Source organism: Mucilaginibacter gynuensis (assembly GCF_039541195.1).
In the GTDB taxonomy this organism is placed as follows: Bacteria; Bacteroidota; Bacteroidia; order Sphingobacteriales; family Sphingobacteriaceae; genus Mucilaginibacter; species Mucilaginibacter gynuensis.
The window spans coordinates 1-115,343 of sequence record NZ_BAABFT010000010.1 but is presented as its reverse complement, the minus strand read 5'-3'; the positions used below and the strand labels follow the sequence as shown (position 1 = coordinate 115,343).

Below are 115,343 nucleotides of genomic sequence, written 5' to 3'. Positions count from 1 at the left end.
CTATCCTCATATCATCTCCATACCAAAAAGTACGGAAATATGATGTTTAAGGATTTGTTTAACTTTATTAATATCAACTATTTCGCCAAGTTCGGCCTGCATGCTGGTTACGGCTTTATCATCAATACCGCAGGGTACAATGTTTTTAAAATAATCCAGATCGGTATTTACATTAAAAGCCAGCCCATGCATAGTAACCCAGCGACTGCAACGTACACCCATGGCGCAAATTTTACGGGCACGCTCGTTATCGGCATCCAGCCACACGCCGGTAAAACCGGGATAGCGGCCTGCCGTAAGTCCAAATTCGGCCATGGTTAAAATCACGGCTTCTTCTAAGGTGCGCAGGTATAAATTTATATCGGTAAAAAAATTATCAAGGTCAAGTATCGGGTAGCTTACAATTTGGCCGGGGCCATGATAGGTAATATCGCCGCCACGGTTAATGGGGTAGTAAACCGCGTTTTTGGCTTTCAGTTCGGCTTCGTCAAGCAGTAAATGCTCCGGCTTGCCGCTTTTGCCCAGGGTGTATACGTGCGGGTGTTCGCAAAAAACAAGATAGTTTGGCGTAAGGGTAGTTTCCTCATAATCATCGCCGGCAGCTACCAGGCGGTTACGTAGCTCTGTTTTCAGGCCAACGGTTTCGGCAAAAAGTTTCTCCTGCCCGTCCCAGGCCACCTGGTAATCGGTAAGGCCCCAATCCTGAAAAATCACATTCTTATTCTTCATACACTATATTCTGTTACGTAACCTATCATGTAATCTTCATATTGCTGATAGCCTACGGTATAATCTATCGCTACATCGCCTTTGCGCAGTTTGGCATCCACCACGCCATGGCCTTCAAAACGGAAGGGTTCCAGCAGGATGTTATCTAAAAAGGAAACCTCTTTTTGTCCGTAACATTTGTAGATAGCCTCTTTGGCGCACCAGCAAACATACAGTTCCTCAATTTTACGCTCTTCGCTGATAAAGCCCCGTTCATTCGGGTTCATAAATTTGTGGGCTATACGTTCTACCTTTTCTTTCACCAGTTCAATATCAATACCCACATGGTATTTTTTGCTGATCATCACCGCGGCAAAATCAAACGAATGGCTGAACGAGATCTGGTACGGATGGTTAACGAGGTACGGTTTACCATGACTGTCGACCTGGCAATCAATATACTCGTTGGTGCTAAGCATGTGGCGCAGTAATACCCGTGTGCTTAACCAGTGCAGGTGGCGTTTATTGGTGCCCAGTTTTTCAACAACGGCTTTTTCTTCATCGTTTAACTGTAACTGAACATACAGGTCCTCAGCAGTTTCCTCAATTTTCCAGAGGGCAAATTCAGTATCGTCGTCAATCCGTTGCCTGTATGCTATAGCCATAAAGTAAAGGTGCAAAATGCAGCACAAAATTAAATCAAATTATTATCATTTGTGCAGTAATAATATCAGCGGCTTAACACTAACTAAATATTAATTTTTCATTGTGGAGTTGATGGATTATTTACGACAGAAACGTAGTTATACTCGATCTTTTAAGTAACGATTCATTACCTATTTCTCATCAAAATCTGCCGGTAGCTTAACCACTCCAACTATCTTCTTCAACTTGGCAGAGAGTTGGTTAGGATTTTTGCTTTCTTCAGGTAAAGATTCAAGATAGGTACTCACTAATTCAGATAAGCTTCTCCCTGTACTTTTCGCATATAATTTTGCCTTAGTTATAGTGTTTTCATTTATTGTTAGTGTCAGTTTGGCTGCCATTTTATGCGTGTATTGAATAAAGTTTATTGTAAAATTAAAAATAATATCACTTTATTTTTTCTGTCGTAATGTGAAGTTAATCATATTGTTAGCTTGTTGAGCCGATATTTAAAAATGAGTAAATAAATTTTTATAGCGATGTAACGTACGCGTGTAAACTTCCGTCATAGTAGTAATAACCATCACAATTAATAAAAGAATGAAAAAGTTATATACAGCCGTAACTATTTTAATAGCCCTTGCCATTACCGAATCGTGCCGGAAACAACAGGTTGATAAGATTATCGCAGGGCAGGGGCATCCCGCGCAAAAAGAAATTAAGCAATCACACCAGGGCAACGCAAGCATACATAAAGTAGATTACTGATAGTTGTTGATATTATACTTTTTGCGCTTAAGTTAAATAATGATAATTTAGCCGGACAGCTCATAAAAGAAATGATATTATCCGACAAGCGTATCCTTGAAGAAATTGATAAAGGCAGTATAATTATTGAACCCTTCAGGCGCGACTGCCTCGGCACCAACTCTTATGATGTGCATTTGGGCAAATATCTGGCCACCTATAAAGACAGGGTGCTGGATGCCAAGCTCCACAACGAAATTACTTCTTTCGAGATACCCAAGGACGGCTTTTTGCTGCAACCCAATACGCTGTACCTGGGCGTTACCGTTGAATATACCGAAACACATAAACACATTCCTTTTTTGGAAGGTAAATCAAGTACCGGCAGGTTAGGTATTGATATTCACGCTACTGCCGGTAAAGGAGATGTTGGCTTTTGCAACACCTGGACACTGGAGATCTCATGCACGCAGCCAGTTAAAATTTATGCCGGTATGCCTATAGGGCAGCTTATTTATTTTGTGGTAGAAGGCGAGATAGAAACACTTTATAATACTAAGGCAAACGCCAAATACAACAACCCAACTACCCGCCCGGTTGAAAGCATGATGTGGAAGAATAAGTTCTGATAAACCATGCCATTAAACATGTTGATGTAACAGCTATTTTATTTAATTGATAAAGGCTTTTTTGTAGCTTAGGCTCAATATTTACCTGAGAATGAGCTATCGTAAAATCCTTGCCTTATTGTGCACCGTGCTGTGCGCCGTTATTACAATTAGTTTTAGTGTTGCCGACGATGACCCCATACAAAAAATTGCGGCCCAGCTCGAAAAATGGCTCAGCAATAACCCGCCCGAAAAAGTTTATTTGCATTTAGATAAGCCCTACTATGCGTCGGGCGATACCATCTGGTTTAAATCGTATGTAACCATTGGCAGCACACATCAGTTATCGGGCTTGAGTGGTATCTTAAATGTAGATCTTATTAACGATAAGGATGTAGTTGAGCAAAGTGTAAAGCTGCCTTTAATAAGTGGACTTGCCTGGGGCGATTTCGCGCTGGCCGATACCATTAAAGAGGGGAGTTACCGCGTTCGCGCCTACACCAACTATATGCGCAATGCCGGCGAAGATTACTTTTTCGACCGTACCATCAACGTTGTAAATGCCATCAGCAATAAAGTATTCACCAAAACAGATTATACCTATACCTCCGTTAACGGCATACAAAAAGTAAATGCCATTATTAACTACAGCAATATTGAGGGCGTACCCTACGCTGCTAAAGAAGTAAGTTACCAGGTAGAGTACGATGGTAAGCGGGTAGACCGCGGTAAAGGCGTTACCGATGATAAAGGCAACCTTAGTCTTAGTTTTGATAATAAATTGCCATTTTTAAGCGGGCAAGGGAAAATAGTTACCCAGGTGAGTATCGATAAAAAGGAGAAGATAAGCAAAACGGTGATTGTAAAAGCGGCATCGGCCAAGGTTGATGTGCAGTTTTTCCCCGAAGGCGGTAATTTGGTAAATAGCCTGGCTTCGGTAGTGGCTTTTAAGGCGACAGGTGCCGATGGTTTGGGTAAAGATATAAAGGGGGTAATTAAGGATGAGCAGAATGCTGTTGTAGCCAATTTTGCTTCGGCCCATTTGGGTATGGGGCAATTTAACCTTACGCCGCAGGCCGGGCATACCTATAAAGCGTATGTTACTTATGCCGATGGATCGGAAGCTACGGTTGACTTGCCGAAAGCGCTTGCACAAGGCTATGTAATCAATATTGATACGCACGATGCCAATCGTTTAATTGTTAGGGTAGAAAATAACCTGCCCGGCGATCCGGGGGTAATTTCACTGGTGGGCCAGTCGGATGGTAAGCTGTACTATGCTGCCAAAGGCCGGTCAGGCGAGAAGAGTTTTGTAACCACTATCCCTAAAAGCCGTTTCCCATCGGGTACTATACAGTTCACACTTTTCTCTGCAACCGGCGAACCGTTGAATGAACGTTTGGTATTTATCCAAAATAAATATTCGCTAAGGCTTGATGTTACCGCTGATAAACAGGTGTACAAAACCCGTGAGCATGTAAAGCTGAACCTCAGTTCAAAGGATGAAGAGGACAAACCCTTACAGGGCATTTTTTCGGTAGCAGTTATTGATGAAACCAGTGTGCCGATGGAAGAAGAAAGCGAGCATACCATATTTTCAGATATCCTGCTTACCTCAAACATTAAGGGGTATGTTGAAAAGCCTAACTACTATTTTACTAATGAAAACGATAAAACACGTGCCGATCTGGATGTGCTGATGCTTACCCAGGGTTTCCGAAGGTTTGAGTGGAAGCAGGTATTGGCAGGTAATACGCCGCCGGGGGGGTATCAACCCGAAAAAACGTTAGAGCTATCTGGCACGGCTACCTTTAAAGGTAAACCCGTGGTAAAAGGCCCGGTGACTATATTTAATACTGCCGGTAATTTGTTTACCCGTGATACAGTTACTGATGCTAATGGGCATTTTAAGTTTACTAACCTGCTATTTAAAGACAGCGCCAAGCTGGTAGTGCAGGTGCGCACCGCTGATGGCAAAACCGGGGTAAAAATTGAACTGGATAATACCAAACTGCAAGCCGTTACCAAAAATAAGAATGCGCCCGATGTGAACATTAACCTCAATGAAGGCATGAATGGCTTTTTACACAATAATAAAAGCTGGTACGATTGGCAGGTGAAAAACGGCATAGGCAACCGTACTATTTTGTTAAAGGAAGTAAACATCAGGCAGAAAAAAGAATCGCCTGTTAAAAATTCATCTAATTTAAATGGTTCGGGCAACGCCGACCAAATACTTACTGCGAAAGACCTTAGTTTGGGCTGTACGCAATTAGATATATGTTTACAAGGCAGGCTCACAGGGGTAATATTTAAACAAGGCTTACCTTATTCTACACGCGGTCCAAATTCACCGATGTCCATAATAATTGATGGTAGTCCGGTTGAAGGTGATGCATTAAGCAGTATTTCGGTACCAGATGTAGAAACCATTGAGGTATTGCGTACAGTTGCTACAACGGCTATTTATGGTTCGAGGGGCGCTGGCGGAGTAATTATTATTACTACCAAAAGGGGCGATGGCGGCAGATACGATCCTTCACGCTGGGATGCACCCGGACTGATCCCTTATTCGCCGAAAGGTTATTACCTGGCCCGCGAGTTTTATTCGCCAAAGTATGATGAGGAAAGCCTGAGCCGTAATCAACAATTGCTAGATCTGCGTACTACCATCTACTGGAACCCCAATATTATTACCGATGAAAATGGTAATGCTGTGTTTGATTTTTATAACGCCGATGGTAAAGGTACTTACAAGGTAATAGTGGAGGGGATAGATAACGATGGGGTGATAGGACGTAAGGTATTCCGTTACAAGGTACAGTAAATGTAAAACCGCACATTAGTAACGCTTAAGCCATTTAGTTTAATAAATTTTGGTAAATTTGCGCCACTTATGCCAACCGAAGTACAGGAAGAAACATTTACACTTGAAGAGTTGCTGGCCGGGCTTAAAGAGATGCACCGCCTCATTTTGTGGAACGATGATGTGAATACTTTTGACCATGTAATTTATTGCATGATGAAGTATCTCGACTATTCGGAATCGCAAGCTGAAAAGATAGCCTGGAAGGTGCATAATGATGGTAAGTGCGCAGTACTGGAAGGTTCCTTTACCGAAATGGAGATCTACCGTAAAATATTACAACAGGAAGGGTTGACGGTTTCTGTAGAGTAATCATTATCCCACTCCCATAAATCACGTCATTGCAGAATTTTAATTCTGGACTTTGAAGGCAAAATGAGGATGGCTTACACCCACTCTCCACTGTCATGCTGAGGAACGAAGCCTCTATCGCAGATAAGCATAGCCCCACCGCTCATTTCCTCTCCACGTGCAACAAGTTCCTATGCCCGCCTTTGCGCTCATACCGATCACAGTTCTGCCCGTTTTCGCCCGAAGCTGCTTTGCTGATGGATAAGGAGAATCTATGATAGGATCGTAGCTTTTCACCCTCTCCTCCTTGGAGAAATTATCGGCAACTTTAGGATGAACAGTTAAAACTGGCTTTTGCGGCAAAGCAAGTCGCATAGCTATCTCACCCGGTCTACGCTTCGCTGGACCACCCTCTCTCCGGCTTTGCCGCAAAGAGGGCTCAAAATAAGAGATATAGAAACCCCTCTTTGCGAAGCAGAGCAGGGGTGACGAGCGAAGCGATGTCGGGGTGAGTAATATTGAGCGATTCCTTGGAGGGGCCGGGTTGGAGATAGCGCGATGGCAGGAGGGATGCGCTATTTAATACCGTCAGTTGATTAATGGGCAACAAAAAACGGCCTTGAATTGTCTTCAAGGCCGCTCTTCTTATCGAATCTTTTACCGTTAATTATTCACCAACCGGGAAATTCCATCCATGAGTATCAGGGATAACGCCGTATTTGATATCGTTTAATGTTTTCAATACTTTTTGTGAGAACTCCCTTTCTTTAGGGTCAATTAAAAAGTACTCTTCACCGTTGTAGCTGATAGAGCCAACCGGGGCAATGGTAGCGGCAGTGCCTGCACCAAAAGCATCGGTTAATTTACCGTTTTTAGCGCCCTCAACAATTTCGGCTACTGATACGCGGCGTTCTTCAACAGGTACGCCCCATTCCTGGGCCAGTTTAATAACGGTATCGCGGGTTACGCCTTTTAGTATAGTGCTTTGGGTAGATGGGGTTACCAGTTTGCCATCTAATACGAACATGGCGTTAGCCGCGCCCATTTCCTCAATGTAAGCGTGGTCGCGGGCATCTGTCCAAATTAATTGGTCAAAGCCTTCGTCCACAGCGGTTTTACCCGGCAGCATTGAGCTGGCGTAGTTGCCGGCAGCTTTGGCAAAGCCCATACCACCTTCGGCAGCGCGGGTAAAGTTAGTTTCAATTTTAACACGCAGTGTTTTTGAAAAGTACGGACCAACCGGGCAGGTTAATACCATGTATTTGTAAGTAGCCGATGGCTGTACGCCAAGGAACGGATCGGTAGCGAACATGAACGGCCTGATATACAGGGCGTGGTTATCTTGTGTAGGTACCCAATCGCGGTCGATATCAACTACGGCTGCAAGGCTCTGTAAAAATATATCCTCAGGCAGGGTTGGCATGCAAAGGCGCTCGGCAGATTTATTAAAACGCTCGGCATTTTTATCCGGACGGAAAATGACCACCTTGCCATCAGCATGTTTATATGCCTTAATACCTTCAAAAAATGCTTGGCCGTAATGTAAAGCAGAAATTGCGGGGCTTAAACCAATCTCGCCGTACGGAATGACCTGGAAGTTTTTCCATTCGCCATCAGCATAATCAGCCACAAACATGTGGTCTGAAAATATTTTACCAAATGGCAGGTTGTCGAAATCCGTTTCCTGCAAACGGGAATGAGTGGTTTTGGTTATCTGAATATCCAGCGTCTCAGTCATGATAGTACGTGTTATATAATCTTAAAATGGCAAGTTAAGTATTTTCAAGTGAAAAATACATGATATTACTTATAGATTGTTCATTATGTGAACGAAATAGTGGAGTGTTGTAGGTTGTGAGTTGTAAGTTATGAGAATTTAGTGAATGGTGAGTAGGAACAATAAGTGGTTTAGCGATTGAGATTGTCTTCTCCGTCAGCAAACAGCTTCGGGCGAAAGCGGGTGGAACGATTAAGGGACTGAGCGTTGGCGGGCATAGGAACTTGTTGCATGTGGAGTGGAAGTGAGCGGCGAAGCAAGGGGCAAAAGTTCCAGCCCTGATCGTTCCGCCTGATTTGCAGCGCAGAGGCCTTGTGCGGCAAAGAAGCCTATTGCTGGACAAGGGTTTTGTTACTTTTGCCCTCAAAAGTAATGGGGCACTGCGCCCAAGAGCAGGCTGACATACATTACAACACAAGCACAAAAAACTTATTTTAGTAACTTATCGAACGGCACTTCTTATTATTGTCATCTTACAAAAAAAAACACTTCACTCCATTAAGCAACGCAGTTGTTAAAACCCCTGCATTCCCAAGGCTGTCTATACAACCTAATTTTATCTCTTCATTTTTTACACAAAGCCCACAACAGCAGGCTACATATATGCACATTTACATGTATCTTTGCGGCGTATTAATAATGACCATCATACTATGCTTAAAGGATTTTTCAACGTCCCTAAGCCACAAAACGAGCCCGTATTAAATTACGGCCCCAACAGCCCCGAACGCGTTACGCTTAAAGCCGCGCTCGAACAAGGCCGCTCTTATGTGGAGGACATACCCATGTACATTGGCAGCAACGAAGTACGTACCGGCAAATTAGTCGAAGTTCGTCCGCCACATGATCACCAACATTTATTAGCTAATTTTCACGAGGGCGATGCAAGCCACGTGCATGCCGCTATTGATGCAGCGCTTGCTGCCAAGGCCGATTGGGAAAACCTGGCCTGGGAACAACGTGCTGCCATATTTTTAAAAGCTGCCGATCTGTTGGCCGGTCCGTACCGTGCAACTATCAACGCGGCTACCATGCTTGGTCAGTCGAAAAACGCTTACCAGGCCGAAATTGATGCCGCTTGCGAGTTTATCGACTTTTTGCGCTTCAACGTACATTACATGACGGAGATATACGAGCAACAGCCACCTATATCGCCAAAAGGAATTTGGAACCGTGTAGAGCAACGCCCCTTAGAAGGCTTTGTATTCGCGCTTACGCCATTTAACTTTACGGCCATTGCCGGTAACCTGCCTGCATCTGCCGCCATGATGGGTAACGTAGTGGTTTGGAAACCCGCTTACACCCAGGTATATGCTGCCAACGTAATTATGAAAGTGTTGATCGAGGCAGGTTTACCTGCCGGCGTGATCAACCTTATTTATGTTGACGGCCCTGTTGCAGGTGATATCATATTCAGTCACCCTGATTTTGCAGGTATTCACTTTACAGGTTCAACCGGTGTTTTCCAAAACATTTGGAAAACTATTGGTACCAACATCCATAAATTTAAAACCTACCCGCGCATTGTAGGCGAAACCGGCGGTAAAGATTTTGTGCTTGCCCACGCCAGCGCCAATGCCGATGTGGTAAGTACAGCATTAGTACGCGGTGCTTTCGAGTACCAGGGACAAAAATGTTCGGCCGCTTCAAGGGCTTACATCCCTGCTTCGTTATGGCCTGCGGTTAAAGCCAATGTACAGCGCGATATCGCTTCGTTCAAAATTGGCCCGGTGGAAGATTTCAGCAACTTTGTTAATGCTGTTATCTCCGAGCTTTCTTTTGATAAACTGGCTAAATATATTGATGCTGCTAAAAACGACGAAGGTGTTGAACTGGTAGCAGGTGGTGGTTATGATAAAAGCAAAGGCTGGTTTATTGAACCTACCGTGCTTAAGGTTGACGACCCTCATTATGTAACCATGCGCGAAGAGCTTTTCGGCCCGGTATTAACCATTTATGTATACGAAGACGATAAGTTTGATGAGATACTGGACATTGTAGATAAAACATCTATCTACGCGTTAACAGGTTCAATTATATCGCAAGACAGGTATGCCATTGCCAAAGCTACACAGCAACTGCGCAACGCTGCCGGTAACTTCTACATCAACGATAAACCTACAGGTGCCGTTGTTGGTCAGCAACCGTTTGGCGGTGCCAGGGGGTCGGGTACTAACGATAAGGCCGGTTCAATGATCAACCTGTTGCGTTGGGTATCACCACGCACCATCAAAGAAACCTTTGATCCGCCGAAGGACTACAGGTATCCGTTTTTAGGATAATTGTTGGATTAGAATCGAGAGTTAAGAATCCGGAATCAGGATTACATATGAAAGCCGATCAGCATTATACTGATCGGCTTTTTTGATATTATATCTTCTTGCGCTCGTTTTTTTCTTGCGCTCGTTTGCAACGAGTGCTTAATATGGGTTGGCGATTGTATCGCCAAAGAAGCGTCGCAGACGCAAGACCACGGTAAACACTCGTTGCAAACGAGCGCAGGTAAGCGTTGTCTTGTCTCCTGATTCTTAATTCCTGCGTCTTTTAATTCCTGTCTCCTGATTCTTAACTCTCGATTCTAATCTCAATACCTATCTGCTTCAGCAGCAACGAAGCATTGAAAGTTTTGCACTCACCGTGTTTAAGTTTATAGTCGAACAGCATTTCGCCGTTCACTACCTGTATATCGAAGTAGAAATTGCGTACATAATCCGGATATTTCTCTTCCAATTTGGCAATTTGCAGGTCGTGGGTGGCAACCATGCCTACGGCACGTTTGCTGATCAGTTGTTCTATCACTGCTTTCGAGCCCAGGTATTTATCTACCGAATTAGTACCACGCAGCATTTCATCTATCAAAAAGAAAACCTTTGGTTCGGTGGCTACCGCGCCAAGCAACATTTGCAGGCGGTCGAGTTCGGCTTTAAAGGTAGACGTGCTTTCGTTCAGTGAATCTTTGATCCGCATGTAACTGATAATGTTTATTACCGATACCTGCATGCTTTCCGCGCAAACTGGCGCGCCGCAAAGGGCAAGCACGGTATTGATGCCCATGGTTCGTAGAAAAGTGCTCTTGCCGGCCATGTTTGATCCCGTGATGATATCGGCCTTAAAAGCATCATTCAGCGCATAGTCGTTCGCTATTCTTTTACCCGGGGCAATTAAGGGGTGTGCTATTTTATTGGCGGTAAGTGTGTAGCCATCGCCATCGGCAATTTGCGGAATAGCCCATTCGGGATAATTGATATGCAAACCTGCAATACTTATTAAGGCCTCAAACTCCGCCAATACCTCAAAAGAGGTTTCAAAATTGTGCACGTTATCGCGTTTCCATTGCTCAATAGCGATGATCTGCTTAATATCCCACACAAAAAACACATTGAGTATCACGCCCACAATAATGTTAAGGTGGTAGTTTAATTTATTGATCAGCAACGATAACTCGTTAATACGTGCCGATGTATGCGCCTCACGCAACTGCTGCGACAAATTATTGCTATAGGCTGATTGCCACTGCTCATCCTCTGCCTTTTTAAAAGCGACGGCATAGCGCGAAAGTGTGTCGCCAATTTTACCGGCTACCAGGTCGGTTTGCTTAATGTAGGATGCCTTTGAAAATACGATACCCATATTGATCAGTGCCAACAGTACGGCCAAAGGCTTTACCAAGGGTACAAATATGGCCGCTATGATCAAGGCAGATAACAGGTAGGGAGCAATAATCGTATACCGTTTCAATGTTTTTTCGCCGGGCAGATTAAGCGGTACATGCAGGTAGTTAAACAATCGTTTCAACTGGTTAACATCGGCATTGGCTGCAAATAACAGCCGGGCTTGCAAATCGAGCTTCCAATTTTTTTTGGCCGATAGTTCTTTAACCGCTTCCTGCCTTTGTAAAATAAGCTCCTTAGTGGCCGGTGCGCTTAGCCATGCGGCCAGTTTATCATTTCCCGGCGTAGTAGCCGCGCGGTTAACCAGTTGAAACAGGGATGCCTTGCCGAAAATATCCAGATCGGCAGTGTAATAATGTTTTTCGTTTATAAAACGTGCGCCGCTATCGTACAGGTTGCCGTACGTACGTATGCTATCGGCTTCGTTATCATTTATTTTGGCCAGATCGTTATAGTAATCGCGCTCGCGTTCAAATTTGCCCTGCCTGGCCACCAACCACGCGAAAGCCAACATCAGTATTACTACCGACACGGCGATGATAGTAAAGGTATCGTACACAACCCCGGCAGCAACCGCGGCAATAACCAATGCGAAAATACCAAGTCTTAAAAATGAGTAGGTATTGGCCAGTTTTTTAAACTTATCGGCCTCGTTTTTCGCGGCTGCCGACCGCTGTGCGTAATCGTTTAGGATATCGTTGTTCATTATCTGTAAAAACAAAGCGGTAAAATAAAGGCTTATATTTTAAATAACCGTTTATTTGTAGGTTTTTATGAAGATTACTTTACTCACCGTTGGCAAAACCGAGGATGCTTATATAAAAGAAGGCATCGAAAAATATGTTAAGCGCCTAAAGCATTACACCAAGCTGGAACTGGTTGACCTGCCCGAGCTTAAAAACACCAAAGCCCTTACGCAGGAACAACAAAAAGTAAAAGAGGCCGAACTGATACTCAAAAAGATCACCCCGCTTGATTATGTGATATTGTTGGACGAGAAAGGCCTGGAGCTTAGTTCCACCCAGTTTGCCGAGCTGATCAATAAGCGGTCGGTTAGTTCATCGGCCAATATCATTTTTGTGGTTGGCGGCCCGTATGGCTTTGATGCTATAGTGTACCAACGGGCCAATGATAAACTCTCGCTCTCGCGGATGACGTTTTCGCATCAGATGGTGCGTTTGTTTTTTGTTGAGCAATTGTACCGCGCCTATACCATTATTAAAGGTGAGCCTTATCATCATTCTTAAAGCATTTAATTGATTTTCAGGTAAAATTTATACCTTGCCACTATGTCAGCAGGTCACGACCATTCGCATCATCACCATGATCATGCTCCCAAGCTCGATCATTTAAATACCGCCTTTATTGTGGGTATCACCCTCAACATGGGCTTTGTTTTGGTAGAAGCCTTTGCTGGTTTCTACAGCGGATCATTAGCTTTATTAACCGATGCCGGGCATAACCTGAGCGATGTAGCCAGTTTAGCGCTTGCATTGCTGGCTTATAAACTCACCAAGGTAAGCTCAAACAAAACCTATACTTACGGTTATAAGCGCTCCACCATTATCGTGTCTTTTTTTAACGCGGTGATACTTTTCGCGGCGATTGGTTTTATCGTTTACGAAGCCATTATGCGCTTCATTCACCCCGAAAAGCTGGCAGGCGGCACCATTGCCTGGGTGGCATTGGTAGGTATTGCCATAAACGGTTTTACGGCCTGGCTTTTTATGAAAGATAAGGAGAAAGACCTCAACGTAAAAGGCGCTTACCTGCACATGGCGGTCGATGCCATTGTATCGTTAGGGGTGGTGATATCAGGTCTTGTTATTTACTATACCGGCTTTTACTGGCTGGATAGCGCGGTGAGCATCGTTATAGCTATTGTGATACTTACCGGAACCTGGGGATTGTTTAAAGATAGCCTGCGGTTAGAAATGGATGGCGTGCCCAAAGAGCTCGATATTGAAAAAATAAAGGCCGAACTGTTAAAAACCAAAGGTGTTACCGATGTGCACCATGTACATGTATGGGCGCTAAGCACCACCGAAAACGCGCTGACTGCCCACCTCGTTATATCCCCGGAAGCTGTTGATAGTTTTGATGCCATCAAGCATGATCTGCGCCACCGGCTGGAACATCTCGAAATAAATCACAGCACCTTTGAACCCGAGTTCAGTGGTAAAAAGTGTGAAGAATCGGAGTGTTCTTTATAATAATCAGTTCTTTTTGTCAGTGTAAGGGTCGAAGCAATCCCATTGCATTTTGTGCTACTTTTATGTAAACCACGTCATTGCGAGGTACGAAGCAATCTCTACTTAGGCTGTACTTGTGCTGCAATTAACGTTGGTCTGCTCTTGGCCGCAGTGGCCCATTACTTTTGTCGCCACAAAAGGTAACAAAAAGGCTTGTCCAGCAAAAGGCTTCTCTGCCGCACATGGCCATACCCTGCAAACCGTGCTGAACTTAGGGCTGGAACTTTTGCCCCGCCGAGCATTGCTTCCCCACATGCAACAAGTTCGCTATGCCCGCCTTTGCACTCGGACCCACCACAGTTCTGCCCGCTTTCGCCCGAAGCTGTTTGCTGACGGAAAACGTGCCTTTGCTAATTGCTATCATGAACTTTCAGCTTTGACAACTTTTAGAAAGTTGTCAAAGCTAACCTACCCGCTGTCGCGAGTTTAGCGCAGTGTAACTCGTGACCCGGCATGGCGTAAGCTTTCAGCTTACGGTATATATAAATAATTACTTGCAATAGTGCGGCGGGACGCCGCATAATGGTTGCCACTTGGCCGGAGCCAAGCGGCTGCTATTTTGTTTTTTTTTACCCTCTTTTTCGCTTGCGAAAGAGAGGGACGCCCAGCGAAGCGTCGGCGGGGTGAGTCAACACGCTATGCAAAAGCATTACCGTAAATAATCGACAGAATGCGGCATCGTAAGGAACGGGTAGCACAGACCCTGCCCAAGCACAACCTTTAATAGTTCCTTGCGCAGCCGCGACGTTATTCACTGTTGTTTGTTTTTTAAGGAGTTCATGAGGTCGCTACGCTCAGTATTTCTTTGGATGTAACTTTCTTTTTTGGGAGAAAAAAGAAAGTTACATCCACTAACGTTCAAATAAAGCACAACCATTCCTAATGAAAAACTAATTGCAGGCACTTCGATACCATCCAAACAAAAACGCCATTACAAAAATTGCAATGGCGTTTTTATTATACTTTAAACCTACTATTACTCAGCTTTTTTAGCTTTACTTTTCGCTTTTGCTTTAGGCTTTGCTTCTTCAACAGGAGCCTCTTCAGCAGCAACTTCTGCAATCGGAGTTGCTTCTTCAGTAGTTTCAGCAGGAGTGGCTTCTTCTTCATTGAAGAATGGCAGATCTTTCAGGATACCGTACCAGGTAATGATTTTCTTCATGTCTGAAGCATAAACCTTCTCCTCATCGTGCTGAGGGGCTACTTCCCTGAAAAACTCACGCAGTTTTTTACCGTCGGCTTTGGCATCGGGTACGCTGCCGGCAGCTTTTACGCGTTCAAAAACATCTTTCAGTTTAATATCTTCATCCAAACCAAAAATGGTGATCTCATCAAGCGCGGCCATTTTAGCTGTCGACAAGTTGGCTACCATTTTAGTTTTTTGCGCATCAAGGCTTTCCAGTACAAAACCGGTTTTGTTTTGCGCCAAAGCCTTCCATAAGCCCGGCTTGCCTGATACTGCTACTATTCCGTATAAATTCATTATGGTTTTATGGTAAGTAGTGAACAGTGAGTGTAATCCTATTGGTTACACCCGCTGTTCAGCAAATTAATCTTCTATTACTTCGATAGTTAAAATTTTATCGCCCTGGCGAATGTCATCAACCACATCAACATTTTCAATTACTTTACCAAAGCAAGTATGGTTTCTGTCGAGGTGAGCGGTATTGTCGCGGCTGTGGCAAACAAAAAATTGTGAGCTGCCGGTGTTACGGCCTGCATGTGCCATTGAAAGTACACCACGCTCGTGATATTGGTTTTCGCCGGTAAGTTCGCAATCAATATGGTAACCAGCGCCGCCGCTGCCTGCTTTGTAAGCAGTTTCAGGCGATTTTGAGAACGGGCAACCACCCTGTATCACAAAATTCGGGATAACACGGTGAAAAGCTATACCATCGTAAAAGCCTTCTTTAGCCAGTTTTTTAAAGTTAGCTACTGTGTTAGGGGCATCCTTCTCGTAAAATTCAACAGTCATGTTGCCTTTTTCGGTCTTAATTATCGCTTTACTCATTTCTTTTAAAATAGGATGCAAAGGTAATAAAAAACGAGAAAGGGAAAAGCTTAAACCTTAAAGGTTAAAAAGGATGACACGAATATCGAAAAACACTAATTGCTGATCGTCAATCACTAAAGGAAAACCATAATACCTGAAATAATAAATCGTTACATTTGAATACACGCTATTTATACCCTGTGACGAATTACAAACTTGCAAAACATCTTTTAGCTATCGCCTTTCTGCTTTCGGCCTTTATAACCAGGGCGGCTTCAATTTTAATACCGATGGATGAGGAACAGAAGGACCACCTTAAATCGTATGGTATCGCGTTCTTGTCGTTACAATACGGGCAGGAGGTCGACTGGTTGCTGAATTACCGCGGCGGCAGCTTTATGCTGAAGTACGATAAAAAGATAGAGGACGAATGCAAGATACGCGGGGTAAGCTATCAGGTAATTGCCGATGCCAAAGCTACCTCTATATTGACTGAAGTGAGCGATCCATCGGTTAACATGGATGTAGTAAAACTACAAAAGCCACCTAAAATGGCTGTGTATTCGCCCAAAAGCAAGTTACCGTGGGATGATGCCGTAACATTGGTACTCAAATATGCCGAAATACCTTACACCGTTGTTTACGATGAAGAAGTAATAAAAGGCGAACTACCCAAGTACGACTGGCTGCACCTGCACCACGAAGATTTCACGGGACAATACAGCAAGTTTTACAGCACTTACCGTTATGCGCAATGGTATTTGGATGATGTGAAGAACCAGGAAGCGATGGCCAAAAAGCTGGGCTTTAAAAAAGTATCGCAAATGAAACTGGCCGTGGCCGAAAATATCCGTACGTTTTGTGCCGGGGGAGGCTTCCTGTTTGCCATGTGTGCCGGTACCGATACCTTTGATATAGCGCTATCTGCCGCTAATACTGATATTTGCGAAGCCATGTTTGATGGTGACGCGGCCGATCGCAGAGCGCAAAGCAAGCTTGATTTCAGCCAAACCTTCGCGTTTCAGAATTTCCATATTGATGTAAACCCGATGTCGCACCAGTTTAGCGATATTGATGTGAGCAGCACCCGTAATGTGGAAGCCACGCGTGATTTCTTTACCCTCTTTGATTTTTCGGCCAAATACGATGTGGTGCCAAGCATGCTCACGCAAGATCATGACAAGGTGATCAAAGGCTTTATGGGGCTGACTACCGCTTTCAACAAAAACGTAATTAAGCCCGGCGTTACCGTAATGGGCGAAATGAAAACCGCCAACGAAGCCCGCTATATCCACGGCGACTTCGGCAAAGGCCAGTGGACCTTCTATGGCGGCCACGACCCCGAAGATTACCAGCACGCCGTAGGCGACCCGCCAACAGATCTTAAACTTCACCCCAACTCACCCGGCTACAGGCTGATCCTGAATAACGTACTCTTCCCGGCCGCGAATAAGAAGAAACAAAAGACGTAATGGGAGAGGGGCAAGAGTTAAGAAACAAGAGTTGAGGGTCAAGAAATAAGAATCAGGATGCAAGAGACTTCCTTACTATACTTGCGCTCGTTTGTAACGAGTGCTTACCGTGGTCTTGCGTCTGCGACGCCTTTGTGGCGATGCAATCGCCAACCCATATAAAGCACTCGTTGCAAACGAGCGCAAGAAGAATACTTCTTAATAGTTCGAAATAACAAAGCCAATGGTTTAACCATCGGCTTTGTTATTTCGATTAGCACATCAAAAGCTCCCCCTTCAGGGGGCTGGGGGTTTATTGATAGAACGTCCAGCTCACCCCAAACTTCAACAGGGCATCCTGCATGGGATAGCGGTTAACTGTGTAGAAACCTTTGCTGAACAAGCCCTGGTTAGCGTAATCATATTGTACAAACAGATTGGCGCTGTATAGTGTGGCCTTGAAAAAGGCTGTAGCTACCGGGTACGATGTAAAGGTAACATCCGGTCCGTTATAGAACTGGCCAAGGCCTATGGCATAGGATGGCGCTATGTAAGGCGTGTTGTACCTCACCGTAAGCCCTATGTTTGAATTAAGTACCTTAAACAGTGGCGTGGCATAGTACAAACTGCTATAGGTGTATACCTCGGGCGTGCGCAATACCGATTGATAGTCTGTTTTTTGATATACGGCGTAGTTATCAAAATGCCACCTGCGCCATTGCAGGTTTTTACCCAAACTTACTTTCAGTAAGTTAATGGCACTGCCCAATTGCTCCGGATGCGCGTCGTTAGCGCCCGGTGTGGCGGTGTAATACAGATAATCGTTAATCAGGAAGTACTCTGCTTTTAGGTCGAGCTGTAAGGCCTCGTTCACATAATTGAACGAGAGGTTGGTGGTTTTTATATTATTAAAATCGTTATGGAATATGTAATGGTTGCTTATCCAGTTGGTAGCCACCAATGGTGCCGAACTATTTTGGGTATACGCGCCGAAAATTACTTTACCAACCCGTTTACCACCCGACAAGATCAGCTTGGCATCGTACAAAAAGTTACCAAAATCACGGCCCTGTACTATTTGTTTAATATCGGCTTCAAGCACTACAAGGTCGCTGAATTTGTAGCTGGCCTTCCCCTTTAGGGTAACATTCTGAAAGATGGTATTCTGCACCTTGTTTTTGCGGATGTACTGCGCGCCAAACTCGTTTACGGCGGTATCGGTAACTAATTGGGTGTAGTTATAAAAATCGTGCACAAGGCCTACATCCAGTTTCATTTCGTTCTTTACAAAACTTAACGATTTACCACGCAGGTAAAAGCTGTACGAAAAATCGTTCTGCAAGTGGTTTACCGTAAGCGAATCACTCGATGTACGTGAGCTGAAATAATAATCGGGGAACACGTTATAAACATCCTGCTCATTTTGTATAAAATGATACTTACGCTTGGTAAACATAAACGTATGCGCAACACGCTGCGTAGGCAATATTTTGCTGTTCTCGCTGCTGGTTGTACTCAAACTGTCCTTACCATCTTTACGGTTAAGGCTATCAATGTGGCCTATGTAGTAAAACTGCTTAATATACAAGGTGGTTTGTTTCCACTGCTCGTAAGTATTGGGCAGGCGCACGGTTGCATTATCCTTCAAAAATACCCGCCCGGCGGTGCTGGTAAATACCGAATCATTCAGGATACTCCCCGTTTCGGGCGCTTTAAGGTTGTTCATTAACACGTTAGCTAACAGGTTGTAACGCTTGCTTTTCGATTCGTACCAGGTAAACAAGGCACCGCTCATATCGCTCACATTTTGCTTGAGCACGCTGCTGGTAGCATAGTATCCCTTTGAGCCGTTAAAGTTAAGGTTGAAACCAAAGTTCCAGTTGGGTTTAATGTTTTGGGTATGTATCACCTTCAGCATTTGCACCTTTGAACCACCGCCTACATAAAACAGGTTGGTGAACTGCACCCGGGCATTGTAGTAGTTAATGTTTTCTTCGGATAACAGGTAAGGATCTAAAGCATGCAGGCCTACATCGAAACCAATGGTTTTAGCAGGCTCAAACAGTAAAGGCCTTTGCGCCACACCAATGTATCCCAAACCAATACGCGGACTACGTGGCTGGTGCAGCGGACTATAATTTTCAAAATTCACCAGACCGGTATCCAGCGCAAAAACCTGCGTGCTATCGTTCAGCGCGTTTACATTGGTTATTTTGATGAATTTGGAGTTGAATACTACCGAATCGTGCTTCTCTTCCTCGCGCTTACGCAGGGTGTCAATCAATTCAGAATCGGTTAGCTGCTTGGCCGCTTTACGTGTGCTGGTATCGCGCATGTAGTTGGGCTGCCGCTGACCGGGGTACTGGCTGGGATTGTTAGTTCGGGTGGGGAACTGTGCAAACGCAGCCTGTACCGATAAACTTATCAGTAGTAATAATATATATTTAAGCCTTGCCTGCATTAGTTATTGGCTATCAGTTCTTTTAGTATTTGCGTAAGTTTGGGCTCGGCCTCCTGTGCCACGGCCAGTATTTCCTCTAACGATACAGGTGTTAATACCTCCGGAAACCCTTCATCAGTTAATACCGATATAGCGAAAACGGGCAGCCCCATGTGGTTGGCTACAATTACCTCGGGTACGGTGCTCATGCCTACCGCGTCGCCGCCTATAATGCGCAGGTAACGGTATTCGGCACGGGTTTCCAAATTAGGGCCGGTAACGGCTACATATACGCCTTTGTGGCAGGTAATGTTATGTTCGGCAGCAATATCGAGTGCTTTACTGATGAGGTCGATACGGTAAGGCTGGCTCATATCCGGAAAGCGCGGGCCCAGTTCGTTCTCGTTGCGGCCTATCAGCGGGTTTTGTGGTTGCAGGTTAATGTGGTCTTCAATTACCATCAGGTCGCCTTTTTTAAAGGCGGGGTTTAACGAGCCGCTGGCGTTTGATACGTACAGCGTTTTAATGCCCAATGCCTTTAGCACCCTCACCGGGAAGGTGATTTGCTGCATGCTGTAACCTTCGTAATAATGCAGACGGCCCTGCATGGCTACCACCTTTACACCGCCCAGCGTACCAAATATCAGTTTGCCCGAATGAAACTCCAGCGTAGAAATAGGAAAATCAGGGATGTTGGCATACATCATCTGTTTTTCAACCTCAATTTCTTTAACCAGGCCACCCAAACCGGTACCTAAAATAATACCTGCTTCGGGCTCAAAATCGCCAATGCGGCTTTTAATGTACGCCGCCGTACGTTGTATGTTCTCTAACATAGTTTATTATAAGTTGATCAAACTGCTGCTGCCCTTCATTTAAAAACTTTATGCCTATGGGCAGCACCAGTACAGGCAGTTTATTAACCTGATCGGCAAGTTCCTGTTCACCTAAACGTTGCGCGTCCTTTTCTGTTGTGATGATCAGTTTTTTTTGTGCCGTACAGGCCGAAAACTCATCAGCAAGTTTACTGATATTTTTTAAGGTAAACCGGTGATGATCGGGATAATTATGGTGGATGATATGCCTGCTTTGCTGCCCTATATAGTTAAGCATCGGCGCAGGGTTGGCAATACCGGTTAATATAAATACGGTAGTATCGCCGTCAATTACCTGCTGCACGGCATCGCCCTTTAAGTTTTTTAAAGGTTGATAAGCAATCGACGTGAAAAATAAAGACTGAAAAGGAAACGGTTTTACACGCGCTGCCATAGCTGCCTGTTCATCAGCACTTAAATGATCGGGGCATTTACTTACCACAATAACATCGGCACGCCAGCGCCCCACAAGTGGCTCGCGCAGGTTGCCCGCGGGTAAAAGTAGTTGAGGTTCTTTAAGGCGATGATAATCAAAAAGCAAAACACTAAAACCTGGTTTTACGGCGCGGTGCTGATAGGCATCGTCGAGGATAATAAGTTCGTGCGCCGGGGCAAGCTGCTTGATGCCTTCCACACGGTCTTCACAGACGGCAACCGTAATATCCGGAAATTTTTGTTTGAACTGCGCGGGTTCATCACCTATTTGCGTAGCCGCACTATCAGCTGTTGAAGCGATAAAACCTTTGGTTTCGCGACCATAGCCCCTGCTAAGGGTAGCTATTTTATGCTGATCTTTTAACAGGCGGACGAGATGCTCCGTCATTGGGCTTTTACCCGCGCCGCCCACCTCAAGGTTACCCACCGATATTACCGGGAGCTTAAAGCTGTAGCTTTTAAAAATGCCCGCATCATAACACCAGTTACGAATAATAACCACCAGGCCATACAGCAACGAAAACGGGAATAAAAGCAGGCGCAGGTATTTCATAATACAAAGCAAAGATAGAAAATATTAAAGAGCCTGTTATGTGCCCTTTAACGTGATATTGGAATTGGGTTAGTTAAGTATGACGCCTTTCTGAAAGCATATAAAGGAGCTTCCTCCCGTCAGCAAACAGCTTCGGGCGAAAACGGGCAGAACTGTGTTGGCCACGAGCGCAAAGGCGGGCATAGCGAACTTGTTGCATGTGGGGAGGGATGGTAGGGCGGGGCAAAAGTTCCAGCCCTAAGTTCTGCACGTTTTGCGGGGAATGGCCTTGTGCGGCAAAGAAGCCTTTTGCTTGACTTGCGTTTTTGCTACTTTTGGGGCACAGCCAAAAGTAGTAGCCCCTGCGGCAATGAGCAGATTAACGTTAATCACAGCACAAGCCTAACCTAAGTAGAGATTGCTTCGTACCTCGCAATGACGATGTTTATAAGTTGCTTCTTGTAGATAACGCATGCTCTACCCAACTTTTACCCCAATTATCCAATTCGTCGGCAGTCCAAAGGGTTGGGTAAAAAATACGTTTCTGAAAGCGCGGAGGCAGGTACTTTTGCCAGTTGGTGCCGCCTGTCGCGCTGATCTCTTCGGGTTCGCGGTGCAGGTAACGCACTGCCGATTTATAGTGCGATAGCGGCCAGTTCACGTTTACGTTCACATCAAAGCGTTTCAGTTCGGCTATTAGCTGGTTTGTTAATTCGCCATTTTGCTGAAGCACGTTGGCCAGCGCGTTAAAGTTTTGGTCTACCGTATTTTGGGCGAGTTCTATAAAGATTTTGGAATACTTTTTTTCGAACTGTTTGAGGGTGAGTGTCTTCTTCCCGGTAGATAATTCAGTTGCGCCAAATTTCCAGTAGATGTGCTCAAATTGTTCTTCGAACGATGCATGGCTTAATTCCGCGCGTTTATCTTTAGCCACGAGATTGATAAAATCGGTAGCGTAAATTTCTATCATACGGTACTGGCCCGACTGAAAACCACTGGCCGGCAGCAACGACATCCGGAACTTCAGGAACTGCTCTTTTTCCATCCCATCCACCATAATCTCGAACGAATGGGTAAGCGCTTCAAAATAGCGGTTAATGCGTTTAAGCCGCGCCAAAAAGAAGTCCGCAGTGAGGTTTTCCCTGGCGGCTATCTGTTTGCACTCGTGCAGGGATAGCTTGAAGTATAGCTCGGTGATCTGGTGGTAAATAATAAAGATCTCCTCATCAGGGAACGGTGTTTTGGGATTTTGCAGACTTAACAGGGTATCCAGGTGAATGTAATCCCAATAGGTAAGAAAATCGGCATACAGCAAACCATCGAGATAGGAGGTCATATCCTGCCCCATGGCTTCGTATTTTTGCTGTAGCAAGGCAAGTTTTTTTTCTATTTCGGGCGAGATCATAAAGTCAAAATTAACAAGAAAGCTGATAAATATTTGTTCGATTTGCTTTTTTAAGCCATATTTGTACTATACAACAAGGTGATGGTGTGCCACCTAATTGAACCGCTGCAAAGCTGATGACGCCTACCCAAATAAGTTTTTATTTATTTGCATGTAGGTTATGGTAAAAAAACTCTTTTCGCAACACTATTCTATTTTAAAATATCTTGTCCGCTGGTCGCTCATCATTATACCTGTAGCTATAGCCATTGGCAGTATGGTAGCGCTTTTTTTATGGCTGCTTGGGTGGGCTATACATTATCGCTTCGCCCATAAATGGCTTTTATATTTGCTGCCTGTGGCCGGTGTGGCTATCCACTTTTTATATAAGTGGTATGGTGTATCTGCCGAACGGGGTAACAATCTCATAATCGACGAAATTCATCAACCCGGTGCGGGTGTGCCTAAGCGCATGGCACCGCTTATACTGGTCACCACCGTTATTACCCATCTTTTTGGCGGCTCGGCGGGTCGCGAAGGTACGGCTGTGCAAATAGGCGGCAGTATCGCTAACCTGTTTGCAAGCTGGTTTAAACTTACCGATGCTGATAAACAAGTGATTCTCACTGCCGGTATTGCTGCCGGTTTCGGCGCGGTTTTCGGCACGCCGCTTACAGGGGCGGTTTTCGCGCTGGAAGTAATAGCCATTGGCCGCATACAATATAATGCCTTACTGCCATGCCTTATTGCAGGTATCATCGGCGACCTTACCGTTGCTGCCTGGGGCGTGCACCATACCCAATACCACATCGATCATTTAGCCGCCGGAGAATATTTTAACGGGCAGCACCTGCAAACCGGTTTCTTACTTTTGGGCAAGGTGATATTGGCTTCAGCGGTATTTGGGTTGGCCGCATTGGCTTTCTCTAAAACCATACATGCTGTAAAAAGTATATCGCTTAAATGGATAAAAACTACCTGGCTTATACCTGCCTGCGGCGGATTGATCATCATCGGCCTCACCTTTATTATCGGCAAGCCCGATTATTTGAGCCTGGGTGTCGACCCTGAATATCCGGGAGCGGTTACCATTGTATCGGCGTTTCAGCATGGCGGTGCCGATGCGTTCAGCTGGCTTTGGAAATTGATCTACACTGCTGTAACCCTCGGCACAGGTTTTAAAGGTGGCGAGGTTACCCCGTTGTTTTACATAGGCGCTACCTTGGGTAACACGCTTGCCACGCTGCTTGATGCGCCCGTAAGCCTGTTTGCCGCGCTTGGCTTTATCGCCGTATTTGCCGGGGCTACCAATACACCGCTCGCCTGCACCATTATGGGGATAGAACTCTTCGGCAGTGAGTATGCGGTGTTATTCGGCGTAGCCTGTTTTACGGCCTATTATTTTAGTGGTAACTCGGGTATTTACAGCGCCCAAAAGATAGCCACACCTAAAATTACGGCAGATGAATAGCTAAATAAACCCATCATAAAAAAACATATTGCGCCTGCATTGTTATAGCTTTATATCACAAACAACAGAGTTATGCAGATCAGTAAGATAATTATCGGGATAGACGACAGTAAGCACGCAGAACATGCTGCTAAATATGGTTTCGACATCGCGCGTAAGTTTAACGCTTCGGTAGGTTTGGTAAATATTATTGAACCGGTGGTAACGCCCTTAGATACCAGCGACAGCCTTTTAGCCATGCCGATAGTGACCAATACCGGCCCCGAAGAACTTGATCTGCTCAACACGCAAACTGATCAGTCCGAACGTATCATCGACCGCACCATCAAAGAACTGGCCGGTGATATCCCCGTTACCCACTTCAGCGAATACGGTTCAACTGCCGATGGTATCATTTCATGCAGCGAGCAGTTCAATGCCGACCTGATAGTAATTGGTACCCACAAACGCAGCGGCATTGACCGCCTCCTGATGGGCGACGTAGCCGAAGCCGTGGTACGCCACGCTAAGATACCTGTGCTGGTGGTGCCGTTTAATGTGTTGTAAGTTGTGGGTTGTGAGTTGTAAGTATTTAGCTCAATCTCTTACAACTCACAACTTACAACCTAATACAAGAGCCTAAACTTTATAGTATGCTCAATGGCTTTTAGTTCGTTGAGTACCTGGGCATCGTAGCCGGTGTTTACGTCGGTAATTACGTAACCTATTTGTGGGTTGGTCACCAAAAACTCACCTACTATATTGATGTTGTGGCGGGCGAATACATCGTTTATTTTGGCCAGTATACCTGGTACGTTGCGGTGAATGTGTATTAAACGGTGCGCGTTGCTTACCCTTGGCGGTTGCAGATCGGGGAAGTTACAGCTGGTATGCGTTTTACCCTCGTTCATGAACGCGATCACCCTTTTCGGGATAAAGTCGGCATTACGGGGGTTATATTTCGGATCGTCGAAAACGATGATGCCGTTCTCGCAGGCTATTTCGGCCAGTTTACGACTTTGCACCTTGCCGAATATGCCGATGATCTTCAACCTGCCCGCGTTCAGTAATTGCTCGGCTTTAGGCTGATTGTTCTCGTCGCACAGCAATATGCCGGCTTCATGCAAATATTTATCCTCAATGCTTTCACGCTGACGGATATTGTATCCTTCCTTGCGCATTTGCAGCAGGGCTTCTTCATCTACATTACCTACCACCAAACATTTAATACGGTTTTTAGGATACGATATAGCCCTCGGCAGTTTATTGATGTATAAGAACTCGTCAAAGCTCGGGGTAATATGGTCAGCCTTCTCAGCTACCGATTTACGCTCGATGTTTTCGGTAAAGGCGAAGAACTTTTTGATCATACCCGATTCCTTTAACTGGAAATCAGAATAACCATCGCCAATGCCGTAGATATCGCCTTGCAGGTTCAGCTCTTTCAGCAGTTTCACCTTGCCGCCTTCCTGCGATAGCGGGTTGGTACGATCATAACCTACAATGTTACCATCGGCATCAAACTCAAAGGTATTGGCGTAAATATTTTCTTTTTTGATATGGTATTCGGTAACAACCGGGGTGATAAACTCCTTAAAACCGCCAGATACAATAAGTACCTCATTAGGGTGATGTTTAAAGAATGCCGTATTACGCGAAAATGAGGTGGATACTTTCTTTTTCAGGTGACTGATCAGCAGTTTCAAATGCTCGCGGTTGGCTTGCAGTAGTTTAACACGCCCCTCTAAACTTTGGCTGAAGGATAGTTTACCCTCCATGGCCAGGTTGGTAAGGTCTTCAATTTCCTGATAGATCTTCTCCCGGTCGGGATGGCTTTTAAGGGATATGCGGGCAAGCTCGTCTAATGCTTCAACTTGGGTGAAAGTGCTGTCAAAATCTATAATAAAGTGATCCATTACTGCTTATAAATGTGCGAAAGTGCAAATGTGCGATTTTTAAATTATTAACGCATGCTAAAAATGAGCGACGTGGCTATTGGTCGCCGGGCTGAAATTAGAGGTAGTGTAACAGCGGCAAAAATAGGCATATCCGGGGCAGCCACCTAATACTTTATTAACCAAAAATAAAAAAGGGCGCTAATTGCGCCCCTGTAGTATAATATGTTGATGACCTGTTATTGGCCAACCGTATCTTTCAACTGTTCAAGCTTGCGCTTTTCGGGCGGTAAGGCCATAAACTTTTTGTAGCTATCGCTGATGTAAACTACCATGGTTTGTTTGCTGTTGCCGGTTACAAACTCATAGGTTGGGCGATACAGTGACATAAAGCTGTCCAGCTCTTCGCCCCTAAGCGGTATCAGGCTGCTTACGTAAGCCTTTGAAAAAGCATCGTCAATAGCGCGTTCTTTTTCTTCTTTGGCGAAGAAACGTTTGAGGCGGCGGGCATTGCGGCCCTCGCGGCTAAACCACGATGACGGCGATAACACGTACACCTTACTTTTGGTATAGATATCAGGATACTCGGTATGCGGATCAAACTTTTGGCGGGTAGCGTTAATGTTAACATCGCGCAGGGCGATAGGCAACGATACCATGCGGATCTTTTTGGGCGACATATCCGTAACGAAAACCGTATCAGACGTATAAGTAGGCGAGCTGAATACCAGCAGGTGCCCCGAAGCCGCCTTTATCTGAAAGTTGCCGTTCTTATCGGCCAGGAAAGCCTGTTTAGTAGTAAGATTTTGGATGAATACGTTGGGCAAACGGGTACTACCGCCGCCATCGTAAACAGTGCCTTTTAAAAGCTGGGCATTAACCGAAGCCGAAGCCAGTAGCAGAATTAACAGGTAAAGGTATTTGAATTTCATAGTTGAATAATTGCTTTAAAGATAACCTGTTTAAACGGCTAATGGTTTTTTATTTAACATATTTAACACATTGATGATGTGCAAATGGCAATTAATGTATGATGAGCGTTCATTTACAACGGAATATTTCCATGCTTTTTCCTCGGGTTATTCACTACTTTATTCTCCAACATTTTAAACGCGTGGATAAGTTTTACGCGGGTGTCGGCGGGTTCAATCACCTCGTCAATAAAACCACGTTCGGCGGCACGGTAGGGGTTGGCAAATATTTGTGAGTATAATTGTTCCTTCTCCTGCCACTTGGCTTCCTTGTCTTCGGCATGGTTTATTTCCCGTTTAAAAATGATCTCGGCCGCGCCTTTGGCACCCATTACGGCAATTTCGGCCGAAGGCCAGGCATAGTTGATATCGGCACCAATATGTTTGGAGTTCATTACATCATAGGCACCACCATAAGCTTTGCGGGTAATTACGGTAACACGCGGTACAGTTGCCTCGCAGTAGGCATACAGCAGCTTGGCGCCATTGGTAATAATGGCGTTCCACTCCTGGTCGGTACCCGGTAAAAAGCCCGGCACATCCTCAAATACCAATAGCGGGATATTAAAACTATCGCAAAAGCGGACAAAACGCGCGGCCTTGGTCGACGAATGAATATCCAGCACCCCGGCCAAAAACGCGGGCTGATTGGCTACGATACCGATACTGCGACCGGCTAAGCGGGCAAAGCCTACCACAATGTTTTCGGCAAAATCTTTATGTACCTCTAAAAACGAACCGGCATCTATCACCTGCGAAATTATCTCGCGGATGTCGTAGGGCTGCGAGGCGTTTTCGGGCAATATGCTATTGAGATCGGGTCGGGTTTCATTTGCAGGTTGGTAAGGTAAAGCAGGTGCTTTGTCCTCACAGTTTTGCGGCATGTAGCTAAGCAGGTTTTTAATATGCTGTATGGCGACTATCTCGTTAGGGCAGGCAAAATGCGTAACGCCTGATTTGGTGGCATGCGTAGTGGCACCGCCCAACTCTTCAGAAGTTACTTCTTCATGCGTTACCGTTTTTACCACATTAGGGCCTGTAACAAACATGTAAGAGGTGTTCTCCACCATCAAAATAAAATCGGTAATGGCAGGCGAGTAAACCGCGCCACCCGCGCAAGGGCCCATAATGGCCGATATTTGCGGTACCACACCCGATGCCAGCGTATTGCGATAAAATATATCGGCGTAGCCACCTAATGATACCACACCCTCCTGTATCCGGGCGCCGCCCGAATCGTTAAGGCCGACAACAGGAGCGCCGTTCTTGAGCGCGAGATCCATGATCTTGCAGATCTTTTCGGCATGTGTTTCAGAAAGCGAACCGCCGAACACGGTAAAATCTTGCGAGAAAACATACACCAGCCTGCCGTTAATATTGCCATAACCGGTTACCACGCCATCGCCGGGATAGTTTTCCTTTTCCATACCAAAATCGGTAGAGCGATGGGTTACCAGCATGCCTATCTCCTGAAAGCTGCCTTCATCAAGCAAAAAATGTAAACGTTCGCGGGCGGTAAGTTTGCCCTTTTTATGTTGAGCTGCAATACGCGCTTCGCCGCCGCCAAGCAGGGCTTGTTCGCGCTTTTGCTGCAAGGTTTTTATCTTATTATCCACAATCAGGTATTAGTTAGTTGTTAAAAATAGCAATTTAATTGTAAGTATGCCGTTAATGGCGATATGCGCTCTAATCCCATTTTAATTTAATTATATTTGTGAGGATGAAAATCAGGAGATTTAAAATGTTTATTGGCCTGCTGTTTGTCGGCATCTTTTTCGGAAAGATGGTGATATCCATTGCGCCTGCATTTTTATGTCTTGATAACAAAGCGGTAAGCGCCGTTATTTTACAGCTGGAGAACGAAACCAAATCAGAAAAAGAATCGCCTGATAAGGACGCGTTTAAAGACAAAAAAGCATTCGACGAGTTTTATACCCACCATATTGGTTACAAACCACTTGTTGCAGAGGCTAACATACTCCATAATATGGAGAAGTCCCTCTATAAAAAAGTGTATTTCCCTACCGTAGCCACGCCGCCGCCAAACGTTTAAATTGACCATTGCTACCCGGCCGCCATGCGCGTATACCGGTTAATTAGTGTTACTCAATTTTAATGTTTACATAATTATTTTATGACTCAAAATAATAATGGCGGGGGACCTAACGGCTTCTTCGACGTAAAGAAATATTTCCTGGCTAAAAATTTAACGAAGGACCTGCCTTCGAGTATAGTGGTATTCCTGGTTGCATTGCCCCTTTGTTTGGGTATTGCCCTTGCATCGGGCGCGCCGCTTTTTGCAGGTATCGTCACCGGTATAATTGGTGGTGTGGTAGTAGGCGCGGTAAGCGGTTCACAATTAAGTGTGGCCGGCCCTGCAGCCGGTTTAACGGTTATTGTATTAAACGCAATTACAGGTTTAGGCTCGTACGAGGCGTTTTTGCTGGCCGTGTTACTGGCCGGTATAATGCAAATACTGCTTGGCCTGGTAAAGGCCGGTACTATCGCCAATTATTTCCCGTCGGCAGTTATTGAAGGTATGCTGGCCGCCATTGGTATTATATTGATCATGAAGCAGTTTCCGCATGCCGTAGGGTACGATGCCGATTATGAGGGTGATGAAAGCTTTGCCCAAACCGATACGCACAACACCTTTTCGGGTATAACGGGGGCGCTTGCAAAAATTAATTATGGCGCTGTAATCATCAGCCTGGTATCATTAGCCATACTAATTTACTGGCCTAAATTTAAAAAGGGAGCAATGGTGCCCGCGCCTTTACTGGTAGTGGTAATGGGCATCATATTAGGGTTGGTATTTGGCGGAGGCAATTTAGCCCTGCTTGATAAACAGTTTGTAAACATACCCCTCGTAAAAAGCGCGGGCGAGTTCTTCACCCTGTTTAAAAGCCCCAACTTTAGCGCCATTACCAATAAAGAAGTATGGATAGTTGCCGTAACATTAGCCGTGGTAGCCAGTTTAGAAACCTTGTTGAGCCTCGAAGCTGTTGATAAGATAGACCCTATAAAAAGGATCTCACCTACCAACCGTGAGCTGGTAGCGCAGGGTATAGGTAATATTACCAGCGGTTTGCTGGGCGGTTTACCTATGACGGCCGTAATTGTACGTTCATCGGCTAACGTAAATGCCGGTGCCCGTACCAAAATGAGCGCTATATTTCACGGTGTGCTGTTGTTGGTATCGCTATTGCTTATACCGGGCGTTATCAATTTGATCCCGCTTTCGTGCCTGGCAGCCATCCTGCTCATGACGGGGTATAAGCTGGCCCGCATCAGCCTGTTCAAACACATGTGGCACAAAGGGCTCGATCAGTTTATCCCCTTCGTGGTAACCATTTTGGCAGTAGTATTTACCGATTTGCTGAAAGGCGTTGCCATAGGTATGCTGATCGGCGTGTTTTACATACTGCGTACCAACCTTCGTAACCCTTATTTTTACCAGATCATTAAAGATGGCGACAAAAAAGTTATCCATATTAAACTGGCCGAAGAGGTATCGTTCCTTAACAAGGCCGCTATACAGGTAACGCTTACCAGTCTGCCAAAAGGCAGCGATGTGATCATCGACGGATCAAATTCGCGCTTTATTGACCAGGATGTGCTGGAAACCATTTTTAACTATAAGCATAACGCTTACACCAAAGGCATTATAGTGCAGCTTGTTGATATTAAAGACAAGTATGATGTGCCTAAACTGAAAGAACTGAACTATAAACCATAAAAGGGAAAACCTAACTACGCGGTCAGCAGAGTAAAATAGCGGATCTGTAAATGATCCTATAGACTTTGAGGCTGCAAATTCAAAATGATTGTTTTACGTTTTTAAACAATAAAAGGGGAGTTAGCCCGGCTGCTTTGTTGGTAGCCGGGTTTTATTAACTATTTTATTGCTTATCCATCAACCAGATGCAAGTTTTACTGTTATACTCTAAAGCGCACGTTTTACTTTAACCTGCCGTTTTGTAAAGTGCTTTTTATAACTATTGAGTTTGTAATATTTTGCTTTGTTCCTGTTATATTGGCAATCATTTTTATACTATTAATTAATACCGGTAGCCCGTGTAAATAACGAGGCGTTCCGGACTGATAATCACCTGAATTACTTAAGCGATAAATAACTAGACTATGAGCGCTAAAATTGAAAACAATATGCACGATACCAGTCACATCACCTATGAGGGATTGCTTGAGGGCAACAAAAAGTTTATTGCCAACGCATTAAGCGAAGATCCTCAATATTTTGAAAAACTGGCCAACGGCCAAAAACCACCAGTATTATGGATAGGCTGCGCCGATAGCCGCGTACCCGCCAACCAGATCACCAACACCAAACCGGGTGAAATATTCGTACACCGTAACATCGCCAACATGGTGATCCATACGGATATGAATATGCTATCGGTACTGGATTACGCGGTGAACGTACTTAAGGTAAAACACGTAATTGTAACCGGCCATTATGGTTGCGGTGGTGTAATTGCCGCCATGACGCATAAACAATTCGGCTTAATTGATAACTGGCTGCGTCATATTAAAGATGTGTACCGTGTACATGCCACAGAACTGGATGCCATAGCCGACGAAACCGAACGCGGTAACCGCCTGGTGGAGCTTAACGTTATCGAAAACGTGAACAACCTTTGCAAAACTTCCATCGTGCAAAACGCCTGGAAGAGCGGACAGGAAGTTAACGTACACGGCTGGGTTTACGCCCTAAGCACCGGCGCTATCAAAGATATGAACGTAAGTAGCAACAATAATTCGGCTTTGAGCAACGTGTTCCAGTTTGAATAAGGGTTGACGCTTCGAACAAAGAATGTCATTTCGAACGAGGTACGAGGAGAAATCTTCTGCTTCGGGCAAGTAGCAAATATGCATGGAGAAGAAGATCTCTCCCTTCGGTCGAGATGACATTCTTTATTGTCAACGCCTAAGGTTTAAATGACCGCAAGGTAAAACCCTCAAAAACCTACAAAACGAATAAGGCCCGCATTAAGCGGGCCTTATTCGTTTTGTTATAATAGGTAGTTGAAAATATTATCTTGAACCGCCGCGACCACCGCCTGATGGGCCACCGCCCATGCCGCCGCCTTGATCGTCTTGTTTAAGGTCGTCGTTGTTTACGCCCTTTTTCTTTTGCTGGGTACCGTAGCTTACTTTACCAAAGTTGTAGCTAAACGTTACGCCGAAAGATTGCAGCGGGTACCTGATCTTTTGTGTTTGCGAGAAGTTTCTGCTGCTCACATCCTGGTCAAGTTTCAGGTATTTCTGGAATGGCGATAAAGCGTTTATACCAACAGTAAGTTTCTTGGCGATGATCTCTTTCTTCACACCGAAACCGAACAGGTTAAAGGCAGGGTTTTTACCTTGAATGGTACGTTTTGGCGAGTTAAATACACCAAAGCCTTCTGCAGTAAAACCACCTTTTAAAGTAACCGATGCACTCAGGAACGCGTTGTACATAAAGTACGCGCCATTGTTTTGGTTTGAACTTTCGGTAAGCGTGGTTGATGGATCATAAGTATAAGCGTTGATGCTACCGCGTATGGTTAATATCTTAACCGGGTTAACCGAACCAAAGAAACTGGCACCAAACGAGTTGTTTTTACCAATGTTAAGGTAGTTAGTACGGGTGATGTTACGCTGTAAATCATCATCAAAAAACGGACTTGAAATGCTTTCGATCAAATCGCTGGTGTGTTTGTAATAAACCGCCAGGTTGATCATCGAGCTTTTGATGAACGTATTGTAACCTAACTCCACCGTTTGACTCACCTCAGGTGACAGGGTAGGATTACCTTGCGACTGGTTATCAGGGTTAGCCCTGTTGATGAACGGGTTCAAAAACTGTAAGCTTGGGCGCTGTATACGTTTGTTATACGTTAACTTAAGCGTTTGTGTAGGCGTTAAGTTTTTTGATAAGATAAAGCTCGGTACAAAGTTAGTGTACGATTGGCTGAATGGTGATAAGCTTTCCTGGGTCGAGTTTCTTGGGTCGCCTTTAATGTGGGTACTTTCAATACGGCCGCCAATTTGTAACGAGTAGTTTTTAGGTAACGTGAAACTCAATACGGTATAACCGGCGTAAACATTCTGGCTGTAATCGTATTGGTTTGACGCGGTATCATTAGGCAGGAATGGGCCTTGGTTATCAATCTGGTTAAATACATTATAATCACTATTGATCTTCCTGAAGATCCCTTTACCACCTGCTTCCAGTTTTATTTTGGCAGTGATAGGTAAAGCGTAATCAGCCTGCGCGGTATACTCATCGTTTATACCATCGTTATTACCTAACTGATTGGCAAACTGCCTGGTATCGGTAACCCCGAAATAAGAACTGCTATAGTCTGATTTGATACTGCTATGGCTCCATTGACCGGCAATGGTTAATTCTTCGCCTTGTTTTTTAAACTTGTGGGTGTAATCGCCGCTCCAGTCAAAACCACCAAAGTTGGCTTTGTTAAAGTTGGCTGTAGTATAGGCAGGGTTGGCTAACGCGCTGTTGGTTGCCGTGCTGGTACCATCAGTTTGAAAATGACCTGTATTTAACCTGAAAGTTGAAGTGATGCTGTTGAAATCGTTAAAATCGTAGCTGCCGATCAACGAGCCGATAGTACCGCCACGTTTAGTTTCAGATGTTGAATTTTGGGTACGTACCACATCGCCTATCTGGCTGCGGAAATCAACCAGTGAAGTTTGCGGCCACGCGAAGTTGGTACCAATATTGGCGGTTAAGCTTAAACGGTTTTGTTTGTAGTTAACGTTGGCGTTACCATTGTTTTGGCGTGTGCCTATACCACCGCTTACCGTACCGCTTAAGCCCGATACGTTTTTGCTTTTGGTAACGATGTTGATGATACCGCCCGAACCTTCCGCGTCGTATTTGGCAGATGGTGAAGTGATCACCTCAATGTTTTTGATCTGATCGGCAGGGATGGTGCGCAATACGTCAGCCAGGCTGCTTGATAAAGCACCCGATGGTTTGCCGTTAATTAATACACGTACGTTTTGATCGCCACGCAGGGATACGTTACCATTGATATCAACCGCAACCAAAGGCACTTTACGTAATACATCGGTAGCGTTACCACCGGCAGAGGTAAGGTCTTTTTCAGCGTTGAAAACGATCTTATCGATCTTGTTCTCTACCAGCGGAACCTGGCCTTGTATCTCTACCGCGTTAAGCACTTTGCTACTTGGTGCAAGCAATACTTTGCCTACGTTATTATCCAGCTTTGATGACGTGGTAATAACCGGATCGATGATCTTTGTTGGATAACCAATAAAAGTAATGGCTAATTTATATTTGCCGGCTTTAATATTATCCAGCTTGAAGTTTCCTTTATCATCGGTTAGTACACCGGTAATAGGTGAGTTGCCGCCGCTGTTGAACAAGCTGATGGTGGCGTAATCCAGTGGTTTTTTGCTAAGGGAATCAATAACGGTGCCCGATATTCGGCCCGTGAGCCCCGATCCGCCGCCACCCAATTGGGCTTTGGCCGAAATAACCGTGCAGATAAGGAGTAGAATTATGTAAATACGTTTCATTTTAATCAGTTTCGTAATAGGAGGCGAAATTGATTAAAATGTTACATGATGACATTACATTTTTTGTAATAAAAATGTAATGTCATTAACTCGTTACAAAGCTTACACAACCATGTTTACAATACGGCCTTTCACCACAATTACCTTTTTAGGGGTTTTGCCTTCCAGGTAACGTTGTACATCGGCGTTAGCCAACACAAATGCTTCAATATCCTTAATATCAAGACTTAACGAAATGCTCAAGTTCATTTTAGTTTTACCGTTGATAGATATCGGGTAAGCGAAATCATCTTCTACCAGGTACTCCGGTTTAAAGGTAGGGTATGGCGCGTACGATAGCGTTCCTTCGCCGTTACCTAACAAAGCCCAAAGCTCTTCGCAGATGTGCGGCGCGTAAGATGCCAGCACAATGGTAAGCTCCTGTAGTATGGCGCGTTTGTTACACTTAAGTTCGGTAAGTTCATTAACGGCTATCATAAAGCTGGACACCGAGGTATTGAACGAAAAACGTTCTACGTCTTCCTCCACCTTACGGATGATCTTGTGCAGCGCTTTCAATTCGGCTTTGGTTGGCGCGTCTTCGCTTACGCGGAAGTTCCACTGATCATCGTGGAATAAACGCCAAAACTTACGTAGAAATTTGAATACGCCTTCAATACCATTGGTATTCCAAGGTTTGCTCTGCTCCAGCGGACCTAAGAACATTTCGTACATGCGCAGGGTATCGGCACCGTATTGCGATGCAATATCATCAGGGTTAACTACATTGTAGTAGCGCTTCGACATTTTTTCTACCTCGTGTCCGCAAACGTATTTGCCGTTTTCCAGTATAAATTCAGCGTCAGCAAACTCAGGTCGCCAGTTTTTGAATTTTTCTGTATCAAGCGTATCATTCTTTACAATGTTTACATCAACATGCAAAGGCGAAGTTTTGTATTCTTTGATCAAACCGTGCGATACGAAGGTATTGGTACCTCTTCCTTCAGCATCAATTAAACGATATACAAAGTTTGAACGGCCCTGTATCATTCCCTGGTTGATCAGTTTCTTGAAAGGTTCCTCCTCGTTCACTTTGCCAATATCCTTCAAAAACTTGTTCCAGAAACGGCTGTACAGCAAGTGCCCGGTAGCATGTTCCGATCCGCCGATGTACAGGTCCACATCTTTCCAGTACTCAATCGCTTTTTCTGACGCAAATTCGCTGTCGTTATGGGCATCCATATAACGGTACCAGTACCAGCTGCTGCCCGCCCAACCCGGCATGGTACTCAACTCGTACTCACCTTCAGGGTGTTTCCAATCCGTAGCGCGGCCCAATGGTGGTTCGCCGGTTTCGGTTGGCAGGTATTTATCAATTTCGGGCAGCAATAAAGGCAGCTCGCTTTCGTCTATCAAATACGGCAAGCCATCTTTAAAGTAAACCGGCACCGGCTCGCCCCAGTAACGCTGACGGCCAAATATGGCATCGCGCATCCTGAAGTTCACTTTGGCTTTCCCCGCGCCAATGGCTTCCAGTTTGGCAATAATGGCCGCGGTAGCTTCTTTATAAGTTAAGCCGTTAGCAAAGTCGGAATTAATATAGGTACCCTCTTTAGTAGGGTCGGCTTCGGTTTCAATATTTTGTATGTCGATAATAGGTACTATCGGCAAATTATAATGCTTGGCAAACAGGTAATCGCGCTGATCGCCCGATGGAACGGCCATTACCGCGCCTGTACCATAGCCTGCCAAAACATAATCGGCTATCCAAACCGGGATAGGCTCGTTATTCAATGGGTTCAATACGTAGATACCCGTAAATGCACCCGATACGGTTTTGGTATCGGCCATACGGTCAAGCTCCGATTTCTTTTTGGTTTGGGTAATGTAAGCCTCAATATCCGCCTTTTGTTCCGGCGTAGTCAGCTCGTTCACCAACTCATGCTCGGGCGCAATCACCAAAAAGGTAACGCCAAAAATGGTATCAACACGGGTGGTGAAAACTTCAATGTTGTGAGTTGTAAGTTGTGAGTTGTGAGCTTCTTTCTTTATCGGGAACTTAACGCTTGCACCTACGCTTTTGCCTATCCAGTTGCGTTGCATTTCTTTCAGCGGCTCGGGCCAGTCAATGGTATCCAAGCCTTGTAATAAACGCTCGGCATAAGCGGTAATGCGCATGCTCCACTGCATCATTTTCTTTTGCTCAACAGGGTAACCGCCGCGCTCGCTAAAGCCGTCTTTCACCTCGTCGTTAGCCAATACAGTACCTAATGCAGCACACCAGTTAACGGTGCTTTCGCGCAGGTAGGTAATGCGATATTTCAATAACTCTTCCTGTTGTTGATTGTGGCTGTAAGCCTTCCACTCGCCGGCGGTAAAAGTGGCGGTATCTTCGTCGCTCACGGCATTAATACCCGCCGAACCTTTGGTTTCAAAGTGTTCAACCAGTTTGGCAATGCTTTCGGCTTTTTCTTCGGCCTTGTTGTACCACGAGTTAAACAGCTGCATAAAGATCCACTGCGTCCACTTGTAGTAACCGGGCGAACTGGTGCGCACCTCGCGGCTCCAGTCGAACGAGAAACCTATCTGATCGAGCTGACGGCGGTAGGTGGCAATATTTTCTTCGGTAGTAAGTGAAGGGTGCTGACCCGTTTGTATGGCATACTGCTCGGCAGGTAAACCAAACGAATCGTACCCCATCGGGTGCAATACATTAAAGCCCTTAAGGCGTTTATAACGTGCAAAAATATCAGAAGCTATATAGCCCAGCGGGTGCCCAACATGCAGGCCCGCGCCCGATGGGTACGGAAACATATCCAGCACATAGTATTTTGGTTTAGTACTGTTGTTGTCGGCTTTAAAGGTTTGCTTCTCCGCCCAAAACTGCTGCCACTTTTGCTCTATATCTTTAAATTGATAATCCATAGTATACTCCGAAAAATAAAGTCTGCGAAAATAACAAAGTTTGGCGACTAAGGGTAGCAATTAGCCGATTAAGTTGAGTAGTGAGTGGTTAATGGTGAGTAGAGAGTAGTGAATGGGGAATAGTAAGTCGTGAATGGTTAGGGGCGGGTGGTGAGTTGTGGAGGGTTAATGGTAAATAGCCGGTAGGTAGGGGTTTGATAGTAAGCAATAAATTTGTGCCTCTTAAGTAGGGGAGTGGCGGGTGATAAGTTTGCATTATTTAACAAGTATAATTAGGGTAGATATGTGGTGCATTCAATAATATGTATTTGGAAAATCAATGACAGTGGTTCTTATTTCCCGGCAGTCCCGCTTTTCGCTCATACGCCACAGGCATTAGGCGCAAGGCCGGTATCGCTGCAATCGGGTTTAGGATGGGGTAGGTAAGTGCTATCATCACAGCGGTTGACTCACCCGATCTTCGCTTCGCTGGATCACCCTCTCTACTACGTAAAGAGGGATTTATCAGGGTGCTCTTTTTTATTGTAGTTTTCTGTATACCCTTTTTTCGCTTGCGAAAGAGAGGGTCGCCCAGCGAAGCGTAGGCGGGGTGAGTTAGCTATAATAACAATGGCTCCAAAAATCTCCGTGTAACTCTGTGTTCTCCCTCTGTGTTCTCTGTGGTTAAAAAAATCTCCCCGTCCCTGTGGTAAAACAACAACCTTGCAAAAGAGCCCTCCAATACATCACATTTAAAAAACGTATACTTGCTAAACCATGAAACGCCTGATATCCAATCTTACCTTCCAGGTTATTGTAGCTATTATTTTAGGAGTAATAGTCGGTTTGTATTTTAAAGACTTTGCACCGGCCGCGCAGGTAATCAGCAAAACCTTTATCAACCTGATCACCATGCTGATAGCGCCTATCATATTCTTCACCATAGTGCTGGGCATAGCCAACATGGGCGATATGAAAAAAGTGGGCAGGGTAGGAGGTAAGGCACTGCTCTATTTTGAAATTGTAACCACTTTCGCGCTGGTGATCGGCATAGCGGTAGCCAATATCTTAAAACCGGGCAAGGGGATAGACGTAAGTAAGGGCGCCGATGCTTCTAAAATTGCCGGTTACCAAAAGGCCGCCGAAGAAATGCAATGGGGCGACTTTTTCGCGCATATTATTCCGCATAATATATTCGATGCCTTTGCCAAAGGCGATATTTTGCAGATCCTTTTCATCGCGATATTATTCGGCTACGGCCTTAGTAAAATGGGCGAAGCGGGCAAATTGCTTATCAGCACGTTCGATAAATTAGGGAAGGTGTTCTTTAATATCATGAAGGTAGTAATGGCGCTGGCGCCTATTGGCGCTTTCGGCGGCATGGCCTTCACGGTGGGCACTTACGGCACCAAGGCATTATTACCCATGGTAAAACTGATGGGTTCGGTTTACCTTACTATGTTCCTGTTCGTTTTTGTGGTGCTTAATATTATCTGCTACCTGTACAAGTTCAGCCTGTGGCGCTACCTCAAATATATTCGGCAGGAAATACTGATCGTGCTGGGTACGTCGTCGTCCGAATCGGCCCTGCCGAGTATGATGGATAAGATGGAAAAGTTCGGCTGCTCGCGGTCGGTGGTAGGATTGGTGATCCCTACCGGGTATTCATTTAACCTGGATGGCACAACCATTTATCTATCCATGGCGGTCATATTTTTGTCACAGGTATTTGATATCCCACTATCGCTGGAGCAGCAGCTTACCATTATCGGGATACTGATGGTTACTTCCAAAGGAGCCGCTGCGGTAACCGGCGGGGGCTTTATCGTACTCACCTCAACCCTCGCGGCCATAAAAGTTATCCCGGTAGAAAGCGTAGCCATACTGCTCGGGGTAGACAGGTTTATGTCGGAAGCCCGTGCTATCACCAATCTGATAGGCAACGGTATTGCAACTATTGTAGTGGCTAAAAGTGAAGGGGAGTTTACTCCGCAGGCTATTGAAGGAGATAATAATATATGATAAAGAGCTGGCGCACGCGTGCCGCGTGTGTCTAACAAGTCAAACTATATAAATGAGTAGAAAATATAAGTTCCTAAACAAGGAAGGATTGTATTTTGTGAGTTTTAGTACTGTTAATTGGATTGATGTATTCGTAAGATCAATTTATAATGAAATAGTGATTGAAAGTTTAACCTATTGCCGTATAAATCTTGGATTGGAGATATACTGCTGGTGTATAATGCCAAGCCATATCCATTTGATATTTCGGGCCAAAAACAATAATCCTGAAGTAATATTAGGCAGATTTAAAGAACATACATCAATCAAATTGTAAAAGCAATTGCCGGGAATATTCAGGAGTCGAGAAAGGAATGGATGATTTGGATGTTTGAACGGGCGGCAGCAAAAAGTAGTAATGTAAAGCAAAGGCAATTTTGGCAGCATCATAATCAACCAATTGAATTATGGAGTGCAGAAGTGATAGAACAAAAAGCAGATTATATTCATAACAACCCGGTAGAAGCGGGCTTTGTAAATGAGCCACACCATTGGAAATATTCGAGCGCGGCAGATTATGCCGGTGAAAAGGGATTGCTTGAAATAGATTATTTATGAAAATTGACTGCTTTATGAAGGCACACGCGGCACGCGTGCGCCAGCACCTCAATTTTGAAATAGATTGCAGGGAATAAGTAGTTAAATTAAACATATTGTAAAAAGACATATGCGATACGTATATGTCTTTTTACAATATAAAATGTGCTGGCGCACGCGTGCCGCGTGTGCCTTATAAGTTACATCACCGGCGGTGTACACTTATTCACCAGCTTCAGCGTATAATCAGGGTTAAGCGGCTCATTGGTTTGTGCCAAACGTTGAGCGCCGGTGCTGGCCGGGCAGGCTATCCCATGCGGACCGTCATAGATCAGCGGTTTGTTACCCAGCTTATCAATCAATTCCTGCGGAACGTAGATCTGTACCCTTGTAATGGAATACCCCTGTGGAAAATAACGGATGTAATAACCATCAGGATGCAGAGCCCATGTACCCGAAGGTACAACGCTATTTGGCGGCGCTATACCGGCAAGTATCGCGTACTTCTCCATTTCTTCGTAGCTGGCATTGCCTGATGCGGCCAGTCTGCGAATGTTATTTTCGGCTTCAAATACCGCTTGTATAGGTTCAGGCAGTTTGCTTTTTGCTTGCTCCATTATGTTGGCCGGTAATACACCCAGTGCACCGCCTTCCAGCATCAACAATTGTTGCGGGGTTAGCAGTATGGTGGCAGTAGCCTTAATTTCGGTGCTGAAATCAACAAAGCGGGTGCGGGCAATAATGGCCCATAGTAATATTTGTATGCTGTGTTGATTTACTTCGGCATGTTTTTCAGCACTTTTTAAAATAAGAACAACTACTTCTTGCTTGGGGCCTAAAACCGGAGCGAGCATGTAACCGTCGCCGCTGCTTGGGCCGTGGGTACCGGCATGCAGGCAATAACTTTTGTTGGTCATTTCGTAAAACCCGGCGCACAGGTAAAAGCCGCCGGTAGGTGCTTTGGGCAGCAGGTATAAGGCTTGCGGTTTTTGCCCTTCCTGAAAAGATGGCGGCTTGGTGCCTTCCATATTTACATCTTTAAAGTTGGTGGTAATGGCAGCAGGCTGTTTCAGTATCTTGTTAAGACCACCCTTGCCTGCAAATTCGGCGCCTTTATCGAGTATGCTTTTGCCTAAGCTGCCAAATTGCGCTAAGCTGGTTTGTGTATGGAGCAGGAGTGATAAAGCCGCTCCAATGATCAGGAAACTTTTTTTCATGGTTAGAATGTTTTTTTAGGTGGAGGCAAAATAAATAAATAGTGTTAATTATAAGGTAGTTTACTGTATAAAGTTTGCCCAGTATTAAATTAACGTCATTTATGGGTAGCCGCCCAAAAAATAATTTGACATTATACCCAATAACTTTAGCTTTGCCATTATTAAAGAAAATAAGCCAATGAGTGTTCTTGTAAATAAAGATTCCAAAGTAATAGTTCAGGGTTTTACCGGTAATGAGGGTACATACCATGCGTCACAGATGATTGAGTACGGCACGCAGGTTGTTGGCGGGGTAACCCCGGGCAAAGGCGGTCAGCAACATTTGGAAAGACCGGTTTTTAATACCGTTAAAGACGCGGTTGACCAAACAGGTGCTGATGTATCTATTATTTTTGTGCCACCGGCATTTGCTGCTGACGCTATTATGGAAGCTGCCGAAGCCGGCATCAAAGTTATTGTTTGTATTACCGAAGGTATCCCTACAAAGGATATGATACAGGTGAAAGAATATCTTACCGATAAGGACAGCCGCTTAATTGGCCCTAACTGCCCAGGTATTATCACTGCCGATGAGGCTAAAATTGGTATTATGCCGGGCTTTATCTTCAAAAAAGGTAACGTTGGTGTAGTTTCAAAATCAGGTACTTTAACTTACGAGGCGGTTGACCAGGTGGTTAAAGCCGGTTTAGGTATTACTACGGCTATCGGTATCGGTGGCGACCCAATTATTGGTACGCCTACTAAAGAAGCTGTTGAGTTATTAATGAAGGATCCTGAAACTCACGGTATCATCATGATTGGTGAAATTGGTGGTGGTATGGAAGCTGAAGCTGCCCGTTGGATCAAAGAACACGGTACTAAGCCGGTTGTAGGATTCATCGCAGGTCAAACAGCGCCTCCGGGTCGTCGTATGGGCCACGCCGGTGCAATTGTTGGTGGTGCTGATGATACAGCTGCCGCCAAAATGAAAATTATGGCCGAGTGCGGTATCCGCGTGGTAGAATCACCTGCCGAAATTGGCGCTGCAATGGCAGAAGAATTGGCGAAACTGTCAGTTTAAATTTAAAATTTCAACTTTGAGATATAAGAAAGATCCTGGCTTTGGCCGGGATTTTTTGTTTTACAGAGTTTTATCGATAATTAACCGCAGAGGTAACGGAGGTTTGCACGGAGTTACGCGGAGTTTTTATTGAGCTATGAGTTTCTGTGAAAATGCTGAATGTTGATTTATTGGGTTTTTGTCATAATTAAAATCTTTAAATTTATATCAATGAAAAAAGGTAAAGAGTTTGTTTTTAAAGAGAGGAATCTGCTTTATGAATGTGTTTTTACAGCGATGTTTTTTTTGTTTATTGTATGGATGATAATTAAGCTAAGCGATCGACCTTTGGTATTGTTAGTAATAGGATTGGTGCCTTGTGTTATGTTATATTTTCAGGCTTACACAATTATTGTTGCCAAGCAGTTTAATAAGGCTGATTACGGAAAAAAGATAATAATAAGTGAAGATAGATCAAGCCTGATATTTATTCAGAATAACAAAAAAATAGAAATTAAAAGCGATGATGTTGTTAGAGTAGAAATATATAGCCAAAAAAATATAGGGAAATTCGGCACGTTCAATTACTTATTAATATATACAAACATGGATAGCTTTCTTATTACCCAATTCACGGTCCCGCAACTAATCTATAATAGATCTCTTGAATCTTTTTTAAGCAAGAAACCACGGGTATATTTTAAAAAATTAAATAATTATATTGACAATAAGCTTGCCTCTTAAATCATTCACCAACTCACCTCAACACCGTTACCACCTTCTCCATCGCTTTCCAGTGTTCACCTTTTTTGTAGAGCAGTTTGCTGAACGGTAGCCGCGAGCGGATGGCTTTGTTATAATCTACACCCATTACACGGTAGCGGATGGTTTTATCACTCATAAGTGAATGTATGGCTTGTGAGTAGGGCGTAGGGCCCGTCATGCCGTGTACGCTGTTGGGGTAGCGGTTGTGTTTGATGTTATCTACCACAATATCAATAGTGCGCTTTAAAAACGGGTGCCCGGCCTCGTAGATCATCGCCCATTGCACAAAAATACCGGGATGACGTTCTTCGGTAATTACGGCTACGTCATCGGGTTTAATAAAGCTATCCAGCGCACCCGGTACATAAGCGTCGATATCCAAATACACACCGCCTTTTTTATAGAGGATACAATACCTGAAAAAGTCGGCCTTAGCCGCGCCAATATTCAGCTTGTTGTAGGCATTGGCCACTTCGCCTGCAAACTCGGCGTTCATAAAGGCTTCTATGCGGGCATCATCGTAGAACTCATAGTCGTAGGCCTTATTCCTGAACTTTAGCCATTGAATAGCCAGGCGGTTAATGAAAGGCAACTGCCTGCGTTTAAAAGTTTGGTAGATAACCTTAGGGATAGCCATAGATGATATTTAGCAGTAAAGGTATATATTGTTATTTAACCACAAAGTGCACAGAGATAAGAAACACGGAGTTACACAAAGCCTTATATTCTCAATAAATCTCTGTGTAACTCCGTGCAAACCTTTGTGTACTTTGTGGTTAAAAAACGATAGCAGCCCCTCGTCACCTGTTTGTAAACAAGCGTATCACCATAAAAACTTAACCACTATAAATGCGTATATTTATGTATAAAAAATACAAAAACGATATAAAAAATGCCATATAACGAGTTAACACCCGAAGAAGAAAGAGTAATATTATACAAAGGAACAGAGCGCCCGTTTACAGGTACTTTGCTCAACAATAAGGCGCAGGGCGTGTACGTATGCAAACGCTGCGATGCGCCGCTATATAATAGTGCAGATAAATTTGACAGCTTTTGCGGCTGGCCAAGTTTTGATGATGAAATACCAGGAGCGGTAAAACGCGAAGTTGATGCCGACGGCCGCCGGGTAGAGATACTTTGCAATAATTGCGGCGCGCACCTTGGTCACGTTTTCGAGGGCGAATACCTTACCCCGAAAAACACCCGCCATTGCGTAAATTCAGTGTCGATGAAATTTGTGCCGCTGGCATAAAATTTCGCAAAGGATTTGTACCTTCTTTGTATAGCATTTAGGGTGATGCTGCGAAGTGCAGATCGGTTAAGTTCTTTACCCTGTTTGCTATAAAACTTATAAGAATATTCAACGCCGGTTCATTGGTCATCATGAACCGGCGTTGTGCTTTAACCGTCGCGTGAGGGCTTAATTATCAGGCTGTTTTACAGCGTGGTTTTATCGCTCCCTTTCTTTTTATAAAGAAAATTTCTCACTTTTTTACACGGTGTTTTCCATAAATCAGCCATTTTTTACGATTGTTGATAACTCGGCTTTTTGTTTAAAACTATCACATCATAACCCCGGTATCATAACTTAACTTTGTTTTAGTAAAAAATTTACAAATGGCTATTAGTGCTACCGGGACGAGCCCTATACTGACAAACAGCCATTTTAATTTCAGCACTGGGCAAGTAACTGCCTGTATATAAATAAATTAAGTTAATAAAAAGTTAAAAAGCTTTATAGACAAATGAAGCCGGATTTGTTGTCTGTAAACTTTAGATAAATGAATAGCTACCTTTTAAGAACAAAGTAATACTATGAGCCAGGAGACAGAAGAACTATTACTAAAAGAAAACAAGGACAGGTTTGTTATACTGCCCATCAAGTATCCCGCAATTTGGGAAATGTACAAAAAATGCGAGGCGAGTTTTTGGACTGCCGAAGAAATAGATCTTTCTGATGATATGAAACATTGGGAAAACCTGAATAGCGGCGAGCGTCATTTTATATCGCACATCCTGGCGTTTTTCGCGGCGAGCGATGGTATTGTGAACGAGAACCTGGCGGTAAACTTTATGAGTGAAGTGCAACTTCCCGAGGCTCGTTGTTTCTACGGTTTCCAGATCATGATGGAGAACATCCACTCTGAAACCTACGCGCTGTTGATCGACACCTACATTAAAGATCCATCAGAAAAAGACCGTTTGTTCCATGCTATTGATACCGTGCCTTGTGTAGGTAAAAAAGCAGAATGGGCATTGCGCTGGATCAATAACGGAACATTTGCAGAACGCCTTATCGCTTTCGCGGCTGTTGAGGGGATATTCTTTTCGGGCAGCTTTTGCTCAATCTTCTGGCTTAAAAAACGTGGCTTAATGCCGGGTCTTACTTTCAGTAATGAGTTGATCTCCCGCGATGAGGGTATGCACTGCGAGTTCGCTTGTTTATTGTATAGAATGCTGGAGAACAAACTATCGAAAGAAGCCGCTACCGCCATTATTACTGATGCGGTTGAAATTGAAAAAGAATTTATAAGCGATGCATTGCCGGTAAGCCTTATCGGTATGAATGCCAAATTAATGGGTCAGTACATTGAGTTTGTAGCCGACAGATGGCTGGGCGAACTGGGCTACGATAAAGTATACGGTGCAAGCAATCCGTTCGACTTTATGGAAATGATATCCCTGCAAGGTAAAACCAACTTCTTCGAAAAACGTGTTGGCGATTACCAAAAAAGCGGTGTACTTAACGCAACTGCCGATAGCAAGTCATTCTCATTAGATGAAGATTTCTAAATAGTAGTGGATAATAGTTCAACTACACTGAACAAATAACAAGAAAAAAGGATTAATAGTTTAATATAAACAGGTTAGTGAATTGTTACTAACAGCTAAATAACTGAAAAATATGTTTGTAATAAAAAGAGACGGCAGAAAGGAATCTGTAAAATTCGACAAGATCACAGCGCGTATTGAAAAATTGTGCTACGGTTTTAATTTGGTTGACCCTATTGATGTGGCCAAGAAGGTAATTGAAGGATTATTTGACGGTGTTACCACATCCGAACTGGATAACCTTGCAGCCGAAACAGCGGCATCGTTAACTACCAAACACCCGGATTATGCTTTGCTTGCATCTCGTATAGCCGTATCTAACTTACACAAAAATACTGTAAAGTCGTTCTCTGAAACTATGCGCATGCTTTATGAGTATGTGGATAGCAAAACAGGCAAAAACGCGTCGCTTATTGCCGATGACGTTTGGGAAGTGATACAAAACAATGCCGAACTACTGGATAGTACCATCATTTACGACCGCGATTTCGGTTTCGATTACTTCGGTTTTAAAACCCTCGAAAAATCATACCTGTTAAAAATTGACGGTAAAATTGTTGAGCGTCCGCAACACTTGTTCATGCGTGTATCGGTAGGTATCCACAAGGAGGATGTTGAAAGCGCTATCAAAACATATAACCTGATGAGCGAGCGCTGGTTTACACACGCTACACCAACCTTGTTTAACGCGGGTACACCAAAACCACAAATGTCGTCGTGCTTTTTATTAACCATGAAAGATGACAGTATTGATGGTATTTACGATACTTTGAAGCAAACCGCTAAGATATCGCAAAGTGCAGGTGGTATAGGCTTAAGCATACACAATGTAAGGGCTACAGGTTCATACATCAGCGGTACTAACGGTACCAGCAACGGTATTATCCCGATGCTGCGTGTATTTAACGATACTGCCCGTTATGTTGATCAGGGTGGTGGTAAACGTAAAGGCGCTTTCGCTATTTACCTGGAGCCTTGGCATGCCGATATCTTCGAGTTTTTAGACCTGCGTAAAAATCACGGTAAAGAAGAAATGCGCGCCCGCGACTTGTTCTACGCCCTTTGGGTATCTGACTTGTTCATGCAACGCGTAGAAGCTAATGAAGACTGGAGCCTGTTCTGTCCGCACGAAGCACCGGGTTTGGCTGATTGCTTTGGCGAGGAGTTTGTGGCCCTGTACACTAAATACGAAGAAGAAGGCCGTGCCCGCCGCGTGGTAAAAGCACAGGAACTTTGGTTTGCCGTGTTAGATGCCCAGGTAGAAACCGGTACACCATACCTGTTATATAAAGATGCTGCCAACGCGAAATCAAACCAGCAAAATTTAGGTACTATAAAAAGCTCAAACCTTTGTACCGAAATTATGGAATACACCGATGCTAACGAAATTGCGGTTTGTAACCTTGCATCATTAGCATTGCCACGTTATGTAAATAACGGAGTATTTGATCATGATAAGTTATATGATGTAACCTACCAGGCTACCATCAACCTTAACCGTATTATTGATCATAACTACTACCCGGTTGCCGAAGCCGAGTATTCAAACTTAAGGCACCGCCCAATTGGTTTAGGTGTACAAGGTTTGGCCGATACCTTTATTCAACTGCGCATGCCGTTTGAAAGCGATGAGGCTAAACAACTGAACAAAGAGATATTCGAAACCATTTATTTTGCAGCCATGACGGCTTCAAAAGACCTGGCTATAAAAGATGGTCCTTATGCTACATTTGAAGGTTCACCATTGTCAAAAGGTAAATTCCAGTTCGATCTTTGGAACGTATCACCGGCCAGCAGCCGTTGGGATTGGGAAAACCTGCGCTTAGATGTAATGAACCATGGTGTACGTAACTCACTGTTAGTTGCGCCAATGCCAACCGCGTCAACCTCGCAAATATTGGGTAATAACGAGTGCTTTGAACCATATACTTCAAACATTTACACCCGCAGGGTATTAAGCGGCGAGTTTATTATTGTAAACAAACACCTGCTGCGCGATTTGGTAAACCTTGGTTTATGGACCCCGGCCATGAAAGATAAGATCATCAGCGCTAACGGATCTATACAGGATATTGCCGAAATACCTGCCGATATCAAAGAACTGTACAAAACAGTTTGGGAGATTAAGATGCGTAACATCATTGATATGGCTGCCGACAGGGGCGCTTATGTATGCCAGTCGCAATCGTTAAACCTGTTCATCAACGCGCCTAATGCTTCAAAACTTACTTCAATGCACTTCTACGCATGGAAGAAAGGCTTAAAAACAGGTATGTACTACCTGCGTACACAAGCAGCATCGCAAGCGGTTAAATTTACAGTAGAGAACCAGGGCGGTAAAAACATGGATCCGGTAATTCCGGAGCATGTTAGCCAGGTTGTTGACGAAATTCCGGCAGGCCCAAGCTGCTCAATGGAAGAAGGTTGCGTAACCTGCTCGGCATAATATTTTTTAATAGTTTTACTTTGAAAGCGGTGGCAATTATTTGTCACCGCTTTTTGATTTTGAAGGATTTGGGATATTGATGATTTAACCACAAAGGACACGAAGGTTTGCACAGAGTTACACAGAGATTCTTTTTTAGATTGCAAGGCTCTGTGTAACTCCGTGTTTTTTATCTCTGTGCCCTTTGTGGTTAAAAAAACTCTCGGAAAAAAAATCTGCAATGAAAAAATGATTTAACTACAAAGAACACAGAGGTTCGCACAGAGTTACACAGAGATTCTTTTTTAGATTGCAGGGCTCTGTGTAACTCCGTGTTTCTTATCTCTGTGTACTTTGTGGTTAAAAAAACTCTGCGGTTAAATTAATAAGCTTTGTAGTCCATCCGTCACAAAGAACCCCAACTATTTATTTGCATCGCGCAGAATACTATTTTTGTATATGGCATTAGTACATTCAAAACACGAGATCATATCCTGCGAGCGTTGCGGCGACAGGATAGAATGTAAAGCCAACTCTTATACCAAGTGCCAGTGCAGTGTAGTGCAGCTCACCCTCAACGAAACCCAGTACATCAGCGAAATTTACGATGGCTGCCTGTGCGCCAAATGCCTGTTAGCTTTACAGCAGGAATATAAAGAGATGGAGTAAGGACGAATCCCGGTGCCTTGTTGCTTGCATTGTTACAAAAACATTGCAATCGAATTCAGATTTAATTAATCTACATAAAGTCAATTTTATATATTTGGTGCCATTAAGAAATTAAACAATAACAGTTACTTATGTCAAAAATAAAAGTAGAAAATCCGGTTGTTGAGCTGGATGGCGATGAGATGACCCGCATTATCTGGAAATTCATTAAGGATAAACTGATCATTCCTTACCTTGATCTGGATATTAAGTATTACGATTTAGGTATTGAATACCGTGATGAAACTAACGACCAGGTAACTGTTGATGCCGCTAACGCTATTAAACAATATGGTGTAGGTATCAAATGTGCTACTATTACGCCTGATGAAGAGCGTGTAACAGAGTTCGGCTTAAAACAAATGTGGAAATCGCCAAACGGAACTATCCGTAATATACTTGACGGTACCGTTTTCCGCGAGCCTATTGTAATGGCAAACGTACCCCGTTTGGTTCCAAACTGGACTGCGCCTATCTGCATCGGTCGTCACGCTTTTGGCGATCAGTACCGCGCTACCGACTTTTTAACTAAAGGCAAAGGTAAACTTACAGTAACCTTCACTCCTGAAGATGGCGGCGAAGCACAATCATTTGAAGTGTTTAACTTTAAAGGTGACGGTGTTGCGTTAACCATGTACAATACTGACGAATCAATTAAAGGTTTCGCTCACGCTTGTTTTAACCAGGCGCTGATGAAAGGCTGGCCTTTATATCTTTCAACTAAAAACACCATCCTTAAAAAATACGATGGCAGGTTTAAAGATATCTTCGAAGAGATCTACCAAAACGATTATAAAGCGAAATTTGCTGAAGCAGGCATCACTTACGAGCACCGCCTGATTGATGACATGGTTGCATCGGCCTTAAAATGGAACGGTAACTTTGTATGGGCTTGTAAAAACTATGATGGCGACGTACAGTCTGACACCGTAGCACAAGGTTTTGGTTCATTAGGTTTGATGACCTCTACACTGGTTACACCTGATGGTACTGTAATGGAAGCTGAAGCAGCACACGGTACAGTAACCCGCCACTACCGCGAGCACCAAAAAGGCAGACCAACTTCAACCAACCCAATCGCGTCTATTTTCGCGTGGACCCGTGGTTTGGAGTTCCGTGGTATACTGGATAACAACCAGGAGCTGATCGATTTTTGTAAAGCTTTAGAGCAGGTTTGTATTGAAACTGTTGAAAGCGGCAAAATGACCAAAGATCTTGCTATCACCATTAAACCAAATGTGGAGCATGGTACCGATTATTTATATACTGAAGAGTTCCTGGCAGCTATCGATGATAACCTGAGAGCTAAGTTGGGTAAATAATCCGCTAATATTTTTAATGAAAAAGTCCTGCACGTTAACCGCGCAGGACTTTTTTAGTTAAATTAGTTAAAAAATTACACTATGCATATTAACCTTACCTTAAAAAGCACTCCTGTTATTCTATTGACATTCTTATTACTGGGTTGTTCCGAAAAGAAAGACCCATGTGAAGGCATGATCGGTGATATTGCGCCAAGATATATTGAACTGGAAATACGCGATAATCTTGAACGTGATCTGCTATCTCCGGAAACGCCTGGACATTACGATGTTGATCAGATAAAAGATTTAAATAAGGGACAAGTACTGATAGTACCAGCCACCGCCAATCAGGAACATCCGGGAAAAACAATGCTGATATTTTCTGCCGCGAATTTCGTAATAGGCCAAAAAACTATTGATAGCTATATTAAATTGAGTGATACAGTGGTTGACACAGCCCATACAACCATTTCTACAACTAAAGCGGGAGCCTGTTTTATTGCAATGGAGATAATTGCATTTAAATATAATAAGCAGGGTTTTACAAGTGATGTAAATAAAGGCTATTTCGTTGTGCACAAATAAATGCCAAGTTGTTTTTCATAAATCAATTTAGCATTTTCCTTTTCAGTATTAACTAATAACTTAGCGGCAATAAAACAATCAATCATGTCAGCATTATATCCGTTAAAATTCAAAACCATCTATAAAGACAAAATATGGGGCGGTAACAAAATAAAAACCTACCTGCATAAAGATTTCGGCGACCTGCCAAACTGCGGCGAAACCTGGGAAATATCAGGAGTAAAGTCTGATGTATCAGTGGTAGCCAATGGCGAACTGGAAGGCGAATCATTGGCCGAACTGCTGGAGAAATTTCAGGGTGAACTGGTTGGCGAAAAAGTGTACGAACGCTTTGGCAATACCTTTCCGCTGCTGATCAAGTTTATTGATGCCAACGAGGATCTTTCTATACAGGTGCACCCTGATGACGAATTGGCTAAAAAGCGCCACAACTCTTTTGGTAAAACCGAAATGTGGTACGTAATTGAGGCTGACAAAGGCTCAACACTCATCACCGGTTTTAACCAGGAAGTTAACGAGCAAATTTACCTTGATAAATTTAACAGCGGCCACTTAACCGACATACTTAATCGCGAAGAGGTTACTGCCGGTGATATTTACTTTTTACCAGCCGGCCGCGTGCATACTATTGGCGCGGGTTTACTGATTGCTGAAATTCAGCAAACATCAGATATTACGTACCGTATTTACGATTTCGACCGTGTTGACGATAAAGGCAACAAGCGCGAACTGCATACCGAAGAAGCTTTAGCCGCTATCGACTATAAGTTTTATCCGGAATACAAAACCCAGTACGAGCATACCAAAAACAAAGCGGTAGAAGCGGTTACCTGCCAATACTTTACCACCAGCGTACTCGACTTTACCGAAAATACCACACGCGATTACACTAACCTCGATTCGTTCGTGATACACGTTTGCGTGGAGGGTGCCTATACCCTTAAATACGATGGCGGCGAATTAGCCGTTAAAATGGGCGAAAGCATCCTGCTGCCAAAAACAATTAACCACGTAGAGCTGGTTACCGAAGGCGGCTTCAAAATATTAGAAAGCTTTGTAGGCTAATATTCATCTCTCAACTATGGCAACTTTTTAAAGTTGCCATAGTTTTCTTTTTGTCTTCTTACTGTCGCGAGTTTAGCACAGCGTAACTCGTGACTAAGCATGGCGAAAGCTTTCAGCTTTCGTTACCCTCTAAATTTGTTGTTGTTAATTCGTTAAGCTGAAAGCTTAACCCATGTGTCATCACGAGTTACGCTGTGCTAAACTCGCGACAGCGTGGGGCTACTTTTAAAGTCCTCTCCTTTGGAGAGATTTAGGTGAGGCTTCCTTCACGTCAGCAAACAGCTTCGGGCGAAAACGGGCAGAACTTTAAGGCTATGAGCGCAAAGGCGGGCATAGTGAACTTGTTGCATGCGGGGGAGGAGTGAGCGGCAGGGCAAAAGTTCCAGCCCCAAGTTCTGCACGTTTTGCAGGGGAGGCCTTGTGCGGCAAAGAAGCCTATTGCTGGACAAGCCGTTATTCGCTGTTTGTTTGTTTTTTATAGGTGCTCATGAGATCGCTTCGCTTAGTCTGTTACTTTTGTGGCGACAAAAGTAATGGGGCCCTGCGCCCAAGAGCAGACTAACGTTAATCACAGCACAAACACAGCCTAAGTAGATATCGCTTCGTACCTTACAGCAATAACAATAGTTTAAACCTCACCCTCTCTCTTCCTCAAAAACCACTCAGTACTTAAAAGAACCAGTATCAGTAGGAATACCCATTTCACATCAACCAGATCGCTGTAATTTTTATCCTCGTATACTACGGTTTTGATGTTATCATTTTTGCGGATGAGGTCGGCAAGTTTGCTGATGTCGGATGGTTGCAGCATGGTGCCGCCGCTTTGTTTGGCTATGTTTTGTAATAATTTATGATTGGCGGTACTTTGCCTTGCCTCTAAGTTCAGTTGTTTGATGGTAAGTTGCCCGGTGGCATTGAACGCACGTTCGCCAAGTTTGGTGGCGGCAGTATAGCTGTATTCGCCCGATGGCAGCGCGCCTGCATCTAAGCTATAACTTTGGCCGTTGCGGGTAAACAAATAATTGTAATGTTTCCCGGTTTGGCTTTTCAGGTCTATTTTTACATCGGGTGTGTTTACCAGTTCGAGGGCATCATTATATAGTTCTGCATTAATGAGGATGTTTTCGCTTTCATCAAATACATTTTTGGCCGGGTAAATCCTGAACTGTTGTTTATTGGCGTTAGCAGTTAAATACTGTACCGACTGGCTTAGCAATTCATCAATAGCATGGTTGCTGCCATAAGTGTTAAACTCGGCCAGTTTCCATCGCCAAAGGCCTTCACCGGCAAGCACCGCGGTACGCCTGCCATTATCATCGCCGAAGGCCAGTAGGGGATAAGAGGTGCTCACATTGCCTATTCGCTGTTTTAGCAATACGCCCGATGCCGCCACCGAACCATAGTTGCCGAAAGGCGCCTGTAAAGGCGGCAAATGGCCCAATTTATCTCGGGTAGAATCAGACAGCGTAAAGGCCGAAAATTCATTTACAGGCTGCGCGAATACCTCCTGCATTTCACCGCTACCGCTTATCTTAACTGTTTTTTGGCTGCTGTTAAAATCGCCGATATTGCTTTGCGCGCCTATGGTATACCAAATCGGTACTTTAGCGTTACCAATAAACTTTTGCACCACCGCCGAACTGCCGCCCGAAAGCTGGTACAGGATAATCAAACTATAATCGCCCGGTTTTACCTGCGACAGATCAGTTAGCGAAGTGGTTTTTACTTCGTAGTTCTTGTTACTTTCAATCCCCGTTTTTATCACGCTGATATCGGGGTGGACAGCCTGGTAAACCAGCAATACCTTTTGTTTGGCATCCAGTACATCTATGTAGATCAGTTCGGTATTGTTTTCGGTTGATAGCTCGTTTTTAACCGGGGCAACGCTGATGCTAAATTTATGCAGCCCTTTTTTATCTGCTGTAAGCTTAACCGGAATTACTTTTTTAAACGAATTGCCGGTAACCGCTATGCTTTGCGAATGTACCTGCCTGCCATCCTCGGTAACTGATAAACGCATGGTTTCGCCGTTGCTTTGGTAAGCTTCGGCCAGTACTTCTATAATGAAATCATTGCCCAAAAAAGCGGTTTTGTTGTAGCTGATGTTGCCTATCAGCAGGTCGCGTTTTGGTACGGTATCACCAAGGGCAATGGTGTAAATGCTGCTTTTGAAATTACGGGCCTCGTATTGCGGATCGGTTCCCTGGTTGTACAAGCCATCGGTAGCCAATACTACCGCGCCAATGTTGCGGTTTACAAAGCGTTCGTTAAGTTGCTTTAATGCCGATGATATATCGGTTTGCTTGCCCGCAAATGTGCCCGACAAGCCATTGTGCAATTTACTATCGAAATTAAAAGCATGTACCTCGTAATCGTCGCCCAGTTGTTGCTGAAGTTTGGATAGGGAGCTTACTAAATCTTGTTTGGATAGGGCAGGACTAATAGTTATGGATTGTGAATTATCCTGCGCAATAAGTACCAGCGGCTTTTCGGGTTTATAATTTACCGACTTTACCAATGGTGATAACAATAACAGCGCGATGATGAATACCGCCAAAGCCCGCAAGGCCAGCAAACCATATCTGAATTTATTGCTTAGGTTAACCGGCTGGCGGTACATGAGCCAGGCATACAGTAAACCGGCAAGCACACCAACAGGCAGCCACCATACCGAAACCGAACCCCATGTTATTGAAAATAAAAACAGCATATCTGGATTAACCAAATATGCTGTTTTTTATTCTTAAAAAGTAAGCGGATTGACGCTAAGCACCAATTTTAATGCTTAGTGCAAAGTTGCGTACGGTTAGCTTTTGATTTTTGAATTTTAACTTTTGACTTAACCCTACAGCATACCGCCGTCAACAGGGATAACCTGTCCGGTGATGTATGCTGCCATATCTGAAGCCAGGAATACGCAGGCATTAGCCACGTCTTCTACCTCGCCGGCACGTTTAAGCGGAATTGCCGCTGCCCAGCCTTCAACCACTTTGGGGTCTAATACGTCGGTCATTTCGGTGCGGATAAAGCCCGGTGCAACCACGTTAGTACGTATGTTACGTGAGCCTAACTCTTTAGCTACCGATTTTGAGAAACCAATAATACCCGCTTTTGATGCCGCGTAGTTCGATTGGCCCGCGTTACCCTGTACACCCACTACCGAGCTCATGTTGATGAATACACCCTTACGGTTCTTCATCATAATTTTTGAAGCGGCTTTGGTTACGTTGAAGATAGATTTCAGGTTAACATCCAGTACCTCGTCCCATTGTTGTTCGGTCATGCGCATTAACAGGCCGTCTTTGGTGATACCGGCATTGTTAACTACTATATCCAGTGTGCCAAAATCGGCAACGATATCATTGATCAGTTTTTCGGCCTCGTCAAATTTCGACGCGTCAGAACGGTAACCTTTTACTTGTGTGCCAAAACTTTGCAGTTCGGTTTCTAAGGCTTGTCCTTTTTCTACCGACGATAAATAAGTGAACGCTACGTTTGCGCCATGTTCTGCAAATTTTTCCGCTATTTTGCGGCCTATACCTTTTGAAGCGCCGGTGATGAGCGCGGTTTTTCCTTCTAATAATTTCATTATTCCAGAATTGATTTCGAGGGGGTGAAGTTAGGAAAATTAGTCCGAAAGTTGGAAAGGCTGTAAATTGAAGTTAACGCCTGCTTTAATGCCTTTTTATGCGTATTTTGCGTAGTGACTGATCGTAAGCACGTATTCCAATATTAATAAACAACTGTGAGCAATATAAAACAGATCGTTTCCGCGAAGACTTTATATCTGCATATTATACTTGGCTTCATTATTTTATTGGTAGCGCTGTTTTTTCTGGCATTTTGCAGTGAGTTTATTTGGTGGGAGCTTTTTGGTGAAGGAGCACACTCTGATGAGGTTTATCATCCAATAGCGGTAGTAGTATTCGGGCTATATCCATATCTTTTATTGATGGTGATGGCTGTCTTTTTATTATTGAAAAATTACAGAATACAAAGATGGCCCCAGGTTAAATGTTACGGAATAATCGTGATATTGATTATGCTGTTATTTATTGCTCAAAAAATGTTTCTACCCGATCTGTTTGCTTAATATTGCAACTTTTATACTGAAAAGGGAGTAATAGGGCAGTGGATTGAAAGTTTTGAACTACTTTTATAAAACATATATACCTTTTAAACAGTTTATACCGTTTAAGTGAAAGACGCCATTATAATTATATGATGAAATTTTATACCCGTGTAGTGATATTAACGTTTTTGGCCGGTTTTACAACGCTGGCGTCAAAAGCGCAAATAGGGTTTAATTACGATCAGTACGATCTGGGTTTTGCCATAAATGCCAACCAGGTATTCAGCGATGCCGAAAAAACCACCACCACCGTTTCAGGAACGGTTAATTTTACCTTTAATGCTACACCATATACCAATTTCGCATTTGAATTTCAGGCAGGCAAACTAAAAGGGGGTGATTCGGTAAAGTATGCATCGGGCCGTCAGTTCGAAAATAATTATAAAGCTGTAGTTTTCAGGGGCCAGTTGCAGGCAGGTGAGTTTATCGATTATTCGCAAAGCCAGATCGCCAACTTCCTGAAAAACGTATACGTTTCATCCGGTTTAGGGATGACTTTTAACAGCATCAGTAAAATAAGCCGTACCTCGCCGCAGATACCCGGCTACTATAGCCCCGGCGAAAATGTTTCAAAAGTACTCTTCATCCCGCTTAGGGTAGGCTATGAGTTTAAGGTATTTAACCAGTACGATATCCCTACTTTTAAGGTGGATCTGGCTTACCAGTATAACCTGATGATGGGCGATAACCTTGATGGTTACGATGCAGGGCAACGTAACGATACCATGGGACAAATTGTGTTAGGTATGAAATTCAGCCTGGGCGGTACTACCTCTTACCGCAAAAAAGTTTCTTACTAATTCTGCTCATTTAATATAGCTGCCGTAAAACTTTGGCAGGGTTTTTAATGTTGATATTATAACATATAAACTGAAAAGCTATGAAAATAGATGAAACATATCCCGGTTTTGATGATGAAAGCCCGGATCGCGATGAGAAACTAAAATACACATTGGGTGATGACGAACCGGGTGAAACTACCGATAAGGACGACCTGAAATATAATCCCGAGGATGATAGCTTTGAGTATGATGTTGAAAGCGAAGATCCTGATTATGATCACCCTGATCCATACAATACTTCCGTTAAAAACGGCGACGATATAAACTCAACCTACGACGAGTCAAACCCTTACGCGGTTGATGAATACATCCCCAACGAAAGCCTCGAAACCGATGTTGATAAACTGGGAATGCACATTGATAGCGGCAAAATTGTAGAAGTTGACCCGGTCGACGAAGCCATATCGCGCACCCCCGAAGACGATCGTGACGACCTCGATGAAGAAGGTTATCCTAAGAATGACCGTGAAAATTTTAAGTAATTGATCAGTATAAAAAGAGCTGTCATTCTGAAGAACGAAGAATCTATTATTCGATTAGTATATCGAAGAAGATTCTTCACTATGTTCAGAATGACAGCTTTATAATAGGTTCCCTCTTAATCGAACTCCAAATTAAACCTGCTCCTTAACTCCAATAATTTCGGGTTTTTATTGGCCATGTATTGAAATTTCTCTACAGCGGTGTAAGGGCGGCGGGTTACGGCAAGTTGTTGTTCATCTACCCTAATCTCCACTTCCACATCAAAATTGCGCAGATTGGTACGCAGGTAATTGAGCAGGTATGGTTTTTCATCCCTTACAGCGGCTTCCTGTACCTTGTTTTCTACCACAACCTCAAACAGCACAGGGTTAAGCATGGTTGGCCTGCTTGCCGAAAATACGGTACTCAAACTCATGGGCTTACCTTCGCTTTTTATCTTTTCGGCGTAGTTTCCCCAGTGTTTTAAAAAGTCTTCGGGTGTAAAAGCCTCCTTGTCGTTACCTTTCAGGTAGGGGTCTTCCTCTTCTTCCAATACCTCTGTATCAGCCCCCATATCGTTAAGCGACGGAATTTTTATCGACGATGATGTTACCTTTAAATTGGGTATCATCACTTTAGGCCGTTCTGTAGCTACCACCGGCGCGGGCTCTTTAACAGCCGCTTTCGCCGGTTCGGCAGGTGCCGGTACAGCAGTAGGCTGCGCCCTGTTATAGGTTAAGGGGGTATCGCTTATTACGGGGATACTATTATTAACAGCCGCGGTTTGTACCGGCGGCGGAGTGCTTATTGCTGAGGTATCAGGTTTTTTTTTTAGCTCCCCTTCGGGCAGCACTGCGGATGGTGAAAGAGCCGCGTTAAATAAAGCGCCGAGATTACACATTTTTAGCAGAGCCAGTTCAACCTGTAAACGCTGGTTTTTACTCAGCTTATAATTAAGGTCGCACTGGTTGGCGATGTTCATGGCCGAGAGCAGGAACGATACCGACGATGTCTGCGCCTGCTGCATGTATTTTGCTTTAATGCCTTCGCTTACTTCCAGCAATTTTAAAGTGGCGGTATCTTTACCCACCAACAGATTGCGAAGGTGTTCGGACAGGCCCGAAATAAAATGGGCCCCATCAAAGCCTTTATTCAAGATTTCATCAAAAAACAGCAGTGTTTTGGCGCTGTTCTCCTGCAATAAGCTATCGGTGATGTTAAAGTAGTAATCATAATCGAGTATGTTCAGGTTATTGATTACCGACGAATAGGTAACGTTACCACCCGAAAAGCTCACGATCTGATCGAACATGGAAAGGGCATCCCTTAAACCGCCATCCGCCTTTTGGGCGATGATATGCAGGCCATCCTGCTCGTAAGTTACACTTTCTTTTTGGGCGATGGATGCCAGGTGCGATGCCATATCTTCCACACGGATGCGGTTGAAATCGAATATCTGGCAGCGCGAAAGTATGGTTGGCAGTATTTTATGCTTCTCGGTAGTAGCTAATATAAATATGGCATAGTTAGGCGGTTCCTCAAGCGTTTTCAGGAAAGCGTTGAATGCCGCCTGCGATAGCATGTGAACCTCATCTATAATATATACTTTATATTTTGCGGCCTGGGGCGGTATACGTACCTGTTCTATCAGGCTGCGGATATCATCAACCGAGTTGTTTGACGCGGCATCAAGCTCATGTATATTAAAGGAGTTGCCATTCATGAACGAACGGCACGAATCGCAGGTGCCGCAAGCCTCGCCATTAGGTTGCAGGTTAAGGCAATTAATGGTTTTCGCGAGTATACGTGCACAGGTTGTTTTGCCCACACCACGCGGACCGCAGAACAAAAATGCCTGCGCCAGCTGGTTATTTTTAATGGCGTTTTTGAGCGTGTTGGTTACATGTTGCTGACCTACAACGGTTTCAAAAGTAGCCGGGCGGTATTTGCGAGCCGAAACAATAAAATTATCCACAGGTATAAAGGTAGCAAGAAAATAATACTAATTAAAGAGCCCGGTAAACCTTTGTTCAATTAGTAATATGAACAGGTTATTGCAGCTCTTCTTCAGGCAGATGATCGTCGTCATCTTCATCGCGGGTTAGCCAGTCGGCCCCGGTTTTAATAAGATTCATATCATTTTCATCGGCCATCAGGTCGTCAAAAACCTCATCATCTTCATCATCCCAGTCGCCCTCAATGGGCGCGCTTCCCCGGCCTGCAATAATAATGGTATCGGCTACAGGGGCATCATCATGTATATATTGATTTTGTAAAGTACTCATAAGTAATGTGTGCAATAGCGGTACCCAAAATAGGGCTTTGTTAGCGCCCAATAATCATGGAATTATAATATTTGTATCCCGGTTATCTCTTTTACCTTATAATAGCCTTTCGCCTGCGGCAAATACACTTCAATTTCCTGCCAAGTTATCTTCAGCTTTTTACCCGCAAGCTTAGTAGTAACGCCCATAAATGCCTCTGATCCGGCAAATTGCTTTAGCCAAATAAATGATTTTTCGCTGCCGCCTTCGGTTACTACTATATAATTGAAACCTTTATTATCTATACGCTTAAAAGTGCCTGTGGTAGATTGTGCGGTCGCCGTTTTAGATTGAGCAGCCATTAATGATGATAATTTTATAAAGGGCGCGCATTGCTGTTTCATTAAGTTTACGCCAATACTCATACCCAGTTTATGTAGCGCCGGCTGATCGGTCATTTCAACGCCTTGTTCGCCTGCAATAATTACAAGCAGATCAGTGTGTTTTAAAAAGCACGACATGAAGGCATCTGTGGCTTCTGGTTTGGTTGTAAGCTTGGTCATGTCAATTTTACCTAAATCACTGCAAAGTGAATCAAGCAGTTGTTGTTCAGTTGCACTGGGCTTTGTTTGCGCGAAAGATGCGGAAGCAGATAAAAGAGCAAGGCAAAGGATGAATAGTAATTTCTTCATGATATAGTTTAGTTGTTAATTAAGCGAATTTGATGCTGTTAAATTACAGATTAACTATGGTTGCATAAAATAAAATTTCTTCTTACATTTGCGTCCCCGTTTGTGCGGGGATAAATAATTAAAAATCAAAGTATAATAATGCAACAGTACGAAATCGTGATCGTTCTAACCCCGTTGTTATCAGAAGACATTGCTAAAGAGGCTATCGCCAAATACAGCAAAACCTTAACTGATGGCGGAGCCGAAATTGTCCAGGAGGATAATTGGGGTTTGAGAAAATTAGCGTACCCTATCCAAAAGAAAACTACAGGGTACTATCACTTAACTGAATTCAGGGCTCCAGGTGAATTAATTAACAAATTGGAGATTGAATTAAGACGCGATGAGCGTGTTTTGCGTTTCCTTACTATCGCTTTGGATAAACATGCCATTGCTTACAATGAGAAAAAACGTAGCGGTGCTTTCAATCAAAAGAAATCAGCTAAAACAGAGGAGGGCGCAAACTAATGGCAAACGACCAAATTAAATACGTTACCGCTCCTAAAGTGGAGGATAACCGTAAAAAATATTGCCGTTTCAAGAAAAACGGTATTAAATATATCGATTACAAAGACGCTAACTTCCTTTTGAAATTTGTTAACGACCAGGGTAAAGTATTACCTCGCCGTTTAACAGGTACTTCATTGAAGTTTCAGCGTAAAGTGGCCCAGGCTGTTAAGCGTGCACGCCACATCGGTTTATTACCTTATGTTACAGATTCATTAAAATAATAATAGGAGGTAAAACAAATGGAACTTATTTTAAAACAAGATGTAAAAAACCTGGGTGATAAAGACGATGTAGTAAGCGTTAAACCAGGTTATGGCCGTAACTTCCTTATCCCTAAGGGTTATGCTATATTGGCTACTGTGTCTGCACGTAAAGTTTTAGCAGAAAACATTAAGCAGGCTCAATTTAAACAAGATAAAATTCGTAAAGATGCTGATGCTATCGCAGCTCGTTTAGAAGGTGTTAAACTTACTATCGGCGCTAAAGCAGGCGAAAGCGGTAAAATATTCGGAGCTATCAACACCATTCAGATTGCTGACGCGTTGAAAAAAGAAGGCTTTGATGTTGACCGTCGTCGTATCACTTTCGAGCAGGAGCCAAAAGTGATTGGCGAGTACGTTGCAAACGTAAACCTGCACAAAGAAGTGAAAGTTCAGGTACCTTTCGAAGTAGTAGCTGAATAATTTCAATTTCGGATTTTCAAATTCGAATTTTTGATATAGATTTAAAAGGTGTTTAGTGAAAGCTAAACACCTTTCTTTTTTGGTGTCGGATTTTTTTTATGAAGCGTAAAACAACTAATAAACGTGCGGGCAAGAGTAGCAGGGGGATATTTAATAACGGTATTGTTAGGCTGCTGCTGCGGGTAATAAAGCTTGCGGTTATTATTTTTGTAGGCGCCAGCCTGTTTGGCGTACTGCTGTTCCGCTTTGTTAACCCGCCTTTTACCCTGTTGATGATTGAGCGCGGCTTTGAACGTAAAGCCGATGGTAAAGACTGGAAGATTGACAAAGACTGGGTAAGCTTCGAGCAAATTGCCGACCCAATGAAACGTGCCGCCGTAGCCGGTGAAGATCAGCTGTTTTTAGAGCACCACGGCTTCGATTTTAACGCCATTGAAAAAGCTATCGACAGAAACCAGCACAGTCGTAAGCTGATTGGCGGCAGTACCATATCGCAGCAAACCGCCAAGAACGTTTTCCTTTGGCCGGGGCGCTCCTACATTCGTAAAGGGTTTGAGGCCTATTTTACTTTGCTGATAGAAGTTTTCTGGAGCAAGAAACGTATTATGGAGGTTTACCTCAATGTAATTGAAATGGGCGATGGTATCTATGGCGTGGAGGCCGCGTCGCAAGCCTACTTCCACAAGCACGCTTCAGAGCTGAATAAGTACCAGGCTGCCGCCATAGCATCCATATTCCCAAGTCCGCTGAAATGGTCGGCCACAAACCCGAGCAAGCGGGTAAAGCACAGGCAGTTCCTGATCAGGAAAAATATGCGGAGATTGGGACCGTTAGATTTTTAAGATTACAGAAAAGACATTCCGGATAGTTCTTTATTTAGCCATCAGTTAGCCGTAAATAATGTTTCAAGCTTTTTTACAGCATTATTACGGGCTTTAATGTAGAGATAGTGCAATAAGATGCGCAATACAACTACTCCCGAAATGATCACCAGCAGGGGTATTGCTGAAAACTGCCGTTCGGCATCCTTTACCAAAGGCACAATTACTGCCATAATCATCATTAGGGCGAACCACACAGCTATCATTATAAAAAATACACTTTGTGTACGGGTTTCAATGGCTATTTCCGTGCCTTTAGCTTTAGTGTTACCCGGGTTTGGATTAAACCGGCCGGTTACAGCACACACCACGCCCAATGTTGTTGAGGCAATTATAACAAACCCTGTTTGTGTTATTTGACCTATAAATGCTTTATCAGTTTTTTCGCGTGTAAGTTTATTTTTTTCTAAAGTATTTTGCTTTAGTCGTTTCTTTATTTCGGGCAAAGCATGATTGCTTTTTATCAGATAATTATTACGGATATTCATTCGTGTTTACTTATACTTCCAATGTCTTGATTTACCCTCGCTGATCCATTCTATGGCGGTATCTAAACGTTTTTGGCGGGTGGCATCGCTTTTGGCATCTTCAAACCAGGTAATATATTCTTTGCGTTGCGATGGACTGAACTTATCGAAGTAAGCCTTTGCTTCCGGGTTTTTATCGAGTAAATCTGCAAAGTACTGCGGTGCTTCTGTGGGGATGGTTTTTATCGCTGCTTTCTTTGTGGCCGCGGCAGGTTTTACTGCTGGGCTCATGTCTTTGGCGGCGATAGCTTCGCGGATATACCAGATCAGGATATCGTCTTCCGGCAGATCGGCCAAAGTGGTGAGCTTACCCAAATTTCCGGCAGATTCCCCAGCTTCGGTTTGTAAAATACCATGCGGGTCGGGTAGCAGATCTGCCTTCCAGAAACCAAAGCCACAATGCTGTTTAAAGGCCATCATGTGGCATAATATGCCTTTGTACTCAAAAAATGGCGCACTCCACTTCATGGTTTCCTTTATTTCCGGCGAAGCCAGGTGCACCAGTTTGCGCAGGTGAGTTAAAATAGGTTTGGCAAAATCAGCGGCCTTATCAATGTAAACGTCAATGCGATTGTCATACTGTTCCATAATGCAATATAAAAATATCGGTTTTATATATCGACCATCATTTTCGTAATCAGCGATTTGTTTAAAGTGCCCATCAAAATGACCAACAACTACTGACTAATGACTATACAGTAATCAAGTCCCGGAATAACTGCGGATGCCAGCTGTTTTTAAAAGGTACTTCCCATTTAGTTTCCAGCTCGGCCACGTTTTGTACCAGGTTGTTATATACAATGGTATCGGCATTAATTACGCCTGTTTTTATCAGTTCTTCAAATTGGGCGCGTGGTGCCGATAGTACTTCGTTCCCGCTGCGGTAAGCCAGGTTAAACCTGTCGAACAGGTTGATATTGAATTGCTGCTCCAACTGTTTCATGAAGTTTACCGACTTATCAATAGAGCAACCGCTGGCTCCTGCCTGCTCTTCGTCAACTATCAGTATCAAAAAGCGATTGTATCTTATTTCGGCACCGGCTTTTAGCTGATTATTATGTGCTGTCCAGTTGCGAACAAAATTATCTAACTGTTGTTGTATCAGCAGGGTTTCGTCGGCTAATAATTGCCTGTCCGACTGGTAGATCCACACTCTTGAATTTTCAGAATAACGCATATGCAAATTTATTGATTTCTTAACTTCGAAACAGGATTTTGTTGTCATGAGAAAAACACTTCTTTCAGCACCCAAAAAAGTTGTTTTACTGGTCTTAATGCCCTTGTTATGCGTGGCTAATTTAGCCTTTAACCAGGATATGAGCGAGCAGGAACTACTGGGCTGGAGCAATAAGTGTTTAACGCAATGTTTTAATGCTGACGCGGCAGATAAACTGAAGAAGTGGGAACTTACCCTCACACCCGATGCCTTTGTGCGCTTGCGCAAAACCTATGCGAACGGTAAGCAGGAATATTTTTCGATGCACCTGCGCCGGTTAGAGGATCTGGACTATTGGGGCACAGTTGCCGCCGGTAACATGGTACTGCGGGCCAAGGGAGACGATGTTATTGTGCAAACCTATAACGACCGAAGCGGCAATGTCGATTCCATGGCTACCGTGTTCAGCATCCCGGTTAAAAACATGGAGCCTGAAAGACTGGACAGCCTGCGCAACGCGCTGCTGTATTTTAAAAAGAAGAATTTATAAGCCGTTTGCCCTCGCGGTGATCTCGGCAATATCCAATACCTGTATCTCCTGCTCCTTTTCGTGCGCCTTTATGCCATCGCGCAGCATGGTCATACAAAACGGGCATGCGGCGGCTACTACAGTTGCTTTTGCTTCCAGCACATCTGCAATACGCTCTACGTTGATATCTTTAGTGCCTTTCTCGGGTTCTTTAAACATTTGGGCACCGCCTGCTCCGCAACACAGGCCATTGCTCTTGCAGCGCTTCATTTCCACCAGTTCGGCATCCAATACTTCTAAAGCCTTGCGCGGGGCTTCGTAAACGTTATTGCCACGACCTAAATAGCAAGGATCATGATAGGTGATGCGCTTGCCCTTAAAGCTTTCGCCGCCTTCTGTTTTTAGCTTGCCTTCGTTAATGAGTTGCTGAATAAGTTGCGAATGATGGATCACCTCGTAATTGCCACCCAGGCCGGGGTATTCGTTTTTTAGGGTGTTGAAGCAATGCGGACAGCCGGTTACTATCTTTTTAATGTTATAAGCATCAAGCACGGCAATGTTGTTCATGGCCTGCATCTGGAACAAAAACTCGTTACCGGCACGTTTGGCGGGATCTCCCGTGCAGCTTTCTTCGGTACCCAGTACCGCGAAGCTGATACCCACATGATGGAGTATCTTGCAAATATCGCGGGTGATTTTTTGCGCCCTTTCGTCGAAACTGCCCGCGCATCCTACCCAAAACAAAATTTCGGGTTCAAGGCCTTGCGCCGCCATTTCGGCCATGGTAGGTATTTTTAGTATGTCCATAGTCGATGGTCGATAGACCATAGTTTTAAATTTATTACTATCGACCATTGTCTATGGTCAATTCAAAAAATGCTAATCCTTCTGCGCCCAGTTAAACCTGTCGGCATTGCTGTATTTCCAGGGCGCGCCGTTATTTTCCATATTGCCGAACATATTGTTGAGGCTTGCTGGTGCCTGCGATTCTTCCATTACCACATAGCGCCGCATTTCGGTAATAATTTCCAGCGGGTTAATGTTCACCGGGCAAGCCTCGGCACAGGCATTGCAGGTGGTGCAGGCCCATAGCTCCTCGCGGGTAATGTAATTATCTAACAGCGACTTATCGTCGGCATATTCCTTGCCGTTTTTGTCAATGCCCTGGCCAATCTCGGTGATACGATCGCGGGTATCCATCATGATCTTCCGGGGCGATAGCAGTTTGCCCGTTTGGTTGGCCGGACAAACCGATGTACACCTGCCGCATTCGGTGCAGGTATAGGCTTCCATCAGGCTTTTCCAGGTGAGGTCGGTAGCATCTTTGGCACCGAACCTGCCGGGCGGTGTAGCCTCCGGAACGTACGAAGGATCGAGCATAGCCTTTACCTCGTTGGTAACCGAAGCCATGTTAGTGAACTTGCCCTGCGGATTAAGATTGGAATAATACGTATTGGGAAAAGCCAGCAAAATATGGAAATGTTTGGAGTAGGGCAGGTAATTTAAAAATGCCAGTATGCCCACAATGTGAAACCACCAGCACCCGCGCTCCACAATTACCAAAGCCTCCGTGCCAGAAGGAAGTAGTGGTGCCAGTACTGTGCTCACCGGGAAACTGCCGGCTTGTACATAATGACCGTAATGCAGGGCTTGTAATTTATAGTCGGCAGCGTTCATGGTTAAAAAGGCGGCCATGAGGCAAATTTCAATCAGCAGGATATAGTTGGCGTCGGATTTTGGCCATCGCGTCATCTCCGTGCCCGTAAAGCGCTTTAAACGGATGATATTGCGGCGGGCCAGGAAGCCGATGCAGGATATGAGCACCAAAACGGCCAGTATTTCAAAGCTGCCTATCAGCAAGCCATACAAACTGCCCAACGGCTTGGAGAAAATGCGGTGCGAACCGAACAGGCCGTCGATAAGTATTTCCAACACCTCTATATTGATGATAATAAAGCCCGCGTAGATCAAAAAGTGCAGCAGGGCGGCAACAGGGCGTTTGGTCATTTTGGTTTGACCGAGGGCTACCCTGGCCATGGTTTTCCAGCGCAGGGCAGGATTATCACTGCGGTCGGTATTGCGTCCGAGCAGGATATTGCGCCTTATTTTACCCGTGTTTTTGCTGAACAGGTAAACCGCAACAGCCAATATCACCAGAAAGATCAGTTGAAAAAACATTATGCGTGCATAGTAATTTTAGATAAAGGTATATTTTATTTGTTTAATTGGTGAGTATGGCGCTGGTATGAAAAAATATTTTTAAGTGTTTTGGCCTGATTGTCTGCCTGATAGATTTAACGTTAAAGAAGATTGAAAAGTTTTTTCAAAAAAAGTTTCCATAAACAAAAAATCGCACTACATTTGCAAACCCAAACGGAACAGGGTATCATAGCTCAGTTGGTAGAGCAAAGGACTGAAAATCCTTGTGTCGCTGGTTCGATTCCAGCTGATACCACAAAAGCCTCTCAGAGAAATCTGAGAGGCTTTTTGTTTTTCGAACAAAATTCCGCAGGTTGAAATTCTATATGGCGGCTTATAATTTCCGCCAAACTTCTGTAGACGTTACCCCATCTTTGTAGATCAATTTAAGCGTCAGGCTATTTTTGTCATCGCTGAACGCGTAGTTTATTTTAAAGCCTTTGCCAAGTGGATCATTCGCGTTTTCCGTTATTCTGTATAAAGCTGTTTCCGTATAACTCTGCGTGTTATCAACGGTATATTTCCCGCTATGTGAAATTACCGAACCTGTATTCAGTACTTTTATATTGGCAAATGTTCCGTCGGCATTAAACAGTTTTAAATGGCCCGGGTCTGTAGCCTGTAAAGGCTGTCCGTTGGTTTCTATCATTGATAGCTCCCAAATACCTACAATTGCTTTCTTATTGGCTTTTTTGTTTTGCGCGAATGCAGTAGTAACGGCGAAGTAAAGGCATAATAACGCGACAATAAATTTCAGGTTGATCTTTATGATGTTTTTAGGTTTACTCAAATGTATAAAAAATGAGAATTCAGATGGGGCCTTTCTATGCTTAAATCAATTTAAGTGTAGCATCGGGGTTAGCGATCAAAAGGGCTACTTTCCCAATTGTAGGGTTGATCACTTTTGAATCTACATATACACAAATGCCATCACTCCATATTTTATTGTCTTTAACTGCTGTCGCCATCTTAAGCAAGATATAAAATAGGATAGAATAAAATAGCAAACCCTGGTTAAATGCTTGATATAGTTGTATCTTTATGCCTGTTAATTGATGTAACGGCCAAATTTGCTTTGTTTAAGTGCGCTTTACTGTAAATTACGAGCGGTTTTATTGGAATATGGATTCAATTTTAGGTTTATTATTGCTTATCGCGTTTTTTAGTTTTGCTATTTTTAAAATACTGAACTTTATTTTTAAAGAACTTCCTGAATCGCCTTTCCGGCTATTTATGCTGTCTACGAGCGGTAATGTGCTAACAGGTTTCCTTTCTCTTATTATCCTTTGGTTTATGTTCATTTTTTTTATGACCAATATTTTAAATATCCATTGTTAACACGATGGTAGGCATAGCAACATAGCAAAGTAAAAGAATTACCTCGTCTTTCTGATAAATGCAGTAATTGGCTACCTTGCCCGGTACATATAAAACCGCTATGGCAAGCCAAACTGATAGTCCAGAATTTTGGGAAAAAAGCTTTATTGAGAAACAGGAAATGTGGGGTTTTGAACCATCAAACTCCGCGGTGATTACAAAAGATTTTTTCGTTGAAAAGGGGGTTGAAAATATACTCATCCCGGGCATAGGATACGGGCGCAACGCGCAAATTTTCAGGGATAAGGGCATTGCTGTAACAGGTATTGAGATCTCAAAAACAGCCATTGAAATGGCAAAAAAGCATTACGGTACAGAGATGATCATTTACCATGGTTCTGTAACAGAGATGCCTTTTGATAATTGCCTGTACGATGGCGTGTTTTGTTACGCCTTAATTCACTTGCTTGATAGTAGCCAAAGAAAAAAACTGATCAGCGATTGTTATAACCAGTTAACTGAAGGTGGTTATATGATTTTTACAGCAATTTCGAAAGATGCCCACACTTATGGACAGGGTAAATTTATCAGTGAGGATCGTTACGAGATATTTGAAGGCGTAAATATGTTCTTTTACGACAGGCAATCCATCAATGCCGAATTTGGCGAAGCCGGATTGTTTGAGATCACTGAAATTACCGAGAGTTTTCCATTCTTTTTAATAAAATGCCATAAAGACAAATGATATACAGCGTTACTACACGCATTATCGTGATGCTTCGATAGCTTAAATCAATTGTGATACCTTTCCGGTTACCTTATCATTCCATTATATAAAAGTACTACTCCATTTTACAGATTTCATCTGTCCCAACCTAACTAAGTTGATTTAATATTTGTAACATGTTGCCACTTTTTAAGCGTTTTTAAGATGCATTGCTTAATCAATTTACCTGAAAAATCTCTCCCGGTTTAATTAATTAGCTCTCCATTGGATGTTCAGATGTATTTTATGTGTGAATTAATGATAATAATGCTGTCAAGTTGACAATTTTTATTTAAAGCCATGAAAAAACGATTTACTGACCAGTATAAAAGACATGTATTTCATGAAGTGACGATTCTTTCTTAAAAAATTAAGAAGAAATAGTTAGTTTGTGATTATATCATTCAAAAATTATTAATCTTTTGTATATTTTTTTGAAATTACTTGTTCTTTATATAACAGAATTGTTAACTTGCATTTGATAATTGTTATCTGACATTACTTTATTTGACAAATTATGGAAAGTTCAACTACTGAAAACGTTGTCTTGTGGAACAACATGTGTTCAAGAAATGATATCAGATCATTTGAGATACTTTTTCATAAATTGAATACCAAGCTTATTAAGTTTTGTGTTTTTTACATCAACAATAAAGAAGCTGCCGAAGAAATAGTTTCTGATGTGTTTGTACGATGTTGGGAAAACCGCTTAACACTGGCCCATATCAACGATCCGAGTACTTATTTATTTGTGGCGGTAAAAAACGGATCATTAAATTATCTTAAAAAATACTCCCAGGTACATTTGGTACAAATTGAAGATTCGCACGAATTGGTATTTGTTAATAGTTATGACCCGGTAAAAGCGCTCGAACGCAAAGAGCTTCATTTTATACTGGATAGGGCAATCGATTGCCTCCCAATGCAATCAAAACTTATATTTCGGCTAATTAAAGAAGATGGCATGAGGTATAAACAAGTTGCCGAAATTTTAAATATATCAACCCGCACTGTACAAACACAACTCTTCAGGGCTATAAAAAAGCTTACTACCACGTTGGTTGCACACCACATACCTTCTCAGCATAAGGCCGCGAACGCTGGCAATTAAAAAAATAATTTATTGTTGTAGGCAATTTTTATTTTTCTGTTGTCCTTACATCAAACGCCAATAAATTAATGCTTAACGAAAGGTTTCAGTTATTGCTTACAAAAAAGTTAGCCAACGAGTTAACTCCCGAAGAACACCTGGAGTTTTTGGAGATGGTTAACAGCGATCCTGAGTTAAACAAAATATATACCGACCTTAAATCGTATTGGACACCGGATGAAGAAACGTATGCGAACAATGCAAAAATGTTTCAAAACATCCTTAATAAGATCGATTCGGGCAACCAGTCGCAATCTGAAAATGTAATTCCGATAACGCGTAAGGGGTATTCGAAATTTACCCGCATGATAGCCGCTGTTTTGGTAACAGCAGCATTAGGCGCCGGTACATACTACTATACAAACTACCGCAACGCAGTTCAAAATACAAAGGTTGCTAACCTGGAGGTATTGCATACCCCGAGCCGCCAAAAATCAAAAATTGTATTGAGCGATGGCTCTGTTGTTACCCTTAACTCGCAAAGCCAGTTAAAATACCCGGCCTCCTTTAGCGGTAAAACACGTGAGGTTTACCTCAACGGCGAAGCGTTTTTTGATATTAAGAAAGATCCGGAGCATCCTTTTATTGTGCATGCCGATCAAATGAAGATAAAGGTTTTAGGTACGGCATTCAATGTTAAGTCGTATGCTAACGACGAATCTTGCGAAACCACTTTAATCCGCGGAGCCATCGAGCTTACCCTGGCCGATCGCCCGGCCGATAGGATCATATTAAAACCGAACGAAAAATTAGTATTGCACAAACGTGTTACGCTGAAGCATACAAAACGGGGTAATGTAAAATTCCCGGTGCCCGATACCAGCGGCACCAGTTACTTGCTTACTAATTTAACGCATCTTAAAATAGGCGATTCCACAGTAGTTGAAACTTCGTGGACCAACAATAAATTGATATTTAAAGATCAGGATATGGAATCATTGGCCAAACAGATGGAAAGATGGTTCGGGTTAAAAATTATTGTGAAAAGCGAACTGATAAAAAAATATAACTATACCGGGGTTTTTGAAAAGGAGAGTATTACGCAGGCACTTTATGCCTTGCAAATGATAGAACCCTTCCATTACAAAATAAATAAAGAGATCGTTTATATATATTAACTCATCAAACCACCAAATTAAAAAATATGAAGTAAAAGGATACTAAAAACAAAAAGCAGGAACTATGAATAGCCCCTGCTGTAAAACCAATTAAATTAATAGGGCAATACTCCCGTGGAAAGGCAATTGCCGTCTTAATCAATTCACTTTAACTAAGTAAAATTATGAAATATTTTAAACACCTAAATGGTGTAAGGGATAAATATTGGCTAATAAAGTCTGTATTAATAATGAAATTGACTACTATATTAGTAATAGCCTTAAATCTTCAAGCAGTTGCCGGTGCGTTTTCACAAACAACGGTCACTATTAAAACAAAATCGGCCGATTTTGCAAAAACAATTGCCCAGATACAAAAGCAAACCAAGTATCATTTCGTGTTCAGCGAAAAAAAGATACCTGTAACAAAAGGCATCGAGCTAAACTTTGAAAATGCCGAAGCCACAACCGTACTCGACAGGCTTTTAAAGAATACTGAATTTACTTACACGCAGCTACAGAACGACCTGATTGTAATAAGCAAAAAAGGTGAATTTGTAAACGACGCTGTTGTAAAAGGTAAGGTAGTTGATGAAAATGGCGACCCGATGCCGGGTGTATCTGTTACCGTAAAAGGTACTACAACAGGTACGCAAACAGGCGGCGATGGTACCTTTACCATTAACGCGCCTGATAACGCTACTTTAGTATTCTCATCAATAGGCTATACTTCACAAGAAATTGTTGTTGCCGGCAAAACAGTGATCAACGTTAGCTTGGTGCCTTCAAAAAACGACCTTAAAGAGGTAGTTGTAACTGCATTGGGTATCAGCAAAGAGCAAAAGAAATTAGGTTACTCGGTAACTACTGTAAACGGCGAAAACCTTAATAAAGCTAAAGAAACCAACGTTGCCTTATCATTACAAGGTCGTGTGGCTGGTTTAAGCGTAGGTGGTTCAAACGGTGGTCCGGGTTCATCAGCAAGGGTGTTACTGCGTGGTTTAACCAGTTTTACAGCGGGTAGCCCTTTATACGTAATTAACGGTGTGCCAATGGATAACACCCAGCGTGGTGCATCAGGCGAGTGGGGCGGTGCCGATTATGGTGATGGTATATCAAACATTAACCCTGATGATATTGAGTCGATGACCGTATTGAAAGGTCAGTCGGCTTCGGCGCTTTATGGTTCACGCGCTGTAAACGGTGTAATTTTAATCACTACCAAAACCGGTAAAAAGAATTCACCATTCGGTGTTGAGTTCAATACGAACGTACAGCTTGATAAGGCAGTAGATAATACTGATTTTCAACAGATATATGGCCAGGGTATATTAAATGCCGCAGGTGTAGCTGCAAAACCAACTTCGCTTGCTGAAGCTCGTAACTCGGGTAGCTTAGCTTGGGGTACAAAAATGGATGGTAGCAGTGTAATTCAGATAGATGGGAAAGAACACCCTTATTCTCCGGTAAGCAATTACATTGATTTTTATCGTACAGCCCCATCTTTTACCAATACTGTAGCTTTTACAAGCGGTGGTAAAGATGGTGCTTTCAGGTTATCGCTATCAGACCTGCGTGCCAATTCAATGGTTCGTAACAGTTATCTCGACAGAAAGACTTTTAACTTTAACGGAAGCCAGCAGATAACTCCAAAATTAAATGTAAATGTGGTGGCTAACTATGTACTTGAAAATTCAAAGAACAGATCAGGCTTAAGCGATGGCCCGGGTAACCCTAATAACGTACAGTTTTTAGCGCCTAACCAAGATCAGGCTACTTTGGCCCCGGGTACAACGCCTGATGGCAAAGAATTAACGTTTACCGATGACAGTTATGTTACCAACCCGTATTTTGCTGCAAACTATTTTCAAAAAAATGTTAAAAGAAATCGTTTGATATCTTCAATATCTGCAAAATATGATCTTACTGATTGGATATATGCTCAAGCTCGTGTAGGTTATGATGCAAGCAACGATTTAAGGGTTGATATTGAACCAACCGGTACTGGTTACCGCGGCGATTTTGGTACAATGAATCAAACCAATGCACAAATTACCGAATTCAATACCGATGTGCTGGTAAACGCAAAACGTGATATTATTAAAGATGTATTGAACCTTGATTTAAGTATTGGCGGTAACATCCGTAAAACTGATTATACAGGTACATTCATTAATGGTCAGGGTGGGTTTACATTACCATATTTTTATAGTTTAAAGAATTTTAAGTCTCGCGACTCGGGCCCAATTGCAGATCTGAGCAAAAAACAAGTAAACTCTGCGTACTATTCAGCTGATTTTTCTATAAAGAACTTCTTAGTGATCAGCACAACTGGTCGTTATGATTATTACAGTACAATTTCAAATTCAGTTGGCCCTGGAATATTCTCCCCATCGGTTTCGGGTAGTTTCATCTTTTCTGAAATCTACCATATGAATAATGTTGATTTAGGTAAAGTACGTTTGTCATTTGCACAAACCAGTAACGATGCACCTGCTTATGCCAACCAGGTTTATTACGACCTTAATAATGCTATTAATGGTGTAGTTACAGGTGGTTTTAGCAGCCAGTTGCCAAACTTATTCTTAAAACCATTTACCCTGAAAGAGGTTGAAGCCGGTTTGGAAATGAAATTCTGGCATGACAGGTTTGGTTTTGATGCTACTTTCTTTTCACGTAAAACAAGCAACGAGATTATCAATGGTAACTTAGACTGGTCAGTAGGTTACAGCAACCGTTACATAGGTACAGGCTCTACACAAAACCGTGGTATTGAGCTTGAATTACACGGTACTCCGGTTAAAACAGCTAATTTTAGCTGGACACCGTCATTTAACTTTACTTATGTAAAAAATAAGGTATTGCAAACTGATGGTATAACCAATGATAATTTTAACCTTGGTAGGTTCCGTCCTTCAGCAAGTTCGGGTACTGCAATAACTGCTTTAGTAGCAGGACTTTCAGGGCCGCAAATTTTAGCTACAGACTATAAACGAGATGCGTCAGGTAACATTGTTTATGATGCAGCCGGTTTGCCACAGGCAGGTAATCTTATACCAATGGGTTCTACCATTCCTAAAATTTATGGTGGTTTCAATAACACATTTAACTACAAACAGTTTAATTTAGGTTTTCTTATTGATTACCGCTTTGGCAATAAGGTACTTTCAGCAACTGAATACTATAGCATATTCAGAGGTTTAAACAAACTTACGCTTACTGGTCGTGAAACAGGTGTTGTTGGCGCGGGTGTTAACGCAGCCGGTGCTGCCAATACGGTAAGTGCTCCTGCTCAAACTTACTATCAGGCATTAGCTCGTAATGTTGGAACAATGAGTGTGCTGGATGGCAGTTTTATTAAGTTACGTCAGGTTACTTTGGGTTATACCTTTAACTCAACATTCCTTAGAGGTACACCATTCAGCAGCATAGGTGTATCTGCAGTAGCCCGTAACCTTTGGACCATTATGAAGCATACTGATAACATTGATCCGGAATCGGGTTTCTCAAACGATGTTAAATATGCCGGTATTGAAGGTACCAGTTTGCCTTTCGCCAGAACCTATGGTTTAAACGTAAACTTCAAATTCAAAAACTAATCAAATGAAAAAACGATATATTCTCGGCTTTCTGGTAGCGGGTGCTACATTACTGGCAAGCTGTACAAAAAACTTTGAAGAGTTGAACACTAATCCCGATAAAACAACGGGAGAGTTTATCGACCCAAACTATTTACTTTCGCAATCGCAAATTACTTTTTCTCAAACCGGGTATGACCAGTTACTTTTTCAAAGTATGTGGGTGCAATCTTTAGCGTCAACGTTTAATTATTACTATAACGGCGATAAATATGTATTGGCCAGTGCCGGTACCGGGTACTATACATATACATGGAACCGCGCCTATCAGGGATATACACTTATTTATGAGATGAAGCAACTCATTAAAGATAAAGCTGAATATGCTAACCTTAATGCTTGCGGTACTATTATGACTGCTTTAATGATGCAGCGATTAACTGATTTGTACGGCAGCATTCCTTACACCGAGGCGGCGCAGGCAAAGTACGGTAACCTTACTCCTAAGTTTGATACGCAGGAGTTTATTTATACCGATTTATTAAAGCAGTTAGAAACCGCAACCGCTACGCTTGATGCATCTAAAGCCGGCCCAACAACTGATTTATTCTATGGTGGTAGTGTTGACAGATGGAAACGCCTTGGTTATTCGGTGATGTTAAGAATGGCTATGCGCCTGGTTAAGGTTGCTCCTGAAATGGCGAAGCAGTATACTGAAAAAGCATATGCCGGTGGTACAATGAAAGAAATTGACGACAATGCAAGAGTTATGGCAGATGTAAACAATGCTTCAAACAGTAACTCGGATGTGTTGCGTACACCAGACGATTTCAGAGAAGTACGTTGGGGTAAAACGCTTATCGATTACATGAAAACAACAAATGATCCGCGTATTCCGGCAATTGCTGAAATTACCACAAAAAATGGTTTGACAGCCAATCAAACTCAAACTGCCGGTAACAATACCGCAAGCTTGCAAATGGGTATGCCAAATGGTTATACCACCAGCTCAATTGCAAATGCACCCGGTTACCCTGGTGCAACGCCTGCAGACCCTGCTGTACAAGGCGACGCTCCGGCTCCTTTGGGTAAATACTCCCGCCCACGTTTCGATGTGTATGCAACCGACAGGGGGAGTGCCAACTTCATTTATACTTATGGCGAATCGGAATTATTATTAGCCGAGGCAGCCACAAAAGGCTGGGCAGCAGGTAATGCAGCTGAGCATTATAAAAATGCTTTAACTGCAGATTTGGCTACCCTTGCGAAATACAATGCTTCTGGTGTCGCTGCGGTAGCACCTGCTGATATTACGGCTTATGTAAACGCACATCCATTATTAACTTCAACAGCTTTAGAGCAGATAAATATGGAGTACTGGGTAACAACATCAGCTACATTTAATTTTAATGAGTCTTTTGCCAATTGGAGAAGATCGGGTTATCCGGTATTAACACCAGTTACCTTCACCGGGCAGTATATCAATGGTCAGGTTCCACGCAGGATGCCTTACCCAACCACGCTTTTATCAACCAATAATGCTAACTATCAGGCAGCCGTTAAAGGTATGGGTGGAAGCGATGATTTCGCTACCCGTGTTTGGTGGGATAAACAATAATTTTTAATAATTACCGGCATGGCGGCAAAATACATGTGCCATGCCGGTTTTTATCTCCTTTCTTTTTTCGCTCACTTAATTTCCGGGGCAAATGTTAATTAATGTTATACGTTTTTCTTATAGCCTAAGCCGGTTGTGCCTTGTAGTGGCCTTGCTTTTTGCCTTAATGGGTACGGCAACCGCGCAGCAACCGCTGTTTAAGCAAGTGCTGGCTAAAGAGAGCGGTATAGCTTTTAGCAATAACATTAACGAGAACGAATCACTCAATGTGCTTTCGTACGAGTATTTTTATAACGGTGGCGGTGTTGCCGTAGGCGATATTAATAGCGATGGCCTGCCCGACCTCATGTTTACCGCCAATATGCAGCCCAATAAATTATACCTCAATTTGGGCGGTATGAAGTTTAAGGACATCACCAAAGATGCCTGCAAAGAACTGCCCGGCCGCACCAATGGCTGGAAAACCGGTGTAACCATGGCCGATGTTAACAGCGACGGTTTGCTGGATATTTACATATGCTATTCGGGCAAAACAGAATTGGATGTTCGCCGAAACCAACTTTTTATCAATCAGGGTAACAATAAATTTAAGGAAGAAGCCAAAGCTTATGGTTTGGATGATCCGGGATATAGTACCCAGGCCGCTTTTTTTGATTACGACAACGATGGCGATCTGGACATGTTCTTGCTGAATCATAACATAAAGAAGATTGATAACATGGAACTGGCCCGCTATAAAAGCGAAACAGACCAGTTTGCGAGCAATAAGCTTTTCGAAAATAATGGCAATCATTTTACTGATGTTTCGCAAAAAGCCGGTATTATACAAAACCCGCTTACGTTTGGCCTCGGCATAGCCATTGCCGATATCAATAAGGATGGCTTTGCCGATGTGTACGTTACTAACGATTATAACGAACCCGACTACATCTACATAAACAATAAGAACAAAACCTTTACCGATGGCTCAAAAACCATGTTGAGGCATATAGCTCATTTTTCGATGGGGGTTGATATTGCCGATATTAATAACGACGCGCAACCCGATATTTTAACACTCGATATGCTGCCCGAAGATAATCATCGCCAAAAATCGTTACAGCTTGAAGAAAATTACGAAGCTTTTGAGCTGATGCTGCGACAGGATCTGCACAGGCAATACATGCGCAACATGCTGCAATTAAACAATGGCGACGGTACTTTTAGTGAGATAGCTAATCTTGCCGGCGTGGGCGCTACCGACTGGAGCTGGTGCCCGCTTATTGCCGATTTTGATAACGATGGTTACAAGGATATTTTTATAAGCAACGGTTACCTGCGCGATTATACCAATAAAGACTTTTTACGCTATTGGGGCGACTATAAGATAAAAAAGGCCATGAACCGCGAACCATTTTTACTGATGGATCTCGTTATGGCCATGCCGTCAACCGCGCTGCCCAATTACATATTCAAGAACAATCACGACCTTACTTTTACCAATAAAAAAACAGACTGGGGTATTACCGAAGCCGCGGTATCAAACGGGGCGGTATATGCCGACTTGGATAATGACGGCGATCTCGACCTGGTGATCAATAACATTAACAAGCCCGCATCCGTCTATCAAAATACGTTAAACGACAACAAGGCGAACACTTACCTCGCGATAAAGCTAAACGGTGCTAAGCCCAATGTTAATGCCATAGGGGCAAAGGTTTATGTGTACGCCAATGGTAATATGCAATACCAGGAGGTTAACCCTAACAGGGGCTACCTGTCGTGCGTATCAACAACGCTTAACTTTGGCTTGAGCGGAAAAGCCGTTGTCGATTCGGTAAACATTGTTTGGCCTGATCAGTCTAAGCAAACACTGAAAACGGTTAACGCTAATCAGTTACTTAAGGTAGATATGCCGACCGGGGCGGCAAAAGATAAAAAGGAAGTGGCTGTTGCCAAAACAGTGTTCCAAAAGTCGGCGGCGCTTATTGATTTTAGTCCCGAAGAAATTACGCTTAACGATTTTAAGCGCCAGCTGCTGATGACGTTCATGTTATCGAAAACCGCCCCTGTGATAGCCAAAGCCGATGTAAATAAAGACGGGCTTGAAGATATATATGTTAGCGGCGATAAGGATGGCATAGGTAAGATGTATCTGCAACAAGTTAACGGTACGTTTAAGCAGGTTGATATTATCCGTGGTAAAACCGAAAACATGGGTACCATTGCCGCCGCCGCGTTTTTTGATGCCAATGGCGATGGCGCTCCCGATTTGTACCTGGCAAGGGGAGGATATGCCCTATATCAACCCAATACAGCCGACCTTAACGACGAACTATATCTTAACGATGGCAAGGGCAAATTCGTTTTAACGGTAACAGCCCTGCCCGATCAGTTAAATGCAAGCGCGAAATCGTGCGTACGGCCATGTGATTTTGATAACGACGGCGATATCGACCTGTTTGTAGGCGGTCGTGTTATACCGGGAAAATATCCGCTGGCGCCGCAAAGCTATTTACTGGTTAACGATGGTAAAGGGCACTTTACAAAGGCCGATGTTCCGTTTGCAACGATAGGTATGGTTACCGATGCGCAATGGGTGGATCTGGATAATGACAAACGCAAGGACCTGGTTATTTGCGGCGAATTTATGCCGGTAACCGTTTACCTGAATGGTAAAACCGGCTTTGAAGATAAAACCGCCGCGTACTTTAGCAGCCCGCAAAAGGGGATATGGTTAAGCATGGCGGTTGCCGATGTAAATGGTGATGGCCAGCCCGATATTATAGCCGGTAACCTCGGTTTGAACACACAGGTACGCGCTACCGAAAAACAACCTGCCGAACTTTATTTTGCCGATTTTGATAACAATGGTTCGGTTGATCCTTTCCTTAATTTTTATGTACAGGGCACCAGTTACCCTTTTGTAAGCCGGGACGAGATCAATGAGCAGATCTACCCGATGCGGAGAAAGTTTACATCGTACAAAGATTATGCTGATGTAACCATAAAAGATATTTTTAGTGCCGATGATCTTAAAAAGGCTGGCTATCTCACCGCTACTGAAACCCGTACCATGTGCTACATCAACAAGGGCGGAAAGTTTGAAGCGTTTAATCTGCCGGTGGAGGCTCAATTTTCGGCGGTAACGCAAATACTCACTGCCGATTTTGATAAGGATGGCAAAACGGATCTGCTGTTAATGGGTAACCATGCCGATAACAGGCTTAAGCTGGGCAGTTTTGATGCCAATTACGGCTGCCTGTTAAAAGGTGATGGCAAAGCCGGATTTACTTATGTATCACAAAAACTGTCAGGCTTATCGGTCGCAGGCGATGTAAAATCGGCCTTAACGGCAACTATCGGCAAAGCATCTTATTTATTGATCGGCCTTGCGCAGGGGCCTCTGCAATTTTATAAAATTCCATGAGTATCCGTAAAACTATAGCATTGTTGGTTATGCTTATGCTGGGGCAATACGGCATGGCGCAAAAACGCGATAAAGGTTTTCCTGACTACCTGTCGCCCGAGCACGCGGTAAATACCGTAACCATGGTAATGGTGCACGATGTGGTCGGCCCGCCGATAGCGGCCCGGTACTATGCCTATTGCATGATGGGTGCTTACAACATTGTCGCCGCGCACGATCGTCAGTTTCCGCCGCTGAATAAATTTTTAAAGAGTTATAAAACACCATACGAGCCCGATACCGCTAACAAAGCTTATGATTACCGCATAGCCGCTTATTACAGTATCCTCGAAAGTGCCAAACTGCTGCTGCCATCGGGTTATACCATTAAAGACGATCAGGGGGCATTTGTAAGCCTGTTGCTTAAGGTGGGTATTAAACAGGCGGTGATCGACAACTCCATCGCGGCGGCCGAAAAAGCATCGATGCAGGTGGTAGCTTTTTCTAAAGGCGACCATTACGGGCAATTGAGCGCGCTTAAAAGGTATACGCCTTTAAAGGAAGAAGGCCACTGGTACCCAACGCCGCCGGGATATTTTGAAGCATTAGAGCCTAACTGGCGTACCATACGCACTTTGGTTATTGATACCTCAACCCAGTTTAAACCTGCGCCGCTCATCGTTTTTAGTAAAGATACCGCGTCGGCATTTCACAGGCAGGTACTGGCTGTTTACAATGCCTCAAAGCGCTTAACCGATGAGCAGATAAACCAGGCCTTGTTTTGGGATTGTAATCCTTTTGCCATTACCACATCGGGTCACATGTCTATCGGCTATAAAAAGATCAGTCCCGGAGGGCATTGGATGCACATTACCGGGCTGGTGGCCAAACAAGCGAAGCTGACCTTCGGGCAATCAATTGTGGCCCTAACATTAGAAGGGGTTACCTTGATGGATGCCTTTATAAGCTGTTGGGAAGAGAAATTTGCCAGCAACCGCATTCGCCCCGAAACTTATATAAACAAGTACATGGATATTAAGTGGAAGCCCGTATTACAAACGCCGCCGTTTCCTGAATATACCAGCGGCCACGCGGTTATTTCGCAGGCATCGGCCGAAATACTTACTTACTTGCTTGGTGATAACTTTAAATATGAGGACGATACCGAGATACCGTTTGGCAGCGGCAAACGCTCGTTCAGTTCTTTCAGGCAGGCCGCCAATGAGGCGAGCATGTCGAGGTTTTATGGTGGTATACATTATTTCGACAGTATAAATAACGGAAATGCACAGGGCAAGGCTGTGGCCGGTTACATAGTAACGAAAGTTGCTGATGCCGGTATAAAGCCTTTTAAATAATGATGAGATTAATTTTTAGAACCACGTGAGAGTATTAAGTGCTAATTTTTCTTTGTTAAATGAATATCCGCAGCTGGTAAAGCTTTTGAGCTATCACGGCTCGCTGTCGGCTACGGAGTTGAGTAACCTTTTGGGCAAAAGCATACCTTACGTAAATAAGTTGGTAAGCGAACTGCTTGATGCCGAAATAGTGGAGCGCAAGGGTTACGCCACATCCAGCGGTGGCCGTAAGCCGGTTAAGTTTTCGTTGGTGGCCGATAGTTTCTACATCGTTTCTGTTGCCATGAGCCAGTATGATATGGAGTACGTGGTGCTTGATATGAAGGGCAACTTTGTAAGCGAAGTAAAAAAGCATAAGATAGATATCTATACTATGCACGCCAAAGAGCTTGCAGACCTGATCAACGCGTTCCTGTATACGGTCACCATTCCGGTAGAGCGGGTAATCAGCGTTAGCATCTCTATGCCGGGTTTTGTATCAACCGAACGGGGGATGAACTTAACCTATTTGCCCGTAACAGGTTCATCGCTCACAAGTGTATTACAAGAGGCTATACAGATTCCCGTTTTTATTGAAAATGACTCTACCGCGATAGCGTTGGGCGAAAAAACCTTCGGTACAGCCATCGGCCAAAACGATGCCATGGTGCTCAATTTAGGCTGGGGGATAGGCTTAGGGATGATATTGGATAATAAGGTGTTCAGGGGCCACAGCGGCCTGGCGGGCGAATTCAGTCATATCTCATTATTTAATAACGGTAAGATATGCGCCTGTGGTAAACGCGGCTGTTTGGAAACCGAATCGTCAATGCGGGCGCTTACCGGCAAGGTACGTACCGAACTGGAGAACGGCCAAAAAAGCAGCCTGATGAACTACGAAGAGATTGACATTGACGCCATTGTTACCGAAGCCTTAAAAGGCGATATGCTTTCGGTAAGGCTGATATCGGAAGCGGCATACAACATTGGCCGTGGCCTGGCTATGCTCATCCACATCATGAATCCTTCAATTATTTTATTGAGCGGCAGGGCAAGCGTAATTGGCAAACTGTGGCTTTCGCCAATACAGCAGGCCATTTATGAGCATAGTATACCACAACTGGCCAATGATACCCAACTGCTGATATCAGAGCTGAATGTGAAGGCGCAACTACTGGGCGGTGCTGTTTTGGTGATAGAAAACCTGGGCCAGCCGCTAAAAAATAAAATTAACGAGATAGAAAAAAACTAAAGCGATTATAATGCATAAAAATATTACCCCTTTTAAACTGATAGCGCTGTTATCGGCATTTCTGTTAAACGGCTTTTGGGCTGCTGCGCAGGTGCACGATATTTCAAAAAAATACCACAAACCAACCGACGCGGCCGTACTTAAGAAACTCGATCAATGGCAGGACCTAAAGTTTGGCCTGTTTATGCACTGGGGAACTTACAGCCAGTGGGGCGTAGTTGAAAGCTGGAGCATTTGCCCCGAAGACGAAGGATGGACACAGCGTAAAGGCCCTTACGGTGCCACTTATAACGGGTACGTAAAGGCTTATGAAAACCTGCAAACCACGTTTAATCCTGCCAAATTTGACCCGGATAAATGGGTTAAGGCTGCCGAACATGCAGGTATGAAGTACGTGGTTTTTACCACCAAGCACCACGATGGTTTCGCCATGTTTGATACCAAGCAGTCGGACTATAAAATTACGGATGCCAAAACGCCGTTCTCTACTAACCCTAAAGCCAACGTTACCAAAGAGATCTTTTCGGCATTTAAGAAGAAGGACTTTATGATAGGCGCTTATTTCTCCAAACCCGACTGGCATTCAAAAGATTACTGGTGGCCATACTTTCCGCCTAAAGACAGGAACGTGAATTACGACCCGGCCAAGCATCCCGAAAATTGGAACAAGTTTAAGGATTTCACCTACAACCAAATTCAGGAGTTGATGACGGGTTATGGCCCGGTAGATATACTATGGCTTGATGGCGGCTGGGTGAGGCCAAAGGCTACCATTGATACCGCGGTTGAATGGCAGCGTACCATACAATTCGATCAGGATATAGATATGCCTAAAATTGTGGGTATGGCTCGTAAAAACCAGCCCGGTTTAATAGTGGTTGACCGTACCGTACCCGGCGAATTTGAAAACTATACCACACCCGAGCAGGAAGTCCCTGAAAAACCGTTGAGCTATCCCTGGGAGAGCTGTATCACCATGGGTAATTCGTGGAGTTATGTACCCGGTGATCATTACAAATCGGCACATGATATTATAGGGTTGTTAGTGAAGATCGTATCGCGCGGAGGTAACTTGCTGATGAATATTGGCCCCGGCCCGGATGGTGACTGGGATCCGGAAGCTTACAAACGCCTTGATGCTATTGGCAACTGGATCACCATAAACGGCGAAGGGATTTATAACTCACGCGCGGTAGCCCCTTACGGTAATGGCAATGTGTATTATACCAAATCAAAGGACAAGCAAATAGTTTATATTTATGTACTGGCAAACGATAAGACGAAAGCTATACCTGCCGAAGTAAACATTGATTTGCCCGGTATTAATGGGGTTAAAAAAGTAACCCTTTTGGGTGCTAAGCAAAGCCTTAAGTGGAAAAAATCTGCTACAGGCATCACTGTGGCTAACTACGCTACAGCATATAACAAAGCAGGCCTGTTAGAGGCAGGCTGCATAAAAATAGAATACAAATAACCTTACCTTTCAATTAAATCATTCATTAACAGTAATTATCAGTTTTGAAAAAAAGGAATTTAAATTGTACGGCATTGCCGGTTGCGTCACTTCTTAAGGTTTGTTTGGCGGTTGTTTTGGCCGGTAGCATCAACACCGTATTTGCACAAACAGAGTATGAACTTAACAGCGGCTGGAAGCTGAAAAAGGCAGCCGATGTAAGCAGTAACGGAAGCTTGATATCTAAAACAGACTTCGCCCTTACCTCATGGGAGAATGCCACAGTACCCGGAACGGTTTTAACCTCGCAGCTAAACAACAAGCAGGTGCCCGACCCATTCTACGGACTAAATAACGAACAGATCCCCGATATTTATAAGACCGGTCGCGATTATTATACCTACTGGTTTTCAAAAGATTTTAAAGAAGCGGCGCCCGCGGGCACCAACCAGGTTTATCTGAACCTGCGTGGCGTTAACTATAGCTGCGATGTGTTCCTGAACGGGCATAAACTTAACGCTAAACTGCATAAGGGCATGTTTTTACGCCAGCGTTATAACATAACCCAATGGATAGCTAAAGACGGTAACAACCGTTTGGCTGTTATCGTTTATCCGCCCGATGTGGTTGGCAATGCCAATGGCGGGCAGGGCGGCGATGGTACTATTGCCAAAGGCGTTGGCCTGCAATACACCGCCGGCTGGGACTGGATACAACCTATCCGCGACCGCAATACCGGGATCTGGGATAAGGTGACCATTGAGCGCACCGGCGCGGTAGCCATAAAAGATCCGCACGTGATTACGCTTGTAAAAGGGGTGCGTAATCCCGAAGGGCCGCAACAACCGGCTATCATCCAAATGAGTGCCGATGTTGAAAATGCCGCCGACGTACCTGTTACCGGTACGCTGCAATATAGTATCGATGGCAAACCAGTTGCGAAAAAAGTAACGCTGAAAGCTAAATCGATACAAACAGTACAGCTTGACGATTATACCCTTAATAACCCCAAACTATGGTGGCCGAATGGTTATGGTGAGCAATACCTGTATCCTGTAAAATTACAGTTTGTAGCAGGTGGCAAGGTATCTGACCAGGAAGAGATTAAAGTAGGCGTACGCCAGATCACTACCCAATGGAACGACAAGACCGAAAGCAAGCAGGTAAACGTTAACGGGCAAAAGATATTTATAAAAGGCGGTAACTGGATCATCTCTGACGCCATGCTGCGCTTTACCGATAAACGTTACGATGCCGAAGTACGTTTTCACCGTGATATGAACCTTAACCTGATACGGGTTTGGGGAGGCGCGCTGATTGAACGCCCTGAATTTTATGAGGCCTGCGACAAATACGGCTTGTTGGTTTTCCAGGACCTTTGGGGATCTGGCGATTGCAATGGCCGCTGGGTTGACCCGATGAAGCTGGAAGATCAGTGGACCCGCCGCAAGTACCCGGATGACCATAGCCTGTACCTCGAATCGATAATTGACCAGGTGAAGATGGTGCGTAACTATCCATCGCTGGCTATGTGGTGCGGTGGTAACGAGATCACCCCGCCCGAAGATATCCTGATAGCCCTGCGCGACAAAATTATGCCGCGACTGGATAATACCCGCTGGTTTATTGAATACTCTAACTCCGAAACCATGTCGCGCAATGTATTGGGTGGCAATGGCGACGGGCCTTACGGTATCCAGCCGCTTTCAGTATTCTGGGATTTTAAAACTTTTCCTTTTAACTCCGAGGTTGGCTCGGTTGGGGTTGGCGATATCGAATCGTTAAAACGCTTTATGCCCGCGGCCAATATGGAGGCATTGCCCGAGTTTGACGAAGCCAACGGTAAAACAAAAACAGACCCGGTTTGGGATTATCATAAATACATAGGTTACGATGCCGTTATCAATAAGTACGGTAAACCAAAGGACGCTACCGATTTTACAGCCAAAGCGCAGCTGGTAAACTACGATCAGTACCGTGGCCTGATGGAAGGTTTCAGTTCGCATATGTGGGATTGGTATACAGGTGTGATCATCTGGAAAACACAAAACCCGTGGACATCTATGCGCGGGCAGATGTATGATTATTACCTCGACCCTAATGCCTGTTTGTATGGCCTGCACAATGGCAGCCAGCCCCTGCACATCATGTACAATCCCGGCGACGGTATGGTAATGGTGGCCAATAATACCTTTAAGGCACATACCAACATGATGCTGGTGGCCAAAATTTTCAACATGGCAGGCAAGGAAACCATGATTACGCAAGTCTTCTCGGATGTTACCGAAACCACCACAAAAAGGTACCTGTCGGTTAAAAAACAACTGGATGAGGCCGCTAAAGAAGAAGGCGCTTTCCTGATGCTGCAACTGGTAGACCATGATAAAAAAGTGATCAGCGAAAATGTTTATTGGGTAGCCGATGAAAAAGGCATGTATTCGGGGCTGCAAAAAATGCCGGCGTCACAGGTGAAAACTGTGGCTAAGCAAACAGCGCCGGGCAAAATAGAAGTCACGCTTACCAATCCCGAAAATGCACCGCTTGCATTCTTCAACCGTTTATCATTGGTTGAAGCACAGGGCGGCAAACGCTTACTGCCTGTTTTTTACAGTGATAACTATGTATCGGTATTGCCGGGCCAAAGCAAAACGGTAACCATTACTTATGATACCGCGCAGTACAAAACCTTACCGGCAGTAAGTCTTTATGGCTGGAACTTAAAGGAACAAACCATACAAATAGCTAACTGATACCCCATATTAATTTAACCACCATAACATGAGCACACTAACGCAGGCGGCAGAAATAGAAACTGTTGAAACAAAAAAAACGGGCGGGGCCATATACATTATAGGCGCGCTGTTCTTCGTGTTCGGGTTTGTTACCTGGATGAACTCGGTACTTATTCCGTATTTAAAGATAGCCTGCCAGCTAACCGATTTTGAATCGTACCTGGTAGCCTTCGCTTTTTATATATCTTATTTTATAATGGCTATCCCTTCTGGCTGGTTGCTGAAAAAGATCGGCTTTAAAAAGGGCATGTCGATAGGGTTGGCGGTAATGGCTGCCGGTGCCTTGCTGTTTATACCTGCTGCGCTAACACGTACCTATGCTATTTTCCTGCTGGGGCTGTTCGTTCAGGGTATGGGCCTTACGGTATTGCAGGCCGCGTCAAACCCGTATATCACTATTTTAGGGCCCATTGAAAGTGCCGCCAAACGCATCAGCATAATGGGGATCTGTAATAAAATTGCAGGCGCGCTTGCTCCCATCGTGTTAGGTGCCATCGCCCTAAAAGATACCGACGCGTTAAAGGAACGACTGCTTACCATGACCGATTCGGAAAAAGTTATTGAACTTAATATATTGGCCAGCCGTGTAATAACGCCTTATATCTGTATCATCGTTATCCTGGTGATACTGGCCATAGCGGTAGTGTTTTCATCACTGCCGGAAATTGATACCGATAAAGAGGACGAAAGCACAGCCATCGCTAACGTAAACAAAACAAGCATCTTTCACTTTCCATACCTGCTTTTGGGTGTGTTAACATTGTTTTTGTACGTAGGTGCCGAGGTTTTGGCAGGTGATTCTATCATCGGCTATGGATCATCGCAGGGTATTCCGCTGGATACGGCCAAGTTTTTTACTACCTGTACATTGTTGTGTATGATATTGGGCTACGTGGCCGGTATTATCTGCATCCCTAAATATTTCAGTCAGCAGGCCGCGCTTAAGGTATCGGCTGTGCTGGGGCTGGTGTTTTCACTGGCAGCTATTTTTACACATGGTTATATATCGGTGTTATTTATCGCTTTGTTGGGTTTGGCCAATTCACTAATGTGGCCGGCTATATGGCCGCTGGCAATAGTTGGGCTGGGGCGTTTCACCAAAATAGGTTCATCAATGATGATCATGGCTATCGCTGGCGGCGCGGTTATACCGCCAATATATGGGTTGCTGGTAGGTAAGTTCAATGCCAGCTCGGCTTACTTTGTATTGGTGCCCTGCTATTTGTTCATATTGTATTATGCTACCAACGGCCATAAAATAGGTTTGGCAGGTAAAAAAGCTAATTAATAATGAGGATATCTGCCATTAAATATAGCGTAGCGCTTGTTGCTTTCTTATTGTGCGGCCGAGATTCCGTTTTCGCGCAAAGCGAATTTAAAGGCTTTGAAGCCATGTTTACGCAGCCTAAAAGCTATGTTGTACAGCATACCTCTACCGCCATTAAAGTTGATGGTGTATTGCAGGAGAGCGACTGGCAAAAAGTCGAATGGACAAGCAGCTTTGTAGATATTGAAGGGGCTGCCAAACCACTGCCTGCCTTTGATACCAAGGTAAAAATGCTTTGGAACGATAGCACTTTATTTATCGCTGCCAAAATGGTTGAGCCGCAGGTATGGGCTACACAAACCCATCACGATGATATTATTTATAAGGATAACGATTTCGAAATCTTCATCGACCCTGATAATGATACGCACCAGTATTTTGAGATTGAGGTAAACGCGCTCAATAAAATATTCGATCTCTTTTTATCAAAACCATACCGCAACGGCGGCGATGCCCTCATCAGTTGGGATGTTGCCGGATTAAAAAGCGCGGTAACCGTACAAGGTACGCTCAACAATACAAAAGATACCGATAAAGGCTGGACGGTAGAAATGGCTATCCCCATGAAAGCCTTAATGTTTGGTTTTAATACCGGTATACCAAAAGAGGGCGCAACCTGGCGCGTCAATTTTTCGCGTGTGGAGTGGGATACCAAAATTGTGAACGGCAAAAATGTTAAACTAAAGGACAACAGCGGTAAAAACCTGCCTGAGCGGAACTGGGTATGGTCGCCGCAGGGGGTGATAAATATGCACTGCCCCGAACGCTGGGGCTACCTGCAATTTAGCCGTAACGCGGGCCAAACCTTTACCATGCCTTACAGCGAAAAGCAAAGGCAGTGGTTATGGCTGGTTTACTATAAACAGAAAGAGTTTTTCGCGAAGAATAAAAAATATGCCATTGATCTGCCCGCTTTAGGTATGCCTGTTGAGGTTGATATAGATGGTAAGGTTAATCAACTCAGCTTAACAGCCTCGGCCAAACAGTTTAGCGCTGCTATAAATACGCAGGCAGGTGATGTGCTGATTATTAATGATGAAGGACTGGTAAAAACACAAACATACACGCCATGATAAACAGAAGGAATTTTGTTACAACAAGTTTGTTGGGCCTTGCAGCCGCTTCGGTACCGCTTAAAGGCAGTGCCAATAGTTTAAGCCCTGTAAAAAAGAAAGCGTATAAACACTGGCTTTGGATAAATCCGGATATGAAGGATACGCCCGAACAATTAAGCGCCACCTATAAAAAGTATTACGATGCCGGTATCCGCGGGATCTTTTTTGAGGCTGATAGCGAAATGCACTTCCGTACGGCTAAGGCGCAAAAGCTGGAAGCGCACCGCTGGATGTGGACCATGAACCGCGGCGAAAAAGAACTGATGGCTGCTCATCCCGAATGGTATGCCAAAAACAGGAAGGGTGAGTCGTGCGTGGATAAACCGCCTTATGTGGGCTATTACCGCTGGTTGTGTCCTTCAAAACCCGAAGTGCTCGAATACCTGTCGAACCAGGTAAGCAGCATTTTGGATAAAGATTATGTTGACGGCATCCATTTAGATTATATCCGCTTTTGCGACGTGATACTGCCCGTTAATTTATGGGACAAGTATAAGATAGAGCAAACCCGCGAACTGCCCGAATATGATTACTGCTATTGCGATGATTGCCAAAAAAAGTTTAACGAGCAGTATGGCACACCGCTCAATACAATTGAGTACCCGGAGGCCAGCCTCTCGTGGCGCTTGTTCAGGTATAATGCCATCAATAATGTAGTAAACAGCATTGCAAAGGTGGCCGGGTCGCATAAAAAACAAATTACAGCGGCCGTGTTCCCTACGCCCGAAATAGCCCGCCGCAACGTACGGCAAGACTGGACAAACTGGAACCTCAACGGTATTTGCCCCATGATATATCATGGCTTTTATAAAGAAAAGGTAGGCTGGATAGGCGATGCCGTAACCGAAGGAGTCCATTTTTTAAATAACAAGTTCCCGCTGTATGCAGGTTTGTTCCTGTCCGATTTTAATAATATTGACGAAGTAAAACAAGGTATTACATTGGCGCTAAGCAAAGGCGCGGCAGGTGTATCGTTATTCGGTTCGCCCGGCGATGACGTGCTGAACGCCCTCAAGACCAGCAGTGCCGGGGTTTAATGATATGAAAAGTGTTTTTTTAACGGCTTGGTTAGTTGCCGCGCTGGCTTTAAGAGGCTTTGGTCAGCAGGCTAACATCACAAATAATTACCATAGCGATAACCATATCAAGCGCTTAAATATTGAGCGTAGTATGGTGTTTACTCCCGGCGATAGCTGGTTGTATTCGCACCACCAGTCGGTGGTCAGGTTCAAAGGGAAGCTTATCGCCTTGTGGTCCAACGGAATCAAGGATGAAGATTCTCCCGGGCAGCGGGTAGTATACGCCGTATCTAAAGATTTTAAGCACTGGAGCCCGCCCGCCGTATTGGCCGATCCAGCTAAGTATAACGATACCCTTAATGTACTTACCGCGGCCGGGCTGTACCAGTATAACGGCACACTGGTGGCTTACTACGGCGAATACACCAAGCATCGCACCCAAACTAAACTATGGGCTAAAACATCAACCGATGGCGAACATTGGAGTGCGCCAATTGATCTGCACATCCCGGTTATATCCAACCACGGGCCTCAAAAGTTAAAGAGCGGTAGGCTGCTCATTTGCGGTAACTTCACTTTTCCTTATACCGATGACCCTTCGGGGATAAGCGGCTGGAAGATGAGCAGCTTTTATCCGCAGGAATTGTATACCGAAGACAACCCTTCGACCTTTTACGCCCCTGCCGAAAAAAGCGGTTATCCGCCCTTGTGCGAGGGCGCTTTCTATCAATCGGCAAATGGTGTAATACATACACTGCTGCGGGTAACCGGCAAGGGCTGGAAAGGCCGCCTTTGGCTAACCGAAAGTAAAACTAACGGGCAAAGCTGGTCGGCACCAACCGAAACCACGTTTACTGATAACGACAGCAAATTCCACTTCGGGCACCTGCCCGATGGCCGCACGTATTACGTGGGTATCCCCGATACCCTGCACCATTATGATCGTAACCCGCTGGTGCTAAGCATCGCCAATGATGAAAAAACATTCAATCACAATTATATCGTTAGCGATGAGTTATATCATCTGAAAAAAGAAGGCTTATGGAAAGGCGGGCAATATGGCTATCCTTTCAGTGTAATTGACGGCGCTTATATGTATATCATCATATCGCGCCAAAAAGAATCGGTAGAGTTATTACGTTTTAAAATTGATCAGCTTAAATAATAAGCTTCCAAAAAATATTAAATGAAAAAGTTCTGTTTATTGCTGCTTGCCGCCTGTACTTCGGCAAGTGTGTACAGCCAGGTAGCAACCGGGCTTGCCAAATATGTTGATCCGTTTATTGGTACGGGTTTTCACGGGCATGTGTTTATGGGCGCTAATGTGCCTTTCGGCGCGGTTCAGTTAGGGCCTGCCAACCTTTCCGAAGGGTGGGACTGGTGTTCGGGCTACCATATATCCGATTCAACTATTATCGGCTTCGGCCATACCCACCTAAGCGGCACCGGTATCGGCGACCTGGGCGATATCGTATTGATGCCTACCACCGGCGACATCAAGGTGTACAAAGGCAGCCTTAATAATATGGATGGTGGCTACGTATCCAAGTTCAGCCATAAAGATGAAACCGCGTTCCCGGGGTATTATGCCGTAAAATTGCAGCGGTATAATATAGGCGTTAAGCTTACCGCCACTAAAAGGGTTGGCTTTCATGAATATACCTTTCCTAAAACAGATCAGGCACACATCGTGATCGATCTGCAACAAGGGATAGGCTGGGACGCACCTACCGAAACATCGGTACAACAGGTAAACGATACCACCATTACAGGCTATCGTTATTCAAAAGGATGGGCAAAAGATCAGCGTATTTATTTCACCATGATACTATCAAAACCGGTAAAAAACTTCACCGTTTATGATAGTACCGCCCGCGATGGCAAAACGGTTACCGGTAATAAAGTAAAAGGGGTGGCTACTTTTGCCACTGCCGATAACGAAAAAATATATGTTAAGGTAGGTATATCGCCGGTAAGCATAGCCAATGCCATGCTCAATATCAAAACCGAACTACCCGGCTGGGATTTTAACAAGACAGTTACCGCCGCCAATGCCGATTGGAATAAAGAGTTTAGTAAGGTAGCTGTAAAAACTACCGACGATGTTAAAAAGAAAGTGTTTTATACCGCCATGTACCATACCATGATAGCGCCATCTGTTTTTAACGATGTTAACGGCGAATACTGGGGAACAGATAAGGTGGTACACAAAAATGCAGGTTTTACCAACCTTACTACCTTTTCGTTATGGGACACTTACCGGGCGGCCAACCCTTTGTTTACCGTGTTGCAGCCCCAGCGCGTAAACGATATGATCAGTACCATGCTGGCCATCTATCAGCAACAGGGTAAATTACCGGTATGGCATTTAATGGCTAACGAAACCGATTGTATGGTGGGTTACAGTGCCGTACCTATTGTGGTTGATGCCTTTTTAAAAGGCTACAAAGGTTTTGATGCCAAATTAGCCTACGAGGCAGTTAAGGCTACCGCGATGAAAGAGGAGCGTGGCATCAATTACGTAAAAAACTTAGGTTTTATACCTGCCGATAGCACTGCCGAATCGGTATCGATGGGTTTGGAATATGCCATTGACGACTGGTGCATTGCGCAAATGGCCAAAAAGCTGGGCAACGTGGCCGATTATAACTACTTCCTGAAAAGAGGGAACAACTATAAAAATTACTTTGATACAAAAACAGGTTTCATGCGTGCCCGCTTGTCAAAAACAGCATTTCGCGAGCCGTTCGATCCTTTCCAGTCGCGCCATATCCACGGCGATTTTACCGAGGGTAACTCGTGGCAATACACCTGGCTGGTACCGCAGGATGTGGAAGGGCTGATAAAATTATTGGGCGGCGATAAAGCATTTGTAACCAAGCTTGACCAGTTTTTTGTCGCCAAGGGCGATATGGGTCCGGAAGCATCAAACGATATTTCGGGTTTGATAGGGCAGTACGCGCATGGTAACGAACCGAGCCACCACATTACCTATATGTACGCCTACGCAGGGCAGCCATGGAAAACCGCCGAAAAGGTACGCGGCATAGTTAAAGATTTTTATACCGATAAAACAGATGGCATAATAGGTAACGAGGATGTTGGGCAGATGTCGGCATGGTATGTATTTTCATCGCTGGGTTTTTACCCGGTAAATCCGGCCAACGGCAATTATGTTTTTGGCAGTCCGCTGTTTGATGAGGCCACAATTAGCCTGGCAGGCAATAAAAAATTCACGCTGATTGCCCGCAATAACAGCGAGCAAAATAAGTATATTCAAAGCGTAAAATATAACGGCAAACCCTACACAAAAAGCTATATATCACATGCCGACCTGATAAAAGGCGGCACCTTAGTTTTTGAAATGGGGCCGAAACCAAGTTTAACATGGGGCGTAAAACCTGCCGACAGGCCTTACTCCGCACCTAAATTTTAATAATAGATTTAAGATGTTTGCACCATCTGCATTGCCCGGGGCAGCCAAACCGGTTTATTATACGTTGCGTGTAGCGGTAGCCATGTGCTTTATAGGGCATGGCGCCTTTGGTATAATTACCAAGGCTGTATGGTGTAATTACTTTGCCGTTTTTGGTATTGATGCCGTTACAGCCTATAAACTGATGCCCCTTGTTGGTACTGTAGATATTTTGATGGGCATCAGCATGCTGGTGTACCCTACAAGGGCCATTGCTTTGTGGCTGGTAATATGGGGGCTGTTCACAGCCTCTTTACGCCCCGCATCAGGCGAGCCCTTTGCCGAAATGATTGAGCGCGCGGGCAATTACGGTGCGCCGCTCGCTCTATTGCTTCTGTGCGGTATGCAGGCGAAATTTAAAACATGGTTTACTTTCATTCAACCACCCGGTAATGTTGCTTTTAATATTAAAAGCACGGTGGGTATCTGCCTGCGGGTTGCGGCGTTCTTGCTATTGTCAGGCCACGGCTGGTTAAACCTGCTGCATAAAAAGACATTGATAGGGCAATATACCGGCCTGGGTTTTCAGCAGGCTAACACGGTAGCTACAGTAGCAGGTATTACCGAAATTGTTGCGGCCATATTGATATTGATTCGCCCATCGCGCGGTTTACTTTTCGCTTTCCTGATCTGGAAGATTGGTACAGAACTTTTATATCCTAACCACCTGCTTTTTGAGTGGGTTGAACGCGGCGGAAGTTATGGAACACTGCTTGCACTGTGGTTTATTTGCGCGCCGGCTATTACGGCACAAAATAAAGCAGGGCAAGCAGTGTTAAAGCCTGTCGGCTGATCAAATTACGATCAGCCCGGTATTAATGTTTTAACCAGCTTGATGGCACATCGGCAGGTGCCGAGCCATCTTTACTGTATTTCAATTTCAGCGCGAAACCGCCTCCGCCTTCAATAAAATCAAGCGCTATGGGTTGCAGGCCTTGTTTCAGGGCAACCTGTCCGTCCTTTTCAATAGCCGAGTGCATGCCCTCGTTATCTACCACGGTGCGGCCTGCAATTTTTAATATGCCGCCGTCATCGCAGGTAAGGTAAAAAGTATATATCCCTGTTGACGGCACATCCAGGTACCCGCTATATTTCAGCCCGAAACTCGGCGCGGTAGCTTCGGCAGGTACAATAACACTGTTTACTACATATTGGGCCGCAGGCGTGCCGGTTATTAACGAACTCTTCTTGAAAAATGCGGGGTAATAACTACAGTTTAAACCCGCTGCTACATTGTTGGCGGTAGCAGGTTCGGCAAGTGTTTGCTTGTCGTAATTAAGCTCATAAACATCGCTGCGTATGCCCGATGGGGTAATGCCCAGCAAGCGGATGTGTTGCGTACGGTTGATGTTTAAAGGCGCTGTTAACTGGGTAGATTTTTGATTGGGCAGGCTGCCGTCGAGGGTGTAATACAATTTCAGGCCGGGCAAAGGCTTTTTAACATCAAGCGTAGTTGATTCGGTAAACACATTATTTTGTACCAGTCCCGGAAAGTCGGGCACGCGGAAATTAACCTTCAATGCCTCTAAAAGCGAATAGTGTTTATCCAGCCGTGCAAGGTAGCTATCGTAATCCTGGGTGTTCGTCCACAAGCGTTCGGCCAGCGCGGTAATGCGCGGGAAGATCATATAGTCGGCACGGTTCTCGGTAGGTATGCGTTCGCTCCATGTATTAGCCTGCGCGCCTATAATGTTTTGAGCTTCCTGCGCGTTCAACTGGCTTGGCACCGGGTTAAAGTGATACACATTATAGATGGAATTTTGATCGGGCTCGTTATCAAAATAAAGCGGGTTCCCGGGTGTCATGATCACCTTATTACCGTTTTTTGCCGCTTTTATAGGCGCGTTCGGCACCCAGCTGCGCCAGTACATTACCATAGCGGTAGGGCTTATGCCATCTTCCAATATCTCATCCCAGCCTATCAATTTTTTGCCATGCTTGTTAAAGTATTTCTCCATGCGGTTAATGAAATAGCTTTGCAGTTCGGCCGTAGTTTTAATGCCCTCTTTAGCCATCAGCGCCTTGCAGGTTTCAGATTCGCCCCAGCTGGTACGGTCAACTTCATCACCGCCAATATGAATGTATTTACTTGGGAACAGCGCGAAGATCTCATCGAATACATTTTGCGCGAACTCAAAGGTGCTTTCGTTACAAGGGCAGATGGGGGTTGTAAAAAGCTCGCCCCATTTGCTGCCTCCGGCGCACGATAAAAACGGGTAGTTATTAATAGCCGCCATCATGTGCCCCGGCATATCAATTTCGGGGATAATATCGATATGACGTTTTGCAGCGTAGGCAATCACATCCTTCATCTGGGCCTGCGTGTAAAAGCCGCCGTAAAGCTTTTTACCGTTCTTCACTATAATATGCTGCGGATCGATAGCGAAATCGGGGTTGTTCTTTGATTTTTCGATACAGACCGAATCCTGGTTATTAAAAGTTCGCCATGCGCCCAATTGAGTAAGCTTAGGATATTTCTTTATCTCGATGCGCCAACCCTGATCGTCGGTTAAGTGCAGGTGCAGCTTGTTGAATTTATAAAGCGCCAGCAGATCAAGGTAACGTTTAAGGTAGGCTATTGAAAAGAAATGCCGCGACACATCAAGGTGCATCCCTCGCCATTCGTAAGCAGGCTTATCGCTTATTTTTACCACCGGTAAACTGAACGAAGCAACCGGCGCCGAGCCAAAAGGCATCAGCTGGCGCAGGGTTTCAATCCCCCGGAAAATACCTGTTCCGTCTTTAGCTGCAATAACAATGGCTTGCCGGGTAATGGTTAAGCTGTATGCCTCCGGGTTGGTAATGGCCGCGTCAGTAACCAACTTAATGGTATTTGTAGTACTTGCCGAAGTTACCTTTAAGCTTTTGTCTGTTTTTTGCAGTATCAAGTTATTCAGTAAAGCGGCTTCATTTGCAAACTTGCCTGCGGTGAGGCTGATAGTTGTACTGCCGCTGACCTTGAATGAGCCTGTACCGGTTTGTACCTCCTGCGGGTAGGGGATCAGCGGAAGTTTGGCATCCGGTTGCTGTGCATGCAAATCGGCAGACCATGAGGTTAAAAACATTAGTACTAATAGCGCAAAAGCGGGTTTCCATCGGTATGGTATCATGTAATATTATTTTCGTTTTAAACGGATGTTGAATTATGAGGTACATGTTAATAACACTTTTTGTGGTTTAATTGCCTACAGCCATCTCAAATAAATTTACTTCATCCGCTAAAAGCAGATAGATGGTCACCTTAATATAGGTCGTCTGTTGTTTTTTACAATGATGTAGGCAATTATTGCATTTATATTGTCCTGCTATTAAACCGTTGGCATTTGCCGCGGTAAACGCATTATATATAGGTTAAGCAACCCTCATGGTTAAATTCTTTATGAAATTACGATCTTCCTTTTTATTTATCTTGTTTGTTTTATTGTTAGGCGCTGATGCGGTTAAAGCGCAGCAAAAGCCCTACTTGAACCCCGCGCTGCCTATTGATACACGTGTAAACGACCTCATATCGAGGTTAACGCTTGCCGAGAAAGCCTCATTGCTGGGCTACCGCAGCGCGGCGGTACCAAGGCTTAACATACCGGCTTATAACTGGTGGAACGAAGGCTTGCATGGTGTGGCGCGTGCCGGGCAGGCAACGGTATTTCCGCAGGCTATAGCTATGGCCGCCACGTTTAATGATGGTTTGCTGAAGGAAGTAGCCAACGTAATATCAACCGAGGCACGTGCGAAATATAACCTCGCGCTGGCAAAAGATCAGCATATTCAATATATGGGCTTAACGTTCTGGTCGCCCAATATCAATATATTTCGCGACCCACGCTGGGGCCGCGGACAGGAAACTTATGGCGAAGACCCATACTTAACCTCATTAATGGGTACCGCCTATGTACAGGGCTTGCAGGGGAACGATCCTAAACATCTTAAAGCCGCCGCCGCTGCCAAGCATTTTGTAGCGCATAGCGGGCCCGAAGCTACACGTGATTCGTTTGATGCTTTGGTTGATGAGAAAGACCTGCGCGAAACCTACCTGTATTCGTTTAAAAAACTGGTTGATGCCGGTGTTGAATCGGTAATGAGCGCTTATAATCGGGTAAATGGAGTGCCCATTTCAGTAAGCAAAATCTTGCTTACCGATGTATTGCGTAAAGAATGGGGTTTTAAGGGCCATGTGGTAACAGATTGCGGCGCTTTGGATGATGTGTATCTAACCCATAAAACACTCCCTAACAAAGTAGAGGTAGCCGCCGCGGCTATTAAAGCGGGTGTGAACCTCGATTGTTCTTCCATTTTTCAATCGGACATAGAGAACGCTATTAAACAGAAGAAACTAACGGAAAAGGAAGTAAATACCGCTTTGGCTACCTTGCTGAAAACCCAATTTAAACTCGGCTTTTTTGATGATCCTAAGGCCTCGCCGTTTTACAGCTACGGGGCAGATAGTATCCATAATGATAGCCATGTGAACCTGGCGCGTAAGGTAGCGAGCCAAAGTATGGTGTTGTTAAAGAATGATAATAGTTTACTACCACTTAAAAAATCCGATTATTCAAGTATAATGGTATTGGGCCCAAATTCAGCTTCGCTGGATGCCCTGGTGGCGAGCTATCATGGGGTGAGCAGTAAAATGGTGAATTTTGTGGAGGGTATCACAGCCGCCGTTGGCCCGGCAACAAGAGTTGAATATGATTTAGGCGCGGGCAATAAAGATACCACGCACTTCGGCGGTATATGGGGCGCGGGCAATGCCGATGTTACCATTGCTGTTGTGGGGCTTACCCCGGTACTGGAAGGTGAAGCGGGCGACGCTTTCCTCGCGGAAAATGGCGGCGACAAGAAAAATCTAAGCATACCCGCGCAGGATATCGCCTTTTTAAAGGCACTGCGCAAAGGAGTTAAGAAGCCGATAATAGCGGTTGTAACCGCAGGAAGCGATGTGGATATTGCTGCCATTGAACCCTATGCCGATGCTATTATACTGGCCTGGTATCCGGGCGAGCAGGGCGGCAATGCTTTGGCCGATATTGTTTTCGGCGATGTTTCGCCATCAGGTCACCTGCCTGTTACGTTCTACAAATCAATTAACGACCTGCCCGACTATAACAGCTACAGCATGAAGAACCGAACCTACCGTTATTTTGGCGGAGAAGTACAGTATCCGTTCGGCTTCGGCTTAAGTTATACCACATTTAAATACGATTGGGGCACTCAACCTGCAAAAACTTATACAGCTAAAGATACCATTACCATACAGGCAACAATAAGTAACACAGGCAACATAAATGCCGACGAGGTGGTACAGGCTTACGTTAAATACCCTTCAATTGACAGGATGCCCTTAAAGGAACTAAAAGGCTTTAAGCGAGTAACCGTTAACAAAAACGGACAACAGGCAGTTGAGTTTAAAATACCCGTGCAGGCACTACAAAAGTGGGACTTGAAAACGCATCGCTTCAAAGTATATCCGGGCAATTATAAATTGTTTTTAGGCAGCAATGCCAATGATGAAAAGCTAACCGCCGAGTTTGCAGTGAAGTAGTATATGTACGCTCGTTGACGATAGACTAATGTGCTAATTTTTGAGGTATTATGGTTTTATATGCCTGCCTGTTTGTACTTTTATTCATATGATTTCCAAAGGCGAACTAAAAAACATATTCTTCAAAAAGGAGCATGCCGATCTTAACCGGTATCCTTTTTCGTTGCCCTTCTTCAGAATCAACAGCGGGATCAAAATAAGCCCGGCTGTAACCTTTTTTGTGGGCGAGAATGGTACCGGAAAATCAACCCTGTTGGAGGCTATTGCGGTGGCATCGGGTTTTAACCCGGAGGGTGGTTCTGTTAATTTTAGCTTTGGTACCAGGCCTTCGCATTCTGTTTTGCACGAATATATTACCACATCGCGGGGTACACAACGGCATAGCGACGGTTACTTTTTAAGGAGCGAAAGCTTTTTTAACGTGGCCACAGAAATTGAGAATATGGATGCCGAGCCGCTGGGAGGAGGCAAGATCATTGATTCGTACGGCGGTCGTTCACTGCACGAGCAATCGCATGGCGAATCTTTCTGGAGTTTGTTCATACACCGTTTTGGCGGTAACGGATTTTATATACTCGATGAGCCCGAGGCGGCCCTTTCGCCATCGCGGCAAATGGCTATGCTCATTAAAATGCACGAACTGATAGCCACCGGTTCGCAGTTTATCATAGCCACACATTCGCCAATTTTGCTGGCTTATCCCAATGCCCTCATCTACGAGTTTAGCGAATTTGGTATGGAGCCCCGCCGGTACGAGCAAACCCAGCTGTTTCAATCGTATAATGATTTTTTTAGGAATCCTGCTTATGTGGTTAGGGAATTGTTGAGATAGGCAACTACGTGCCAAGAGCTAAGATTGTTGTTGCTTCTTTATCTTTGAAACGCTGCTGTTCTTCAGTAGGCTTACTTGCTTCCGCATGTCTTCTAAAGAAGTTTTGGGCTGTTTTGAGCTGCCTGCCTCCGCCAGTTTGTTCATCTCGGAGAATGATATCCTGTAATTCATTTTTTTACTGATCTTCATTTAAGCAATAATTAAGTATACAAGTTCTAAACATGTTATCAAAGATATCAGCTTGGTGTCATAGTTGCTGTCTCATCAAAAGTGATATTTACGAGAGCTTCAATCCCTTTTCCAATTTTTTAACATCCCTTCTTAAACCTTATTTCATAACAACAGTCATACCCATACATTTACCAATTATACTTGTACCTAAATACTCTTCCTGCATAAAAACAACTTGTTTTAGCGTTGCGTTAGGTAAAGAATAGCTGATAAACTGTAAACCTGTAAATCACATCTATTATGAAGAACTTAAGCTTATGCCTGCTGCTTGTGTTGCTGATACAATCAAAGCTGTCTTTCGGGCAAAATGACAAATCACCCGCGCTGCGCCATCTCATTAGCGTGGTAGAGCGTTATCAAAAACGTTTAACTCCCGAAAAGGTATACATCCATACCGATAAGGCAACTTATTTTATTGGCGATACCATATGGTTTAAAGCCTACACGCTCGATAAACGCGACCTATCGGCATCAGACAAAAGCCAGCTACTGTATGTAGAGCTTAACGACGACAGCCTGGTAAACGTAAAACGTGTGAGCATTCCACTGAGTTATGGCATTGGCTGGGCGCAGATCCCGCTGTCGGTAAAGCAGTTTCATGAAGGTACTTACACCCTGCGCGCCTACACCAACTGGATGCAGAACCTCAGTGAAGATCGCTTTTTTAAACAACGCATATACATAGGCAAACCCACTGCCGAAACCTGGCAGATACAAGCCAATACCCAATTGGTAGATAAAGCGCCATTAACGGAGGTGCAGGTAAAAATGAATATTGCCAGGCTCAATAAGCAGCCTGTTACCTCGCAAAGTGTACAAGCCATTGTGATGGAAAAAGATAAGGTATTAATACGTAAGGATCTGAAAACAACACCCAATGGCGAACTTGATCTTGCTTTCGATTTAAAGGATAAGGAACGCAGCGAAAACCTGCGCCTGTATATAGTAAACACCCAAAAAGGCGAACGCGGCCAAACGCAGTCGGTACCGCTGTTGTTTAACCGGCCGCAAAATATCGATCTGCAATTCTTTCCCGAAGGTGGTAACTGGGTTGCCGGTATCAGTTCAACGGTTGGTTTTAAGGCCATAAATGAGGATGGGCGCAGTGCCAATGTCAGCGGCGGTATCTACGATAGTCAAAATAAAAAGGTGAGCGATTTTAAAACTACCCACAATGGTATGGGTACAGTAGAAATGGCCCCTGTCGCGGGCGAAACATACACTGCCCGTATAGATGCGCCGAACGGTAATGGTGTAGTTTACCAGCTGCCAAAAGTAAATGCCGAGGGTACGGTAATTCATTTTGAGAACCGCGAAAAAGATGACAGCCTTACGGTTAAGTTTGCCTTTTCACCCGGCTTAAAAGGTAGGGATAAGTATAGCCTGGTAGGCGAGGCGCGTGATTTTGTAAGTTACTCAGGTATGGTTGAGCCCAAGGATGGCGCTTACAGCATACCTAAAAAAATATTCCCGAGTGGTATTGTGCACTTTACTCTTTTTAAAGATACCATCCCGGTAAGCGAAAGAATTGTGTTTATTGATCATAAAGATCAGTTTAAGTTGAACGTAACGGCAGATAAGCCTGTTTACGCTACTAAAGACAGCGTGGTACTCAACCTCGCGGTGAACGACAGCAAGGGGAAGCCGGTTAAAGAGGGCAGTTTCTCGCTCAGCGTAACTGATGATTCAAAGGTACGTGCCGATACCGCGGGCAATAGCAATATAGCGACAACGCTGCTCCTAACGTCCGATTTGAAAGGGTATGTGGAAGACCCCGCTTATTACTTTAACCCCGGCAATGCCGACCGCCTGAAAGCGCTCGATAACCTGATGCTTACCCAGGGATGGATAGGTTTAAGCTGGAAAGACGTATTCAAAACAACAAAACCTAAATTCAGGGCCGAAGAGCAATTTGTAATTACAGGTAAGGTGATCAGCGCGTTCAAAAAACCGGTAGAAGGTGCCCAGGTGCTGGTATCGTCAAAAAAACCGGTATTTATAAAGCAAACGCTTACCGATAAAAAAGGAGTGTACACTTTTAAAGATCTGCCCCTGTTGGATACTTCTTCATTTTTGATAGTGGCCAGCACGCCTAAAGGTAAAATGATGCGTTATGGCGAGCTTACGGTTGACAGGTTTGAACCGGCCCCAATACCCGAAGAGCTGTTAACACCTATGCAACCATGGTTTGTAAATACAGATAGCATTACACAACGGGCTGTTAACGCCACCATAGAGAAATTGGGTGATGAAATGCCGAAAAACTCGGGCCAGATACTTAAAGGAGTTACCATTACCGGCAGAAAAGTTATTCCTCATTCTGATAATATCAACGGAGCCGGAAATGCCGATATCGTGTTCGATGAAAAGGACATAAAAGAGGCCGGGGTGATTGATCTGTATGAGTTTTTACAACAGCAGCTACCCGGTTTTAGGGTAGTAATGAAAGATGGTTTCCCGGCCATCATGTTTGATAAATATTATATGGGGATCAAAATAGATAACATTCCGCTATCGCTAAATGTGGATGGCCCTGTACCCACGGTGGCAAGTGTTATAGCGGCGATGAAAGAGCATGCAGTTGATTCTTATATTGGGGTAGAGGTGATGACGAGTCGCAAATTTACACGCATCGGTCCATCAGGTACTTCAATTGGTATTGCATCTTACAGTCCCGATGCGCAAAAAGTAGCGATGGCTGCTAATTCTGTTAAGCCATGGGGTTATAATCGGGAAGAAGGCCGCGACGATTACGTTTTCTGGCGCCTTGGCCGCGCTATAGGGCGCGATCTTGACGCGGGAATTATAGAAATAACCACGCGCTTTAAAACCGGGCAATACCGGTATGATTACGGTCCGCTTAACCGGGTTAAATATCGCCCGATATACACGCTTTACGCCCGCGACTTTTACAGCCCTAAATACACCGTAAAAGACAAACCTACAGAACCCGACCTGCGTACCACCATTTACTGGTCGCCCGATATTGTAACCGACGATAAAGGCCGGGCAAGGGTAGTATTTTACACAGGCGACAAAGCCGGTAAATACTCCGTTATACTGCAAGGTGCCGACTTGCAGGGAGGCATCGGCTCGCAGTACATGAAATTGAATGTAGAGTAAATAAAGTATTTAGCGTAATACAGCATGGACGTTGCCTTCGGCCCGTGCTGTACGCTCATACGCGCACAAGGCATTAAGCACATGGCCGGTATCCGCTACCATCACTAACGCGGGAAATTAGAACAATCCGTTAAAATGATAGTTCAAGATCGTTCCGCCTTTTAATATTACGGTAATACACCCTGCTGTTAGAAGGAAAAATACAGGCGATACCACTATTATAGTATACAACAATACCTTGTGAAATTTTTTTCCCTTATACTTTTCCGTCAAATAGAATATTCGTTTTCTTTTAATATATACTACATATACCGTAAAATAAATAATTCCCAAAATTGAAAGGCATATTATAATAAGACCAATTTTATTGTAATGGAATTGGTTGTTAAAATATAGTTTGTTTAATACCTCACTTATTGGTAAGTAAATATTAAATAGTAATAAACAATAAATAAAACTGATATATGCTGTAATTGTGCTTTCCGGAGAACTTTCTGTCCTTCTGTATTCTTCAAAAAGCTTTGCAAAAAAGAAGTTCATAATTTAATGTCATTTTATACCCAATAAACGTTTCCAAAAAGGTGCTTTCCTACTTGACTTATTTATTAGGCTATCAAAATATACTTTGGAGTTTTTCCTTTGTTGTGCCGTTAGAGTATACATCAGGGCCGATCTTTTATCAAGGTCTATTCGTTCTTCAGGCTCTGCTATTGGGTCGGGTTTTTGAAACAAGTTCTTTATAACGCTGTATTCATCTCTTATATGTTCCTCATCAGGCCATGAGAAATTATCAAGAACAGATACCAAAATAGCCTGATTTGCATAAAAATATTGAGATACAGGTACCCATCCGATTAGCCAATTATCAGTTATTTCATGATGCAATTTAAACAAGTTTAATTCATTAAGTTGTTTACCTGTCGCAATCCAGGTATCCCACGGCGGTGCATCACCAATATCCATAAAGTAAGCACTCTCTATTTCCGGAGCTCCGTCAACTACCGTGTCAGACGCGTTATACAACATTATTCTGCCGTAGTTAACAAGTTCCTCTAAAGGTATAAGCGCTACGCCGGTATCTTTCAGCAGTTTGCTTCGCTTGCTATTAAGTTGATCTAAGGTAAACTCTTTTTCATTATCCGGAATATGATAGTAATAATGTTGGGGTGCAAGCTCGGCCGTACGAAAGAGGTTATCATCAAAGTTGTTATTTACTTTTTCTATCCAGGTAGCTGTTTCCTGAATTGTACGGATAATGTCCATTGGGGCAATAAGGCTTTTGTTAGGTACAATATACGCCTTTAGATGCTAACTACATCAACGATTGTTCATCTAATGCATGCCCGATTAATTGTGCTTGGTTTGCCAGTCTTACGAAGTTTTCAAAACTTCGTAAGGCCTTTCATTATAAGAGGTCGGCACAAGATTCGAACTTGCGATTAATTCTTTTGCAGAGAACCCCCTTAAACCACTCGGGCAACCGACCATTTTTAAAACATGGCCATATGCAATAAAGAAATTTCTTTATTGCATATGGCTTGCCCTTCCCGCAATAAAGCAGTTTAAGCATAAGTAAGAAAGCATTGGGCAGCTGAAAAACTGCTGCCTCAACTAAAGGTTTCCCTACATGGATTCGAACCACGATCTTCTGAACCAAAATCAGACGTGCTACCGTTGCACCATAGGGAAATTATGTTAGTAGAAATAAAAGGACTTGAACCTTTAACCGACACCGTATAAGGGTGCTGCTCTAACCATTAAGCTATATTTCCTTTATTATCAGTAGGGTAACCCGGACTCGAACCGGGAGCCTCCACATCCCAAATGTGGTAATCTAACCAATTGATATACTACCCTGAAAATGCCCCTAAAACAAAAAATCCCCTTAGAATTATCTAAGAGGATTCGCGTATTATATAATATTTTATTCAATACATAGCTATCCCCTCCGATAAATCGGTTGCGGTATGAAGCATTGTATTGTTGTTGTTTTCATGATGCAATGATACACAATTATTTTAATAATCAAGAAATTTCAGTAAAAAAATAAATTTTTTTTAGGTACGAATTAATCCCCAACTTGAAGAGCCGCTCTGTATAGTTCGCGATTGCTTCGTACCTCGCAATGACACATTTTTAAGATCAAAGAGTTACGAAGTTTCAAAAACTTCGTAACTCTTGCCACGTTTACCCTCCTCGTCAGCAAGCAGCTTCGGGCGAAAGCGGGCAGAACTTTGGTGGCCATGAGCGCAAAGGCGGGCATAGGAACTTGTTGCAAGTGGGATGGAGTAGCGCGTCGGGGCAAAAGTTCCAGCCCAAAGTTCTGGTCGCATTGCAGGGTATGGCCTCGTGCGGCAAAGAAGCCTATTGCTGGACAAGCCTTTTGTTACTTTTGCCCTCAAAAGTAACGGGGCCCTGCGCCCAAGAGCAGACTAACGTCAATCACAGCACAAGCACAACCTAAGTAGAGATTGCTTCGTACCTCGCAATGACGATAGTGATAGAAACGAGCTAAATATGATGAGATTGCTCATGACTTACAGCAATAACAAGCTTTTTACTTCTGCCAATAAACCTCCGCTTCCAGCAGCTTCGTTTCAAACTCATACACCGGGTATTTACTTTCTATCAGCTTAATAAGCATTTCAATAGCGATTTGGCCCATCTCAAATGCTCGCTGCCTGATATAGGAGATCCGGGGCGATAGCAGATCTACCACATCCGAGTTGGAAAAACCGATAATAGCGAGTTCATCAGCCCCTTTAATTTGATTAAGCGCCCGTATACAGGCCGTGCTGATGCGGTCGCTGGCTATGAAGAGGGCATCGGGTTTATCGGCTGCTGAAAGTATGCTGTTCACAGCCTGTTCAACTTCCTGTTCATCGCGGCCGCCATTGTAGCAGTGCCTTAGCAGGTTTTCGTTGAACGGGATATCGTTATCGGCTAAGGCGGCTTTGTAACCGTTTAACCTTTCGGTAGTAATAGAGAGCTGCGGGGCATTGGCCAGGTGGGCAATGTTACGATATCCCTTTTTTATGAGCGCTTCGGTAGCGTTATAAGCCGATCTGAAATTATCGGTAGTTACCTTAAAGGTATCGATGTCGCTAAGTATCCGGTCGAAAAATACGATGGGCAGCCCCTGTTCGTGCAGGCGGGTTACGTGAGCGTAATCTACCGTTTGTGCCGACATGGAGATCAGCAAGCCATCCACCGAGCGGTTGGCGAGGTGCTCCATATTGATCACTTCACGCTCGTACGAATCGTGGCTTTGGGTGATGATCACATTATAGCCTCGCTCATAGGCAATGGATTCGATCCCGTTAATGGTTTGCGAAAAAAAGCTGTTGGCCACATCGGCCACCATAATACCAATGGAATAACTGCGCCGCGACCGCAGACTTAGCGCTGCCGGGTTGTAATGGTAGTTTATTTGCCGGGCATATTCCAAAACCTTTTGCTTGGTTTCGGTACCCACCTCATGGCTATCACGCAACGCCCTCGAAACCGTGGACGGCGATACATCCAGTGCCCGGGCAATATCTTTTATGGTAGCAGCTTTGTACATCAATTTATAATTATACAAATAAGCGATAAAGCAGGCTTACCGCCAAATTATCAGTACATTCATTTCGGCAACGATTGCGTAAATTTTTATAGGCCAAAGCCCGTTTTAATGCTTTTTACTCGTTAATATCGCTGCGTTAATAAACCTGGTTAAACTAATATTTGATGATGCCCCGCCAATGGCATCACCATAAAACATACGATAACAAGTGGCCGCCCTTTGTTTAATAAGCGCGATGAGGTAAATTGAACGGCGCATAAACCCGCATGAAAAACATGAAGAAATTTTTGGACGAACACTTTTTACTCGAAACAGATACGGCAAAGCTGCTCTACCACGATTATGCAAAGCATTTGCCAATAATTGATTACCATTGCCACCTGCCGCCCGATGAAATTGCCAACAATGTTAACTACGAAAACATCACCCGTGTTTGGCTCAACGGCGACCATTACAAATGGCGGGCCATGCGTGCCAACGGCGTAAACGAGGCTTATATAACCGGCGCTAAAACCGATGCCGAAAAGTTTACACAATGGGCGGCTACCGTACCTTATACCCTGCGCAACCCGCTTTACCATTGGACACACCTCGAACTGCAACGCTACTTCAATATACACGATATACTATCGCCGGATACGGCCACGCAGGTATACAATACCTGTACCGATCTGCTGCAAACTCAAGAATACAGCACCCGTGGCCTCATTAGTAAAATGAATGTGGAAGTGATATGCACTACGGATGATCCGCTGGATAATTTGGCGTATCATCAGCAGTTAAAAAGCGAAGGTTTGGCCCTGAAGGTATTGCCAGCCTTTCGCCCGGATAAGGCGATGGCTGCCGAAAATACCGAAGCGTTGAATGCCTATATCGATAAGCTGGAAGCAGTCGCGGATGCTACCATCGGTACTTACAACGATTATCTTACCGAGTTAAAAGGAAGGCATGATTACTTCGCGGCCAATGGTTGTTCGGTGTCTGATCATGGGCTGGAGCAAATTTACGCGGCTGATTATGAGGATAGCGAGATAAGCTTCATCTTCAATAAAATACGAAATAAAGAAACCTTATCGGCAACAGATGTGCTGAAGTTTAAATCGGCTATGTTGTTTGAGTTTGCCCTTTGGGATCATGAAAAGGGCTGGGTACAGCAATATCACATCGGCGCATTACGCAACAACAATACCCGTGCTTTCAGCAATTTAGGGCCCGATACGGGCTGGGATTCCATTGGTGATTTTAGCCAGGCCGCTGCCTTATCGAAATTTCTGAACCGTTTGGATACCGAAGACAGGCTCGCCAAAACTATTATTTACAACCTTAACCCTGCCGATAACGAAGTGATAGCCGCCATGACAGGCAATTTTAACGATGGCTCGGTAGCGGGGAAAGTACAGTTCGGTTCGGCCTGGTGGTTTTTAGATCAAAAGGACGGGATGACGCGTCAGCTTAACGCCCTCTCCAACATGGGGCTGCTAAGCCGTATGGTAGGTATGCTGACAGATTCGCGCAGTTTCCTGTCGTTCCCGAGGCATGAGTATTTCAGGCGGCTGCTTTGCAACCTTTTCGGTAACGATATTGAGAACGGCGAATTACCCAACGATACCCCATGGGTAGGCAAAATAATACAGGATATCAGCTATAACAACGCGGTAAACTACTTCAAATTTTAAGTTTACAGCTATGCAAACGAGGGCCAAAATATGAACAAAGCATCGGGTAATTACAGGTGGACCATTTGCGCCCTCATGTTTGCGGCCACCACCATTAATTATATGGACAGGCAGGTGATCGCCCTGCTGAAACCTTACCTCACTACTGACTTGCACTGGGACTCGGGCGATTATGCCAACATCGAGATCGCCTTTAAAATAACCTACGCCATAGGGATGATAGGCGCGGGCCGGGTAATTGATAAACTGGGTACCAAGTTGGGGTACGGTATTTTTGCCGGGTTATGGAGTTTGGCAGCGGTGCTGCACGCTTTTGTAAGCAGTACCCTTGGCTTCAGCTTCGCGAGGGCATTTTTAGGTATTACCGAAGCGGGCAACTTCCCGGCAGCCATAAAAACCACGGCCGAATGGTTCCCGAAAAAAGAGCGGGCGCTGGCTACGGGTATCTTTAATTCGGGCTCAAACGTGGGGGCTATTATTGCGCCGCTAAGCGTACCCTTTATTGCCGAAAAATATAGCTGGCAAACCGCGTTTTTGCTCACTGGCGCTATCGGTTTTGTGTGGCTCATATTTTGGTTCATGATCTATCAGCCACCATCACAACATAAAAAATTATCGGCAGGCGAGTTTGATTACATCCATAGTGATAAAGACGAAGCTGCCGAAAGCGCCAATGATGGTCCGCCGTTTACCTGGCGGCAACTGCTCAAATACAAACAAACCTGGGCCTTTGTGGCAGGCAAGTTCCTTACCGACCCAATTTGGTGGTTTTACCTGTTTTGGCTGCCCGATTTTTTGAACAAGCAATATGGCCTTACTTCGGTACAGGTGGCATTCCCGATAGCGCTGGTTTACATCATGTCGAGCGTGGGGAGTGTTGGCGGGGGATGGTTGCCCTTTTACCTCATCCGTAAGGAACGATCTGTGTTTTGGGCACGCAAAACATCTATGCTGATATACGCTTTGCTGGTATTGCCTATTGTTTTCGCGCAGTATTTAGGCGCTATCAATATGTGGCTGGCCATTATAACAGTGGGCTTTGCCGCCGCCGCACACCAGGCCTGGAGTGCCAATATTTTTACTACCGTGTCAGATATGTTCCCGAAAAGGGCAGTGGCAACCGTTACCGGCATTGGCGGTATGGCTGGTGGCATCGGCGGCATCTTGCTCTCGCTGCTGGTGCAAAAACGCATGTTTGTGTACTACGAAAAACTGAACCAGTTGCCAAAGGCATATTTCATCATGTTTTTAATATGCGGACTCGCCTACATCAGCGCTTGGGCAATCATGTTCAGCCTCATCAAATCGAAAAAAGAAATTACTGCCCCTTAATGGTGGTTTAAGAAGATATTATTAAAATGAATACCCTGTCAAAAACAACCTTGTCCGTTATCGATCCTCAAATACCGGTTGAGCAAATATTTAACCTGCCCGAGCGTGTTTTACAGTTCGGCACAGGTGTACTGCTTCGCGGACTGCCCGCTTATTACATTGATAAGGCTAACCGTGCAGGCATTTTTAACGGGCGTATCGTGGTGGTAAAATCAACTGCTACTGGTTCAACAGATGATTTTGCTAAACAGGATAACCTGTATACCCTGCACATCAAGGGCATTGAAAACGGCGAGGCTGTAAATAAAAGTGTTATCTGTTCGGCAATCAGCAGGGTACTTACGGCGCAGCAACAATGGGCAGATCTACTCGATGTGGCTGCTTCACCCGATTTGAAACTCATCATTTCAAACACTACTGAAGTGGGGATCCAACTGGTTAAGGAGGATGTGTTAAGTGATGTACCTACATCGTTCCCCGGCAAGTTGTTGGCAGTGCTGAATCACCGGTATCAAACTTTAGGTGGAAAGGAAGACACGGGATTGATCATCATCCCAACGGAATTGATTGTTGATAACGGCAAAATATTAAAGGACATAGTAATTGAACTGGCGAGGTATAATAATTTAAGCGATGCCTTTATACAATGGCTGCAAACGGCTAACCGTTTCTGCAATTCGCTGGTGGATAGAATAGTTCCGGGCAAACCGGATGCTATTTTACAGGAAGCACTCACACAAGAACAAGGCTATATCGATCACCTCAATATTATTGCCGAACCTTACAGTCTTTGGGCTATTGAGGGTGATGCCGAATTGGAAGAAGTCTTATCTTTTCAACTTGTTGATGAAGGTGTTATCATTACCCCGGATATTGAACTGTACCGCGAACTAAAACTGAGATTGCTGAACGGTACCCATACCCTGTGCTGCGCTGTAGCGATATTATCTGGCTTTAAAACGGTAAGCGAAGCTATACAGAATGATGCCTTTGCGCATTACATCACCAACTTAGTGTTTACTGAAATTATCCCTGCCATTCCATACCCCATCAGCCGGGAACAGGCGGAGACTTTCGCCAATAAAGTGCTCGATAGGTTCCGCAACCCTTACCTCAACCACCAATGGCAAAGTATTGCCATGCAGTACTCCTTAAAGCTGAAGGCGCGTGTAGTACCCCTGCTTTCAAACTATTACAAAATACATAATGCCGTACCACTTGATATGACCCTGGGTTTTGCCGCTTTTATACGCTTTGCGAATACTGTAAAAACTGACGATAATACTTATATCAGCACCATAAATGGTATCGATTATTTGCTTGCAGATGCTAACGCGGATGTGCTGCATGCTGCCTGGTCTGCTGGAGGAAACACCCTTACCGTAGTTGAGCGGATATTGAGTAACGAAGCATTATGGGGAGCTGATCTTACCGCTGTTAAAGGCTTTGCAACCGAGGTTGCCCGTAATGTAGAGCGCGTATTCAAAGCGGTGATATACTAAGCCCGTCGGCCAAATAATTGTGCACTTCGTGATTCTTGCTTTGTGTACTTTGTGGTAAAACTAAACCACAAAGGGCACGAAGCTTTGCACGAAGATCACTAAGGTGTATTCTTGTTAAAAAAAATATTTTTAGAAAGTTTCTATTTCTTTTCTCGCTTAATTCTAAAGCTGCCATTCGCCTAAAAATAGCGTTTAGAGTATGTATTTGCTATAAACGAAAATTTTAACTGGTGCGTATTTGTTGTTTTGATCGTGGTATAGCCCGTGGTGAAGCCGTTCGACCCAAACAAAAAACGATTTAGTTGCGTTCAAGTACCTGTAAACCAAATTGTAACCTCTTTAGCCTGATTTGCCTATGAATAAATAGAACGGTATGCCTATGCCCGTTAATTTATCAATCCAACCAATCAAAAAAACCAACATTTAACTTACATGAGAACAATTTTTAATTTTAAACATGCTGCCATAACAATGGGAAGCGCAGCCATGCTATTCGTTGCTGCCTGTAAAAAAGAGGCCGTACCAAACCCGGCCAAAACCGCAGGTACACCCAAATCAACCACTTTACGTGCCGATGCCATTGGTGCCAGCGGCCCCAAAGGCGTTTGCTATGTGGAGGTTAACAATGCCGATATACGCAACGTTGGGTATTACAAACTCACCACCGGTCAGCAGCTTTTTGATATCGCTATCATATTTGCCGCTAATATTAACTACAACACCTCTACCCAAACTGCCGAACTGTATTTTAACACCAACGTTAACAATGTTTTGGCCAACCGGAATACCTACGTGCAACCGCTGCAAAGCAGGGGCATAAAGGTGCTGTTATCTATACTGGGTAACCACCAGGGCGCGGGCATCTGTAATTTCCCGAGCCAGGCGGCGGCGCAGGCCTTTGCCCAGCAGTTGGCCAACGCGGTTAACACTTACGGCCTCGATGGTATCGACTTTGACGATGAGTATGCCGATTATGGTAATAATGGTACAGGTCAGCCAAATTCAAGTTCGTTTGTTTATCTGGTAACCGCGCTGCGCAGTTTGCTGCCCAATAAGATCATCTCTTTTTATAATTATGGCCCGGCATCGTCAAGGTTATCATTTAACGGGGTAACTGTTGGCTCAAAGATCAATTACAGCTGGAACGCTATTTACGGCACGTATTCGGTACCAAATGTGCCGGGTTTATCGGCTGCTAATTTAGGTCCGGCGGCTATTGATATACAGGCTACCAGCAGCTCAACCGCAGCATCATTGGCCACACAAACGGTTAATAATAATTACGGCATCTACTTGTATTATAACCTGCCAAATTCTGATGTGCATACTTACTTGTCGAGCGTATCAGCCCAATTATACGGCAGCGGTAAAAACACGGTATATGATACCAGCACGGCTATTACGGGTGTAACCTTTTTTGCCGATGTAAATTACGCGGGTGCCGGAATGGGGGCTTTGCCGAAGGGTAATTATACCTTATCGCAATTACAGGCCTACGGCTTTGTGAACGACTGGGCATCATCGGTAAAAATACCAACCGGGTGGACAGTAACCATGTATGCCGACGATAATTTTACCGGTACATCGTGGACGCTTACCTCAAGCAATTCCAACTTTGTGGGTTTATCTCCAAACGCCAATGACCTGGTATCGTCGGTAAAAATTCAATAATTATTTAAACGGGTATAGGCTGCCTTGTTGCAATGCCCCGGGAAATATTTCCGGGGCATTGCTTGTTTATGGGCGCTGTTTTGGTAATGGATTTATGGTTTAGTGGCTTCATTATCAGTTTATTTGTCTTGTTTTTTCTATTCAGAAAAACGGTTTAGTAGTGTTTAAACGCAAAATATTTAAGGAAAAATTGGTTCCATGTGCCGAAGTTTTGGGATTGATGCGCCTCCCGCAGCGCTATACCTTTGACATATCAAATCAAAAGGATTGAAAACACACAATGGACAACAAAGAACATTATTCTACACTAAAAGGCAAGTTGCTGCAACTCTATCAGCAGGTATACGAAATCTGCTATATCATCTACAGCAAATAACAAACAATGATCAAAATTTCTACAACATATAAATTATACTAAAATGAAAAGTTCAATTAAATTAAGTGTAGTAACACTTGCATTATTAACCATAGCAACTTTAACTACTAAAGCACAGGATACTACTCCATCATCAAAATCAACTACTACAGGTTCAGGCATCCGCTTAAGCGTAGGCCCGGAAGTAGGTGTGCCGGTTGGTAGTTTCCACGATGCATACAACTGGAACCTGGGCGGATCTATCCAAGCTGATTTCCCTATCGTGAGCGAGAAATTATATGTAACCGTTAACGCCGGTTATAACAACTTCTTCGCTAAAGATAACGGTGGCGTTACCGCTTCAGATTTACAATTGATACCTGTTAAAGCCGGTTTAAAATACTACCCGGTAAGTAACTTCTATGTACAAGGCGAAGCAGGCGCGGCTTTCCTTACCAATAAAGATAAAGTAGGCGCCGATAAATCAGCCAGCTTTGTATATGCGCCGCAAGTAGGTTATGTATTTAAATTAAGCAGCAACAACTACATTGATGCCGGTGTACGTTTTGAAAGCAATACCAAATTTACTGATAACGGCAGCAGCAGCAACTTCTTTGGCTTGCGTGTTGCTTACGCCTTCGGCTTATAATCAATCTTTTATTTAGTGTGTTAGAATAGTGATTTGAGGTTGACGATTGCCTGTCTCCATAATGGGGGCAGGCTTTTTTGCTGTATATGACTTTTGCCTGATGATCCTGACAATTCACAAACTTTAATATGAGATTGCGCTAACTTTTATCTTGAACAGGATGCCTTTTTTTGCACACGTCAACCAAGCAATTATACAATGGCATCACCTGCAAATATATTAGATACTACCGCCACCGGTTTACAAGCACACCTTTCTGACAGCGATATCGCCTTAAGGCACGATGCCTTTACCCAGCAAAACTTTACCATATTACAGCACGACGGCAGCGCTACCGACGAGATACCCAACCGACCCGATCACTATGCTATGGTGCTCAATTTACGCGGCAGTGTTACCCGTACCGTAGGGCATTTCCGTTTTAAGGCCGATACCCATTCCATACACATGGTTACCCCGCAATCGCTGAACGCGTATCACGATGCTACTGACGATCTGCAATTATATATCGTACTGTTTAAAAAGGATTTTTTGGAGGATGGCCTCATCAGGGATGGCATGCTGGATAACCTGCTCGATGTAAACCCCGAACACCCGCCGATGTGTTCGTTATCGGGGATCAATCTTACCAATATCCATTCGCTGTTTAAAAAGCTCGATCATGAATATAACAGTAACCAGGCTTACCATGGCCAAATGCTGCGTTTGCTGCTGATTGAGTTATTGTACGAGGCCAATCGCTCGGGCAATTGTCCCGAAAAAAAGGTGAGCCACCCAAACCGTCAGCAACAGTTGGTGAACCGCTTTAAAAAGCTGATAGACGAGCATTTCATGACCCTCCGCACCGTACAGGAATACGCCGATCTATTATTTGTTACCGCCAAGCACTTAAGCGAGGTAATCAAGCACGAAACCGGTTTAACGCCGCTGCACCTTATTCATAACAGAGTCTATAAAGAAGCAACCTATTGGTTATGCGCGTCGGAATTGAGCGTGAAGCAAGTGGCTGATAAACTGAACTTCGATACCAGTTCGCACTTCAGCAGGTTCTTTAAACATTACTCGGGCCATAACCCTACCGATTTTCAACGGATACAGTGCGCGATATTGTAAGGGGGAGTAGTGTAGAGCTATTCTCTGCTTTTTATTAAACTATCGTCATTGCTGTAAAGGTCAAGTAATTCGGTAACAGAATTAGCTTTATGTTATAAAGCTAAACGTTATGCGAAACATTAACAATGATCTTACATTAAAGCGGAATTATCTTAGCAAATATCGATTCCT

92 protein-coding genes, 5 tRNA genes, 1 pseudogene and 1 riboswitch (1 of these 99 running past the window's edge) are annotated in these 115,343 nt (G+C 44.1%); of the genes and pseudogenes, 59 read left to right on the top strand and 39 right to left on the bottom strand.

All coding sequences use genetic code 11. The features are described 5' to 3' along the window. The 4 genes from ABD894_RS18475 to ABD894_RS18460 all read right to left on the bottom strand — a co-directional run. Nucleotides 1–10, bottom strand: the 5' portion of a protein-coding gene (locus ABD894_RS18475) for an SGNH/GDSL hydrolase family protein (RefSeq protein ID WP_345212552.1). 725 nt of this gene lie to the left of the window's left edge; only the first 10 of its 735 coding nucleotides appear in the window; the start codon lies at nt 8–10; its stop codon lies off the left edge, out of view. Continuing rightward, entirely contained in the window at nt 7–729 is a 723-nt protein-coding gene (gene lipB, locus ABD894_RS18470) for a lipoyl(octanoyl) transferase LipB (RefSeq protein WP_345212551.1), read from the bottom strand. The genes ABD894_RS18475 and lipB overlap by 4 nt, the downstream gene beginning before the upstream one ends. Next, entirely contained in the window at nt 726–1,373 is a 648-nt protein-coding gene (locus ABD894_RS18465; protein ID WP_345212550.1) for a 4'-phosphopantetheinyl transferase family protein, read from the bottom strand. Before ABD894_RS18465 ends, lipB begins: the two co-directional genes overlap by 4 nt. Before the next feature lie 171 nt (nt 1,374–1,544). Further along, entirely contained in the window at nt 1,545–1,754 is a 210-nt protein-coding gene (locus ABD894_RS18460) for a DUF6364 family protein (RefSeq protein WP_345212549.1), read from the bottom strand. Nucleotides 1,755–1,953: 199 nt separating this feature from the next. Here ABD894_RS18460 and ABD894_RS18455 point away from each other — a divergent pair, with 199 nt between their 5' ends. The 4 genes from ABD894_RS18455 (at nt 1,954) to ABD894_RS18440 (ending at nt 5,886) form a co-directional block, all read left to right on the top strand. Continuing rightward, nucleotides 1,954–2,121: a hypothetical protein gene (locus ABD894_RS18455; RefSeq protein WP_345212548.1), complete on the top strand. Its 168-nt coding sequence runs from the start codon at nt 1,954–1,956 to the stop codon at nt 2,119–2,121. A gap of 71 nt (nt 2,122–2,192) precedes the next feature. Then, complete coding sequence (gene dcd, locus ABD894_RS18450; protein WP_345212547.1) at nt 2,193–2,729, top strand: dCTP deaminase; 537 nt, start codon at nt 2,193–2,195, stop codon at nt 2,727–2,729. Nucleotides 2,730–2,820: 91 nt separating this feature from the next. Next, the gene (locus ABD894_RS18445; RefSeq protein ID WP_345212546.1) at nt 2,821–5,535 is read left to right on the top strand and encodes a TonB-dependent receptor plug domain-containing protein; all 2,715 of its coding nucleotides are present in this window, start codon (nt 2,821–2,823) and stop codon (nt 5,533–5,535) included. 69 nt (nt 5,536–5,604) lie between these two features. Beyond that, entirely contained in the window at nt 5,605–5,886 is a 282-nt protein-coding gene (locus tag ABD894_RS18440; protein WP_345212545.1) for an ATP-dependent Clp protease adaptor ClpS, read from the top strand. Between the two features lie 646 nt (nt 5,887–6,532). On the opposite strand, the gene ABD894_RS18435 is transcribed toward ABD894_RS18440, so the two are convergent. Further along, nucleotides 6,533–7,603, bottom strand: a complete 1,071-nt coding sequence (locus tag ABD894_RS18435) for a branched-chain amino acid aminotransferase (protein WP_345212544.1) — start codon at nt 7,601–7,603, stop codon at nt 6,533–6,535. Between the two features lie 692 nt (nt 7,604–8,295). Here ABD894_RS18435 and pruA point away from each other — a divergent pair. Beyond that, nucleotides 8,296–9,924 carry an L-glutamate gamma-semialdehyde dehydrogenase gene (gene pruA / locus ABD894_RS18430; RefSeq protein ID WP_345212543.1) on the top strand — a complete coding sequence of 543 codons (1,629 nt, stop codon included), beginning with the start codon at nt 8,296–8,298 and terminating at the stop codon, nt 9,922–9,924. A 283-nt stretch (nt 9,925–10,207) separates the two neighbouring features. Here the strand turns inward: pruA and ABD894_RS18425 are convergent, their stop codons facing one another. Then, complete coding sequence (locus tag ABD894_RS18425) at nt 10,208–12,019, bottom strand: MutS-related protein (protein ID WP_345212542.1); 1,812 nt, start codon at nt 12,017–12,019, stop codon at nt 10,208–10,210. A gap of 67 nt (nt 12,020–12,086) precedes the next feature. Here ABD894_RS18425 and rlmH point away from each other — a divergent pair, with 67 nt between their 5' ends. Continuing rightward, nucleotides 12,087–12,560, top strand: coding sequence for a 23S rRNA (pseudouridine(1915)-N(3))-methyltransferase RlmH (gene rlmH / locus ABD894_RS18420; protein ID WP_345212541.1), 474 nt, complete (start codon nt 12,087–12,089; stop codon nt 12,558–12,560). Nucleotides 12,561–12,602: 42 nt separating this feature from the next. Beyond that, a complete protein-coding gene (locus ABD894_RS18415) occupies nt 12,603–13,526 on the top strand; it encodes a cation diffusion facilitator family transporter (RefSeq protein WP_345212540.1) in 924 nt (307 codons plus the stop codon). 1,015 nt (nt 13,527–14,541) lie between these two features. Here ABD894_RS18415 and ABD894_RS18410 read toward each other — a convergent pair. Together ABD894_RS18410 and ABD894_RS18405 are read right to left on the bottom strand one after the other, a co-directional pair. Beyond that, entirely contained in the window at nt 14,542–15,048 is a 507-nt protein-coding gene (locus ABD894_RS18410; protein WP_345212539.1) for a DUF5606 family protein, read from the bottom strand. A 66-nt stretch (nt 15,049–15,114) separates the two neighbouring features. Continuing rightward, entirely contained in the window at nt 15,115–15,576 is a 462-nt protein-coding gene (locus ABD894_RS18405; RefSeq protein WP_345212538.1) for a peptidylprolyl isomerase, read from the bottom strand. 272 nt (nt 15,577–15,848) lie between these two features. Between ABD894_RS18405 and ABD894_RS18400 the strand changes: the two genes are divergently transcribed. Continuing rightward, a complete protein-coding gene (locus ABD894_RS18400) occupies nt 15,849–17,030 on the top strand; it encodes an asparagine synthetase B (protein ID WP_345212609.1) in 1,182 nt (393 codons plus the stop codon). 292 nt (nt 17,031–17,322) lie between these two features. Here the strand turns inward: ABD894_RS18400 and ABD894_RS18395 are convergent, their stop codons facing one another. The 4 genes from ABD894_RS18395 to ABD894_RS18380 form a co-directional block, all read right to left on the bottom strand. After that, a complete protein-coding gene (locus ABD894_RS18395; protein WP_345212537.1) occupies nt 17,323–19,470 on the bottom strand; it encodes a putative porin in 2,148 nt (715 codons plus the stop codon). Beyond that, a complete protein-coding gene (locus ABD894_RS18390) occupies nt 19,470–20,285 on the bottom strand; it encodes a purine-nucleoside phosphorylase (protein ID WP_345212536.1) in 816 nt (271 codons plus the stop codon). Before ABD894_RS18390 ends, ABD894_RS18395 begins: the two co-directional genes overlap by 1 nt. Next, on the bottom strand, nt 20,248–21,312 hold the full coding sequence (lpxK, locus tag ABD894_RS18385; RefSeq protein ID WP_345212535.1) for a tetraacyldisaccharide 4'-kinase: 1,065 nt from the start codon (nt 21,310–21,312) through the stop codon (nt 20,248–20,250). Before lpxK ends, ABD894_RS18390 begins: the two co-directional genes overlap by 38 nt. Nucleotides 21,313–21,736: 424 nt before the next feature. Continuing rightward, complete coding sequence (locus tag ABD894_RS18380; RefSeq protein WP_345212534.1) at nt 21,737–22,696, bottom strand: tryptophan 2,3-dioxygenase family protein; 960 nt, start codon at nt 22,694–22,696, stop codon at nt 21,737–21,739. 68 nt (nt 22,697–22,764) lie between these two features. Then, nucleotides 22,765–22,829: riboswitch (Fluoride riboswitch) on the top strand. A 27-nt stretch (nt 22,830–22,856) separates the two neighbouring features. On the opposite strand from ABD894_RS18380, the gene ABD894_RS18375 reads away from it, so the two are divergent. Next, nucleotides 22,857–24,146 (top strand): voltage-gated chloride channel family protein, encoded by a 1,290-nt coding sequence (locus ABD894_RS18375; protein WP_345212533.1) that lies wholly within the window; start codon nt 22,857–22,859, stop codon nt 24,144–24,146. A gap of 72 nt (nt 24,147–24,218) precedes the next feature. Then, the gene (locus ABD894_RS18370; RefSeq protein ID WP_345212532.1) at nt 24,219–24,692 is read left to right on the top strand and encodes a universal stress protein; all 474 of its coding nucleotides are present in this window, start codon (nt 24,219–24,221) and stop codon (nt 24,690–24,692) included. A 59-nt stretch (nt 24,693–24,751) separates the two neighbouring features. On the opposite strand, the gene ABD894_RS18365 is transcribed toward ABD894_RS18370, so the two are convergent. From ABD894_RS18365 to ABD894_RS18355, 3 genes are all read right to left on the bottom strand, one after another. Beyond that, complete coding sequence (locus tag ABD894_RS18365) at nt 24,752–26,041, bottom strand: HAD-IB family phosphatase (RefSeq protein ID WP_345212531.1); 1,290 nt, start codon at nt 26,039–26,041, stop codon at nt 24,752–24,754. Between the two features lie 218 nt (nt 26,042–26,259). Further along, a complete protein-coding gene (locus tag ABD894_RS18360; RefSeq protein ID WP_345212530.1) occupies nt 26,260–26,952 on the bottom strand; it encodes a peptidase associated/transthyretin-like domain-containing protein in 693 nt (230 codons plus the stop codon). Between the two features lie 113 nt (nt 26,953–27,065). Then, nucleotides 27,066–28,607, bottom strand: coding sequence for an acyl-CoA carboxylase subunit beta (locus tag ABD894_RS18355; protein WP_345212529.1), 1,542 nt, complete (start codon nt 28,605–28,607; stop codon nt 27,066–27,068). Nucleotides 28,608–28,711: 104 nt separating this feature from the next. Here ABD894_RS18355 and ABD894_RS18350 point away from each other — a divergent pair, with 104 nt between their 5' ends. From ABD894_RS18350 to can, 3 genes are all read left to right on the top strand, one after another. Continuing rightward, complete coding sequence (locus ABD894_RS18350) at nt 28,712–29,044, top strand: hypothetical protein (protein WP_345212528.1); 333 nt, start codon at nt 28,712–28,714, stop codon at nt 29,042–29,044. Nucleotides 29,045–29,125: 81 nt separating this feature from the next. Next, nucleotides 29,126–30,730 carry a SulP family inorganic anion transporter gene (locus ABD894_RS18345; protein WP_345212527.1) on the top strand — a complete coding sequence of 535 codons (1,605 nt, stop codon included), beginning with the start codon at nt 29,126–29,128 and terminating at the stop codon, nt 30,728–30,730. Between the two features lie 404 nt (nt 30,731–31,134). Continuing rightward, on the top strand, nt 31,135–31,803 hold the full coding sequence (gene can, locus ABD894_RS18340; protein WP_345212526.1) for a carbonate dehydratase: 669 nt from the start codon (nt 31,135–31,137) through the stop codon (nt 31,801–31,803). 243 nt (nt 31,804–32,046) lie between these two features. On the opposite strand, the gene ABD894_RS18335 is transcribed toward can, so the two are convergent. After that, nucleotides 32,047–34,560, bottom strand: coding sequence for a TonB-dependent receptor (locus tag ABD894_RS18335; RefSeq protein ID WP_345212525.1), 2,514 nt, complete (start codon nt 34,558–34,560; stop codon nt 32,047–32,049). A 102-nt stretch (nt 34,561–34,662) separates the two neighbouring features. Beyond that, nucleotides 34,663–37,464, bottom strand: a complete 2,802-nt coding sequence (gene leuS, locus ABD894_RS18330) for a leucine--tRNA ligase (RefSeq protein ID WP_345212524.1) — start codon at nt 37,462–37,464, stop codon at nt 34,663–34,665. 756 nt (nt 37,465–38,220) lie between these two features. Between leuS and dctA the strand changes: the two genes are divergently transcribed. After that, a complete protein-coding gene (dctA, locus tag ABD894_RS18325) occupies nt 38,221–39,465 on the top strand; it encodes a C4-dicarboxylate transporter DctA (protein ID WP_345212523.1) in 1,245 nt (414 codons plus the stop codon). A gap of 459 nt (nt 39,466–39,924) precedes the next feature. Then, the gene (locus ABD894_RS18315) at nt 39,925–40,062 is read left to right on the top strand and encodes a hypothetical protein (RefSeq protein WP_345212521.1); all 138 of its coding nucleotides are present in this window, start codon (nt 39,925–39,927) and stop codon (nt 40,060–40,062) included. 179 nt (nt 40,063–40,241) lie between these two features. Here the strand turns inward: ABD894_RS18315 and ABD894_RS18310 are convergent, their stop codons facing one another. Continuing rightward, entirely contained in the window at nt 40,242–41,258 is a 1,017-nt protein-coding gene (locus ABD894_RS18310) for a hypothetical protein (protein ID WP_345212520.1), read from the bottom strand. A 178-nt stretch (nt 41,259–41,436) separates the two neighbouring features. On the opposite strand from ABD894_RS18310, the gene sucD reads away from it, so the two are divergent. Both sucD and ABD894_RS18300 read left to right on the top strand, forming a co-directional pair. After that, nucleotides 41,437–42,318 carry a succinate--CoA ligase subunit alpha gene (sucD, locus tag ABD894_RS18305; RefSeq protein WP_345212519.1) on the top strand — a complete coding sequence of 294 codons (882 nt, stop codon included), beginning with the start codon at nt 41,437–41,439 and terminating at the stop codon, nt 42,316–42,318. A 210-nt stretch (nt 42,319–42,528) separates the two neighbouring features. Then, a complete protein-coding gene (locus ABD894_RS18300) occupies nt 42,529–43,041 on the top strand; it encodes a hypothetical protein (protein WP_345212518.1) in 513 nt (170 codons plus the stop codon). Between the two features lie 13 nt (nt 43,042–43,054). On the opposite strand, the gene ABD894_RS18295 is transcribed toward ABD894_RS18300, so the two are convergent. Beyond that, nucleotides 43,055–43,699: a glycosyltransferase family 32 protein gene (locus tag ABD894_RS18295; protein WP_345212517.1), complete on the bottom strand. Its 645-nt coding sequence runs from the start codon at nt 43,697–43,699 to the stop codon at nt 43,055–43,057. 255 nt (nt 43,700–43,954) lie between these two features. Between ABD894_RS18295 and ABD894_RS18290 the strand changes: the two genes are divergently transcribed. The 7 genes from ABD894_RS18290 to ABD894_RS18260 all read left to right on the top strand — a co-directional run bounded on the left by ABD894_RS18290 (nt 43,955) and on the right by ABD894_RS18260 (nt 51,984). Further along, complete coding sequence (locus tag ABD894_RS18290; protein ID WP_345212516.1) at nt 43,955–44,317, top strand: methionine-R-sulfoxide reductase; 363 nt, start codon at nt 43,955–43,957, stop codon at nt 44,315–44,317. 563 nt (nt 44,318–44,880) lie between these two features. After that, nucleotides 44,881–45,858, top strand: a complete 978-nt coding sequence (locus tag ABD894_RS18285; protein ID WP_345212515.1) for a ribonucleoside-diphosphate reductase small subunit — start codon at nt 44,881–44,883, stop codon at nt 45,856–45,858. A gap of 112 nt (nt 45,859–45,970) precedes the next feature. Further along, complete coding sequence (locus ABD894_RS18280) at nt 45,971–48,343, top strand: ribonucleoside-diphosphate reductase subunit alpha (RefSeq protein ID WP_345212514.1); 2,373 nt, start codon at nt 45,971–45,973, stop codon at nt 48,341–48,343. A gap of 438 nt (nt 48,344–48,781) precedes the next feature. After that, nucleotides 48,782–48,991 carry a cysteine-rich CWC family protein gene (locus ABD894_RS18275; protein ID WP_345212513.1) on the top strand — a complete coding sequence of 70 codons (210 nt, stop codon included), beginning with the start codon at nt 48,782–48,784 and terminating at the stop codon, nt 48,989–48,991. A 131-nt stretch (nt 48,992–49,122) separates the two neighbouring features. Further along, nucleotides 49,123–50,352, top strand: a complete 1,230-nt coding sequence (locus ABD894_RS18270; RefSeq protein WP_345212512.1) for an NADP-dependent isocitrate dehydrogenase — start codon at nt 49,123–49,125, stop codon at nt 50,350–50,352. A gap of 81 nt (nt 50,353–50,433) precedes the next feature. Beyond that, nucleotides 50,434–50,919, top strand: a complete 486-nt coding sequence (locus tag ABD894_RS18265) for a hypothetical protein (protein ID WP_345212511.1) — start codon at nt 50,434–50,436, stop codon at nt 50,917–50,919. An 84-nt stretch (nt 50,920–51,003) separates the two neighbouring features. Next, the gene (locus ABD894_RS18260) at nt 51,004–51,984 is read left to right on the top strand and encodes a type I phosphomannose isomerase catalytic subunit (protein WP_345212510.1); all 981 of its coding nucleotides are present in this window, start codon (nt 51,004–51,006) and stop codon (nt 51,982–51,984) included. A gap of 628 nt (nt 51,985–52,612) precedes the next feature. On the opposite strand, the gene ABD894_RS18255 is transcribed toward ABD894_RS18260, so the two are convergent. Together ABD894_RS18255 and fabG are read right to left on the bottom strand one after the other, a co-directional pair. Next, on the bottom strand, nt 52,613–54,694 hold the full coding sequence (locus ABD894_RS18255; RefSeq protein WP_345212509.1) for a vWA domain-containing protein: 2,082 nt from the start codon (nt 54,692–54,694) through the stop codon (nt 52,613–52,615). Nucleotides 54,695–54,829: 135 nt separating this feature from the next. Then, a complete protein-coding gene (gene fabG, locus ABD894_RS18250; protein ID WP_345212508.1) occupies nt 54,830–55,573 on the bottom strand; it encodes a 3-oxoacyl-[acyl-carrier-protein] reductase in 744 nt (247 codons plus the stop codon). A gap of 156 nt (nt 55,574–55,729) precedes the next feature. Between fabG and ABD894_RS18245 the strand changes: the two genes are divergently transcribed. The 3 genes from ABD894_RS18245 (at nt 55,730) to ABD894_RS18235 (ending at nt 57,440) form a co-directional block, all read left to right on the top strand. Next, entirely contained in the window at nt 55,730–56,077 is a 348-nt protein-coding gene (locus ABD894_RS18245; protein WP_345212507.1) for a hypothetical protein, read from the top strand. 128 nt (nt 56,078–56,205) lie between these two features. After that, nucleotides 56,206–56,916 carry a hypothetical protein gene (locus ABD894_RS18240; protein WP_345212506.1) on the top strand — a complete coding sequence of 237 codons (711 nt, stop codon included), beginning with the start codon at nt 56,206–56,208 and terminating at the stop codon, nt 56,914–56,916. A gap of 80 nt (nt 56,917–56,996) precedes the next feature. Next, a complete protein-coding gene (locus ABD894_RS18235; RefSeq protein ID WP_345212505.1) occupies nt 56,997–57,440 on the top strand; it encodes a hypothetical protein in 444 nt (147 codons plus the stop codon). Between the two features lie 116 nt (nt 57,441–57,556). Here the strand turns inward: ABD894_RS18235 and ABD894_RS18230 are convergent, their stop codons facing one another. The 3 genes from ABD894_RS18230 to ABD894_RS18220 all read right to left on the bottom strand — a co-directional run bounded on the left by ABD894_RS18230 (nt 57,557) and on the right by ABD894_RS18220 (nt 60,376). Further along, nucleotides 57,557–59,395: a DNA polymerase III subunit gamma/tau gene (locus ABD894_RS18230; RefSeq protein ID WP_345212504.1), complete on the bottom strand. Its 1,839-nt coding sequence runs from the start codon at nt 59,393–59,395 to the stop codon at nt 57,557–57,559. Nucleotides 59,396–59,471: 76 nt separating this feature from the next. Further along, the gene (locus tag ABD894_RS18225) at nt 59,472–59,705 is read right to left on the bottom strand and encodes a hypothetical protein (protein ID WP_345212503.1); all 234 of its coding nucleotides are present in this window, start codon (nt 59,703–59,705) and stop codon (nt 59,472–59,474) included. A 62-nt stretch (nt 59,706–59,767) separates the two neighbouring features. After that, the gene (locus ABD894_RS18220) at nt 59,768–60,376 is read right to left on the bottom strand and encodes a hypothetical protein (RefSeq protein WP_345212502.1); all 609 of its coding nucleotides are present in this window, start codon (nt 60,374–60,376) and stop codon (nt 59,768–59,770) included. Nucleotides 60,377–60,514: 138 nt separating this feature from the next. On the opposite strand from ABD894_RS18220, the gene rpsF reads away from it, so the two are divergent. The 4 genes from rpsF (at nt 60,515) to mtgA (ending at nt 62,450) form a co-directional block, all read left to right on the top strand. Then, on the top strand, nt 60,515–60,883 hold the full coding sequence (rpsF, locus tag ABD894_RS18215; protein WP_345212501.1) for a 30S ribosomal protein S6: 369 nt from the start codon (nt 60,515–60,517) through the stop codon (nt 60,881–60,883). Beyond that, nucleotides 60,883–61,146 (top strand): 30S ribosomal protein S18, encoded by a 264-nt coding sequence (gene rpsR, locus ABD894_RS18210; protein WP_095705209.1) that lies wholly within the window; start codon nt 60,883–60,885, stop codon nt 61,144–61,146. The genes rpsF and rpsR overlap by 1 nt, the downstream gene beginning before the upstream one ends. 18 nt (nt 61,147–61,164) lie before the next feature. Continuing rightward, nucleotides 61,165–61,608 (top strand): 50S ribosomal protein L9, encoded by a 444-nt coding sequence (gene rplI / locus ABD894_RS18205; RefSeq protein ID WP_345212500.1) that lies wholly within the window; start codon nt 61,165–61,167, stop codon nt 61,606–61,608. A gap of 98 nt (nt 61,609–61,706) precedes the next feature. Continuing rightward, the gene (gene mtgA, locus ABD894_RS18200; protein ID WP_345212499.1) at nt 61,707–62,450 is read left to right on the top strand and encodes a monofunctional biosynthetic peptidoglycan transglycosylase; all 744 of its coding nucleotides are present in this window, start codon (nt 61,707–61,709) and stop codon (nt 62,448–62,450) included. A 41-nt stretch (nt 62,451–62,491) separates the two neighbouring features. Here the strand turns inward: mtgA and ABD894_RS18195 are convergent, their stop codons facing one another. The 3 genes from ABD894_RS18195 to ABD894_RS18185 all read right to left on the bottom strand — a co-directional run bounded on the left by ABD894_RS18195 (nt 62,492) and on the right by ABD894_RS18185 (nt 64,193). Then, a complete protein-coding gene (locus tag ABD894_RS18195) occupies nt 62,492–62,977 on the bottom strand; it encodes a hypothetical protein (RefSeq protein ID WP_345212498.1) in 486 nt (161 codons plus the stop codon). Between the two features lie 6 nt (nt 62,978–62,983). Beyond that, nucleotides 62,984–63,604 (bottom strand): YdeI/OmpD-associated family protein, encoded by a 621-nt coding sequence (locus tag ABD894_RS18190; protein WP_345212497.1) that lies wholly within the window; start codon nt 63,602–63,604, stop codon nt 62,984–62,986. 103 nt (nt 63,605–63,707) lie between these two features. Further along, nucleotides 63,708–64,193, bottom strand: a complete 486-nt coding sequence (locus tag ABD894_RS18185) for an ABC transporter ATPase (RefSeq protein ID WP_345212496.1) — start codon at nt 64,191–64,193, stop codon at nt 63,708–63,710. A 46-nt stretch (nt 64,194–64,239) separates the two neighbouring features. Between ABD894_RS18185 and ABD894_RS18180 the strand changes: the two genes are divergently transcribed. Continuing rightward, nucleotides 64,240–64,722: a hypothetical protein gene (locus ABD894_RS18180; RefSeq protein ID WP_345212495.1), complete on the top strand. Its 483-nt coding sequence runs from the start codon at nt 64,240–64,242 to the stop codon at nt 64,720–64,722. On the opposite strand, the gene ABD894_RS18175 is transcribed toward ABD894_RS18180, so the two are convergent. Further along, complete coding sequence (locus ABD894_RS18175; RefSeq protein ID WP_345212494.1) at nt 64,717–65,508, bottom strand: (Fe-S)-binding protein; 792 nt, start codon at nt 65,506–65,508, stop codon at nt 64,717–64,719. The genes ABD894_RS18180 and ABD894_RS18175 overlap by 6 nt on opposite strands. A 72-nt stretch (nt 65,509–65,580) precedes the next feature. Continuing rightward, entirely contained in the window at nt 65,581–66,879 is a 1,299-nt protein-coding gene (locus ABD894_RS18170; RefSeq protein WP_345212493.1) for a 4Fe-4S dicluster domain-containing protein, read from the bottom strand. 204 nt (nt 66,880–67,083) lie between these two features. Between ABD894_RS18170 and ABD894_RS18165 the strand changes: the two genes are divergently transcribed. After that, nucleotides 67,084–67,156: transfer RNA gene (locus ABD894_RS18165), tRNA-Phe, on the top strand. Between the two features lie 78 nt (nt 67,157–67,234). On the opposite strand, the gene ABD894_RS18160 is transcribed toward ABD894_RS18165, so the two are convergent. Beyond that, nucleotides 67,235–67,690 carry a DUF4488 domain-containing protein gene (locus ABD894_RS18160; RefSeq protein ID WP_345212492.1) on the bottom strand — a complete coding sequence of 152 codons (456 nt, stop codon included), beginning with the start codon at nt 67,688–67,690 and terminating at the stop codon, nt 67,235–67,237. A gap of 40 nt (nt 67,691–67,730) precedes the next feature. Continuing rightward, nucleotides 67,731–67,868, bottom strand: a complete 138-nt coding sequence (locus ABD894_RS18155) for a hypothetical protein (RefSeq protein ID WP_345212491.1) — start codon at nt 67,866–67,868, stop codon at nt 67,731–67,733. Between the two features lie 470 nt (nt 67,869–68,338). Between ABD894_RS18155 and ABD894_RS18150 the strand changes: the two genes are divergently transcribed. The 16 genes from ABD894_RS18150 to ABD894_RS18075 all read left to right on the top strand — a co-directional run bounded on the left by ABD894_RS18150 (nt 68,339) and on the right by ABD894_RS18075 (nt 94,377). Then, entirely contained in the window at nt 68,339–68,962 is a 624-nt protein-coding gene (locus ABD894_RS18150; protein ID WP_345212490.1) for a class I SAM-dependent methyltransferase, read from the top strand. Nucleotides 68,963–69,500: 538 nt separating this feature from the next. Then, complete coding sequence (locus ABD894_RS18145; RefSeq protein WP_345212489.1) at nt 69,501–70,094, top strand: RNA polymerase sigma-70 factor; 594 nt, start codon at nt 69,501–69,503, stop codon at nt 70,092–70,094. A gap of 68 nt (nt 70,095–70,162) precedes the next feature. Beyond that, nucleotides 70,163–71,251, top strand: a complete 1,089-nt coding sequence (locus tag ABD894_RS18140; protein WP_345212488.1) for a FecR family protein — start codon at nt 70,163–70,165, stop codon at nt 71,249–71,251. A gap of 230 nt (nt 71,252–71,481) precedes the next feature. Beyond that, on the top strand, nt 71,482–74,829 hold the full coding sequence (locus ABD894_RS18135; RefSeq protein ID WP_345212487.1) for a SusC/RagA family TonB-linked outer membrane protein: 3,348 nt from the start codon (nt 71,482–71,484) through the stop codon (nt 74,827–74,829). 4 nt (nt 74,830–74,833) lie between these two features. After that, nucleotides 74,834–76,426, top strand: a complete 1,593-nt coding sequence (locus tag ABD894_RS18130; RefSeq protein ID WP_345212486.1) for a SusD/RagB family nutrient-binding outer membrane lipoprotein — start codon at nt 74,834–74,836, stop codon at nt 76,424–76,426. A 91-nt stretch (nt 76,427–76,517) separates the two neighbouring features. After that, nucleotides 76,518–79,835: a VCBS repeat-containing protein gene (locus tag ABD894_RS18125; RefSeq protein ID WP_345212485.1), complete on the top strand. Its 3,318-nt coding sequence runs from the start codon at nt 76,518–76,520 to the stop codon at nt 79,833–79,835. Continuing rightward, entirely contained in the window at nt 79,832–81,172 is a 1,341-nt protein-coding gene (locus ABD894_RS18120; protein ID WP_345212484.1) for a vanadium-dependent haloperoxidase, read from the top strand. The genes ABD894_RS18125 and ABD894_RS18120 overlap by 4 nt, the downstream gene beginning before the upstream one ends. A 25-nt stretch (nt 81,173–81,197) precedes the next feature. Next, nucleotides 81,198–82,403 (top strand): ROK family transcriptional regulator, encoded by a 1,206-nt coding sequence (locus ABD894_RS18115; RefSeq protein WP_345212483.1) that lies wholly within the window; start codon nt 81,198–81,200, stop codon nt 82,401–82,403. 10 nt (nt 82,404–82,413) lie between these two features. Continuing rightward, entirely contained in the window at nt 82,414–83,877 is a 1,464-nt protein-coding gene (locus ABD894_RS18110; RefSeq protein ID WP_345212482.1) for an alpha-L-fucosidase, read from the top strand. Nucleotides 83,878–83,921: 44 nt separating this feature from the next. Next, the gene (locus tag ABD894_RS18105; protein ID WP_345212481.1) at nt 83,922–86,606 is read left to right on the top strand and encodes a glycoside hydrolase family 2 protein; all 2,685 of its coding nucleotides are present in this window, start codon (nt 83,922–83,924) and stop codon (nt 86,604–86,606) included. A gap of 28 nt (nt 86,607–86,634) precedes the next feature. Next, entirely contained in the window at nt 86,635–87,936 is a 1,302-nt protein-coding gene (locus tag ABD894_RS18100; RefSeq protein ID WP_345212480.1) for a sugar MFS transporter, read from the top strand. Nucleotides 87,937–87,938: 2 nt separating this feature from the next. Beyond that, the gene (locus ABD894_RS18095; RefSeq protein WP_345212479.1) at nt 87,939–89,048 is read left to right on the top strand and encodes a carbohydrate-binding family 9-like protein; all 1,110 of its coding nucleotides are present in this window, start codon (nt 87,939–87,941) and stop codon (nt 89,046–89,048) included. After that, nucleotides 89,045–90,127, top strand: a complete 1,083-nt coding sequence (locus ABD894_RS18090; protein WP_345212478.1) for a family 10 glycosylhydrolase — start codon at nt 89,045–89,047, stop codon at nt 90,125–90,127. Before ABD894_RS18095 ends, ABD894_RS18090 begins: the two co-directional genes overlap by 4 nt. A gap of 4 nt (nt 90,128–90,131) precedes the next feature. Beyond that, the gene (locus ABD894_RS18085; protein WP_345212477.1) at nt 90,132–91,274 is read left to right on the top strand and encodes an exo-alpha-sialidase; all 1,143 of its coding nucleotides are present in this window, start codon (nt 90,132–90,134) and stop codon (nt 91,272–91,274) included. Nucleotides 91,275–91,295: 21 nt separating this feature from the next. Next, nucleotides 91,296–93,545: a GH92 family glycosyl hydrolase gene (locus ABD894_RS18080; RefSeq protein WP_345212476.1), complete on the top strand. Its 2,250-nt coding sequence runs from the start codon at nt 91,296–91,298 to the stop codon at nt 93,543–93,545. A 13-nt stretch (nt 93,546–93,558) separates the two neighbouring features. Beyond that, nucleotides 93,559–94,377 carry a hypothetical protein gene (locus tag ABD894_RS18075; RefSeq protein ID WP_345212475.1) on the top strand — a complete coding sequence of 273 codons (819 nt, stop codon included), beginning with the start codon at nt 93,559–93,561 and terminating at the stop codon, nt 94,375–94,377. Between the two features lie 22 nt (nt 94,378–94,399). Here the strand turns inward: ABD894_RS18075 and ABD894_RS18070 are convergent, their stop codons facing one another. Then, nucleotides 94,400–96,694 (bottom strand): family 20 glycosylhydrolase, encoded by a 2,295-nt coding sequence (locus tag ABD894_RS18070; RefSeq protein ID WP_345212474.1) that lies wholly within the window; start codon nt 96,692–96,694, stop codon nt 94,400–94,402. 269 nt (nt 96,695–96,963) lie between these two features. Between ABD894_RS18070 and ABD894_RS18065 the strand changes: the two genes are divergently transcribed. From ABD894_RS18065 to ABD894_RS28240, 3 genes and pseudogenes are all read left to right on the top strand, one after another. Then, entirely contained in the window at nt 96,964–99,123 is a 2,160-nt protein-coding gene (locus ABD894_RS18065; protein WP_345212473.1) for a glycoside hydrolase family 3 N-terminal domain-containing protein, read from the top strand. 172 nt (nt 99,124–99,295) lie between these two features. Then, nucleotides 99,296–99,481: pseudogene (locus ABD894_RS28245) on the top strand (AAA family ATPase); the annotation flags it as partial. 84 nt (nt 99,482–99,565) lie between these two features. Continuing rightward, nucleotides 99,566–99,955, top strand: coding sequence for an AAA family ATPase (locus tag ABD894_RS28240; protein ID WP_486348229.1), 390 nt, complete (start codon nt 99,566–99,568; stop codon nt 99,953–99,955). An 18-nt stretch (nt 99,956–99,973) separates the two neighbouring features. Here ABD894_RS28240 and ABD894_RS18055 read toward each other — a convergent pair whose 3' ends face one another. Beyond that, nucleotides 99,974–100,144, bottom strand: coding sequence for a hypothetical protein (locus tag ABD894_RS18055; RefSeq protein ID WP_345212471.1), 171 nt, complete (start codon nt 100,142–100,144; stop codon nt 99,974–99,976). 282 nt (nt 100,145–100,426) lie between these two features. Between ABD894_RS18055 and ABD894_RS18050 the strand changes: the two genes are divergently transcribed. Then, on the top strand, nt 100,427–103,309 hold the full coding sequence (locus ABD894_RS18050) for a carboxypeptidase-like regulatory domain-containing protein (protein ID WP_345212470.1): 2,883 nt from the start codon (nt 100,427–100,429) through the stop codon (nt 103,307–103,309). A gap of 549 nt (nt 103,310–103,858) precedes the next feature. Here ABD894_RS18050 and ABD894_RS18045 read toward each other — a convergent pair. The 6 genes from ABD894_RS18045 to ABD894_RS18020 form a co-directional block, all read right to left on the bottom strand. Beyond that, nucleotides 103,859–104,572 (bottom strand): hypothetical protein, encoded by a 714-nt coding sequence (locus tag ABD894_RS18045; RefSeq protein ID WP_345212469.1) that lies wholly within the window; start codon nt 104,570–104,572, stop codon nt 103,859–103,861. 149 nt (nt 104,573–104,721) lie between these two features. Continuing rightward, a tRNA-Cys gene (locus ABD894_RS18040) sits at nt 104,722–104,795 on the bottom strand. A gap of 132 nt (nt 104,796–104,927) precedes the next feature. Beyond that, nucleotides 104,928–104,998, bottom strand: a tRNA-Gln gene (locus tag ABD894_RS18035). A gap of 10 nt (nt 104,999–105,008) precedes the next feature. Further along, a tRNA-Ile gene (locus ABD894_RS18030) sits at nt 105,009–105,081 on the bottom strand. A gap of 11 nt (nt 105,082–105,092) precedes the next feature. Continuing rightward, nucleotides 105,093–105,166, bottom strand: a tRNA-Pro gene (locus ABD894_RS18025). A gap of 700 nt (nt 105,167–105,866) precedes the next feature. After that, a complete protein-coding gene (locus ABD894_RS18020) occupies nt 105,867–106,874 on the bottom strand; it encodes a LacI family DNA-binding transcriptional regulator (protein ID WP_345212468.1) in 1,008 nt (335 codons plus the stop codon). A gap of 275 nt (nt 106,875–107,149) precedes the next feature. Between ABD894_RS18020 and uxaC the strand changes: the two genes are divergently transcribed. The 6 genes from uxaC (at nt 107,150) to ABD894_RS17990 (ending at nt 115,172) form a co-directional block, all read left to right on the top strand. After that, entirely contained in the window at nt 107,150–108,550 is a 1,401-nt protein-coding gene (gene uxaC, locus ABD894_RS18015; RefSeq protein WP_345212467.1) for a glucuronate isomerase, read from the top strand. Nucleotides 108,551–108,580: 30 nt separating this feature from the next. Then, the gene (locus tag ABD894_RS18010) at nt 108,581–109,882 is read left to right on the top strand and encodes an MFS transporter (RefSeq protein WP_345212466.1); all 1,302 of its coding nucleotides are present in this window, start codon (nt 108,581–108,583) and stop codon (nt 109,880–109,882) included. A gap of 26 nt (nt 109,883–109,908) precedes the next feature. Then, nucleotides 109,909–111,384: a tagaturonate reductase gene (locus ABD894_RS18005; RefSeq protein WP_345212465.1), complete on the top strand. Its 1,476-nt coding sequence runs from the start codon at nt 109,909–109,911 to the stop codon at nt 111,382–111,384. Between the two features lie 432 nt (nt 111,385–111,816). Beyond that, nucleotides 111,817–113,055 carry an endo-beta-N-acetylglucosaminidase H gene (locus tag ABD894_RS18000; protein ID WP_345212464.1) on the top strand — a complete coding sequence of 413 codons (1,239 nt, stop codon included), beginning with the start codon at nt 111,817–111,819 and terminating at the stop codon, nt 113,053–113,055. A gap of 419 nt (nt 113,056–113,474) precedes the next feature. Next, nucleotides 113,475–114,059 carry a hypothetical protein gene (locus ABD894_RS17995; RefSeq protein WP_345212463.1) on the top strand — a complete coding sequence of 195 codons (585 nt, stop codon included), beginning with the start codon at nt 113,475–113,477 and terminating at the stop codon, nt 114,057–114,059. Nucleotides 114,060–114,257: 198 nt separating this feature from the next. Continuing rightward, nucleotides 114,258–115,172 carry a helix-turn-helix domain-containing protein gene (locus ABD894_RS17990; protein ID WP_345212462.1) on the top strand — a complete coding sequence of 305 codons (915 nt, stop codon included), beginning with the start codon at nt 114,258–114,260 and terminating at the stop codon, nt 115,170–115,172. The last annotated feature ends 171 nt before the right edge of the window (nt 115,173–115,343 follow it).

Coding starts and splice junctions, on each gene's coding strand:
- lipB (WP_345212551.1), bottom strand. CDS start 729: ATGAAGAATAAGAATGTGATTTTTCAGGATTGGGGCCTTACCGATTAC.
- ABD894_RS18465 (WP_345212550.1), bottom strand. CDS start 1,373: ATGGCTATAGCATACAGGCAACGGATTGACGACGATACTGAATTTGCC.
- ABD894_RS18460 (WP_345212549.1), bottom strand. CDS start 1,754: ATGGCAGCCAAACTGACACTAACAATAAATGAAAACACTATAACTAAG.
- ABD894_RS18455 (WP_345212548.1), top strand. CDS start 1,954: ATGAAAAAGTTATATACAGCCGTAACTATTTTAATAGCCCTTGCCATT.
- dcd (WP_345212547.1), top strand. CDS start 2,193: ATGATATTATCCGACAAGCGTATCCTTGAAGAAATTGATAAAGGCAGT.
- ABD894_RS18445 (WP_345212546.1), top strand. CDS start 2,821: ATGAGCTATCGTAAAATCCTTGCCTTATTGTGCACCGTGCTGTGCGCC.
- ABD894_RS18440 (WP_345212545.1), top strand. CDS start 5,605: ATGCCAACCGAAGTACAGGAAGAAACATTTACACTTGAAGAGTTGCTG.
- ABD894_RS18435 (WP_345212544.1), bottom strand. CDS start 7,603: ATGACTGAGACGCTGGATATTCAGATAACCAAAACCACTCATTCCCGT.
- pruA (WP_345212543.1), top strand. CDS start 8,296: ATGCTTAAAGGATTTTTCAACGTCCCTAAGCCACAAAACGAGCCCGTA.
- ABD894_RS18425 (WP_345212542.1), bottom strand. CDS start 12,019: ATGAACAACGATATCCTAAACGATTACGCACAGCGGTCGGCAGCCGCG.
- rlmH (WP_345212541.1), top strand. CDS start 12,087: ATGAAGATTACTTTACTCACCGTTGGCAAAACCGAGGATGCTTATATA.
- ABD894_RS18415 (WP_345212540.1), top strand. CDS start 12,603: ATGTCAGCAGGTCACGACCATTCGCATCATCACCATGATCATGCTCCC.
- ABD894_RS18410 (WP_345212539.1), bottom strand. CDS start 15,048: ATGAATTTATACGGAATAGTAGCAGTATCAGGCAAGCCGGGCTTATGG.
- ABD894_RS18405 (WP_345212538.1), bottom strand. CDS start 15,576: ATGAGTAAAGCGATAATTAAGACCGAAAAAGGCAACATGACTGTTGAA.
- ABD894_RS18400 (WP_345212609.1), top strand. CDS start 15,849: ATGGATGAGGAACAGAAGGACCACCTTAAATCGTATGGTATCGCGTTC.
- ABD894_RS18395 (WP_345212537.1), bottom strand. CDS start 19,470: ATGCAGGCAAGGCTTAAATATATATTATTACTACTGATAAGTTTATCG.
- ABD894_RS18390 (WP_345212536.1), bottom strand. CDS start 20,285: ATGTTAGAGAACATACAACGTACGGCGGCGTACATTAAAAGCCGCATT.
- lpxK (WP_345212535.1), bottom strand. CDS start 21,312: ATGAAATACCTGCGCCTGCTTTTATTCCCGTTTTCGTTGCTGTATGGC.
- ABD894_RS18380 (WP_345212534.1), bottom strand. CDS start 22,696: ATGATCTCGCCCGAAATAGAAAAAAAACTTGCCTTGCTACAGCAAAAA.
- ABD894_RS18375 (WP_345212533.1), top strand. CDS start 22,857: ATGGTAAAAAAACTCTTTTCGCAACACTATTCTATTTTAAAATATCTT.
- ABD894_RS18370 (WP_345212532.1), top strand. CDS start 24,219: ATGCAGATCAGTAAGATAATTATCGGGATAGACGACAGTAAGCACGCA.
- ABD894_RS18365 (WP_345212531.1), bottom strand. CDS start 26,041: ATGGATCACTTTATTATAGATTTTGACAGCACTTTCACCCAAGTTGAA.
- ABD894_RS18360 (WP_345212530.1), bottom strand. CDS start 26,952: ATGAAATTCAAATACCTTTACCTGTTAATTCTGCTACTGGCTTCGGCT.
- ABD894_RS18350 (WP_345212528.1), top strand. CDS start 28,712: ATGAAAATCAGGAGATTTAAAATGTTTATTGGCCTGCTGTTTGTCGGC.
- ABD894_RS18345 (WP_345212527.1), top strand. CDS start 29,126: ATGACTCAAAATAATAATGGCGGGGGACCTAACGGCTTCTTCGACGTA.
- can (WP_345212526.1), top strand. CDS start 31,135: ATGAGCGCTAAAATTGAAAACAATATGCACGATACCAGTCACATCACC.
- ABD894_RS18335 (WP_345212525.1), bottom strand. CDS start 34,560: ATGAAACGTATTTACATAATTCTACTCCTTATCTGCACGGTTATTTCG.
- leuS (WP_345212524.1), bottom strand. CDS start 37,464: ATGGATTATCAATTTAAAGATATAGAGCAAAAGTGGCAGCAGTTTTGG.
- dctA (WP_345212523.1), top strand. CDS start 38,221: ATGAAACGCCTGATATCCAATCTTACCTTCCAGGTTATTGTAGCTATT.
- ABD894_RS18310 (WP_345212520.1), bottom strand. CDS start 41,258: ATGAAAAAAAGTTTCCTGATCATTGGAGCGGCTTTATCACTCCTGCTC.
- sucD (WP_345212519.1), top strand. CDS start 41,437: ATGAGTGTTCTTGTAAATAAAGATTCCAAAGTAATAGTTCAGGGTTTT.
- ABD894_RS18300 (WP_345212518.1), top strand. CDS start 42,529: ATGAAAAAAGGTAAAGAGTTTGTTTTTAAAGAGAGGAATCTGCTTTAT.
- ABD894_RS18295 (WP_345212517.1), bottom strand. CDS start 43,699: ATGGCTATCCCTAAGGTTATCTACCAAACTTTTAAACGCAGGCAGTTG.
- ABD894_RS18290 (WP_345212516.1), top strand. CDS start 43,955: ATGCCATATAACGAGTTAACACCCGAAGAAGAAAGAGTAATATTATAC.
- ABD894_RS18285 (WP_345212515.1), top strand. CDS start 44,881: ATGAGCCAGGAGACAGAAGAACTATTACTAAAAGAAAACAAGGACAGG.
- ABD894_RS18280 (WP_345212514.1), top strand. CDS start 45,971: ATGTTTGTAATAAAAAGAGACGGCAGAAAGGAATCTGTAAAATTCGAC.
- ABD894_RS18275 (WP_345212513.1), top strand. CDS start 48,782: ATGGCATTAGTACATTCAAAACACGAGATCATATCCTGCGAGCGTTGC.
- ABD894_RS18270 (WP_345212512.1), top strand. CDS start 49,123: ATGTCAAAAATAAAAGTAGAAAATCCGGTTGTTGAGCTGGATGGCGAT.
- ABD894_RS18265 (WP_345212511.1), top strand. CDS start 50,434: ATGCATATTAACCTTACCTTAAAAAGCACTCCTGTTATTCTATTGACA.
- ABD894_RS18260 (WP_345212510.1), top strand. CDS start 51,004: ATGTCAGCATTATATCCGTTAAAATTCAAAACCATCTATAAAGACAAA.
- ABD894_RS18255 (WP_345212509.1), bottom strand. CDS start 54,694: ATGCTGTTTTTATTTTCAATAACATGGGGTTCGGTTTCGGTATGGTGG.
- fabG (WP_345212508.1), bottom strand. CDS start 55,573: ATGAAATTATTAGAAGGAAAAACCGCGCTCATCACCGGCGCTTCAAAA.
- ABD894_RS18240 (WP_345212506.1), top strand. CDS start 56,206: ATGATGAAATTTTATACCCGTGTAGTGATATTAACGTTTTTGGCCGGT.
- ABD894_RS18235 (WP_345212505.1), top strand. CDS start 56,997: ATGAAAATAGATGAAACATATCCCGGTTTTGATGATGAAAGCCCGGAT.
- ABD894_RS18225 (WP_345212503.1), bottom strand. CDS start 59,705: ATGAGTACTTTACAAAATCAATATATACATGATGATGCCCCTGTAGCC.
- ABD894_RS18220 (WP_345212502.1), bottom strand. CDS start 60,376: ATGAAGAAATTACTATTCATCCTTTGCCTTGCTCTTTTATCTGCTTCC.
- rpsF (WP_345212501.1), top strand. CDS start 60,515: ATGCAACAGTACGAAATCGTGATCGTTCTAACCCCGTTGTTATCAGAA.
- rpsR (WP_095705209.1), top strand. CDS start 60,883: ATGGCAAACGACCAAATTAAATACGTTACCGCTCCTAAAGTGGAGGAT.
- rplI (WP_345212500.1), top strand. CDS start 61,165: ATGGAACTTATTTTAAAACAAGATGTAAAAAACCTGGGTGATAAAGAC.
- mtgA (WP_345212499.1), top strand. CDS start 61,707: ATGAAGCGTAAAACAACTAATAAACGTGCGGGCAAGAGTAGCAGGGGG.
- ABD894_RS18195 (WP_345212498.1), bottom strand. CDS start 62,977: ATGAATATCCGTAATAATTATCTGATAAAAAGCAATCATGCTTTGCCC.
- ABD894_RS18190 (WP_345212497.1), bottom strand. CDS start 63,604: ATGGAACAGTATGACAATCGCATTGACGTTTACATTGATAAGGCCGCT.
- ABD894_RS18185 (WP_345212496.1), bottom strand. CDS start 64,193: ATGCGTTATTCTGAAAATTCAAGAGTGTGGATCTACCAGTCGGACAGG.
- ABD894_RS18180 (WP_345212495.1), top strand. CDS start 64,240: ATGAGAAAAACACTTCTTTCAGCACCCAAAAAAGTTGTTTTACTGGTC.
- ABD894_RS18175 (WP_345212494.1), bottom strand. CDS start 65,508: ATGGACATACTAAAAATACCTACCATGGCCGAAATGGCGGCGCAAGGC.
- ABD894_RS18170 (WP_345212493.1), bottom strand. CDS start 66,879: ATGTTTTTTCAACTGATCTTTCTGGTGATATTGGCTGTTGCGGTTTAC.
- ABD894_RS18155 (WP_345212491.1), bottom strand. CDS start 67,868: ATGGCGACAGCAGTTAAAGACAATAAAATATGGAGTGATGGCATTTGT.
- ABD894_RS18150 (WP_345212490.1), top strand. CDS start 68,339: ATGGCAAGCCAAACTGATAGTCCAGAATTTTGGGAAAAAAGCTTTATT.
- ABD894_RS18145 (WP_345212489.1), top strand. CDS start 69,501: ATGGAAAGTTCAACTACTGAAAACGTTGTCTTGTGGAACAACATGTGT.
- ABD894_RS18140 (WP_345212488.1), top strand. CDS start 70,163: ATGCTTAACGAAAGGTTTCAGTTATTGCTTACAAAAAAGTTAGCCAAC.
- ABD894_RS18135 (WP_345212487.1), top strand. CDS start 71,482: ATGAAATTGACTACTATATTAGTAATAGCCTTAAATCTTCAAGCAGTT.
- ABD894_RS18130 (WP_345212486.1), top strand. CDS start 74,834: ATGAAAAAACGATATATTCTCGGCTTTCTGGTAGCGGGTGCTACATTA.
- ABD894_RS18125 (WP_345212485.1), top strand. CDS start 76,518: ATGTTAATTAATGTTATACGTTTTTCTTATAGCCTAAGCCGGTTGTGC.
- ABD894_RS18120 (WP_345212484.1), top strand. CDS start 79,832: ATGAGTATCCGTAAAACTATAGCATTGTTGGTTATGCTTATGCTGGGG.
- ABD894_RS18110 (WP_345212482.1), top strand. CDS start 82,414: ATGCATAAAAATATTACCCCTTTTAAACTGATAGCGCTGTTATCGGCA.
- ABD894_RS18100 (WP_345212480.1), top strand. CDS start 86,635: ATGAGCACACTAACGCAGGCGGCAGAAATAGAAACTGTTGAAACAAAA.
- ABD894_RS18095 (WP_345212479.1), top strand. CDS start 87,939: ATGAGGATATCTGCCATTAAATATAGCGTAGCGCTTGTTGCTTTCTTA.
- ABD894_RS18090 (WP_345212478.1), top strand. CDS start 89,045: ATGATAAACAGAAGGAATTTTGTTACAACAAGTTTGTTGGGCCTTGCA.
- ABD894_RS18085 (WP_345212477.1), top strand. CDS start 90,132: ATGAAAAGTGTTTTTTTAACGGCTTGGTTAGTTGCCGCGCTGGCTTTA.
- ABD894_RS18080 (WP_345212476.1), top strand. CDS start 91,296: ATGAAAAAGTTCTGTTTATTGCTGCTTGCCGCCTGTACTTCGGCAAGT.
- ABD894_RS18075 (WP_345212475.1), top strand. CDS start 93,559: ATGTTTGCACCATCTGCATTGCCCGGGGCAGCCAAACCGGTTTATTAT.
- ABD894_RS18070 (WP_345212474.1), bottom strand. CDS start 96,694: ATGATACCATACCGATGGAAACCCGCTTTTGCGCTATTAGTACTAATG.
- ABD894_RS18065 (WP_345212473.1), top strand. CDS start 96,964: ATGAAATTACGATCTTCCTTTTTATTTATCTTGTTTGTTTTATTGTTA.
- ABD894_RS28240 (WP_486348229.1), top strand. CDS start 99,566: ATGGATGCCGAGCCGCTGGGAGGAGGCAAGATCATTGATTCGTACGGC.
- ABD894_RS18055 (WP_345212471.1), bottom strand. CDS start 100,144: ATGAAGATCAGTAAAAAAATGAATTACAGGATATCATTCTCCGAGATG.
- ABD894_RS18050 (WP_345212470.1), top strand. CDS start 100,427: ATGAAGAACTTAAGCTTATGCCTGCTGCTTGTGTTGCTGATACAATCA.
- ABD894_RS18045 (WP_345212469.1), bottom strand. CDS start 104,572: ATGGACATTATCCGTACAATTCAGGAAACAGCTACCTGGATAGAAAAA.
- ABD894_RS18020 (WP_345212468.1), bottom strand. CDS start 106,874: ATGTACAAAGCTGCTACCATAAAAGATATTGCCCGGGCACTGGATGTA.
- uxaC (WP_345212467.1), top strand. CDS start 107,150: ATGAAGAAATTTTTGGACGAACACTTTTTACTCGAAACAGATACGGCA.
- ABD894_RS18010 (WP_345212466.1), top strand. CDS start 108,581: ATGAACAAAGCATCGGGTAATTACAGGTGGACCATTTGCGCCCTCATG.
- ABD894_RS18005 (WP_345212465.1), top strand. CDS start 109,909: ATGAATACCCTGTCAAAAACAACCTTGTCCGTTATCGATCCTCAAATA.
- ABD894_RS18000 (WP_345212464.1), top strand. CDS start 111,817: ATGAGAACAATTTTTAATTTTAAACATGCTGCCATAACAATGGGAAGC.
- ABD894_RS17995 (WP_345212463.1), top strand. CDS start 113,475: ATGAAAAGTTCAATTAAATTAAGTGTAGTAACACTTGCATTATTAACC.
- ABD894_RS17990 (WP_345212462.1), top strand. CDS start 114,258: ATGGCATCACCTGCAAATATATTAGATACTACCGCCACCGGTTTACAA.